The following is a 115,343-nucleotide window of genomic DNA, read 5'->3' as shown; positions in this document are numbered from 1 at the left end:
TGTGTAGTACAGACTCTGTGGACGAAAGGTGTAAAGTATCCGTTGCTTTTAATCAACCTGTAGTTAGAGTAGATGTAACTTATGGTAATAATCCTGATTTAAACTATTATGACTTTAGCAATTTCGGTAACCCTGGTGATCAGCTAATCAACATTGTATTTGATGGTTACTGCTACTTGCCACAGCCACGCCTAACATATACTAAAGTGCTCTCTTCTTCTCGTAAAACAAATACCGATCAATTCACTGTTCAAATCAAGGACAATGCAGATAACTCCGTCGTTACCAGTGGTATTAACTCAGTTACTACAACGGGTTCAGGTAATACAGTTACTACGGGCACAGGTACTACAGGAACTTTCAAGGTTAATCCTACCAAGACTTATACATTGACAGAGGCGGTCTCAGGAACGACAAATTTAGCAGACTATACTGCGTTATATGCATGTAGAAGATCGGATGGTACAACCGTTACGACTTTAGACCCAAAGAATCTAAAGCTTACATACGGAGATAGTTGGACATGTACAATCACAAATGATAGATCTAACTACGTATTCTCAGGCACCGTATTTAACGATAACGGTAATGTTTTAAATCCATCTAAGGATGATATATCTAGCAAGTACTTAAATAATAGCCTTTATTTCAATGGCAAATACGACTCACCAACTGAATCTGGGATCCCCTTTACCACTGGTCACACCATTACTTTGAATAAATGTGCCGGTGATAGTGGTACGTTCTCACCTCAGACGGTAAACATCGGTAATGATGGAACCTATAGTTTTAGCTTGACGCCAGCACAAGTAGGTAGTTACACAAGACTCTGTGTCACTCAGAATGAACCTAGTAATTATACATATTCTGTAGACACGACAAGCGATGTGCGACAAATAAACATCATTAATAGTCAGTACAACTATCCTAGCAATGATTTCGGTGATGTTATTCAAGAAAATGCTGCATTGGTATTGATCAAAAGTCAGTATATTCATGACTGTAGTCTAAATAACCTTGCCACAATTGGTGTTAATTATGAAGGTAGTGCTAGCAGCGCGTATAGTATAAAACCAATATCTGGCATTGTGCCAGGACAATGTATCGCTTATAGAATTGAAGCTATCAATCGAGGTAATGTTTCTCTGACAGATATTGTTATCAAGGATAAGCTACAGAGTAAAAACGACTCTAATAATTCGCTAATTACTTCTACCTTAGTTAATCCAATACCTATTGGTGAAAATAGTGGCACTCCATCATTTGCAACAAACTCAGTATCTATTGGCAACAACGGTACAGTGATCACCAATACTTTTTCCTTAGGTGCTACTACAGCCACTCGCCGTCAGGCCATTCGTTTTAATACTAAATATGGTACTACCATTAGTAACTAAACACCTGTGTATCGAATTACTGAGTACTCAATCAAGCCCTGTCTTCTTAGACAGGGCTTTTACCGTTTGGTCATCTTGAAATACCATTTATCATCTTTATAATTGATACTTGTATCGATTACGTTACAATAGCTTAAAAGGGAATGTATGTTTTTTACAGACGACCCTGATAACAAATGATAGACAGTTTCACGGCAGCCCAAAGCATCAATATCCCAATGATAGTAACGGTATAAGAAAGGATTTTATATGAAACGTTTCAAGATTCTACGCAATATTCTATTAGCTACTATAGCTTCTAGCTCTTTACTAAATGTAGCACATGCTGATGATGCTCTAAAAATGGAACTAACAGCCAATCAAGTCATAAAGAATGCGGAAGGTAAAACAGTCTATACGCCGGTACGCACCGCACCGGCAGGTACTGTGATTCAGTATAAAGCGAATTATACCAATACCATCAATAAAGATATTAACGATTTAATGGTGACGCTACCTATTCCTGCCAATATGACATTTACTGGCGATGCGATGCCTGCAAGTGCACAAGCCAGTATTGATGGTGAGAATTACGCTGATATACCACTTATGCGTAAAGTCGATGGCAAAATGGTCAAGATTCCATATTCTGAGTACCGTACTTTGCGTTGGAATATTAAGTTATTGCCAGCGAAAAAGTCAGCTGCCGTTGCTCTCAATACCACCGTTAATTAGTTCAATAGACATTAAACTTTCACTCTTTTAACGTTTCAATTTTTAATTTTAACTCTGGAGCATTATATGAAATCAAATACTTTTAACTACAGCTTACTTGCTGTCGGTGTCGCCGCAGTAATGGGTGTGTCTACTGGCGCTAATGCAGCGACCCCAGCTGCCGCTGTAACAGCAGGCGCTGCGCCAATTAATAACGTAGCAACTGCAAGCTACAGTATTGCTGGCGTCAGTCAGCCATCTGTAACCTCTAACACAGTAACCGTTAACGTTAGCGAAACGGCTAACTTTGCACTCACATCGACTGTTGATGATGGTAGTATTGGTGACGATACTGCTATCAATCAGACTGCTACGCCAGGTGGTACAACTACCTTTACTCATAATTTAACCAACACGGGTAACGTGACGGATACTTATACCATTAACACCACAGGTAATGACTCATCACTAGTAACGGCTACTCCAGACTACCCTTTAGGTACTGCGCCTGTTACGTTTACTATTGTACAAGCAGATGGTACTGCTCTAACTTCTGCTCAAGTCACCGCTTTAGGAACTCAAGCACAGACAGGTACCCTAACTAATGGCGGTACTATTAGACTACAGCCAGGTACTAGAGCTAACTTAAGCTACGAAGCAGCTACGCCAGACAATCGTAACGGTAATGACAAAGGTGTAGGCACATTAACAGCGACCAGTACTTTCTTTACTGCTAATAATGCACCTGGTGCGACATTGGTAAACGAAAACCAAACTATCGTGAGATTGCCTACCTTTAAAATTGTAAAAACAGCGACCAGTACTGTCGATTTGACAGTCGCCAACCCACAGATTGCTTATAGTATCGTAGTCACTAACGCGACTACTGACTATAGTGCTGATGCGACTGATATTGTTATCAGAGATGTCCTTCCTGTAGGTTTGAGTTTACCTAATGGCACAGCATCAGACGTGACCGTAACTGGTGGTTCTGGTACCGCTACAATTTCTACTGTTGGTACTCGACAAGCTATTAATGTTGCCGTAGCGAACTTAGCTGTTGGCGCAAGTCGCACGATTACTTTCACGGTTAACGTCGATAGAGATCAGTTTACATCTGCTAATAGTTCAGTAACTAACAACGCAGAAGTCTACGATAAGTTTGTCGGTCCGGTTAGCCCGCTACCTGCTAATCCTGTACTTGGTACTGACTATGATATTTTGGATAGTACAGATAGCACTATAGGTGTTACTAGAGTACCTGATGATGCGGGTGAAGGTAACGGCGCTGGTACAGATACTCCTGGTGTGACTAACTTTACCAGACGAGCGGTTGTGTTGAGCAATCCAACGACTAGAGAAATTCCCCCTGCCTCAGGTACTGCTAGTCAAGCGACTCATTCAACTCTCATTACTAACAGCGGTCAAGATGGTGAAGGTACCAATGCTAACCCATTGACTTTCACTATTGCTGATGGTGGCAATAATGGGGCTGTCAGACCTGTTACTGGTCCTGTTAGTGCTACTTATACGCCGCCTGGTAATGGCGCTCCGGTTACTATAACGCTGCAACCTACCGTTGCTGGTGGTAATACATATACTCTTAATGGCACTACACTACCAACCGCTCAATTTCCAAATGGTATTGCACCTGGTGGCACATTAGCAATCAACTACAAAGTGTCGTCGGGCAATGTAGCTGCTCCTGCAACTGTTGCTGATGCTGCAGCTGTTGGTAGCACTGAAACTTCTGTTGTAACACTAACACCTGCTGGTATTAATGCACCTGCTGCTACTACAGTGACTGATACGACTAACGTTAGAGGCTTAACTTTAGTGAAGTCTCAAGCATTAGATGCGACTTGTTCAAGTACGGTTGCTGCAAGTACCTTTATTCAGACTGCGATCGATGCGAAACCTGATCAGTGTGTTATCTATCGTATTCAGGCGACTAATACTTCTTCAGCAGCGTTAGGTTTTAATCTTAACGATTTAACCATTTCGGATTTGTTGTCTAACTTTTCAGCTGGTGCGGATTTAGTAGCTGGTTCACCTGCTACTTCTGCGACTGCCTCATCTACTGCAGGCATAGCTAGTACTACCAGTACTGCAGTTCTTGGTACTAACTATACCCTAGTTCCTCAGGGCGTTGGCACCTTGACTTTTAAAATCAAAATTAAAAACGCTCGTTAATTGATATTTAACATTTTAAAGTCTATAAGCTTCACAAGACGCTTATAGACTAACGCTCCAGCTTGACCTAATTGATTTTGATGAGCCAAGCTGGAGAATTACTATCCGACCCTTTTATGTTTTATTGGATAAGCGACATATGACTAAATCTTTAATGACACCGTCTAATCGTATTACGTTGCATACAGCGAAGATCTCTGCGCTGACGGCTGCAATGTTGCTTATGCAATCAAATATGGCGTTTGCTGCGCCCACCACTCTCGTACAAACTATCAACAATATCGCTAATGCTTCTTATGACGTCAATTCTATCAAACAAAATAGCATTTCAAACCAAGTTCAAATCAAAGCCTCTGCCTTATCTGAATATGGTATTAACTTAACTCAGCAACCTGTGCGTACTGTTGCACCCAACACACTGGTGAATTGGGTTAATGTTCTTAGTAATACTAGCTATAGTGATCAGACTGTTGAGCTGACGCTTGATGTATCGCCAACTCTATCTAATTTGAAAGTTTATCAAGACTTGAATAAAAACGGCATTGTCGATAGTGGTGATACACAACTGATTCTTGATAACATGAGTGCCCAAATCAAGCTTGGTCAGAGTGAAAACATTCAGTTTATTGTGCAAGCTCTATCAGATGCTAATGGTAAGGATGGAGATACGGCTGACATTAAGATTGGTGCAGTTGTCTTAGAAGACCCGTCAGTGACTAGCGTGAGTGCGACCGATAGTTTAGTCATTATCGAATCTGGTATCAAATTCACCACCCCTAAATTTGATGAAAGCAAAACGATTTCACAAATTAATGATGACGTTTATGTCAGTGCCAGCTATGCGCAATGTAATGTACAAACTGACAAGCCTGATCAAGTATGGGTAACCATCAAATCACCAAAAACTGGAGATAGCTATTCACTTAAAGCTATAGAAACCGGTAATAACACAGGTAAATATCAGCTATCAGCAGCCACTCAAAATAACGCTAACGCTATTGACGATAAGCTTATCCAAACGTTGAACAACGACACATTGACTGTCAGTTTAGATGCTTGTATCGCCCCTTCGGTTGGTACTGGTGCTGATGAACTGCCGAACGCGTCTGACTTCACCGTGCGTATCAGTGACCTGAGCTCACAAATTAATATCGTCGATGACAACCCAGCTTTAGTTGTCACAAAGGAAAGTGACGTAAAAAGTGCTGAACTCGGCGATTATGTCAGCTACACCATCAATATCACGAACAATGGTAACGCTACTGCTTACGATGTACAGCTAAAAGATGCCTTACCACGTGGTTTTGACTACGTTGAGAATAGTGTACGTGTTAGTCCAACGACTGATATTGATATCAATCAAGCACAGACCACCGAGTTTAAAGCTGATGGTAAATATCAGGTATTGAACTTAGGAAACATGGCAAATGGCGAAAGTAAAAAAATTACTTATCGTGTGCTTGTCGGTGCTTCATCACTAGGTGGTGATGGTATCAACCGCGCAATCGCAGTTGCTAACAATGAGCAAGGCCAAAGCTTAGTATCAAGAGAAGCACAGTGGAAAATCGACGTAGAACGCGGCGTCATGAATACTGACGGTATCATCATTGGTAAGGTCTATCACGATATCAACCGCGATGGTATCCAGCAAAAAGAAGACGGCGAGCTTGGGGTTGCTGGTGTCCGTATTTATATGGAGAACGGCAACTTCATCGTTACTGATCCTGAAGGTAAGTACAACTTTTATGGGGTCAGTGCCAAAACACACGTACTAAAAGTAGATAGCACTACGATCCCTAGAGAAACAGAGCTGCTCACCCAAAGCAACCGTAATGCGGGTGATGCTGGCAGCCGTTTCGTTGACCTAAAATATGGCGAGCTACATCGTGCAGATTTTGCGATTGTGGGCGGCATGGGCGATAGTACTGAGCGTCTGAACGCCGAGCTAATCGCTCGTAGCAAATCAGTGAGTGCTAAGAATGATACGCTAGAGCAAGCGGTAAAAACAGCGCTAACATTAGAGCCAAACTACGATGCCGACACGACTGATAATGTCGATGCAAGTGGCTGCAATATCAATGGCGACCTAGACCTTGGTAACAACTGTGATTCTGCTATTGTCAACGATATGATTGGGGATGCGACCAATCGTGTAGACATGGCCGTGACAACGGTTGCACCTCCAGTAGAAAAAGAGCTCGAAGAATATCTAAAAGAAGTGGCTAACAATAATGTCACCTTCATTAACCTAAATGAAGGTCAACAGCTCAGTACTTACAAGCAGATGGTGCAGGTACAAGCACCACTTGGTTCAATATTTACTCTATACGCCAATGGCAAAGCGATATCAGAGAAGCAAATCGGTAAAACTGCTGAGCAAGAAAAGCAAAATGTAATGGCTTTTGACTATTATGCGGTTGACCTAAAACGCGGACGCAATACTCTACGTGGTGTGGCAACTGACATCAATGGCAAAACTATTTCCGAGCAGACCATCACCGTATTGACACCTGATAGTCTGCAAGCGATTGATTATCGTACGCAAGCACAACTAGTCCCAGCAGATGGTATCAGCGAATATCAGGTTGTTATTAGTCTAAAAGATCGCGACAATCGCCCCTATATCGGTACTACTTCTCTTACACTTGATACTAATATCGGTCGTATCAATCTGAAAGACAGCAGCCAAGATCAAGCCGGTACCCAAGTTACTGTATCAGGGGGTGAGCTATTAATACCAGTCATCGCGCCAAGCGCACCAGGCAAAGGTGAGCTGGTCATCGATACGGGTAGTAGCAAGCAAGTCATTCCACTACAGTTCACTGCCAAGCTGCGTCCACTCATTGCTGTGGGTATCGTCGAAGGTGCTATCTCTCTCAAAGACTTTGATGGCAGCAATATCACAGACGCACAAGGCGCGTTCGAGCAAGAGCTGCATGAAATCTCAGGCAATGATGATTATTCAGCCACTGGTCGTGCGGCAATGTTCTTGAAAGGCAAAGTGCGCGGAGATTACTTGCTGACGTTGGCTTATGACAGTGACAAAAAAGGCGAGCGATTATTCCGTGATATTGAGCCTGGCGAGTATTATCCTGTCTATGGTGACTCATCGGCTAAGGGCTTTGATGCCCAATCAACCAGTAAGCTCTATGTGCGTCTAGACAAAGGCCGCTCGTTTGCTATGTACGGCGACCTAAAAACCCAAATCGACAACGATGAAGGCATTGAGCTTGGTCAGTACAACCGTACATTGACTGGTCTAAAAGCGCAATTTGAAGATAATAATACTCGCGTGACTGCGTTTTTGGCAGAGACCAGTACCAGCCAGCGCGTTAATGAGACTCGCGGCTTAGGTATTTCAGGTCCCTACCCATTGGCGGAGAACTTTGACGCGGTACTAGAAAACTCTGAAATCGTCGAAGTTATCACTCGTGATGCCAATAATCCTGGTCTTATTATCAGTCGTGAGACGCTAACTCGTTTTGCTGATTATGAGATAGACCCGATTAGCCGCAGTTTATATCTAAAATCACCGATTGCGAGTCAAGATCTCGAAGGCAATCCTATCTACATTCGTGTCACAGTAGAAGTGGACGAAGGTGGTGAGGACTATTTGGTTGGTGGTATCGCTGCCAAACAGCAACTGACTAATAAAGTCGCTATCGGTGGTAGCTATATCAATAGCGACGACCCATTGAACAAAGAAGAGCTGGCTAGTGTCAATAGCGTTATCAAGTTCAACGACAAGCTAAAGCTGATCGCTGAATACGCGATGAACAAAGCTGAGAACCCTAATTTTCAGCCAAGCAATCAGATCAACACCACAGAATTAGACGATAATAATGTTGAGGGCAATGCCTTACGTGTCGAGCTTGACTTTGATAATAAGAAAGACACGCGTGCCAAGGCTTATTACAATGATGCAGATGAAGGATTTGTCACTGGTGCATCACCACTGACTGCTGGACGTACGGAGTCTGGCGTAGAAGTCATCCATACATTCAACGACAAAAAAACAGCGTTGAAGTTAGAAGGTGTGCGTACCAAGGATCATACTACTGACGCGAGTCGTGAAGGCGTACAAGCCAGTATCGAGCAACGTTTGAGTGAAAATGTCGTTGGTGAAATCGGTGTGCGTTACTACAAACAAGATGCCACGGCAGCCTCACGCAATACGCAAGCGGCAACAGATGTCGTAGACGTTACTGACGATACGTTATTTAACGATGACATTATCAACCAGTCAGCATTAAATAGCGTTAGTGATGCTGACAAAGACATCGAAGGCACAACGGTTCGTGCCCGTATCACTTCTCGCCTACCCAAGCTAAATAATAGCTTGGTGTTTGCAGAGTATGAGCAAGATATCGAAAATAGCTCACGTAACGCGACGTCCATCGGTGGTGAGACGCCAATCGGTGGCTTGGGTCGTCTGTATGCACGTCATGATTTGATCAATAGCTTGTCTGGTAGCTATGGTCTTGATGATACTGATGAGCGTCAACGTACCGTTGTGGGCTTTGACGTCAATTATATGAAAGACGGTAAAGTGTATAGCGAATACCGCATGCGTGACGCGATCAGTGCGCGTGAAGCGGAAGCCGCTATCGGTCTGAAAAACAAGTGGTATGTACAAGAAGGCCTGACTCTAAATACGTTGCTTGAGCGCGTTGAGTCATTAGAAGGCGAAGAGAACAACACCGCCACGGCGGCAGGTTTTGGCGTTGAGTATCTTGCCAAAGAAAACTACAAAGCATCAGGACGTGTTGAGAAACGTTGGGGCGAGACAAGCGACACCTTACTTGGTAACGCAGGTATTGCCTATCGTTATACCGATGAGATTACCTTATTGGCCAAAGATACCTATTCGCGCATCGACTATAATGATGGTGATCGCACGATTAATCGTTTCCAACTTGGTGCCGCTTATCGTGATTACGACAGCAATCAACTAGACATGCTTGCAAAGCTTGAGTATCGTTTGGATGACAATAACACGGGTGATGATACTTATCAAAAAGACACCACTGTTTGGTCATGGAATGGTAACTACCATCCAACGCGTGCCCTAACCTTGTCTGGTCGCTATGCGGGTAAGTATACAGAATATGAAGCAGACAACATTACCAGTGACAATACTGCTCATGCCGTTTATGGTCGCGGTCTGTACGATATTAGCGAACGTTGGGATGTTGGTTTGCAAGCGGGTACTTATTGGAATAAGCAAGCAGATGATTTGTCTTATATGTTAGGTGCTGAAGTGGGCTATAGCCCAATGACCAACCTTTGGTTGTCACTTGGCTATAACTTTATGGGCTTTGAAGATGAAGACATCGCCTATGACGACAGTACTCAAGAAGGGGCTTACTTTAGATTGCGCTTTAAGTTTGATGAAAATCTATTCAAGCGTGAAGACCCACGTAAGAACAAGCGTTTAAACAGTGACTCTACGCAAGTTAATACGACTACCTTGTAAGCTAATGATAGCGTCTTAACTCCTGTCTACTGGCAATATAATAAGCGATTAGACAGGAGTCGCAGAGTCAGCCCTAATAATGGTAAATACCCACACTCATTACCTTCAGATAAGGTTTGCATCATGTTTAAAGCTGCCATCAAAACCACTGCTTATAAACAACCAGTACATACTGCACTCTCGGCACTGTTACTTTTGAGTGTCGTATCCCTTGCTTCAGCACAAGATAGCATCGCTAACGACACGGCTCAAATCGTTGATGCGAATAGTGCTGTAGACTGTCGTGATGATATTCAGGCTCAAGCCCCTTCTTATAAATATCAAAGCACGCAGCAACGTGTACTCAACTGTATGGTAGAGCAACTACAGCCCTATCAGCAAAAAGACAAAACCGCTCATCAGCAGTACCTCGCTTACAAAGCACAAGCATGGCTTACTTATGCGATCCATCAAGACAGTATGAATAACCGCTCAGCTGCGGGCATAGTTGCGGCAGAAACGGCAGAGTCTATCTTACAATCGCTAAAGAACGATACAGCGCAAAGCATCAAACTACAGCAAGATATCCCTACTACCTCTGCTCTAATGCGACCTGATCTGTGGGCGACGCTGAGTGCGCTAAAAGACAGTGGCGGTATAGAGTCAGCGCCACGTGAGATGGCATTTAGTGAAGTGGCATTAATTTGGGCGGCGACCAATCAATGTAAGCGAGGGTGGCGTGAGTCAGGCATACATTTTCGTATGGCGGACCGCTGGCTTGAGCAAGCACGCGAAGCCTATATTAATGCCCATGATGCGCAGACCAATGTGGCTTTAGAGCAATCTATCGTCAGCTACTATAAGCAGTATGCGCCTTTAGATGCCAGTGATGATATCTGCCGCGGACAAGATCTAACGCCTAATAATTAAAGCGCCTTACTAAATAACAGAGGTAAAAAAGCCGACAGAGTTGTCGGCTTTTTTGTGTCTACTATAGATAAAATTAGCGGTTTTTACGTGGTAGTTTTTCTGGTAGATAGCAGCGTAAGTACGCGATAAATGCGGTATTTGCTTCTTGAATATAGTCATCCGTAATGGTCTGATGACGACGATAAGACAAGGTAAATATCGCATTAACAATACTATAAGCAATCAATAGCGTGTTTTGGATATCCTCAAAATTTGGCATCTCATAACGCTCTGATAAACGCTTATAGACCAAGTCAACAATTTGATGGTCCATATCTTCGCCAAATTCATCACCTTCAAAATCAGGCGTATTGGTGTCATAAATGAGTTTGGCTTTGGTCTCATCGTTATGGAAGATCGTCACGCATTGATCAATCAGCGCGGTTAGATATCCTTGCCATCTATCGTAGTTGCCGATATCAACGGTTTCTACCATCTCTAATATTTCAATCGCATTCAAAAAGCGCAATGCTAAAAATATTGCTTCAATGTTAGGGAAGAAATGATAAGCAGAAGCTCTTGGTATTCCTGCTTCTTCACACACAGCTGCTAGAGTAATATCATTAATAGCTTGTGTTTCACTCAACTTTTTGGCACCAGCCAAAAGTTTTTGACGACGTGCGCGGCCCTGTTGGCTGGTAAATTTAAACTTGTTTGGTACAAGTTTTTTTGCCAACTCCGAATCTACTAACACATCTTCAATTTTTTCGTCTTTGTTATCACTCATTGTAAATCTCTTAATGTTACGTCCTATTTCATAAATTCAATCTTCATTGAGTAGCATTCGTCCTAAATCACTGGAGAATCAACGAGTGGCTCAAATGTAGAGCCAACGTTATCGCTACTAACCTCAATGAGGAGGCATCATAAACGCTTGTACACTATCAAGCAAGGGACATGAATGGGTTAAAAGTTAATGTATCGATTAACACTCTACTAGAGTTAACTATCTAATTTTATGAAGTTAATCATTCAGTTTAATTTTCGCTCTTATAATACCATGATCAGTCACCCTATCTGAATAATCCCACTTAAGATGGTCATTGAAATAATCAACTCTTTCAACCTGACCGAGCGAAAACTTGCTATCAGGTAAGAACTCTTCTGAAACAAATAATTGATCGATCACTTCTGGCATACCTTGATGAATATGGGTGTAAGCCACATCTTTCATCCAACCATAGCGAGCTTGAATACGAGCGGCGTCAAAAAGTGCGACATCACGCATACTTTTATCATAATTAACCTCGCCAGTCTCCGTCATCAGCTGGGTTGTTACGCTACCAGTCACATCATTCATGTCGCCAAGCAGTATCAATGGCTCACGCGTGTGATGCAAACGTTCCATGATCGACATACGAATAGATGCCGCCTCTGCAGCACGCATGCACAAACTACGAAGCTTGGCACGAATACGGATATTTGGATCATCCATGTCTTCTAATAGGTTACCATTTTCGTCACGTAAGAAAAACGCACGTTTACTTTTTAGATGCGCCGTGATGATCGTTATTGGTTGACCATATGCGTCAACACGCAATATCAAAGGTGGACGATTAAAATGCTGATGAGGCCCGATATCGGGGATATCAATCACAGCTTTTGGTGCAATCTCTTCTAATAAGGTCGTCTCTAATTGCTCAAATCGACTAATAATACCAACGGCTGGTGTATGCTGTGCGCCTCTACCTTGAGTATATGGACTTGCAGTGTCATTGCTTGCAAGCGGAATAACCACCTGCTCTGGTTTGAATCCTAGTGCGACAGCTAGTGCTTCTAGTGCATTACTATCCCATACTTCTTGTACGGCAATGATATCAGCGTGTGCTTTAGCCAGCAGATCTGTCAGACCACGTCGCTTATGCTCATAGGCTTTATTATCATAAGCTGGGGCATTCTCATAATAAATGCGATTAGGGTTAGCAAAGTTCAATAAATTAGCTGTGGCAATATAAAACTGTTTACTACCGTCATTATTAGTCATAAGTCCCCTGTTTTTCTTATATTATATTCATACATATGGATTCATAGCAAATTTTATGCCAAAAAAAACTCCCAAAGGTTGACTTTGGAAGTTTTAAAATAACATACATACTGCTGGTCAAAGTCATTAATAGAACCAATCGTACAATCAATCTATTTTCAGCAACGAAATAGTAATCTATTGTCAGCGTTTTTAAGAGACAGCTCGTCTGCTAAGTTAGCTATCTATTAAAGTCATTGAGTAAACAGTAGTCATATTCATAAGTCTTTTTAACATCTGACTTTCTTGTAAAACACGTACTACGATACACGATGCCATGCGTCACGTGATGCTAGACGCGCTTCATCCCACGCCAAACGAGAATCGCCTTTCACTTCATTCCATGAACGCTCTAAGTCGGCTTCATGATCTTCAAAACGTGCATCTACTGGATAGCGAGCGCGATTTGCATAGCCTACCGCATACGCTGGGTGTAGGTCGCGATCAAACTCGTAACCTTCTTTGTAATAATCAGCATTGGCATACTCTGCGCGCCAGTAAGCTTCCTCATGGGTTGGATCAATGGCTTCAGCTGCTGCATGACCTGCGCCGCCACCAACAACTGCACCGATTGCACCACCAATGAGCGTACCTAATGGGCCTGCCATAGTACCGATGGCTGCACCTGCTGCTGCACCGCCTACACCGCCAATACCTGTACCTACTGGATGTGAGCCTGGCTCACCTGTAATAATGTCTGCATTCAAATCTTCTTTTGTCTCTTTAGACATGTTTTTTACTTCACTGCGATCGATAGCGTCATGGTTACTCATAGTATTGTCCCTAAATTATTTATTATTTGTTGAATTATTTATTTGCTAAAAGATTAGCGATATTGCTAAATCCAACTGAAGTATAGAAACTTATAGGTAGAGACAGATAGCCTGATTATGTAAACTGTGTCCGTATTGCGATTACATTGCGTTACAGCCTGTATCTTTATGACGTCTATGTACGGTGCGCTCATACTTTGGGTAATCATAAGAGATTAGCATTGATAAATTTACTATAGAAATCAACCCTATATCTGCATTAATGACCTTGCGATGGCACGTTGCCATTTATCAAGGTGTTGCTCACGAGCATCAATCGACATACTTGGCTCAAAAATACGATCTACTTGCCATGATGCTTTCATGGTTGACTCATCGTAAAGCCCAGTCTTTAAACCAGCGAGTAGTGCTGCACCCTTTGCCGTAATCTCTGTGTCTCTTGGACGTAGCACCGGAACATCTAGCAAATCTGCCTGAAACTGCATCAGCAAATCATTATTTGCCGCGCCGCCATCTACTCTCAGCTCAGTCAAGGGATGAGGGCTGTCTTTTTGCATGGCGATGAGTACATCATAAGTCTGGTAGGCAACTGCTTCCAACGCAGCACGGGCAATATGGGCTTTAGTAGTACCGCGGCTCATACCAGTGATGCTAGCACTGATATCAGAACGCCAGTAAGGCGCACCCAATCCGGTAAAAGCAGGTAATAGCACCACACCTTCGCTACTGTCTACTTGGCGAGCTAAATCTTCAACATCGCTACTTTGTTGAATCATACCCAAATTGTCACGTAGCCATTGGATGATAGCTCCTGCCATAAAAACACTACCCTCCAAGGCATAGGTAACTTCTTTTTTGGGTGGCTGTAGCATTCGCTTACCTGACTGTAAGATTTGATCAAATGATAAATTGTCTGGACGAGTTGGCGATATTTTTCGCTGCCATGCGATGGTGGTTAGCAGCTTGTGCTCGCTCAGTTTTGGCTGCTGACCAATGTTCATCAGCATAAAGCACCCTGTGCCATAAGTATTTTTGGCCATGCCAGCATCGAGACAGCCTTGCCCAAAAAGCGCGGCCTGCTGATCGCCGAGCACGGCTTGAATGGGTATTTGCTTTGCAAATAGGCCTTTTTTGGTTTTGCCAAAATCACCGTCAGATGGCAGTACCTTAGGCAATATAGTCATAGGAATGGCAAACCGATCGCAAAGCGTCTCTGACCAAGCCAATTTATGAATATCAAATAGCAAAGTACGAGAAGCATTGGTCACGTCGATGACATGCTCGCCGCCAGTTAGCTTGTAAATCAGCCAGCTATCGATGGTGCCAACTGCTATCTCACCTTTACTCGCACGTACGCTGAGTTTGGGATTATTTTCGAGCAGCCAAGCAATTTTACTGGCACTGAAGTACGGATCTAAGCGCAGACCTGTGATGCGCTGAACCTCATCGGCCATATTGGCGCTATCAGCACCCTGATGAACGCTATCATCCATACTATTGGTAGCGCTTTCAGCAGCGAGTGTCTTGCAATAGTTTGCCGTGCGCCTGTCTTGCCAAATGATAGCGGGTGCGAGCGGTTTCCCTGTTTGCTTGTCCCACATGACAATAGACTCGCGTTGATTGGTAATCGCGATACTGGTGACATCAGTAGCAAGCAACCCTGCCTGATTGATAACATCATGCGCACAGCTAATCTGAGTTTGCCAGATTTGCTGTGCGTCTTGCTCAACAAATCCCGCTTTTGGCGTTTGCAGCGTCGTTGGCTGTTGTGCCATCTTAATAGGCCGTGCATGATCATCGTATAATATCGCTCGACTCGACGTTGTCCCTTGATCTAACGCCAAAATATATCCTGCCATTACGCATATCCTCTACTGATATTGTTGGTTCTATTTGATAAAAACCAGTGGCTATTCATTATTTGCTGTTAATCAATCACTGTATATTTTATAAATGACTGGCCAAATTATTTAGGGCGTGTTGAACATTCGCAAATAGGCACTGCTGATCGCTAAAATGGTTCCAGACAAGGCACAAAGCGACGATAATGCAGATGCCTTAGCGAGATTTGTAACGCCGTATGGGGCAATTTTAGCATCAGCCCCAACGATAAAAGCAGGGGATAGGACTCTTTTTTGCCGCTTCATCGTTAAAAATAAGCGCTTAAAATGACTAAACTTATTATTCTTAACATCGAATCGCCTAAAAAATAGTCGCTGTCAGTGCCATGGTCGAATGTTCAAGACGCCCTAATGATAAAAATAACAGCACGTTAATTTAAATTGGTTAACTCTAAGACGTCTTATTCGCTATGATGTTACTTATAAACGAATATTTAAAAAACAGCTCAAACCTCTATCATACCGCTAGGGATGACACAATAGAGAGTAGCAGAATACTGAGCATTGACCCGTCACCATTGTGGCTATACAGTGTACGCCTTGTTTTGAATGATACATTTTTAGCGCTTTCGTATTAGCACGCACTTTATTAAAAAGCATTCTGATATTTCAGTACAAATACTTTATTTCAGCATCATTTATTCGCTTACTAGCAAATCGTTTATAATAGTATGACCGCTTTATATTCTGAGCGATAAAATCTATTAATGCTGTCCGTTATTTTATAATACCTTACATTCTAATTAATGGCTTATGTGACTTATGAAATTCACTTTATCAGCGCTACCGACTGCTATGATGACAGTTGCACTCATGAGCGGCCCTATAGTGACTTATGCGAGCACGGGCTCAGATAATATAGAATCATCAGATGACATGACACCGGTGACTGTGACAAAAATTGTGGATGCCGATGGTCAGATTAATAATCAGACAGCTCAGACAGCAATGGCACCTAGTCATACATTAGCAGAGACTCATGCTGAGCACAGTGCATTAAACACCCTTATCGATCCAATCACACACAAAGCCGTGGATAATAGCTATCCATTAGAAGTCTCTAGCTTTTTAAGCCTAGAACAAGCGCAAAAGCTTTTGGTTCAAGTCTCGCCCAAAATAGCGGCCAATCAAGCAGCCATCGCTGCCAGCGAATACCAAACTGAGGCCCTCAGAACCATCGACAACCCCCTCGTATTTGCGCGCGTCTCTGCCAGTGCTTACCATCTTGATGAGGATATAGATCTATCGTCTCTTAGAAACGGTATCGTCAACGGAGTAAATAATACCGTCGATAACGCGGTTCCTCCGATTGCAGACCTGCCAGATTTACCAAACTTTGGGGAGTTGGTCGGTGAGCGAATTCCAGACTCTTATAATATTAAGCGCTCAGGATCGACGACGGGCGCAGGTCTTGGTGTGGTCTGGCCTATTTATACAGCTGGACGTACGGACGCATTGACTGGCGCCTCAGATGCACGCACACAAGAAGCAGTCGCCGATAGCATCCTTGATAAAAACGAGCTTTATAATACGTTAATTGAACGGTATTTTAAGGCCCAATTGGCGATCATTGCCGCTTACTTACGTGAGGATGCTTACGATACCTTGCAGCAAACGGATCATATGGCAGAACGCTTGTTTGAAGAAGGCTTTATTTCGCGCGTCGATAGACTAGAAGCACAGTCTGCGCTTGCCGATGCCAAAAGCGAATCCGTCAATGCCAATAACGATGCGCGCTTAGCTATGATTGCGCTACAGCGATTGCTACGTACTGATTATCGTATTAAGCCGACGACGCCATTATTTGTCTCTAGCCGTCCCCTACCGGATGTTAGCTATTTTCAGGATTTGGCACTGAATAATCATCCAGGATTACAAAAGGTCGCCGCCAAACGCGCGCAGGCTCAGCAGTTGCATGCATTATCAGATACTGGCTACAAGCCGACAGTCTTGCTATATGGTTATGGTCAGCTCGAAAAAGACCCAAGCTGGGTCGCTGGTATCTCTGCCAGTTGGAAGCTATGGGGCGGACTGGATAAAACCGCGTCATTGGCATCAAGCAATGCTCAAATACGTCAGGCAGATCTTTCTGAGATTGAAGTCAGCGACAACCTGCTACTGCTGGTAGAAAAAAACTGGCACGATGTTAATAATGCTCAATCACGCTATCAAGCGCTACAAAGTAACGTTGATTTGGCAGCAGAAGTTTTGCGGCTGCGTCGTTTGGGTCTACAAGAAGGCGTGAACACCACAGTCGATGTGGTACAAGCGCAAACACAATCACTCAAAGCACGTACTGAGCAAGCGCAAGCAGCAAACGACTATGTACAGTCATTGGCCGCACTCATGCAAAGCTGCGGTACGCCGCTTGCTTTTAACGCTTATCTTAATGCCGCTGATATCCAGCTGCCGACTTTGTACACTGAATGATGATTGTATATGAAAGCTTATAAAGTATACGAATAAGCGCTATGTCGTCGTTTCAACTTTTAAGTGTTATAAGGCTAATGAGCGAAGATATATACCAAATCAGCATGACGCTATCAAACAATAACGCTCAATAAACCATACTATTACTATAGTGAATCACTGTTTTATGAAAAAACCAACGTCCAAATCGATAAATAATTGGCTACAAACTTTGCTACAAACGTGGCCTATTGCGAATACCACTAATGTTTGGGCACATTGCGCCAGTGTCGGATTTTTTGGTTTTTTATCCATCTTTCCAGCAATGGCGGTATTTGTGCTGATTTATGGTCTCGTATTTTCACCCGTTGAGATGCAGGAGCATATCTCCATTTTGCGTCCGTTTATACCTGATACAGTGTACGAAGTCCTCAATTCGCGCCTGAGCGAGTTGGTCTCTAATACCAAATCCACGCTGACATTTAGCCTGATCATATCGACCTTACTTGCCCTTTATGCTGGTTCCAAAGGCATCAAATCTTTAATTGCCCTTGTCAATCTCGCTTTTCATATCACCCAAGAGCGCAGCTTTATACAAGGCACGGTTCGAGCAGTGAGCCTGACCTTTGGTGCAGTAGTCGTCTTGATAATAGCGGTGTCTTCTATTGCTATTATCCCTGTAGCAGCGAATTACTTCCCCTTCCCTCAAGTGGCTGAAACGGTTGCACTGTGGGCCAGATGGCCTGTATTGGCGGGTATTATCTTTTTAAGCTTTTTAAGTCTTTATCGTCTCGCGCCAAATCGCGATGCCGTTGCACTAAAAAAACTGGTTCCAGGAGCAACGCTCGCGACCATTCTTTGGATTATATTGTCCGTACTGTTTTCGATTTATGTGCAAAACTTCAACAACTATAGTGCTGAATTTGGGGCGCTATCAGCGGCGGTGGTCATTATGCTTTGGCTATATTATTCAGCCTTTGTCGTCGCTTTTGGTGCGATTTTTAATTCTGAAGCCATAGACAATGCCAAACCTTATGCTGTTCGAGTGTACTAATCATAAATCCTTTGTTCTCAACTTTGCTGCTTTAGGAATCACACCGTCATGACTGAATTTCCAAACGAATCAGACAACTCAAATAAATCAGTTGATTCAAACGAGTCAGTGACCTCTCAAGATACAAAAGCCTCCGTCGATCCAATAGAAAATGTATCTAGTGGGTCTGACGTTCCAGAGCAATCTGTACCCGCTTATAGTCGGGGCAACGCAAAAGCTGATAAATCTGCTCGTATGAAAAAGATATTGCTCGTACTGTTTGTATTAGGTGTTCTTGGCGCAATTGCATACGGTTTATATAAAAGCAATCAGCATAATGAACCAGAAGTCATTACCCTCCAAGGGCAAATGCAAATGCAGCAAACCTCTATCGCTGCAAAGGTAGCAGGCCGCATTGCTAACATTATGGTGACAGAAGGTGATACGGTTACGGTGGGTCAACAACTCATTGAGATGGATTCGCCTGAGATTAACGCTAAGATCAACCAAGCACGTGCTGGTAAGCAAATCGCACAAAGTCAATTGGACAAAGCAGAAAACGGGGCACGCCCGCAAGAGATCGCTCAAGCCAAAGCCGCTTGGCAAGCCAATAAAGCCGCGTCTGATTTGGCAGAAAACACCTATCAGCGTGTCAATCGTCTGTATGAAGAAGGATTGATGGCACGGCAAAAACGCGATGAGGCTTATGCCCAATACCTAGCCACTCAAGACCAAACTGAAGCCGCACGTTTGCAATATGATTTGGCATTAGAAGGTGCTCGCAGTGAAGACAAATCAGCGGCTACCGCTCAAGTCGCACAAGTTGATGCCCAGCTAGATGAAGCACTGGCAGCAAAAGAAGAGGCCAATCTAAAGAGCCCTATCGCTGGTGTTGTGGACAATGTCATCGTTAGTGCTGGAGAAGTCATCGGTCAAGGCGTTCCTTTGCTGACGTTGGTGGATACCAATGACCAATGGGTAGTGCTCAATGTCACTGAGTCGTATTTAAACCAGTTCGCTATCGGTCAGACATTTACAGGTACTATTCCCGCATTATCATCAGCAGATAAGCCTTATAGCAAGCAGTTTACTGTTTATGCGACATCGACCTTATCTGATTTTGCCACTTGGCGACCGACCAACAATGATGATGGTTTTGATGTGCGTACCTTTGAGGTCAAAGCACGACCATCCACGCCTGATACTCGCATTCGCTCAGGAATGAGTGTGGTTGTGCATATTAATCCTATCAATCAGAACCAAGAGTAGGCCATGCACTTGACTAAGTTAAGTGAGGCTTTTTTACGTAGCGCCGCTTATGAGCGCCGTTTTTTAGCCAAAAACCATTGGGACCTTAGTATGGTGGTATGGATACCACTAGCTACAGTGCTGCTGATTTGGTGGATATTTTCACAGACTCAGATTACTGACTTACCCATTGGAGTAATCGATCAAGACAATAGTGCTGTTGCCAATACTACCGTACGTTACTTAGAAGCCAGTCCTACGCTTACGGTTAGACAGCTTTATTATTCACCAGCGGATGCAGAGGCTGCGATCTTGCAACGTGATATTTATGCGGTTGTCATCATTCCTGAAGACTTTTCGCGTAACATTTTATCTAACAAGCCTGCCCCTTTAACCCTACAAGTAAACGCCCAGTACGGTACGCACTCTGGCATTATTCAAACGGCTGTCCAAGCAGTTGCTAGCACCTTATCCGCAGGGGTAGAGATCAAACGATTGATAAAGCAAGGCGTAGGGCCGTCGCAAGCCATGACTGCTTACTCGCCTATCAGTATCCAGCGTATTAGTTTGTTCAATGCTGCAACCAATTATCAGCAGTTTTTGGCATCGACCGTCATACCTGCACTACTACATATATTAGCGATGGTCGTCGGGGCAACCACCATTGGTCGCGAGCTGCGCGATAAAAATATTGGTCGCTGGTATAACTTTATCAGTACAGGTACACCTGACTTAACCTTGGTTAAATCTTCTAAAAAAGCAGCTGCGTTAAACACCACACAAGATAGCAATAATAACACTGCACCATCATCAGACTCAAAAATGCCCAATTCGGTGAGTATATCAGTGTTGTTATCTGGTCTATTAGGCAAATATTTTTGGCCAATATTGGCCTATAGCTTATGGTCGGCTTTGGTATTGTGGCTTGTAACGTCGAACCAAAATATAAGCATTGGGTCAATCATCGCAGTATATATCGGCCTATTGTGTTTGATGATACTGTCATTCTGGCTGGGTGCTATTTTTACTTTGAATTCTTTCTCATTACGTATGGGTTTATCAACCACTGGTTTTATTTCAGCGCCTTCTTATGCCTTTGCCGGTGTGACCTTTCCTTATATTGCGATTAGTGATAGCGCGCAATACTGGTCAAATGCATTGCCACTGACACACTACCTCAAGCTACATATTGCCCAGTTACAAATGCAAGCGCCGCTTGCTATATCCCTACCCATTGTCTATGGTTTAGCGGTTGCTACCATGATAGCCATACTACTGACAGCCTTATTAACCAAACGCGCATTGGCGCATCCTGAACGTTGGGGAGCACGCTAATGTCCGCACAATCAAAGCTCAAGCGCAAAAAACCTCAATCAGATATCGCTCCAGCATCTCAAACATTTTGGACAAGCTTTATTCAAACTTTCAAAGACGTTTTTGGGGATAAAGGCGTACTTTTGATGCTGATTATTGCCCCGATTATCTATGGGTTTTTCTATCCTTGGCCCTACTCAACTGAAGTGGTCAACCATGTACCAGTGGGTATTGTTGATCATGACAATAGTAACTTGTCGCGCACGCTCGCCCGTTATGCAAGTGCCAGTCCATATCTAGATACTGAGCACTTTATCAATGAACAAGCGGCCAAAGAAGCCATATGGTCCGATCAAATTGCAGGCTATATGTTGATTCCAAGCGGCCTTGAAGAACAAGTCATGTCAGGACAGCAAGCGTATGTTAGCGTCCTCGGCAATGGCGGCTACTTTATTTTAAATAAGAACGTCCAACTGGGATTCTCTAAAGCAGTTGGTACTGTATCAGCGGGGATCAAGGTAAAGAGAAATATCGCGAAAGGCGCTTATGCACCCACCGCAGCACGGAGCGCTCAAGCAGTACCACTACAAATCATGCCACTTTATAATCAAACTGAAGGCTACGGTGCCTACGTCGTACCAGCCGTCTCCGTCATTATCTTACAACAGACACTATTGATGGCAACCGCCATGCTGATTGGCACTTGGTATGAGCAGCGGCGTCATGCTGCGAGTGTACGCGGTTGGCTCGGACGTATCACAGCGCTGAGCACGCTAAGCTTTATCATTGGCTGTTTTTATTATGGTTGGGCGTTTGAGCTACATCATTATCCACGTGGGCAAAATATGCTCGGAACGCTATTGTTTTTAGCACTGTTTTGTCCGACAGTCGCAACGCTCGGCTGTGTACTTGGGCTATGGTTCCGGCAGCGTGAGCGCAGTATGCAGATCTTAATTTTTATCTCCTTACCGATATTTTTCTTAAGCGGCTATCCATGGCCAGCAGACCAGTTGCCCCAAGTTTTGCAAGTAATACGCTGGATCGTACCAACTACCCCTGCGATCAACACCTCTGTACAGCTTAACCAAATGGGTGCCAGTATCTCTCAAGTCGCTATAGGATTTTATGCGCTGGCTGGCTTATGGTTGCTCTATTTTGTTTTATTGCTATTTTTACGCAAGCGTATTCCGCAAAAAAGAGCCTACTTATAAATCTTCAAATCAATTAAATCTATGAGCATAAAAAAAGCGCCTACTAACATTAGCAGGCGCTTTTTTATACATATAACACTTTTACTTTGAGTCATTTTTAAACATTAAAATACTCGGTTCAAACCGTTAAGCGCAGCCACACGGTATGCTTCTGCCATCGTTGGATAGTTAAAGGTCGTATTTACAAAGTACTCAAGCGTATTGTTGCTCTTACACTTCATCACAGCCTGACCGATATGAATAATCTCCGAAGCGTGGTTCCCGTAGCAATGAATGCCTAAAATCTCCAACGTATCACGATGGAACAATATCTTTAGGACACCCGAGCGTTCACCAATGATTTGGGCACGTGCCAGATGTTTGAAGAACGCTTGACCCACTTCATACGGAACTTTCTCATCTGTTAGCTCCTGCTCTGTTTTACCGATACAAGAGATTTCAGGAATGGTATAGATACCAGTCGGTACACTAGATACTGGTTCCGCATCACTGTCACCAACCATAAAAGCAGCGGCACAGCGACCTTGGTCATAGGCAGCAGAAGCTAGTGATGGCCAACCGATTACGTCGCCCGCCGCATAGATATTGTCGACGTCCGTACAGTAAGTATCATCTACTTTTAACTGACCACGGCCGTTTGCTTTTAGCCCAATGGCGTCTAAATTCAGGCCTTCGGTGTTACCTGAGCGACCATTTGACCAAAGAATGGCATCAGATTTGATGCGCTTGCCGCTCTTTAAATGCAAAACCACATAATCATCATGAGTCTCAAGATGATCAATCTCTTCGTTACTACGGATAAGCACACCGAACTGTCTAAAGTCATGCGCGATCGCATCGCTGATTTCGCTATCCAAATAGTTCAGTAGCTGATCTTGGTTGTTAATAAGATCAACCTTATAACCAAGTCCTGTAAAAATAGAAGCATACTCACAGCCAATCACCCCTGCACCATAGATGATGATTTTTTTGACGACATAATCCATTTGCAAGATTTTGTCAGAGTCAAAAACGCGTGGATGTTTAAAGTCTAAAATATCAGGACGGTAAGGACGACTACCGACAGTAATGATGGCTTTATTGAAAGTAATAGTTTCGTAGATATTGTCGTCGACTTCAATGCGCAGCGTATGAGCGTCAATAAAACTTGCCCAACCTTGAATAACTTCGATACGGTTGCGCTCATAAAAACGGGTATGCGTACTGACTTGACGACGGATTACTTGACGCGCCTTAGCCAATACTTCATTTAGCGGAACTTGCTTATACTCCATCGCTTTGGTAAACATCGGGTCGCGACGGAAGTTAATCAAGTTAAATACTGATTGGCGCAATGCTTTACTAGGAATTGTACCGACGTGAGTAGAGTTACCTCCTACTTGATCACGCGGATCGACGACGACCACTCTTTTACCAGACTTGGTCAGCTTCATGGCAGCGGCTTCACCAGCAGGACCTGCACCTAAAACCACCGCATCATACTCATACTCGTGATCGTCACTTTTTAGTCGACGAGAATCTTTGGTAAATCCAGATTTGATATCAATACGAGTGTCATCAAGCGGGTTGATGAGATCAGGGTAATGCATGATATCTTCAGTGACCTGCTCATGAGTCTGCTCGATTTTCTGTTTTGTGTCTTTACCTTCAGTATGCTCAGGATTGGGCGAACGACCATTAGTTTTATTCGATACTTCAGTATGGACGTCTTTACCAGTATCATTGGTTGCGTCACTTATATTTTTACTTACCATCATGTCCTCTTTATGTATTGTTTGCTCTATTAATATCTATGTGCACGAGTTAATATTTTTAATATCCAAGCAGCTTAGTAAAGTTGTACTCACCATAAGGTATGAATAGACTTTTTACAAACTTGATGACGATTACATATTATAAAATTAATAGTCCATTACCCAATGCGGCGTTTAAGACCTGTCATCTGTAATATACGCGTGGCGATTTCTTCAACAGACATCTCTGATACATCCAAACTTGGGATACCATGCGTGATATAAATTCCCTGTATCGCGCGCTGTTCTTGCTGGCATTGCTGATAACTTGAGTAACGACTGCCCGCACGGCGCTCTTGGCGTATTTTTACCAAGCGATCGGTATCAATGAGCAAACCAAACAGTTTGTCTTTATGGTCACGCAGAGCTTTTGGTAGTTGATTGTCGTACAAATCATCTTCGGTCAGAGGATAGTTAGCGGCGCGAATACCGAATTGTAATGCTAAGTATAGAGAAGTCGGTGTCTTACCAGAGCGTGACACACCCACCAAAATAATATCTGCTGCATTATAATGACGAGTACGTGCGCCATCATCATTGTCTAAGGCGAAATGGACTGCATCGATACGCTCTTTATATGTCTCAGAGTCGACATCATCATGCGCATGACCTGAATGACCATCTGGCTCTACGCCAGTCTCTTCTGCAACGCGGCCAATCAACCCTTCGTACATATCCAAATTACAGCTGTGTGCTGAATTGATTTTTTCACGAATCTCTGGATTGACGATCGTATCAAACACCAACGGCAACGACCCATCACGTTGATACGCCATGTTTATCTGCTCTACGGCATCATCGGCACGCTCTAAGCTATCGACGTATGGCAACACTCTTGTCTCAAAAGGGACCGAGGCAAACTGACTCAAAATAGCGCGTCCGAGGGTCTCAGCCGTAATTGCGGTGCCATCTGAGATAAAAAATGCCGTTCTGATGGCTTGTGAGCTGTCCAAGTTTAGCGCATGACGATTTTGGATAGTGGACTTGACTTGTTCAGATGGATTGCTTGAGTACATAACGTTGACACCTCGGTTGAAAGCTCAATAATGATCTTCATTTCATTTTTAGTATTGATCTAATAGCAATTATCTAACTTTGGCTGCCTTATCTCTTGTAAATGCAGAACGATGGCAGCGCTGCTATTGCATATTTATATAGCCATATGCATCACTTATCTATCCGCTACATTATACGCATATTAGCTTGTTAATAGAAATTAATGTTACAGGCGTACACTTAGCACCAACATTGTTTTTCATCTTGTCGTCATAACCAATCCACCTCTCATCAAGGCATTTTTTATAGCATTTCCTATATATAAACATAAGATTGAAACATAAATTATAAAAATACTCTAAATATGGCTTATTTGAATACGTCTATTTTATGCAGTAATTGGCTTTTGAAAGCGCATAACATCGTCACTAGCAATGATATTTTTCATCTGAGTAAATACGAAACTTGATTAGACTGGCCTTACTCTGTGTAGCAAATCCTACAATTTGTGTATTTTTAACAAGTTTTTTGGTAAAACCCCTCGAATTCCTCCTAATATGGCGGTATAATTCACCGTTATAATCTTTACTAAATAACCTTATTTTCTGGAGTTATCATGGCAGCGCAATCTACAGCACTTGTAATCAATCTTGATCAGCTAGGAAAAGACGACATCGAAATGGTTGGTGGCAAGAATGCCTCACTTGGCGAGATGATCAGCCATCTTTCTGATTTAGGCGTTAGTGTTCCAGGCGGCTTTGCCACCACATCAAACGCATTCAATCGCTTTTTGACAGAAACAGGCTTATTAGAAAAAATCAACAACGAGCTAAACACATTGGATGTCAATGATGTTAATAAGCTTGCGGCGACTGGTAAAAAGATCCGTACTTGGATTATTGAGCAAGAATTGCCAAAAGATCTTGAGCAAGAAGTACGTCAAGCGTTCGAAACCATGAGCGGCGGCGAAGACATCGCTGTTGCTGTACGCTCTTCTGCGACTGCTGAAGATTTGCCAGATGCGTCATTTGCTGGTCAACAAGAAACCTTCTTGAACATTCGCGGTATTGATAACGTCCTAATTGCTATTAAAGAAGTATTTGCCTCGCTATATAACGACCGTGCAATCTCTTACCGTGTACACAAAGGTTTTGAGCACGAAGGTGTGGCATTGTCCGCTGCCGTACAGCGTATGGTGCGCTCAGAGACTGGTGCTGCTGGTGTTATGTTCACGCTGGATACCGAAAGCGGTTTTGATCAAGTCGTGTTCATCACGTCAAGCTATGGTCTTGGCGAAATGGTTGTACAAGGTGCGGTCAACCCAGACGAATTCTACATCTCAAAACGTCTGCTCGCTGATGGTAAGCCTGCCGTTATTCGTCGTAACCTAGGCAGCAAACACAAGAAAATGGTTTATGGTGATGAAGGCAGCACCGCAAAATCAGTGAAAACGGTCGATGTTGAAAAACAAGATCGCATGCAGTTCTCTTTGACTACCGAAGAGCTGACCTCTCTTGCCAAGCAAGCAGTAACCATCGAGCAGCATTATGGCCACGCGATGGATATCGAATGGGCAAAAGACGGTGATAGCGGTGAAATCTTTATCGTTCAAGCACGTCCTGAAACCGTTAAGAGTCGCCAAGACAGCAATGTCATGGAGCGTTATGTCATCGACACGACTGGCGCAAAAGTATTGTGTGAAGGTCGTTCAATCGGTCAGCGCATCGGTTCGGGTAAAGTACGTATCGTTACTCACCTAAACGAGATGGACAAAGTAGAAGAAGGCGATGTTCTGGTATCAGACATGACTGATCCAGATTGGGAACCAGTCATGAAGCGCGCTTCTGCCATCATCACCAACCGTGGTGGTCGTACGTGTCACGCAGCCATTATCGCGCGTGAGTTAGGTGTGCCCGCCATCGTTGGTTGTGGTAACGCCACTGAACTGCTAGTCGATGGTCAAGACGTGACTGCGTCTTGTGCTGAAGGCGACACTGGTTTTATTTATGAAGGCCAGATTGACTTTGAAGTACAGACCAACTCGGTTGAGTCTATGCCAGAGCTTGCATTCAAAGTCATGATGAACGTTGGTAACCCAGATCGCGCCTTCTCATTCACCCAGATGCCAAACGAAGGTATTGGTCTTGCGCGTTTAGAGTTTATTATCAACCGTATGATCGGTGTGCATCCAAAAGCGCTGCTAAACATGAACAGCTTGCCACGTGAGATCTCACAAGCCATTCAAGAGCGTATCGCAGGCTATGCCTCACCTGTTGACTTTTATGTTGATAAATTGGTTGAAGGTATCTCAACCCTAGCCGTTGCCTTTATGGATCAGCCAGTTATTGTTCGTATGTCAGATTTCAAATCAAACGAATATGCTAACTTGCTTGGTGGTAAGCTGTACGAGCCATCAGAAGAGAACCCAATGCTTGGTTTCCGCGGCGCTAGCCGTTATGTCTCTGACAACTTCCGTGACTGTTTTGAGCTTGAGTGTAAAGCGCTAAAACGTGTTCGTGATGAGATGGGCTTAACCAACGTTGAGATCATGATTCCATTCGTCCGCACCACTGGTGAAGCGGCGCAAGTAATCGAGTTACTTGAGAAAAATGGTCTAAAACGCGGTGAAAATGGTCTACGCATCATCATGATGTGTGAGCTACCAACCAACGCGTTACTCGCAGAAGAGTTCCTAGAGTACTTCGATGGTTTCTCAATCGGCTCTAACGATTTGACTCAGTTAACGCTTGGTCTTGATCGTGACTCAGGTATCGTCTCACATCTGTTTGATGAGCGTGACACTGCTGTTAAGAAATTGCTCACTATGGCTATCGACGCTTGCCGTAAGCAAAACAAATATGTTGGCATCTGTGGTCAGGGCCCATCAGACCATCCAGATCTAGCGTTCTGGTTAATGGAACAAGGTATCAGCTCGGTATCATTGAACCCTGATTCTGTGCTAGATACTTGGTTCTTCCTAGCTGGTGAAGAAAAGTAGACCGTTACGTTCAGTCGCAGCGGTAACTCACACAGTCATTAAAGATACCACTATTAGGGTCTATTTGATTTTTTCAAATAGACCCTAATATAATGTCTTAAGACATGACTAACTATGCAGGCAACTATGCAGATTTTCCTTGCTCGAAATAACGTACAAGCTGGTCCATACAATCTGGAGCAGCTTAATATCATGCTGGCATCAGGCGAAGTATTGCTTGATGATTTAATCTGGCATGAAGGCTTAGATCAGTGGCAGCGCGTAGGAAATGTGACCAATAATCAAACGGTCTATCGACCGACTGGTGCTACTACTCCTGATGCGAATGATTCTATTATCAATAATGTGACCGTCTTCCCTGAAGATACCAGCAATACTAAAGATAATAATTCAATATCATTAGATAGACTATATGGCAAGCCTGAACGTTCTAAAAATGTGAAGGCCGATATGACGACCAATCGTCATCAAACGCCGCACAACAATGTCTCATTAAACAAAACTGCTCTCAAAAAGACGGTCGCAGATAATGATAAAGTCATTGGTGATGTGGTACTGGCGCCGATTATGTCACGCATATTGGCAACCGCGCTCAACGGCCTGCTTTACGTATTGGCCATATTGCCATTAGTAATGGCACTGACCAAAATGGATGTAGACTATACCAAGTTTCAAAACATCCAAAATATGGACGCTGCCTATCAATATTCAATGTCGTTGATGGAAAGCATTCCAAGCAGTACGCTCATGATGTCGCAAGTCATGGTTTTTGGCTTGTTTGCACTGCAGCTGGTATTTATTACCATGCGTGGTCAATCCCTAGGCAAAGTAATCACTGGTATTCGGGTTGTGGATCAGACCACACATCGTCTACCCTCGTTTATCAAGCTGGTCGGTACACGTACGTTACTGTTGTTTATTATCTATAATTTACTGTTTTCGTTTACTAGCTTTTTGGGTTTTGTGATTATTGCTATCCATTATTATATGGCATCAAAAAGCCCTGAAAATATCGGTTGGCATGACAAACTTGCCAAAACTTTAGTGGTCAAAGCAGACAGTAGCCAACTGGTAAAAAAGTCAAAATCTGAATAATATTTTATTCACCATATTGTTTCAGATAAAAACGCTGCGCAAGATCGCAGCATTTTTATTGAGTAACGCTTATTTTCCATCTTTTTATATCTTATTGGCAGCCGCTTGGTGATTACCCTTTGTGTTAAGCGCCAAGTGCTGTTATAATACGGCGCTTTATAAACTAAGCTTATTTCTTACTATATTTTTAAGAACGTGGGCTTACCTTATAAATCTCCTTGCTATTAACATAGGGTTAATAGCTACTAATCCGTAAGGAGTCATAATGCGACATTACGAACTGGTGTTACTTGTACACCCAGACCAAAGCGACCAAGTGGTCGGCATGGTTGAACGCTATATCAAGTTGGTTCAAGACAACGGTGGTACTATCCATCGCCTTGAAGATTGGGGCCGCCGTCAATTGGCTTATCCAATCAACAAGATTCACAAAGCTCACTACGTTCTTTTCAACATCGAAACTGACGGCGAGACTTTGGCTGAACTTGAAGAATTATTCCGCTATAACGACGCGATCATTCGTAGTCTAGTTATGCGCCGTGACGAAGCTATCACTGAAGAGTCGCAGTTAGCCAAGAATGCCGATGAAAAACGCGCACGCAAAGCAACTACTCGTCGTCCAGACAATCGTGAAAACGATAATGACGACAACGACAACAGTGAAGACTAATTAAAGGAGAATACTCATGGCACGTTTCTATCGCCGTCGCAAATTCTGCCGTTTCACTGCTGAAGGCATCACTCACATCGACTATAAAGATGTTGAATTGCTAAAACAGTACATTAGTGATAATGGCAAAATCGTACCAAGCCGTATTACCGGTACGTCTACTAAATATCAGCGTCAACTAGCGACTGCTATCAAGCAAGCTCGTTATTTATCGCTACTTCCATACACTGATAACCATCAAGGTTAACCGCTAACTAGGAATGACTCATGCAAATTATTTTGTTACAGCGTATCGTCAACCTTGGTAAACTCGGTGAAACTGTCGATGTAAAACCAGGTTACGGTCGTAACTTTCTTATCCCTCAAGGCCGCGCTCTACCTGCGACCAAAGCTAACATTGAAAAGTTCGAAGCACGTCGTGCTGAGCTTGAAGCTGAAGAAGCAAAAGAGATCGCTACTGCTCAAGAGCGTGCTGATGCACTAACTGACGTTAATGTTATCATGCGTGCGAAATCAGGTGACGAAGGCAAGCTATTCGGCTCTATCGGTACTCGCGATATCGCTGAAGCATTGACTAACTCAGGTTTAGAAGTAGACCGTGCTGAAATCAAGCTACCTGAAGGCACACTACGTCAAGTTGGCGAATACAATGTTGATATTCAGCTACACCATGACGTTACTGCTAGCATCTTAGTTACTATTCTTTCTGAAGATGGTAACAACGAAGATTCAGCTGACGAAGAAGAAGCTGAAGAAGATTATTCTGAAGAGTAATCTTCTAGATAATTAGACTCAGTCTATAAAAAAGCCAGTGACCTTGTGTTGCTGGCTTTTTTTATGTCGATATTTTATACATGTGATCGTAATACTTTCGCATTACATCAGAGTTTTCTTGATGCCTTGTAAGTATCAATCGATTACTAAAAGCTGTATTCAATACTATTTGTCAGCATGATATCTTGCAGTAACCATTTGCAACAACTCACTTAAAAATGCTATACCAACCAACAAGATACTGTCTATATAATTGTATTCATCATAACGAGTAGAAAGATTTTTCTATTTTTATACTTTTCGTTGATAGAGTACTTTAATATGACTAACACTGATGAAATAAACACTGACGATAAACTACTTTGTGTCAAAGGTAACGATTTCTATTCAGAGGGTGAGATCTATACGGTAGGTAGAATCGTAAATGACAAATACTTTCAGATACTGACCAGCGGCGATGATGATCACTGGTATGCAACGCTAGATGATAAAGGTATTTACGTAAGCTTCGATTCTACGATAGCTACTGACAATAAAGCGTTCTTCGATAAGATTGCTTAGATTGGAGTTTATATAAAACTCATCTTGAACAAAAAAAATAAGCGATACCTTATAAAAGACTGGCCATCTATAGTGGTCAGTCTTTTTTTAGTGAAAAACCTTGGTTAAATGCGGTCTGAAAATCGAAAAAGCGATAACTCTGCAGGCATAAGAATGCCACTACTCTCATCAGAAAATGTTCATATCGCCATAACAAACAGCATCTCTTTGACAAATGTATTTCCTAGTGCCCCCTATTTGCTATAAAATATGCCCCTTCAAAATTTCGTATCGTTATTGATGCCTGTTTGCGTGAATAACTCATTAAGATATAAACCATATTGAGACAGTGATGATTGTATTTTGGCTTGTGCTGACCATTCTTTTTATTATTTTCGCTACCGCAAAATTGAAGTGGCATCCTTTTTTAGTGTTGATTTTGTCCGCTTTTTTGGTTGCCCTTTTTTACCAAGTACCGCTCAACACTGTTGCAAAGACAATCTCTGATGGTTTCGGTGGTATTTTAGGCTACATCGGTCTTGTGATTGTGTTTGGTACGATTATTGGCTTAATCCTCGAAAAAACAGGGGCGGCTATTGTAATGGCAGAGTCAGTCATCAAAGTATTGGGGCCACGCTTCCCTACTTTGACCATGTCTATCGTCGGTGCAGTGGTTTCGGTGCCTGTATTTTGTGATTCTGGCTACATTATCTTAAACTCTTTAAAAGAGTCTTTGGCTGAGCGATTACATGTATCAAGTGTCGCGATGAGTATTGCCTTGGCTACTGGTCTATACGCCACTCATACCTTCGTACCGCCTACGCCAGGCCCAATCGCGGCGGCAGGTAATTTAGGACTAGAGTCAAACTTAGGTTTGGTCATCATGGTCGGTGTGGTTGTCACGGCTGTTGCCGTATTGGCCGGCTGGTGGTGGTCGAATCGCTTTCTTAATGCCACGCCTGATAATATCAATGCCACAGATGCTCAAGCAGCGACCCTACCTGAAGGCATAAAAACACGCGATGACTACAGCAAACTGCCTTCAGCAACAATGGCGTTTTTACCTATCATTGTGCCTATCATATTAATTTGTCTGTCGTCGGTTGCCAATTTCCCAAGTGCACCGTTCGGTAGTGGTACGCTAGCAGAGGTTTTGATATTCATCGGTAATCCACTGACTGCATTGTTGATTGGTTTGTTTTTATCGTTTTTATTGATTGATTCAGAGCAAAAAACGCAGCAAATCAGCGATAGTATCTCACAAGGTTTGGTAGTAGCAGCCCCTATCCTACTGATCACTGGTGCTGGTGGCGCATTTGGTGCCATGCTAAAAGTGACGCCAATTGGCGATTATCTAGGTTCAACGTTATCGGCCTTGGGTTTAGGTATTTTTATGCCATTTATCGTCTCTGCTGCGCTAAAAACAGCACAAGGCTCAACCACAGTGGCATTGGTCACAACCTCTGCTATGGTTGCCCCACTGTTGAACCAAATTGGCTTGGACAGTGAGCTTGGCCGTGTATTCTGTGTGATGGCAATTGGTGCCGGTGCCATGACGATCTCTCACGCCAATGATAGCTTCTTTTGGATCGTGAGTCAGTTTAGTCGCATGAGCGTGGCACAAGCGTACAAAGCGCACTCAATGGCCACTGGTATCCAAGGGGTGACTAGCATCGTATTTATCTGGTTGTTAACCCTAGTGTTTATCTAGTTCATGAGATTGGGTACGTATATATACGTTTATTTGATTATTGCTAAGTAAACGTTTTAAAACACGACACTGTTGCGATGATCGTGTCATTAAGATATTCAAAGAGAGCCGTATGAAAATTTTGATCGCCCCTGACTCGTTTAAAGAAAGCCTAGAAGCACTCGATGTTTGCCACGCCGTTCAATCTGGCTTTAGTCAAGTGTTTCCAGATGCTGATTACAAATTATTGCCGATGGCGGATGGCGGTGAAGGCACCTCAGCGGTATTGTCTTATGTCTTGGGTGGGCGCTGGAAAGAAGTCAGAGTGCATGATCCATTGATGAGACCAATCATCGCCAAGTATCTGTTATTGCCCAATGCGACGGCGGTTATTGAAGTGGCTCAAGCCTGCGGATTGCACCTACTAACAGCTGATGAGCGTAATCCTATCGTTGCTAGCACTTATGGCGTTGGGGAGCTGATTGCTGATGCTTTGGAGGAAGGGGCTAAACGCATCATCATCGGTCTGGGTGGTAGCGCAACCAATGATGCAGGCCTTGGCATGCTAATGGCGTTAGGCATAACATTTCATGATATCAATGACAGTCTGCTCACTCATGGTGGTGGCGCACTTGCCAGCTTACATAAACTCGATAATACTAACCTTCATACAAAGATATCAGACACAGTATTTGAGGTTGCTTGTGATGTGACCAATCCGCTCTGTGGTCTGCTTGGGGCCAGCGCTGTGTTTGGCCCACAAAAAGGCGCTTGTCCGGAGCAAGTCAATACCTTGGATAAAGCGCTCAGTCACTTTGCGACCATATGTGGACAGCATGGCTATGAAGACTGTCAACACGTTGCAGGCGCTGGCGCGGCAGGCGGTCTTGGCTATGCGATGATGACGTTCTTTAAAGCTCAGCTGAAGTCAGGCTTTGATACGGTTGCCGAAGTGGCTCACCTGTCACAGCATATCGCAGAGGCTGATCTTGTCATCACAGGTGAAGGCAAGCTCGATGCGCAAACCGCCATGGGTAAGGTCGCTGGTGGTATCAGCCAAATCGCTAAGGCCAGCCGCACACCTGTTATCGCTATCTGCGGCAGTGTTGACGGACTAAAACCTGCTCAGACCAGTCAGTTCAATGTTGTGATGCCAAGTATCCAAAAAGTAGATACGATCGATAATGTGTTGGGTTCTGCTTATAACAACATTGAAACGACTGCTGCTAATATCGCTGCAAGTATCAAACTTGGGCAGACTTTGAGATAGTCGCAATCTATCAATGAACCTTCTTCACTAAATGTACAGTTATTAAACCCTTTGTTAGCTGTACATTTATCACTCTCAACATATCTATAGCCATTTTTTTACTGCATTAATGACCGTATGCATTCTATTAGAAAGTGCCTGCTGTTGTCTGACTGCCAGATATAGCGTTTCGCTAACAGCAACTGGTAAATGATGACTGTTAATCAGCTCAGGCTTTGGATAAGCAGCCACCGCATGCGCCGGCAAGACAGTAAAACCTATTCCCCTGCTGACGGGCTCTAAAATTAGACCAATCTGATTAGAGAAGCCTTTTTTCTCAAAATCATTGATATGCTGGAATTGCTCGTAATTGGCAGTCAGTAGCATGCCTGCATGATGGGCACCATCCGGATGATCGATAAATCCAAGTGCCATAAGCTGCTCCCAGCTCGGCTCTACTGTAGTCGCAGGGGTTACGAGTATCAATGCTTCTTGCGCCATAGGCTTGCAGCTAATCGTTTCATCATCTGAGATGTCCGTCATAAAACCAATATCGATCTCGTGATTTGCCAATGCCTGCTCAATATCAGCATTGGGGGCAAAGCGATAATCAATCACTAGCTTTGGGTGCTGTTGCTGTAAGGTCAAAAGCTGCGGGTATAGCTTAAGTCCCACACTACCCGGTGACATCAACCGTACTAGCCCTTCGTAAGGCGGATCTTCACTGATGCGCTGCTCTAAATTTGATAATCGCTGCAATATCTCGCCTGCTTCTTTATAAAGCTGCTCACCTGCATTGGTCAATGAGAACTGCTTTCCTTGTCGAATTAACAAATCTGTGTCCAGCTGCTCTTCTAGCTTACGTATATGTTGGCTCACACCGGACTGTGTCATATATAGACGTTCAGCCGTGCGAGTAAAGTGCCCAACTTCGGCAAGCGTACAAAAAGTGCGTAGCCATGTGACATTAATCATTACGTTTCATACTTATTTTTATAATATTTGATAATTTTACATAATGACAGTGCGTTTGTATACTGGCCTCACGTCAAACAAGAGTACAGCAAACAGGAGCACAAGCTATGAACAACGTTTATCCCAGAAGCTTTTCGCACATCGGTCTGTCAGTCCCTGACTTAGATGCTGCTGTAAAATTTTATACTGAAGTGCTGGGTTGGTACACCATCATGGAGCCTACTGAGATTATTGAAGATGACAGCCCGATTGGTAAGATGTGCACTGAAGTATTCGGTGCTGGTTGGGGCCGCTTTCGGATCGCTCACCTCTCCACTGGTGACCGTATCGGTGTTGAGATTTTTGAATTTAAAAATCAGGAAAACCCTGAAAATAACTTTGAATACTGGAAAACAGGTATTTTTCACTTCTGCGTCCAAGACCCAAACGTTGAAGCGCTGGCTGAGCGTATGGTTGCCGCAGGTGGCAAAAAACGTATGGAAAAACCACGCTACTACTACCCTGGCGAAAAGCCATATCGCATGATCTATATGGAAGACCCGTTCGGTAACATCGTCGAGATATATAGCCATAGCTACGAGCTTATCTATAGCGAAGGCGCATACTAGGTTCAGTATAAATACAGCTTAGTATGAATTTAGCTTATATTTAACTGAAAAACCAATAGCGTACTCCTCACCTGAGTGCGCTATTTTTTTATGCGCTTTCTATGTGCTCCATCTATTGTATAGAATATGAGCCATGCTACTATTTAGTCAGCTATATATAAAACTATAAACCAACCCATTATCAAGGATGATAAATGACTCAATTAGGCACCACTCTAGATAGAGATGACCTTCTGTATGTTTTATAAGCAGCTGGATATGAGTGTCGAAGACGCTTATGACTATGCCAGTGAGGTCATGACTTGCAATATGGTGGCAGACGATGTGGGTGAAGGGATTGATGCTTTTATTGAGAAACGCCAAGCGGTATGGAAAGAATGCTAATTCCTATAATAATCATTGTATTGCTTCGCTGACGTTATACGGCGCGTGCTTGGATTAAAAAGCTAGCATATTCCTTTTCAATAATCGAGTTGGCTTATTGCTACGCATAGAAAAGGCCATGATATCGCTATCATGGCCTTCTTTATTTCTATTTAATACATATACTACAAGTACTACGAGCCGCTTATTACTCAGCAGCGATGGCAATCATCTCAACCAATAGCTCAGGGCGTGCCAATGCTGATTCGCCGCAAGCACGCGCTGGTGGCTGTATGCCTTCAAACCACTTGTCATAGACTTCATTCATAGCAGCAAAATCCGCCATATCTTTGATCCAAACGGTGACTGATAGTAGCTTTGATTTGTCGCTGCCCACTTCTTCTAATAGCGTTTGGATTTTTTCCAAACACGTCAACGTTTGCGCTTTGATATCGTCTTCTGCATTACCGACCTGACCACACAAATAGATCGTCTGGTTATGGATTACCGTTTTGCTCATGCGCTGATTGCTATGTAGCTTCTTAATCATGTCTATACCTTTTTATTAATTTGAATCTGTGTTTAGTCAGTCAAGTCGCGCTTAGTTAGAAAAACGCTGGGCACTAAATGGTGCAAGATCGACCAATGCAGGCTTATTATGAATCATCTCTTCAACCAGACGCCCTGTCATTGGTCCCAAAGTGAAGCCTTGATGGCTGTGACCAAATGCGAACCAGAGGTTGTCATGCTTATCAGCAGGACCGATGACGGGCTTCATGTCAGGCATACAAGGACGCGATCCTGCCCATGCTTCACTCTCAACCGCATCTTCTAATGGCAAAATTTTTCTTGCAAGCTTCAATACCGTTTGTAATTGACCAAAATTCTTTGGCGCATTCATGGTAGTCATCTCAGCACCCGTAGTGATACGGATACCCTGCTGCATTGGCCCCATGACAAAGCCTTTGTCCATATCAAACATACTGTGATGGATTGTGTTCTTGTCTGTCACTTTGAAATGCTGATGATAGCCGCGCATTGGGAACAATGGCAGATTGTAACCAAGTGGTCTGATCAAATCATTTGACCAAGGACCTGCTGCGATGACCAATTTATCACTATAATAGGTATCTTTATCAGTGGTGATTTTCCAGCCATCCGCCTCTTTGACGATTTCTTTGACGTCATTTTCTTTGATCGTACCTTGCATGTCTTGGAAGTTTTTTGCGTAGGCTTTTACCAGCGAGCTTGGGTTTGATACCTGCCATGAATTCAACCAATGAATAGCACCAACGAAACCGTCAAAATTGGCGCGGGGCTCCATTGATTTTAGCTCTTCAAGGTTCAATACATTGTGCTCAACCCCTTGATTACGTGCATCAATGGCGGATGCTTGCGCTTCTTTGAAAGTCTCTTCTGAGCGATGTAATTGTAGCCAACCATCACGAGTAATGAGCTCATCAGCACCAGAGGCGCTAATCATGGTTTGGTGCTCACTGGTACAATGCTCAATCAAGGTCTGCCACTCAGATTCGATTTTTTTGACTGACGCAGGCGTTGAGTATTTCCAGTACTGTAGCAGCGCTTGGTGATAACGCAGAATTGCCGGTATGCGATAACGAATATCAGTACCTTGGTTAGGTAATACTCGGATCATCTCTGTCAGCTGACGAGGAAAAGGATGCGTATGAATGGCTTCGCGCTGAATCAAGCCGGCATTACCATATGAGGTCTCTGACCCTGGCAATTTTTTGTCTAAGAGTAATACGTTTGAGTTATTTTTTTGTAGATGCCACGCGATTGACGTGCCAACCATACCTGCACCGATAACGATCACTTCGTAGCGCATAACCTATCCTTTTCTTAGGGTGTTAATACAGAGTATCAAATATAAAGGTCTTACCAAATTAGGTGGTCATAGTAACGCATTGGGATAAATTTTAAACCCTTATTTGAAAAATATTTTTGCTATTAAATACTTTTGGCTATACATTTATTTGTAGGTCATTTTCAAAAGGAATAGTTGGCGTATGAAGCCATTATTGGACGACCAAAATCCGCAAAATACACACTAAAACCCAGTATGATAGATACCATCAATATCCTCAAAAAATCACCACCATATTGGGTCATCATTTTTCTTGATAGGCGATTTTACCGTCTCTACTGTTACCTCGTCAGCCGATAGTTCCGCAATAAAGCGTGAGGCCATATCAAAGTATCCAGAGTAACTAGAGAAGTAATTCGGCGCGGTCAAATACAGCTGCGTCTTCGCACGACTACAGGCCACATAAAACAGCTTACGCTCTTCTTCTAATGCTTCAAAGTCGTCCAATGAGCGATGATGCGGCGTGATGCCATCGACCAATGAATTGACGAACACCACTGGCCACTCAAGCCCTTTTGCGCTATGAATGGTTGAGATCGTGACTTTATCATTACTTTGTCCATCGTCAGAGCTTTCCATGACCGCGACTGAGTCATTGGGCGGATCGAGCGCAAGATTTTCTAAAAAGCTATCGAGGCTCGTGTGCTCTGTCGCTAAATTCTTTAGCACCCGAAAGTCCTCGCTACGCTCACGCCAGTTGTCTTCTATCAACTTTAACACAGGGATATAAAACTCAAGAATATGCTCAATGGCTGTCTCAACCGTTTCTGCTTGCTGGGCCTTGGTAAGCGTGTGGTATAGAGGCTTTAGCTGATCGCTTTTTTTGGCAAACGATGCTGCCAGTAGCGACTCAAACGCATTATTGTCAGCGGTGATGGCTTGGGTTAAGCGCGTCGCCGTGACTGCTCCTACCCCTTTAAACAAAGTTAAAATACGATGCCAAGCAATCGTATCGTTCGGGTTATAGAGAACTTTGACAAAAGCCAACACGTCTTTGATATGGCGTCTTTCAATAAACTTGATACCGCCCACCACGATGAAGGGAATATTGCGCGCCATAAATTCTAGCTGTACATAATTGGACTGAAAAGACGTGCGGCACAATACCGCAAAGTCGTTATAATCATACTCAGGCTTTAGCGCGACTATCTTATCAGTGATATAACTCGCTTCTTTTGTCTCATCGCTGAGTCGTCGAAATATTGGCTTGTCGCCTGCTATTGGCGCATCAGAATACAGCTGCTTTTGATAGCCTAGCGTGATTTGCGCTGACAACGCGTTGATATAGTTTAGTACCGAAGGTGTACTGCGATAATTTTGCTCAAGCTTGATAAGTTTGGCATTGGGATACGTCTCACCAAATAGCAAAATATTTTCGTAATTAGCACCGCGAAAGGCATAGATGCTTTGATTGTCATCGCCAACGACCATTAGTGACACCGAATCAGGCTCACATATTAAGTCAATTAGCTGCTTTTGCGGAATATTGGTGTCTTGATATTCATCAACCATGACATAACGATATGTGTTTTGAAGTCGCTGCCTAAAGGTGTCGTTGGTTTTTAGATGACGTACCACTTGACTGATAATGTCGTCAAAATCGTATAAGTGATTGGCGCGCTTATACTCATGAAAATCAATTGCTAATTGCTCGATGATAGGAATATGTACGGCGATATCAGGATAGCTACTTTCTATTAGGTCGCGAATAGGAATGCGTCTGTTTCTAGAGGTTGAAATGATATTTTGCAATGTTTTTTTGCGCGGAAAGGCTTGGGTTTTGGTTTGGGTAGGATACTTTTTTTCTTTATGTACCAAGTCGATAGCATCCTCGCTATCGCCAGTATCTAAAATCGTAAATCGTGGATTGATACCGAGCAGACCAGAGTATTGACGCAGCAGCATATTGCAAAATGAGTGAAAGGTGCCACTGGTGATATTATTTAATGCCTTGTCAGTTGGGAGCTTATCTTCAGCCAATGCATCATCAGATAGCTCTTGATTTGAAAGACTACTTGCCAGCAAAGATTTAGCGCGATCTTTGATTTCATTTGCCGCTTTACGAGTAAAGGTTAGTAGCAAAATCTCTTTAGGTGACACGCCGTTTTCGAGCAAATAGCTGGTGCGATAGGTCAAAGTCTTGGTTTTGCCCGATCCTGCACCCGCAATCACCAACACTTTACCTTCGATAGTGGTGGCAGCCATGAGCTGATCGGGATTGAGCTCACTGGCATAGTCGACCTTCAATCCCAAATGACTATCCAACCTTTGCGTCAACAGCTTCGTATTTGCTTGATCATTAGCGTCAATGAGGTTTGTCTCGAGCTTTTTGATGGCCTGCTCAAGTCGAGCAAGTTTGGGCTTCATCTCAAGAAAATTCTGTGGATATTTATAGCGGCGTGTATCAAAAATCGAGGTTGTCATTATCGGATATTGCCTTACATTTTGTTTTGGAGCGAGCTGATTGTTTGAAAAAATTAAACCAGCCAGCAAATTTCACTGACTGTTTGTGAGCTGATGCCACTATTTATCTATGATAACGTACTATAGCAAAAAATACTGAATACCAAATCGAACACCGCTTGTCTAAATAAGAAGCAACCCATTGTATTCACTTTTCAGCGTTTAACCTATCTGAGCCTTAGTACAAACACACCTGCCACCGCTGAGTAAAAACCTTAGCATATAAAGTAACAACCTCACCCCTATTCCCGTAAATTTGCTACAATGTGCCCAATTTTGATTGTCTATTTGACTAATATTTCAAACAAGCTGAGCTTTAGATGAACTCAGTTTTATCCTGACTAAATATCAAGTCTTATATTAGCTCAGTACCAACTATTTTATTAATACATTGAGAGACTGTTATGGGTTTTAATTGCGGCATCGTCGGCCTACCAAACGTGGGTAAATCCACCTTGTTTAATGCGTTGACCAAAGCGGGTATCGCCGCTGAAAACTTTCCGTTTTGTACCAAAGATCCCAACACCGGTATCGTACCAGTACCCGATCCACGCCTAAAGAAATTGGCTGATATCGTCAACCCTGAACGCGTATTGCCAACGACGATGGAGTTTGTAGACATCGCAGGTTTGGTGGCAGGCGCGTCAAAAGGCGAAGGCATGGGCAACCAGTTCCTCGCCAACATCCGTGAGACTGATGCGATTGCCCATGTCGTTCGCTGTTTTGATGATGACAACGTGGTACACGTCGATGGTCGCGTCAGTCCGATTGATGATATCGAAACCATCAATACTGAGTTGGCATTGGCAGATTTGGAAGCGGTTGAACGCGCGATACTGAACTTGACCAAAAAAGCCAAAGGCGGTGACAAAGACGCTAGCGCCATGCTGGATGTGTTCAAAAAGATTGAGCCATTATTAGCAGAAGGCAAAGCGGCGCGCGCGGCCAATCTAGACGCTGATGAGAAAAAACTCATCCGCAGCTACGGCCTCATCACCCTAAAGCCAACCATGTATATTGCTAACGTTGCTGAAGATGGTTTTGAAAACAATCCCTATCTCGACGCTGTTCGTGATTACGCGACTGGCGAAGAATCTATCGTCATTCCTCTATGCAACCAAATCGAAGCTGAAATTGCCCAGCTAGATGAAGAGGACAAAAAAGACTTTTTGGCTGAGATGGACATGGAAGAGGCTGGTCTTGATCAAGTGATTCGCGGTGGTTATGATTTGCTTGATATGCAGACCTATTTTACCGCTGGTGTCAAAGAAGTCCGTGCATGGACCGTTGCAATTGGCGCTACTGCCCCGCAAGCCGCTGGCGTGATTCACACGGACTTTGAGCGCGGCTTTATCCGTGCTGAAGTGATCGCTTATGATGATTTCATCGAATACAACGGTGAAAAAGGCGCTGCTGCTGCTGGTAAATCACGCCTAGAAGGCAAAACTTACATCGTTCAAGATGGCGATGTCATGCACTTTAGATTTAACGTGTAGCTTTAGCTAGTCAATACTATCTGATAGCTAATCAGCCGATGTTGGATATTTTCCAGCATCGGCTTTATTTTATTACCCTTTTGTTATATTATAACATATCTTATCTTGCTTATTTGAGGGCTTATACTTTGACTGACTTTTTCTCTTTTTCCAAATTTGCAAGTGCTGCTCTCATAGGCAGTGTTATGACAGTTTCATTGTTAGGCTGCCAGCCAAAAACAGACGGTGAGCCAGCAGCATCTGAAGATGTGACAACCGTAGACAGTCACGCAGAGCACGATGAACATGCCCATGATGATATGGAACACGATCATGCAGGACATGACCATGAAAGTCATAATGACATGGACGTTCACGAAGGACATGATCATGAGGGTCACGACCATTCTGAGCACGCTAGCAACAGCACACCATTCTCTTGTGAGCCTACTGCTACTATCGGCGTCTACTATCATACCGATGCCACACCACAGACCGCGCACCTACTTATTGACGGTATCGAATACGATTTGACAGCTGCCTCTGGTAGCGACGCCCTTACTGACAAAACCATATACACAAGTGATATTGGATTAGATGACACTCATGGCATTATATGGCAAGTGGATGGTGACAACGCAACCTTGCTAAACAAAACACTAAATAGTGATGTGCCTATCGACGAGGAAGAGGTAATTTTTGATTGTCATAAATCTTAATTGCCATGGCGCTTAGTGGCTGTACCAAGGGCGCTATTTTGTTATGCTAGAGGCTCCCTTGGTTTCGGATGTTCCAATATGCTAAGTACCCCAACCTCTTTGTCGTCTTCTACTGCGCAATGGTCTCATCTTCTCAACTCACAGCGTCTTGGCGCTGCCAAAAAATACGGCGCTAATACAAGTACTCGCTCACAGTTTCACAAAGACTATGACAGACTGGTATTCTCTCACTCGTTTAGGCAGTTGAATCAAAAAACCCAAGTTCATCCATTGACCAATCAGCTGGGTATCCATACTCGCCTGACCCATTCGCTTGAGGTCTCCTCTATTGGACGCTCTTTAGGGATGATGACCGCAGAAAAGCTCCATGATAAGCTAGGCAATGGCTTACTAGCAGGAGTCTCGCCATCTGATATTGGCGTAATTGTACAAGCAGCCTGCCTCGCTCACGATATTGGTAATCCGCCGTTTGGTCATGCTGGAGAGTACGCCATTCGTGACTGGTTTCGGCAGCCTGATCCTCAAGCAATTTTGCAAAAATTAAGCAGCAACGAGCGGTTAGACTTACTGGCCTACGAAGGCAATGCACAAGGGTTTCGGTTACTGGTGCGCAATGAGCACCATCCCGATAAAGGCGGTATGCGTCTTACCTGCGCAACGCTAGGCGCTTTTATGAAATATCCTTGGCTTGCCACTCACAGCAATGATGCAAATGACAACGCCCATAATGTACAGAAATTCGGCTGCTTTTATAGCGAGACCTCTCAGTTAGAGGAGCTGGCAGCCTGTTTGCATTTGCCGCGCTCAACACATCACGATGGCTTTGCACGCCATCCGTTGGCGTATCTGTTAGAAGCTGCAGATGATATCTGTTATGCGCTGATAGATTTAGAAGATGGTATCAATCTGAATATGCTAACCTATAGCGAGGTTGCCACGATTTTTTATGAGCTGATTGGCGAGCATCCTGATAGCGTCAGCCTGCCTGTGCATATGTCAGTCAGGCAGAGTCTGGCCTCTTTGCGATCACGCGCCATGATGCGCTTGGTCAATACGATCACCGATGCTTTTGTGGCCAATAGTGAAGACTTGCTGGCAGGTACGCTCCAAGGCAGCTTGTTTGCCCATTGCGACACCACTGTACAAACTGGCATCTTGCAGGCCAAGCAATTGGCCCGCGAAAAAATATTTAATCATCCAAACAAGGTAAGAATGGAGCTAATGGCCAATCAATGCTTGCATCGTCTAATGGATGCCTTTGTACCACTGGCTTGGACGGGTACTGAGACGAGTGAGGCTACGTCATCATCTATGTCGTTTGAGCAACAGAGTCTGTTAAGATTACTACAGCCACACTTAGATGAGCATCGCCGCGTGTTATCAGACAATATTTATCACAATATATTGAATATTTTAGATTTTATTACAGGTATGAATGACCATGAAGCCTATCGATTGGCGCAAGAATTGCAAGGTCATTGGGGTACGGTGGTTTAAAAGACCAATGCAGGTTTAGTAAATTAGCACGAATTGTGCATTTTGGTCGTATTTGTGCGCTGAAATGAGTATGATAAACCTCTATCGGATAATTTTGAAATATTATGAGCAGTCGCGAACAAAAAAAACTTCAAACTCGGCACGCTTTTTTTAATGCCGTACTCGATCTATGTATGACAGGGCAGTCTTTTAGCTCTATCAGTCTCAGACAAGTCACGCGTGAGGTTGGCGTTGTGCCGACTGCGTTTTATCGCCATTTTGATGATATGGAGTCGCTCGGTCGCGCCTTGGTCATCGAAGAGTTGGGTGGTACGCTCGCCACACTCAGCGATAGCCTACAAATTGGACGCAAGCGTAGCTTTGATCGTCAGATAGCCAAAAGCATTCAGTTGTTCTTATATATGGTCAGCGATCAGCCTTACTACTGGCAGTTTTTGGTCAGTGAGCGCTACGGTGGCTCAGAATCTGTGCGAAAAGCCATCAATGAACTGGTTAAAAAACATGCCCAAAGCTTGGCAGATGATCTGGCATTACAGCCAGCATTTACCCATATCAATGATTATGACCGTCGTCTATTGGCTGAGGCTGGCGTAAATATGTTCTTTTCTTGGATTATCGACTGGTTAGAATTGACCTACACTGAAGATCACGATGACGAAATCGATCTAAATGTCATCGAAGAAAATAAACAGTTGATGCTACATAACTGCACTCGCCAAGCGCAGATGTTGTTTTATGGGGCTTATAACTGGAAATCTAGTGAAGAGACTCGCTTGAGAGATTAATAAAAAGCGCACTACCATTCATCAAAAACTAGGACGAAACGCCCATAGTCGCTGCGTGACTACTTTGACTTCCTTGGGCTTTCCGCTAATGACATCGCTACTGCTACCACTAGTGTCGTTTGAGGTTTGACTGTCGTTCGCTGCGTTTTTACCAATCAAGACAGTGGCAAAGCGCTGTCTTGCCTGACCAACAGTTGCATTATCACTCGCGGTAATAAGCGCCATAAAGGCTTGGCTATCAACTGCCAACAAAGGCGTCAATGCTGCCCGCTGCTTTTTATCTAAGCCACTCAAAATTGGCAGTTGCCATAGCTCATCGATAGACGTGAGCGCTTGCTTACTGCGCGTGTCGACTATCCCTTGCATCTGCTGACTGCTGGCACCATCGATCAGTGCGGCAAGCAATGCGGGGCTCGCAGTATTAATATTGATAGGTAAATAATAAGGAACCGCCGTCAGATAAGGTCGTAGTGTCGCTAACACCTCTGCACTCACCCCTTGAACCTCTTGTAACTGATCAACGCTAACAAAAGGCTGGTTTGGTAGTGCGCCATCTACTGAACGGTTTAGTTGCTGAGAATATACCGCACTTTCATCACCGCCATCTAGATAGACTTCACTGTCCGTATCTTGCCAATCGAGGACGGCAATAGCAATATCTGGTTCTAAATTCAACTGTGTTAAGAGACGTTGGAACACTTCTAGCGCAGCAGTATCAACCGTGCCACCTTGATGTAAGTTATTGATATTAAAACGACCCGCCTCATCACGCAGCTCGATGCTGACACTATGATTCGCTAATGTGTACGGCAGTATCGGCTGTGCCCAGATATCTTGCTCACTATCGGTGTCGTTAAGCTTGCTATCAGCACGAATCATCGTCACTGCCAGCTGCTGACCGGCATCGATGTCTTGCAATAGCTGATTTTGATCAAACAATAATCCGCTGCGCCTAATCGCAACTTTTTGGCTAGCAAGCATCGCGCTTGCCACCACCGTGATACTCACCACCAATAGTAAGATAGTAAGCAGCGCCACACCGCGCTGAGAGTTTGCTTTCATTGTCATAGAGAGCTTATGTCGCTGAGCAAGTGATGCATGTTAAATACTACCTTCTCAATTACTGTGTCCCACACTGCTATTATCTGTATTACTACCGCTATTACTGTTGTTACTATCACTACCATTATTATTGTCGCTGCTATTATCATTACTATCGCTGCTATTAGCAGCCTTTGCGCTACTACGGGGTATTGGTTGTGGCGCTAGGGCCCACTGCCAAGTGATTGGTATCTCTTGATAAGTAAAGTTGACGGCAACCCCTTTGGGTAGCAAAACAACATCGGGGTTAGCACCCGCTGCTTGCCCCAATGCTATATTTGTATTGCTACTATTATTGACGTCATCGCTTGGAAATTTGGTGCTAAGCTCTGGCAAATAGGCTTGCCAACGCCCAGCAGTAACACCTTCTAATAACACACTGTCTAAACTGACGCTATCGCGTCCATCTTCAAGACTGGTATATTGACGACGTATCAGGCGCTCATCTGCAAAAATATATTCAATATGCTGGAGACTAGTGCTGCTTTGATAACGTGGATCAGGATCAGCAAAGCGTACAAAGCTGATATGTTCACCGTCCAAGCTCATAAATGGCTCAGGCGTATTGTCTTGAGCATTATTATTCGTATTGCCATTTATATCGCTACTCGCCGTCCCAGTATTTTGAGTATTAGGCGCTTGATACGGGATTATTTGTGCCATGTCTTGCTGTAATTGTAGATAGGCATACTGTAGTACGGCTAAATTATCCGCATGACGTTGTACGCGCTCGCGGGCGCGGTTGACACCATCAAATACTTGCCAGCCTGCCACTGCCAGCATGGCAAATATCGCCATGGCAACCATTAGCTCAAGGAGCGTGAATCCGCGCTGTAGTTTCATACTCACAAGCCGCCCCCTGCTTGTCCGATACTACTTTCACTACTTAAATCTAAACTGCCTGTATCTTGGTCGGCATTGCTTAGCATGACACTAATATCAGTGACCGACGTGCCTGCCTGTCCGTCTATGATAGGCGCCACTGCGATATTTACTTGTTTTAGTGCAGGTGTGATGGCATCACCGACAGTCATGACTATTTGCCAGTCACGCCCTTGAGCATTAATCGTTTGGGTACGGTTGGCGGTCAACCATGTGTCTTGAATACGCAAATCAGCAGCGGCATTTTGTGCGACAAAATGAGCAAGCGTGCGGGTGCGCAATATATCAACCGATTTCAAATACGCACTGCTAGCACGGCTCGCCGCGACGGCCACTACTGCCAGAATGGCTAAGGCAACCATTACCTCAATCAAGGTAAAACCACTCTCGCGCCCAGACTTAAGTGATATAGATTTGAGAGACGTAGGCTGAGCCTTCGTCGCCGAATATTTGGACAACTTATTCACTATAATCCCTGCCCTATCATCATACTACCATCGGGCATTATCGTAATCACCTCACCCACCAGACGCGAATCGTGAATTACTTCGATGTTGACAGGCGTCGCTTGGCCCGTACCAAACCATAGTACCTGCGGCACGCTTTGATCACTAAACCAAGGCTGTAGCGTTTGCGTCTGTCCTGTACTCGTTGAATTACTAGCATCCAAGCTCTGCACTCTGATACTCACGCCAGCGGGCAGCTCAGGCAAGCTAACCTCTGATTCAACCTCCCAGCTCGGTGTTGGCTGAGTCTCTCCAGTAGAGTCTGACAGACTGCTCAAATCAGCAGACAGCTCCATTGCGTTCTTTGGCTGGTTGTCCCTGTTACCTACTGAAATATCAGCCGTTTGATAGGCAATATAAGGATTCGATAAGGTAACGATTACAGGCGCTACCTGTCCCTGCTTATCTGCCTGCAAACGTAAGCCCATCGGCTGCATACGCTCAACTGATAGCAAACGGACGTAGCTCAGCGAATCAGTGAAGTGTTCATAAAAGGCGCGGTTTTTGCGAGAGTCACTACTGCCGACAGACAGACTCATCATGCCGGCAAATATAGATAGAATCACCACCACTACCACGATTTCAACCAGCGTAAAACCACTTTGCTTATGACTGCTTATTGATGAGGTATGTTGTGAGGGACATGCATTACTTGATAGAGAGAGACAACTACAATCAGACGATGTAGCTAAAATACCAAAGCGATTTGGACAAGGCGATTGACCGACGATGGCTAAAGGGCAATTGGCTGCTGAGCTGGACTGAGTCTTGACAGTGACCGGCATATTGCACCTATAAGCCTGTAATTCAGTTTTGTATATAGGGTGATAACGTTCATTTTTATGAACGCTAAGAAAGATACATTGAAAGATACATTTTGACGTGCTGCCATATCAGGTATGACAACACGTAACACTAAATAATCAATGACATCGAAAATCAGTCGACATTCTAATAATTGGTATTGCGATGCTCTTCTGATTCAGTATCGATCTGCTCTACTAATTCTTGCATATCCTCATCCATCACCTCTTCATCTTCGGCAGGATAATGACTCGGCAATTCTAGCATTTGCTGAACAAAGGCGTAGCGCAAGGTATCACGTCGACCCAAATAACGCTGATAAAAGCTTGAGTTTAGTAGACCCGCACCGCCTTGACCCATCGCCCAAATAGAAGATAAATAATCGCGAGTACTCAGACTACTATGCTCGTCTTTCAGATAAGCACTGATAATATCAATCAAGCGCTTCATACGCTGGCGACGAATATCATACAACTCGCCAAATAAGCGATTCAGACCAGTGACCGATGCTGCCAGACGCTCTTCGATTTGATTCAATAGCATGGCTTTTTGTGGATTAAATAGCTGCTGAAGAATCATGCGGGCAACGCCTGCCGAGGGACAGTCATCAATACGGTTGATATCAAATAGCTGCTCTTCGTAGCGGATAATAATACGCAGATAAAGCTCATCTTTGCTAGAAAAATGCTTATATAGCGTGCCTTTAGCCAAGTCGAGCTGATCTGCCAAACTGTCCAAAGTAATATCACCATCGCCTGACTCAAGTAGCAATTGCTCTGCCATCGCTAAGATATTTTCTTCTCGTGCCTTAAACTGATGCTGACGACTCATAATCTCTCCTAAAACATGACAAGATTAAGCATACAACCATCATTTACGGCAGTACATCGGCAATGAAAGTATGAGACTGTACCAAGACTGCTCGAGGACCACAAAAGGGAATATGCTTATGTTTGCTAAATAGTCATTGATAATCAGGTGGCTATATTTAGTGTGATACATACCTAAGGGGATTGAACCACAAGACTATCAAATAAATGACTGAGTGGTCATAGCATAACCATTTTAATGATACTGTGCCAGTAAATTTTCAAAGTTTTTTGCCGTCAGTGCACCGACTTCCTCGCTACTACATCCATACATGTCTGCGATACAGTTTGCCACGTAGGGAACATATGCAGGCTCGTTTGGTCTACCGCGTTTGGGGACTGGCGCCAAGTATGGACTGTCAGTTTCAATAAGTATTCTGTCTCTCGGCATTTTTTGAGCTGCATCCTTGATGTCTTGCGCGCTCTTAAAGCTCACGATACCTGAGAATGAGATATAAAACCCTAGATCTAGCGCACGCTTCGCCGTCTCCCAATCTTCAGTAAAACAATGAATGATGCCATGCTCCGCACCTTCACTTTTTAGAATATCAATCGTGTCTTCTTTGGCATCACGCATATGGATGACGAGTGGCTTTTTTAGTTGCTGACTGGCATGAATATGACGCGCAAGGCTGGCTTGCTGCGCTTTTTTGTTTTCTGTTGACCAGTAATAATCGAGTCCTGTCTCTCCAATTGCCCACACATGATCCGCTTTGGCCGTTTCTATCAGACGCTCGACTGTCGCTGATTGTAATATACCAATGTCTTCACAAGGATGAATACCGACGCTCATCCCTAGGTTTAAAGTCTCATCATTATAAGTGCTGACAATATCAGCAATCTCATCATATTCAGCAAAATCACACATGATCGCCATCGCGCGAGTGACATTAGCCGTTTTCATGGCGTCAATCGCGCCAGCCAGTTGGCCATCATATTTGGTTAGATCTAAGCGGTTAAGGTGGCAATGTGTATCTGTAAACATAAATAATCTCGTTATTGGAACAATATCAGTAAAAGTTATTGGAATTTAACATTCGTTAGTGTGTTGATTGCTCTAAAGACTTATATTTTCAAGTCGAGAAAATATCGCTATAGTCAAACACAGCAATATTTAGGTGTGGCTATTGTTGATAATCTGGTTTGTAAATACCTCATACTAATGTAGCGGCACCACACGCATCACCTCTTCTATCGTCGTCACCCCTTCACTCACGCGTTTTGCACCAGAGACACGTAAGGGTTGCACCCCTTCGCGGTATGCCTGTTGCTTAAGTACGTCTAAATTGGCATCGGCAGCGACCAATTTTTTTAACTCATTAGAGAGCGGCATAATCTCATAGAGTCCGACTCGTCCTTGATAGCCAGTATGTCGACAGTGCTCGCAGCCTTGCGCGGTATAAATCTGTGTGGGTACTGGCGCGCGCCAAGGCTGAACAAGCTCTTGCCACTGAATGGCTATTTCGCTGTCCGGCGTCACCTCTACTGCTTTTTTGCAGTGCGGACATAGCGTCCGTAACAGGCGCTGTGCCATGACCCCTAATATAGTCGCTGAGGTCAAAAAAGGCTGAATACCCAGATCGTGCAAGCGCGTAATAGAACTTGGTGCGTCATTGGTATGCAAGGTCGAGAGCACCAAATGCCCCGTCAGTGAGGCTTGTACTGCCATATTTGCTGTTTCTGCATCCCGTATCTCCCCAACCATAATGATGTCAGGATCCTGACGCATCAGGGAGCGAATACCATCCGCAAAGTACAAATCGACACCTGGATTGACCTGCATTTGGTTAAAGGCAGGCTCGATCATCTCAATGGGGTCTTCAATCGTACAAACATTCACCTGCTCAGTGGCTAGCTGCTTGAGCGTGCTATAAAGGGTGGTGGTTTTACCTGATCCGGTTGGGCCCGTGACCAAAATAATGCCGTTGGGATTTGCGGTCAGCTCATGCCACGTCTCAAGCTGCTTACCCGACAGACCAAGCTGCGCGAACGAGCGTACGAGCACTTCAGGGTCAAAGACTCGCATGACCAGCTTTTCACCAAAGGCAGTGGGCATGGTAGAGAGACGTAGCTCAGTCTCTAGCCCTTTCGGCGTACGCGTTTTTAGTCGACCATCTTGCGGCTTACGTTTTTCTGCAACGTTCAGACGCCCTAAGATTTTGATACGTGCCGTCACTGCCACGATAATCGCGAGTGGCATCTCGTACACAGTATGCAGCACGCCATCAATACGAAAACGCACTTTTCCTGTCTCACGGCGCGGCTCCAAATGGATATCACTGGCACGCTGCTCAAAAGCATATTGTAAGAGCCAATCAACGACTCTGACGATATGCTGGTCATTGGCATCAGGGTTGGTGTTGTCACCCAATTGCAGCAATGCTTCGACATTAGTAACATCAGCCGCAGCACGTTTGTGAACACTATTTGCCCCTGCTATTGCTTGCGTGACTTGATAGAACTCTTGGCGGTAGCGATTGATTTGCTCAGGATTGATATAGACCGTGCGATAGCTTTTTGACTTGATTAGCTTTTCGATATTTGAGTGCCAATCGGTATAAAAAGGTTGATCTGTCCCGATGACCACTTCATCTAAAGTGACCTCAATGGGCAAAATATACTGTGAGCGTGCATATTCAAAAGACATCAGCTGCGTCACTGCCGGGACGTCAACTTTTAATGGATCAATACGAACGAGTGGCATGTCTGCTTTGGCCGCTAGCCACTGATTTAGCCATGCCAGCGTCAACTTATTATCAGAGTTACCATCTAGGGCATGGCCATTGGGCAAGCCAAACTCACTAATCGTCAGCAATGGATGCTGCGCTTTGTTTCGGCGGCTGGTGATTACCAAATTATAGCCACGTTGATCGATGACTTTATCTGCCAATAATTCATCTAGGCACCAGCGTAAATCAATCACTATCGAATAATTCTGAGCAGCCATATTTTTCTTCTTTTATTGTTTGGGGTACGTTGACAAACATGCTATCGATTCATATCACTTATATTGCCACTACCGCTGTTATTTGCAACTGTCCTGAGTCTATCAGCCAAAAGCTCACATCAACAGACTTATAGCGCATGATAAATGAGGTTTTTTTCTCTCTGCGGCGGTATGCAGGCCTTGGATCTTGCGCAATTAGCGCTTTGATAGCATCGATATCAGAGATTAGCAATTGACTTTGTATGTGCTCGACCATCGAAGCAACTGTAGCACTTTTCGGCACACTCTTTATAGAGCTATGGCTTGCATCATTATTACTGACTTCAGCAGGCTCTGCTACGCTTGCTAGCAGCATAAATTGTTCGTAAGCCGCCTCTGTTATGACCACATCTAGCAATGTTGGCGCAATCGGTGCAAATCCACTTTTTGCATCTAGAAGCACGTCGCTATAAGCTACGTACGGCTTTATATCGATAATTGGCGTGCCATCTATCATATCAGCACCCTTGATGATAAGTAGTACGCGACCTTGTACTATCTCAATACGCTCAAGTTTGACAACGGACAGTCCCAGTTCTGATGGACGATACATACTGCGACTGGCAAATACGCCTATCTTTTGGTTGCCACCCAGTCTTGGTGGCCGCACTTGCGCTCGAAAGCCATTATTGGCTTGTTGATTGTCTTTATCTCGATAATTATGATGAAACTGCCAACTGATCCATATATGGCTAAAGTCTTCTAAACCCTCAAACGCGGCTGGCGTATCGTAGGGCGCTAGCATTTCAATGGCACTGATCAGCGCGACCAAATTCGGCTGACGCGGCGCCCCAAATTTTTGTGAAAGCGGCGCACGATGGTAGCCAATGATTGGGGCGTGGTGAGAGTTATCTAAAGACATATTGTCATCAGACATAGCGCGGCTCCAGTAATAAAAAACGGTTCTTTTTAGACAATTTGGCCAAATGATACAAAATTACTCACTAACGATATTCCATTTTATCATGCTGGTGGGTAGCAGCTAGACGGATTTTTACTTTAAAGTTTGATATCATGTGCAAGAAATTTTTTGATGAGAGTCTTTTACATTTGGCTTATCTGTAACTCCTCTTATCAATACTGATGATTTAACATGCAAGAAAAATAGTCTACAGCCCTATCGGCTGATAGATAAACCTGATTATTGAATTTTACGGTAGGTACGTTTTAACATTCAGCTTTTTCGATAACTATTAGAATACTGATAGGTTTTTATATTTTTTAATCTATCATTGAAAATTTTGATTTAATACGTATTTAAGCCTAACGACAGCGATAACCACTTATTAATTAACGAGGACTTTATGTCAAAACTTCGCACCGAAACGGTCACAGAGGTTCATCATTGGAATGACTCTCTATTTAGCATTAAAACCACTCGTGACGATGGCCTACGCTTTCGTAATGGCGAATTTGCGATGATTGGTCTTGTTGTCGATGGTAGACCACTGCTACGTGCTTACTCGATTGCTAGTCCTAACTACGAAGAGCATTTAGAGTTTTTCTCCATCAAAGTTCAAGACGGCCCTTTAACCTCACGTTTGCAGCACATCAAAGTCGGCGATGAGCTATTGGTCAGCAAAAAACCAACAGGTACGTTGGTATTAGATGATTTATTACCTGGCAAACATTTATACATGCTCTCAACAGGTACCGGACTTGCCCCTTTCTTGGCATTGGCACGTGACCCTGAAGTATATGATCGTTTTGACAAAGTTATTTTGGTTCATGGTGTCCGCCACGTTGATGATTTGGCTTATCGCGATATGTTCGAAAATGAGCTACCGAATGATGAAATCTTTGGTGAATGGTTCCGCGAAAAGTTCATCTACTACCCGACTGTCACTCGTGAAGAGTTTAGAAACCAAGGCCGAGTCACAGACTTGATGAAGTCTGGCAAATTATTCGAAGACATCGGTTTGCCTCCAATGAATAAAGACGACGACCGCGTCATGTTATGTGGCAGCATGCCATTCAACGCCGAAGTGTCAGCCATTCTAGATGATTTTGGTCTGACTGTATCACCGCGCATGGGTGTGCAAGCAGATTACGCAGTTGAACGTGCCTTTGTAGGATAAAAATGTTGAATTGATCGAAAATTATTTTAAATAAGTCTTGACGACCAAAAATAGGCTGCTATAATACGCAGCCTATACAGAGTTAACCCTGTAGCCCAATTCGATAATATTTATTTAATAGACATTATCTTCTAACATGCCAGTGTGATGGAATTGGTAGACATGACGGATTCAAAATCCGTTGCCTTTAAAAGCGTGTCGGTTCGAGTCCGACCACTGGTACCATATAGCAGTACAATCTAACCTCCCTTTTCGGAGGTTTTTTTGTGTCTGTTACTTTTATATCTGTGAATTCTTTGTTTACATCGCTACTTCAGATTCTCTAACAACACTTATCTTAATCGGTACGGCATAGCTCCATGGCATGCCAGCACTGCAATAAAAAGACCCATTACGAAACGACACAATATACGCGGTAAAGTCATTACCACAATGATCCATCATAGCTTGCTCGTCGCTGTCATCGCAAACTGCACACCATACTCGTTTTTCGCCGCGTGCTAGCATTGCCCGTGTTAAATCACTCCCTTTCAATTCGTTATTCATTTTCTGCTCCTTGGTCGTTCTGAACTCTCTAGCAACGATATTTTTTTAAAGAGCTAATCTACCAGTACTCAATGCACAAGTTTGGTATGAGCGCTACAAACAACGTCTTTTTACAGTACTAAAAATATATGAGGCGTTAACTACTCTTGTTACCGTACCTATTACTGTGAATACTTATAGTTTAAAACTTTAATCTGCCAACTATAATAGATGTCCATCAAATTTATGATGAATGGCAGCTCTATTAAGATAGACGGTTTATTAAAATAAAATAACTTACCAAACCTCTTAATAAAAGATGCTGATAGAAAACAACTGTTCGCTAACATTAGCATAAGGTTTATAAAGTTGTCTTGTTTGCTGTACATAACATTACAATATATTTAATTACCAATATATATCAATAGTTAAATATTATTGCGGTTTAGTCAAAAATTTACGGAAAAGCTACTTTGGTCTCTAACAATTGATAATAGAAAAAGCCATTAATTCAGGTAAAATATTGAATATGACAGACTCTATTCAATTGAACTCCCGTAAAATTATTCATATCGATATGGATGCTTTTTATGCCAGTGTGGAGCAGCGTGACTTTCCTGAACTACGTGGTAAGCCATTGGTGGTTGGTGGCGATCCTAATGGTCGAGGTGTGGTTGCCGCTGCCAGTTATGAGGTGCGTCAATTCGGTGTACGCTCTGCAATGTCATGCTATGAAGCTCGCAAACTTTGCCCAGAAGTGATATTTGTAAGACCGCGTTTCGAGGTTTATCGAGCGGTCAGTAGTGATATTCGCCGCATTATGCATAGTTTAACGCCCCATGTGGAGCCGCTATCATTAGATGAAGCGTATCTTGATGTCACAGGGTTATCTGTACACAAAGGCTCAGCGACATTGATGGCCAATTGGTTACGTGCGCAGATATTGGAATATACAGGATTGACTGCGTCTGCTGGCGTGTCATTTAATAAAATGCTCGCCAAGATTGCCTCTGACATCAATAAGCCTAACGGTACAGCCATCATCACGCCAAAAGAGGCAGATCACTTTATTAGCACGCTACCCATTGAGCGGTTTCATGGCATAGGCAAAGCAACGGCAAAGCGCTTACATGCGATGGGTGTAAGTAATGGCGCTGATCTTCGGCGTACACCAGCTGCCGTATTGGTACAAGAATTTGGTAAACGTGGTCAGTTTTATCATGATATTGCTCATGGCCGCGATGCGCGCCCTGTAAAGTCTGAACGCACGCACAAGTCTGTTGGTTCAGAGACCACATTCAAAAATAATCTAAATGATGATGACGCGCTACTCACCCAAATATATGAGCAAAACGCCGATGCCTTTAATCAAATGCACCAAAAGCAGTTAGTCGCTCATACCATTACTCTAAAAATCAAATATTCAGACTTTACTCAAATCACTCGCTCACACACGCTTTCTACGACGTTTGATAGCGCTGAGTCTGCACATTATTGGCTAGACAAGCTATTCTTGGATATTCCACGCCAGCTGCCTATTCGGCTAGTTGGTGTGACTTTTTCTTCGTTAGCACCTGCCGCTCAGTTACTGCCTCAACTAAATCTATTCGAGTAAATTAGTCTACAACTGATAAAAACTTCTTTGTAAGTTGACATAGCCTATAATATTTACTTAGGCTATTTATAGGTTTGAAGCATATCTTATACATGATTACTGCTGAGCAAAGTATCCTCTCACAAAGGTATTTCTGCTACAATTGTGCCAAAATCCCTATCCATTTAAAGACTGATTATGACCGACTCTCACATTGACTCTACTGATACTGACGCGCCAACTGATACCGACAAAAAAAACGACGTCTTAGATTATCTGAGCGTTGAAGATTATGACTATGAGCTGCCAGACAGTCTGATTGCACGCTACCCATTAGCGCAGCGCTCTGCTTCAAAACTTCTATACTTGCCAGCTCGTACTCAAATAAATGACACTCGTGTAGAAGATCGTTTGTTTTCTGAGTTGCCTCACTTATTAGAGGCTGGAGATCTGATTGTCTTTAATGATACCAAGGTGATGAAAGCACGCTTATTTGGTCAAAAGGATACTGGCGGTAAGCTTGAAGTACTGATTGAACGCCTAGTCGATATCTCGGACTTGGATGAAGTGCCACTGCATCTAAAAGACACCAATGATGAAGCAGTTAATCAAGAGCATATTGCCCTTTGCCATGTAAAAGCCAGCAAAGCGCTCAAGCTTGGTCAACGCTTACAACTTGCCGATGGTCATATGAGCGCTACGATGATTGGTCGCCAAGACAACTTATTCATTTTGGCGTTTGATGCGCCGATATTGCCGCATCTAGAGCTTTATGGTGAACTGCCTATCCCGCCCTACTTTGAGCGCCATGCTGATGACACTGACAACACTCGTTATCAAACCGTTTTTCATGATCCTGCCAAGCTCGCCAGCGTGGCTGCACCAACGGCAAGCTTACACTTCGATGAATCCGTACTGAGCAAGCTTGACGAGAAAGGTATCAATACCGCTTTTGTCACATTGCACGTTGGGGCGGGTACTTTTGCTCCCGTCAAAACAGATAACCTACTCAATCACACCATGCATAGTGAATACGCGCATTTGCCGCAGACCACGGCAAACCTCATCAATCAAACGCACGCGAATGGTAAAAAGGTTATTGCGATTGGTACCACAGTGACGCGTGTTCTCGAAACGGCTTATCAAAAAACTGCCATTGACGGTCAGGCACTCTCTAGTTGGTCAGGCGATACAGATATATTTATTTACCCTGGGTTCAAATTCGGCGTTATCGATCGGTTATTGACCAATTTCCACTTACCTAAATCGACACTACTAATGCTAGTATCAGCATTCGCAGGTAAGGCATCTATTGAACACGCCTATCAACATGCTATCGAAAAACAGTATCGATTCTTTAGTTATGGCGATGCCATGCTATTAGATAAAAAAGCTCAGTGAACACTACAAAGACACTTTGTGCATTGGACACAACAGTTGTGAAATAAACTGGTAAACTAAACGGTATTTTGTTATAACAGCAAAGACAACTTATTTATACTAAAGGGCTGCTCATGTCTTGTCATCTATCTCGTCGCTTGACTACTGTACATCGCGCGGTATCGATGGCACTATTTTGTTCTGTAGGGTCCGCCGTGTTAGTGCCGAGCGTACAAGCAGCAACCATTGGTAAGACGGTGGTCACTTCGGCCCAGCATGAGCCTTTAGTAGCGAGCATCGTCGTCAGTAATATTCGCGCAGCTGACTTTTCTGCCAGTTTGGCAAACTCGACCATTTACCAGCAAATGGGGTTGACCCCGACTGACTCTATGACAGTGCGTTTTCAGCCCACCTCAGCGACCAGCGGTCAGGTGTTTATTACCACATCACAGCCTGTGTCTAAGCCTTTTGCTGATGTCGTGTTAGCGATTAATGATAATGGTCGGCAAAATATGGTACCAAAAACGCTACTGATGCCATTAAAAGATAGTGTACCTATCAATACTGGTAAGAATATCGCCACAGGTGCCAAGAAGCCAAATTTGCCTAGCATTTCTGCAAGTAATGCCATGCCTTTGACGGTTAGAAAAGGCGCGCCGCCGCCACTTATGTCCGCCCCTGCTATATCCTCGCCCAAGTTATCAAAACCAAGCAAATCAGCGACTGAATTGTTGGCTTCTACATCACCAGCACCTAATATTCAGGCGCCAACAGTGACGGCTACCTCACAGGTCAACAGTCTTACTTATACACCTAGCCGTCTCAATAACGGTCGCTTAAACAGCAATGCTGACATAAAAAATAATACCGGTCATTCAACTGCTATCGGTAACAGCCAAAGCTCGGTGAACACTTCGGATAACAGTGCATTAAGTGTAGCAAGTAGTAGCGGTACCATGACACCTGATGATAAAGGCGGTACTGAGGCGCGCGTTCATAACAACGTAGTTGCGGCAGATAAGCCAAGTACTGACAAGCAGCTTGATATTTTAAATATACAGGTGACGCGCCAAATACAGCCAAGCAGTAAGGCAGACTCTGACCTCATGGCAAGCTCACCTGTCAAAGCAACAACCACTAAAGCGAGAGATGACTCAAAAAGTGCAATCGACTCAGACAATCGTGTTATCGCCGCAGCTCAAGGCAGCAATATACCTGCTAATATAGCATCACCTGTACCATCCAAAACTATGAATAATCCAAGTACAGCTAGCAATAAAGTAACGAGGAATGCAACAACTCAGTATCAGGTGCAACGCAATGATAGTTTGTGGATGATCGCGGAGCAGATAGCGCGCGAGAATAATCTCGATACGCCAACAGTAATGAAACAAATTCAGTCACAGAACCCTGATGCTTTTATCAATCAAGATGCTGACCAACTAAAAGCAGATGCTAAGCTTCGCTTACCTAGCTACGATGTTATACCGTCACAGCAAAGCTTAGAAGCAGCCATTAGTGCTCAAAGACAATATAGCCGCCGAGCGAATACACCTGTGCCAAAAAAGCCAGCGCAAAAGACGTCTAAAAAACCAGCTGATGTCTCTCAAGCCGCAAGTGTCTCTACAAAACCAACCACTAAGACCCAGACACTACCGCAAGCACAGTTTTCTGTCCTTGCCCCTGGTCATGATGGTAATGCAGATGGCACTCAGGCGAAATCAGCGGCAGATAAAGGCAATGGTCTAAGCACCGATATATTAGCAGCGCTAAAAGCATCAAGACAAGAGACTGCCTCACAAGCTCAGCGCTTGTCAAAAACCAGCAGCGCGCTGGACAACTATACGAAAAAGCTTCAATTACAAAATCAAAAACTGGCTGAGCTACAAGCTCGTCTCAAAAAACTACGCAATCAATAATTGCCTAACGGATCAACGCACGATGCTGTGATCTTAGGAGTAGGAATAACTATGGACAATATGCTATATATCATCGCTGGATTGGTGCTTATCCTGTTAGTCGCTGTTTTTTTATTGCGCAAAAATAAAGCACAAAACCAAAGTGTACAACCACCTGCAAGCTCAGTAAAAAATACCGCTGCACCAGCATCAAAAACGGATTATGGCACTGCTGCCCAAACCAATCAAAATGATAGCAATAAGTTCGATCATATTACGATTGCCCAGCGTTTCATGGATCAACAGCGCTACGACAAAGCCATTGAAACGATCAATCGTGGACTAAACGAAAAGCCTAATGACAGTCAGTTATCTATTAAGCTATTGAGCATATACGCTACGCTAGATCAGCCAGAAAACTTTCATGATGTCTATAACCGCATTAAAATGCATAACGATGCCAAAACCATTACGCTTGCTGATGAATTAAAAGATTTATACATTGGAGAGCAAAGCCCAGTAGCCGCACCAGAAGTGGTAACAGACGAGGCAACAACAGAAAACAATCAAGATGGTTTTGATAGTCTAGATTTCGATTTATCTACTACTAATCAAGCCGATGATACCGCTAACATATCTGATCGTCCTGTTATTGAAGATAATAACGATTTAGTAATAGACAAACCTATCGATAGCCCAGTGTTTTCAGGTGAGCCTACTGAAAACGTAGACGATAGCTTTGATCTGACGCTCAGTGACTTAGAAGATGATTTCAATGAGTCAAATGCTACTGATGAGACTCCTGTTACATCATTGGCCACGGATGATGATAGCCTTTATATTTCTACAAGCGACCATACTAATACCATCGAAAATAACGAGGCCAAGAATGATGAGGTCATAGAAGACAACGACCTTAGTGACTTTGAGTTCGATTTTGAATCACCTGCAGAAAACACTTTAATTGAAAATTCTGACGTATCAGATGTTCAAGACAGTGAAAGCGAAGCATTAGTATTAGAAGACGACTTCATCTTAGATTTTGATGATTTAGCAGCCGATGCAGATAAAGATGCTTCTGTTAATAAAAATGAAGAAGAAGCTTCTAGCAATGCTGTCCAAAACATTGAAGATGACTTTACTTTATCTTTAGACGATCTGGACGAATCAGACGATATTGATGCCGTTAACACTTTCGCGATTAATGAGCCATCTACTACTGACGTAAGTAACGATATTGATGGCTTTGTTTTGGAAGATATTGACTTTGAAAACGCTGATAATGACAGTAGTACTCTCGAAGATGATAGCGTTGCAAACTTAAGTTTTGAAGAACAACTGATCAACGATGACACCGACATTGATGCTTTTGAAGCATCAGATACTACGCCAGTTACGTCGTTAAGATTTGATGATGACACGCCTATAGCTGATGACTTCGATATCATAGAAACTGACTCTTTATTAGATTCTTCCGTAGCGACTCCCCCAGCCTCTACCGTTGCACCAGCAGAACCTGAAACAGATATCAGTCATGAAGCGGTTGAATCAGCAGAAGATTTTTCATCGCGCTTTGCCGCAGATTTTGACTTTGTAAAATCATTAGATAGCAATCAAGTGACGCTAGATTTAGCCAATCAGTATTTACAATTAGGCGAATATGACAGTGCCAAACGTTTGCTTAATGAAGTGATCGCTCAGGGTAATAGTGAGCAGAAACAACAAGCACAACTATTACTTGAGCGCACAGCATAATCAGTCGTTTAGATGCCTATCAGCAAGTATCTCTTATTATCGGAGGCTTGCTGATTTTTTGCATTTAATTCTGATACTATCTATTACTGACCTCTCAACCTGTCACTAATAAACGCTCTGGCGCTTCTTTTTTCATAATTGTTTACTGTGTTGATACTATGCCATCTTCTTTTATGACCAAAACTATGTCTGACCCCATTCAATTAATCTATGCTGGTGGTACCTTTGGTAGCTATGGCAAACCTCTAGCGCCGCTATCGGCAGATATCTTTTTACCTACGCTACAAAAACTATTGGCTGAGCAAGGCAATACGACTGGTTCACCAGAAATTTCATGGCTAGACAACACGCTGATCAAAGACAGTAGCCAGCTTACGCCAGTTGATTTTGTACATTTTTATCAGCTATTACTGAATGCTTATAATCAAGGTAATAAACGCTTTGTCCTGATTAGTGGCACTGACACGTTGAGTTATTTAGGTGCATTTTTAGCAGAAGCGTTTGCCGGTAGCGATATTTGTATTGTGGTCACTGGAAGTATGCGGCCGTTATTAGATAGTGAAGTGATTCACTCCTACGATATCGATGCTCATAGCGACGCTTGGGGCAACCTTAACGACTCATTGAAGCTAGCTGCGGCTGGTGAATCAGGTGTCAAGATCAGCTTTGGCGGTGAATCGTGGCCTGCACAAACGGTGCAAAAAATTCACAGTCATGACCTTATGGCATTTACTGGTCACTCTCGAGCAGCGTATCCAGCCAACAGTTATATAAAAAATCTCTCAGATACCCGTAGGCAGCATTGGCTTGATGATCAGCAAGACTTACTACCCAATATCAAAGCAAGTGCTGATCAGGCCAAAATCCATGCTTTATACTGCTTACCTAATGATGTTCAGGTGCTCAATGATCAACTACAAGCGTTATTATCACAGCCGTCTTGTGGCATTATCCTATTAGGATTTGGCGCGGGGAATATTCCCTATTCGACTGCACTAGCAAAGACGCTTGATTTGGTTCACGAGCATGGACACATGGTGATATCTGCCAGTCAATGTCCGTTTGGCGGTGTGAGCGACAGCTACGCGGCAGGCAGTTGGCAATATGACTACCACGTTATTGCTGGTGGACGCTTAACCATCCCTGCTATTTATGCACGGTTGTTATGGTTGCTACTGCGCTATGACAGTCCAGCAAGGCGCCGACAGCGCTGGTTGAATAATGTCAGTCAGCCTGGCACAAGCATCAAAAAGCGATAAATGCTCCTTAATTAATTCCGACTTTATAAGCTTAGAAACCAAAATGTCTAAGATTGAAACTATCGAACCTGAACGTTCACCAACCTATACTTTGGCGATTGCGATTGAGTTTTTGGGTACGCACTATCATGGTTGGCAGCGGCAACGAGAAGTGCTGGGTGTACAAGAAGCACTAGAAACCGCTATCGGCAAGGTCGCCAATGAATCCGTCGAAGTCATCGCCGCTGGACGTACTGATGCCAGTGTCCATGCCAGCAATATGATTGCTCATTTTACCACGCATGCGTATCGCCCTACTCATAACTGGTTACGCGGTGTCAATAGCCTACTGCCTGACGATATTGCTTTGCGCTGGATTCAACCGATGCCAGCTGACTTCCATGCGCGTTTTGGTGCGATTGCTCGTCGTTATCGTTATATCACCCTTAATCAAGCGCAGCGCCCTGCGATACTCAATCATCAGGTTACCCATATCTATGAGCCTTTAGACCTAGCAGCGATGCAAAAGGCAGCTGCCGATATCGTTGGTACTCACAATTTTAGCAGCTACCGTGCGGCAGCCTGTCAATCCAATCAGCCAGTACGTACCGTCAGTCATGCCGACCTTTTCGCTCATGGTCAGTTTATAGTGTTCGATATACAGGCAGATGGATTTTTGCATCACATGGTTCGTAACTTGATGGGTACGCTATACGCGATTGGCAGACATGAGTTAGAGCCAGCAGACTTTTTAAACATTTTGAGCAAAGAGGATCGAACAATTGCGCCGCCTACGGCCTCAGGGGATGGCTTGTATTTCATCAATGCCTATTATCCTGAGCATTTCCAGCGACTATTGCCGCAGGCACCCCTCACACCGATTTGGTTAAACTTACCTGACTAAATTAGCATACATATCACTTACATGCTGTCAAGTCAAAACCAGGTTCTGTATTGCTTTAATCCGCTAACTTACGTATAATATGGGCTTATTTTTAATTGATTGATACAAATTATGGCAAAAGACGATATTATCGAATTTGAAGGCGAAGTCATTGATACCCTTCCTAACACTTTGTTCAAGGTTCGTTTAGAAAACGGACACGAAATCATTGCACACATCTCAGGTAAGATGCGTAAGCACTATATTCGTATCTTGACAGGTGATAAAGTTAAGGTTGAAATGACCCCTTATGACCTATCTAAAGGTCGTATTACTTACCGTGGTAAAAACTAAATACTCGCCAACTCATATGGTTATAAAAGTATTTATAAAAATACAGCCAATAACCAAATAGCTACTTTATCGCTGATAGCTGATATAGACGCTTGAGTGGTTTGACTGATAATAATAATGAAAACGCTAACCTGCTCATTATTGCCTATCACTGTTTTAGCTATTTCGTGTTTGCTGTTTGTTTTACCATAAAAAATACCGCTAAATTTCAGCGGTATTTTTTTGTCTGCGTTTTATGAAATAATTAAACGATGAGTTATTTGAACTCGACAGTGGCATCGTTCTTGATAACACCTAATAGGCTCAGTGCATCCCAGTTAGTGAGGCGAACACAACCTGCTGATGCCTGACGACTGATACGTTCAGGATCGGGTGATCCATGAATGCCATACGATGGTTTGCTAAGGCCAATCCATACCACACCAACGGGATTGTTAGGGCCTGGCGGGATAATAGATTTTTTGCCATTATCGCTAGTATAGGTGTAATTTGGCTCGTGAATTTTGACTTTGACTTTATGCGTACCCGTTGGTGAAGGTGTTGCTGTGCTACCTACTGTGGTTGGATAGCTGGCAACCAGATTGTCACTGTCATCGTATGCATATAGGGTTTGCGTGTCTTTATCAGCGACCACTCGGCTCACTGGTGTTGTATTAGGGTTACCTGGGTTATAGACAATGATGGTTTCGCCACTTTTAAAGCTGGCATTGGGGTTAAGCGATTTGAGATAATCACGACTGATATGAAATTTTTCGCCCAAGGCTTCAAGGACGCTTTCATAATACATACCATCTAGCTTGGCCTTGGCTTCAGCACTAGCAGGAATTTGGGTAGTTTTGACATTCACATCAGCATCTGTCAGCTGATAACTGACCAATACAGGCTGTGAAGTAAGCGTAGAATTCTTAGTTAATGCTTGCCACGTCTCTTCATTGACCGCTTCAGTTACTGGTAATCCTTGAGCCTTTTGAAAAGCTTGCATGGCTTTACGCGTGTTTTTGCCCCAATAGCCATCCACTGCACCCACACCACTATGATTCCAGTTCAGTAGCGCTTGTAATTTGGTAGCAACATTACGATCAATTTTGGTATCAGCTTTCCATGTTGCTTCATTTACCTTTTTAGCAGTTTCTGATAGATTTTCTGTACTGTATTCAATTTTGGTTAGTAATTCATTTAGCGAATTTGCGGCTTTGCTATTACCCTCTATTTGCTGACTAACACCGTTGGTTACTGGACTAATATCGTTACTATCAGTCATCGTGCTGTCCATCGTATCAGCATCGATACTGTTGCTATTAGTTTGGTTACTAGTAGATTGGTTGCTACTAGTACTCATCTTTGCTTCGGTTCCTGCATGGTTATTATTATCTGTTGTAGTACCTGTCATACCACTATTAGGCGACTTGCTGTCATTAGCCGTTTGTGCGCTATTATTAGCATTGCTACTACAACCTATTAATAATGCGGACGTTGTACCCATCGCTATAACAAGGCTGCTAACCTTAAGTAATTGAGACATAAAAAAACTCCCTAAATAGTTACCATATATCAAAAAATATCGAAAAATTTATTATAAAAATATATTGCCATAGTCTTGCCACTATTCCCTAACAGCTTTATGTTAATAACCGACTCTTCCTACTGTGCATTTGTTAAGAGAGTGAACAAACACACTGATCCGTTTACAATAAGGCATGACTCAATATCATATAACAGAAAAAACCCATAAATTGCTCAGCAACTTATGGGTATAAAATGAACGAGATTAAACTGTAAAAACTACCTTAAAATGGTCTACATTAGATTAGCTGACTTATACCAGTTTAGCCAATACCGCTTGCCCCATCTCTTGACAGCCCACTTGCTTGAGTCCAGCTTCACTGCTGTCTAAAATATCAAGCGTACGCAGACCATCATCAAGCACATCACTGACTGCTTGCTCGATCGCTTGTGCGGCTTCCTCTTGCTTAAAGGTATAACGCAGCATCATAGCGACAGACAAAATAGTGGCCAATGGATTGGCTTTATCTTGCCCAGCGATATCAGGCGCAGAACCATGACATGGCTCATACATACCTTTGCCATCCTCATCCAAGCTCGCTGATGGCAGCATACCAATAGAACCGGTCAACATTGCCGCTTCATCAGATAAGATATCACCAAACATATTGCCTGTTACCATGACATCAAACTGCTTAGGATCTTTGATCAACTGCATACAAGCATTGTCAGCATACATATGGGATAACGCCACATCGCTATACTCTGCTTGCTGCATCTGAATCATTGTTTGTTTCCACAGCTCAGTCACTTCTAAGACGTTGGCTTTGTCTACTGAACATACCTTGGCAGCTGTACCTGCGGCTTGGGCACGGGTTTTTGCTAACTCAAAAGCAACTTTACCGATACGCTGAATCTCACTGGTGCTATACACCATCGTGTTATAGCCTTGCTGCTCACCATTTTCTAGTGTGCGAATACCACGTGGCTCGCCAAAATAAATGCCACCCGTCAGTTCGCGAACAATCAGCAAATCTAAACCAGATATAATTTCAGGCTTGATACTTGACGCATTGGCTAGCTGCGGATAAAGCTTTGCCACACGTAAATTGGCAAACAAACCCAGCTCACCACGGATTTTAAGCAGACCGCGCTCAGGGCGCTTACTACGTTCAATCGTATCCCATTTAGGGCCGCCGACAGCGCCTAATAATACAGCATCTGCTGCACGTGCACGCGCTAATGTTTCATCAGGTAAAGGCTCACCTGTGGCATCAATAGCCACACCACCAATCAATCCAGACTCTAATGTCAAATCAAGTGAAAACTTCTCATTGACGGCTTTGAGCACGTCGATGGCTTGAGTCATGATTTCAGGGCCAATACCATCGCCCGCTAATGTTAAAATCGTTGCCATACTAATCCTTTTGGATATATTTTTATCAATTAATTTTTATTACGCTGTGGTCGTTTTAGGTTTAGATGCTGACGTCACTGCTTTGACCATGCCTGTCTCTACAAACTCACCTTGGTGCTCAGACTCTAACTGTTTACAGAATCGGCGCTGCACCTTATTACCTTGTAATAGATCAATACATAAAGGCTCAGGCGACGCTGTATCCAACAAACTGCCAGATTTTTCACTACTTTTCTTTTGATAAGCACGTAACTTGTAAGTACCTGCGTCCGCAAAATCATGAATCATCGCAAAACGCTCAACGTATCCCATGTTATTCTCTGGATAAAAATTGACATGGACTTCACGTTTTGCAGGCATCACCCGTGCATAATAGTTGGTCAACCCTGGCATACCAGATGCGGCTAATGGCAATATCTTTATAGAGTTTTTACTCATGAGCGGTGTCATCTCTATGCTCATTTGGGGCGTTGCAGTACCTTTATAACTTGGTAAAGCCTCTACAATCTGAGGATTAACTGGCTCATGATTATCAGGAGAAATAACCAGTGTCTTATCTATTTGCACGATTTCACAGTGGTAAGTACCCACGCACGCGATATTTACTTCGCCAGCAACGGGTTGGATCTTACCTACCCACGCTTTCGCACTTTCTGCCTCATCTATTTTTTGATAGCCCGTCAATAGCTGGCAGCCTGACAAAAATAAGCTTGCAGCAACAATCGTACTTGTCGATAGAGCATAACGTTTTTTATTCATAATGGCGGCTACTGTTTATCAGAAAGATAATTTATAAGGAAGATAATAAAATGTGTCAAAAACTACCCTTCATTTTAGCCAGTTCACCGCCATAACTCAACGATGCGTTGCGACTGGCCAGCAGTTTTGTGAGCAAGGCATCATAAAATCCTTACCTAAGCGCGTACGTCGTTAAAGATCCACGGCGTTTTTTGCATCATTTTATGCTCGTAGTCTTTGATAGCATCGCTTTGCTGCAAGGTTAAACCGATATCATCTAGCCCATTTAACAAGCAATGTTTGCGAAAAGCATCCACTTCAAAGGCATACTCTTCGCCTGTTGGCGTGATGACTACCTGACGCTCAAGATCTGCCGTCAGCTCATAGCCTTCATTAGCAACAGTCGCCTTCATTAAAGTATCCACAATTGCTTCATCTAGTACAATCGGTAACATGCCATTTTTAAAGCAGTTATTGTAAAAGATATCAGCAAAGCTTGGTGCGATAACCGTACGAAAGCCATACTCAGAAAGTGCCCAAGGTGCATGCTCACGACTAGAGCCACAGCCAAAGTTTCTGCGTGCTAGCAATATAGTAGCGCCTTGATAACGGGGTTTATTCAATACAAAGTCTGGATTGATAACACGTGTGCTGGGGTCTTGGCCTGGATATCCTTCATCAAGATAGCGCCAATCATCAAATAAATTCACGCCAAAGCCTGTACGTTTAATAGACTTCAAAAACTGTTTTGCGATAATTTGATCGGTATCGACGTTTGCGCGATCAAGTGGGCAAACGATACCGGTTTGGGTGTTATAAGCTTGCATAAAATTTCCTATCAATTATATTTTTGCTGGTTGACGATCTTGATAAGCATATTAAACAGTAAATAAATTTTTACCGTTTTGACATCATGCTCATATATTTATCGTTGATATAAGCATGATGTCAGCTACTTATTATCAGTCTTAAAACGTACGAACGTCTACAAAATGACCTGCCAACGCTGCTGCAGCTGCCATTGCTGGACTGACCAAATGCGTACGACCACCATTACCCTGACGACCTTCGAAATTACGATTAGACGTCGATGCACAATGCTCTTGCGGCTCAAGTTTGTCTGCATTCATGGCAAGACACATTGAACAACCCGGCTCGCGCCATTCAAAACCAGCTTCGGTAAACAAAGCATCTAAACCTTCAGCCTCTGCTTGTAGTTTTACTTGTCCAGAACCTGCAACAACGATGGCTTCTTTGATATTATCAGCCACTTTGCGTCCTTTGATCACTGCTGCAGCGTCCCGCAAATCTTCGATACGCGAATTGGTACATGAGCCAATAAATATACGATCAAGCTGAATGTCCGTGATTTTCTGACCAGCTTCTAGACCCATATAGGTATATGCGCGTAACCAACCCTCTTTTTGGGCTTCATCAATGGCTTGGTCAGGTGTTGGTACCGATTGGGTGATATCAACGACCATCTCAGGCGAGGTACCCCAAGATACTTGCGGTGCTATTTGGCTACCATCGATCTCAACCACGGTATCAAATACTGCGTCATCATCTGAATATAATGTACGCCAGTAGGCTTCAGCTTGTGGCCACTGTGACTCGTTTGGCGCGTACGGGCGACCTTTAACATAGTCTATCGTCGTATCATCAACGGCAACCATACCCACGCGAGCACCAGCCTCAATTGCCATGTTACAGACAGTCATACGACCTTCCATACTCATGTCTTCAAACACTTGACCTGCAAATTCAATCGCATGTCCAGTTCCGCCTGCCGTACCGATCTTCGCAATAATGGCGAGCACGACGTCTTTTGAGGTCACGCCCGCACCAAGTTGACCAGTGACGCGGATTTGCATATTTTTTGATTTCTTTTGGATCAAGCACTGCGTTGCCAATACGTGCTCAACTTCAGAGGTGCCGATACCATGTGCTAAGCAACCAAGTGCGCCATGTGTCGCTGTGTGCGAATCACCACAAACAACGGTCATACCTGGCAACACAAGACCTTGCTCAGGACCAACGACATGCAAAATTCCTTGACGCGCATCGTTGATTGTAAATTCTGCGATATCAAATTTGGTGCAGTTCTCATCCAATGTGACAACCTGCAGACGTGATACCTTGTCTTTAATACCAGTGACACCTGCTGAGCGCTCTTTGGTGACTGTTGGCACATTGTGATCAGGACTGGCGATATTGGCAGACAAACGCCATGGTGCTCTATTGGCAAGCTCCAATCCTTCAAACGCTTGTGGACTCGTCACTTCATGCAACAGATGGCGATCGATATAAATTAAGCTCGAACCGTCGTCACGCTTGGTGACTTCATGAGCATTCCAAAGTTTGTCATATAAAGTTTGACCGGCCATGATGCTATCCTTTATTAATTACTACTGACTTGATTTTCGCTTGCTCACCTGTTGGCAAGCTAAGGTTCTGTTTGTTCAATTAACGATTAGATTTATCTATAATGTCGTATTTAACTGCATGATAGCTCTTTATGATTTGTGTGAGAGCATCATTTTGCAATAACTTCTACCTAATCAATGATATTGAAATATATATTCTAGAATTGCTATATTTTGTGTAGTATAAATATTATTCATTAATAATTTTAGATTTGTGGCTATAAGCAGCGCCTAAACACGCTTGAGACTGCAAATAATCAACTTAAAAGAATAAATATGTGACAATACGCCTTGATATCTTGTGATTATAGCAGGCAAATCCTATAATAATAATTGATGATTTTTAACCAGATGCAAACTTTTATTTTTAATACGTTATCATTGGCTCAGCCCACTTTTATTTATAGCTCATAAAGTAGCTAAGGAAATCCGTTTGAACACCACAAACTTGACGACATTCGTTACCGTTATGCACACTGGCAGTATTTCAGGTGCCGCAGAAAAGCTGTTCATTACTCAGCCTGCCGTCAGTAAGCGCATCAAAAACTTAGAAGATGAGTTTAACATTACTTTATTTGATACTGTAGGCCGCGGGATTGTACCCACGCAGGCTGCTATTGAGATGCTGCCACACGCCAAACGCTGGTTGGAAGATTATGAGAACTTCAAGATTAACTTGCAGCACTCTCAGCATATCGTCTCTGGCAAGCTTGTAATTGGCACAAGCCATCATATTGGTTTACATCATCTAGCACCCGTGCTTAAGCATTTTATTCAGACTTATCCTGCTGTTCAGTTAGAAGTTCATTTTGTTGACTCAGAAAAGGCCCACAAAGCAGTACTGGACGGCGATCTGTCATTAGCGTTTGTCACGCTACCGCCTGTATACGATAAACGCTTGACCTATCACACGCTTTGGTCAGATCCCCTGTATTTTATGACGGGTACTTTGTCACCTCTAGCGACCAAATCTAATGTCACTTTAGAGCAGTTAGCACGCTATCCTGCTATTCTACCGTCTGCCAATACCTTTACCAGTCAGATTACTTTGGCTGAGTTTGCTAAGCATAACCTAAAACCTTATGCCACGATGAGTACCAATCCGCTTGAATCTATTCGGATGCTGGTTTCTGTTGGACTGGGTTGGTCAGTCCTTCCGCAAACTATGGTCAGTCAAGATTTGGAACGTATCGATATGGCAGACAACATTGAGTTACAACGCTATTTAGGTGTGGTTATCAATCCGAAGCTAACACAATCTAGTAGCGTAACCGCACTACTAGATTTGCTGGCGCCAATTGAGTAAAAACATCCCAATACAACAATTTAGGTATTTAAGCTATTCGCATTCGTGACTCTCATACGTTATAATATGCTTGACGTTGTTTTAATAACAAAAATTTACCACAAGGACACTGATAGTCATATATTGAATACTTCTAGTAAGATATGATGGTTAACAGTAGGTTTAATGGTTTCGCTGATTGGTTATGTAGGTTGCTAATACTCATATATAAATAGCAGATGCGAGCAATAACAGCAGATAAGTGGAATGCGAGGTTCCCATTGTTCTCTATCTCTATATGAGTGCTAGCCATATAACGACATCAATCATATAAAACTACAAAAGATACTGAAAAAAGCCATTATGTCTTAATTAATGGCTTTTTTTGTCTTTATACATTGTTTGAGATATTTTGTTTGAGGCATCGTCTTTTAAGACAGAACTTTTATAGTTAAAAAATAATTAAAGCCAACGATGTTGGTTAAGGATAACTTATATGAACGGAGTTTCTAGTGGCGTGCTTATATCACTTGGCGCCTATTTTTTAGTGATGATTGGAATTGGTGTTTATGCTTATTTTAAGCAAGCCAATGATACCGAGGGTTATCTTTTAGGAGGACGTAATCTAGGTCCAGCAGTTACTGCACTTTCAGCAGGCGCATCGGACATGTCAGGTTGGTTGCTACTCGGACTACCAGGCTATATGTATGCAGATGGTGTGGTGAGTATTTGGATCGCACTTGGTTTGACCCTTGGTGCCTTCTTAAACTATATCATCGTAGCACCGCGTCTTCGTGTTTATACCGAAGTCGCTGATAACGCTATTACTTTGCCTGACTATTTTGCCAACCGCTTCGAAGATAAATCGCATATGCTGCGTGTAATCTCCGCTTTGGTTATCATTTTATTCTTTACTGTCTACACAGCGGCAAGTCTCGTAGGCGGTGGTAAGCTTTTTGAAAGCTCACTTAACCTATCTTACACCACAGGACTTTGGGTGACTGCTGGCGTCGTTGTCGGTTACACGCTATTCGGTGGTTTCTTAGCAGTATCGATGACTGACTTTGTTCAGGGTATCATCATGCTGTTTGCGATGGTCATTGTACCTCTCGTTGCCTTTACAGATCTTGGCGGTGTTTCAGCCACGACTGAAGCCGTTAGAAACATTGATCCAAGCCTACTAAATATTACTAGCGGTATGAGTATCATCGGTATCATTTCACTTATGGCATGGGGTTTAGGATATTTTGGTCAGCCGCATATTATTGTGCGTTTTATGGCAATCCGCTCAGTACGAGATGTGCCTACTGCACGTAATATCGGTATGAGCTGGATGATTGTCAGTCTTATCGGCGCATTGATGACTGGTTTTGCTGGTCGTGCTTATGTACAAAAGACAGCTATGACGTTAGATGATCCTGAGACTATCTTTTTAGTATTCACTCAGTTCCTATTCCACCCGTTGGTTTCAGGTTTCCTATTAGCAGCGATTTTAGCGGCCATCATGAGTACCATCTCATCGCAGTTATTGGTAGTATCAAGCTCATTAACCAAAGACGTTTATAAACTATTCTTTGACAGAGATGCACCAGAAGCTCGTCAAGTATTGGTTGGACGTATCTCAGTTGTCGTGGTCGCTATTGTTGCTATCTTGTTAGCTTCTGATCCAGACAGCTCAGTATTGAACCTAGTATCAAACGCATGGGCAGGATTTGGTGCAGCGTTTGGGCCGTTGGTTATTTTCAGTCTCACATGGCGCCGCATGAACCGTAATGGTGCTGTAGCTGGTATGGTTGTGGGTGCATTGACGGTTATTTTATGGATCTATGGTCCTTTCCAAATAGATGGTATGGCACTAAATAGCTGGTTATATGCTATTGTTCCAGGCTTTATCTTAAGTACCATCGCTATTTTTGTAGTCAGTATCATGACGGGCGGTCCAAGAGAATCAGTCGCCGCTAAATACAAAGAGATGGAATTAAATCTAAACAAATAAGTTTATACAGTAACTTTACCTTATCACTATAAAAAAACCTCGCCACTAATGGCGAGGTTTTTTATTGGTAGCTATTAATTATGATGTAAGTAGCTACTATTATAAGTAGGAAGGCTGCTCTAACCTTCTATTATGAGTATCTACTCTTAATAGAATAGCTATGTACTATTGCCAAATGAATCTGTCTAAACATGCCCCTACCTATATGGATAGCTAACTATCATATAGGTAGCGACAATGGATACATTGCTTACCATTCAATCAACTGGAAGGCAGATATCACACGTATAACAACATATGAGTAGTAAGTAGGTTGTAGCTATCAGTTATTAATTTACTTTCTGTAAAACACTCTAAATATCTTTCCATATCTAAGAGTTTTTATTCACTTCAAAATATTGGAATCAATAAAAAAGCGACCTATGATAGGCCGCTTTTTATTATCTAACAGTTATATAAGGAAGCTACTTTCCTTGATAAGAAATCTTTAAACCAGCAATATAACCATCATTATCTTGGAAATCACCAACGATTTTTCCACTAGGTAGACGACCTTTTGCATCACCGAACCATAAGTATTTACCACCAGCCGACACGGCCCAGTTTTCCGTCACGTTGTATTTGGCACCAAGACCGACGCTGTAATAGCCATCGACAGGACCTAACGACGTTGTTGGATCACCAGCACCACTATCCCAACCCACAGTACCACTGATAGCAAGTGCTGGTGCAACACGCTTGGCAAGACCAAGCTCCACTTGCCATTGGTCATCTTCGTATTCAACCAAGTCCAAACCATCAGGGCCGTAATTACGTTTACTAACGTCATTATATAATGGTGGTGTGATGACAAAATCGCTCCAAGGTACCCAGCGTACTTTTGCCGTTGCTAGAGTTGTAGGATTAATACCAGTCTGGAAATCAAAGTTGACTGATTTAGGGGTTGTAATCTCATAATTACTGTTCCGGTTAGCAGCCGCAGCCCCTATAGCCGCTGCCTGTGCTGGAGTCGCTCCTTGCTGCAAAGCAGCTCCTTGAGCCAAAATACCTGCTATAGGATAATTCTCAGAGATATCTATATCATGGTCAATCTCAGAACGATAAGTCAACGCTGCTTTTAGAGCAATTTCAGGCTTGCTATAGGCAATACCTGCGATATAACCATAATCCATATCAGGATTGCTGTTTGAGGTATAACCACTAGCAGGCCCATAAGCTAAGCCACGCAATTTGGTTTCAGATTGGATACGCTGAGCAACTGGACCACCATAAATTTGGAAGTTTTTATTGGCACCGAATTTCATTCCCAAAATACCAGTCAAACTTTGGCTACGAACTTCAACGTTAGTATTCTCGCCTGCAGTGGCTGACTCAGCTAATGCTATAGCACCTGCAGTCTGTGGGTCTACACCATCACCTACCAATTCGCCTCCTGAAGCTTGAGGATTATTGCTTGCCACAAAATTACTTTGCGTGTATTCAGCAGCAGCACCAAAAGGCTCATCATATAGTACACCCACACTGAACGTGTCGTTGATATCAGTTTTTACGCCATAGCGGAAGAAGTCATAAGATTCAGCAATGTCGCCCGTTTTATTGCCGCGCTCATAGTCATTTTGACCAGGGTTGACATTCGCACTATCGTAGCCGCTTACATCAGCATCAATATAAGTATAGACCGCTTCAGCGTAAGTGCCATCTTGAAAAAAAGCAGTGACATCTTGACCTGAACGATCAAGACCAGCAGCGTTGGTTACGCTAGCGAAAGAAAGAGTAGCAATAGCTACTGCAAGGGTTTTCAAATGAAAGGTAGTGCGCATTGTGTATCTCCAACGATCCTTGTTGTATTAATACTTTAATAACCATTATGTAGCATTGCTATGCTCGATATTGATATTACTAAAGTTTTGTCCTAAGTTGAATACTAATGTCTTTTTGACACTAAAACAACATTAAAAGTGCTTTATTTCTCAATTATGACTGAACAGTACATATAAGATATAAATAAAATACTGTGGTTTACTTTTTGTCTTTAATGTGATTTTTACGGTAAGGTCTATAGCCAGAAAATAAATATTTTTACCTATAGTCTGTTAAATGTGATTTTTAAAAACACATAATAAAAAAGCGACCCTTAAAGGATCGCTTTTTTATATTAGTAGCAAACAGTATCACATAATTTATTTGTGATTTACTGAGCTTGGTAAGATACCTTTACACCCAATACAAAACCATCGTTACTTTCGAAATCACTAACGATCGTCTTAGTTGGGATTTGACCTTTGGCATCACCGAACCATAAGTATTTACCGCCAGCAGATATCGCCCAGTTTTCGGTCACATTATATTTCGCGCCAAGACCAGCACTATAATAGCCTTCGATAGGACCTAATGAGGTGACTGGGTCACCTGCACCACTATCCCAACCAACAGTACCACTGATAGCAAGTGCTGGCGCGACACGCTTAGCCAATCCTAGCTCTACTTGCCATTGGTCGTCATCATAGCTAACTAACGCTAACCCCTTATCATCCTGAGTCGAAATCTTGCTAACATCGTTATATAGTGATGGTACGATAGCAAAATCACTCCATGGTACCCAACGTACTTTGGCAGTCGCTAGGGTTGTAGGGTTGATGCCAGTTTGAAAATCAAAGTTCACTGATTCAGGCGTAGTTATTTCAATACTATCAACTCTGTTTGTTGACAGACCAAGTGCAGAAACCACAGGAGCTGGTATAAGACCAGAACCTACAACAGGATAAATTTCAGATGCTTGAGCGTTATGTTCGATTTCCGATCGGTATGTTAATGATGCTTTTAACGCAATTTCAGGCTTGCTATAAGCTACGCCTGCGATATAACCGTAATCTTGATCAGCATTAATATTCGTAGTGTAACCGTTCGCAGCTTCATAAGCAGGACCGCGTAGCTTTACATCTGCCTTTACGCGCTGAGCAACTGGGCCACCGTATACTTGGAAGTTTTTATTTTGACCAAACTTCGCACCAAGGATACCAGTAATACTCTCTGTACGTACTTCTACGTTAGTACCCTCACCGTTTGCATTTACAAAGTTATTATCACCAGTATAGTCAGCGGCTGCGCCAAAAGGCTCATCATATAAGACGCCAACACTAAACGTGTCGTTGATGTCTGCTTTTACGCCATAACGGAAAAAGTCATAAGACTCTGCGATATCATCAATCTTATTACCTGAAGTATCTTTACCCGTCACGTCCGCATCGATATAGGTATAGACAGCTTCAGCATAAGTACCATCTTGTAGGAATGCGGTGACATCTTGGCCTGAACGGTCAAGACCAGCAGCACTAGCAGCGCTAGCGACAGATAGAGCAGCAACAGCTACTGCAAGAGTTTTTAAGTGAAAGGTGGCGCGCATTTTACATCTCCAAACATCCGCATTGTTTTACTGCTTTACTTAATTCTCTTAAGTAAGCAGCATCCGAGGTGGAAGATAGTAAAGATTTTTTAACACTAAAACAACTGCCAAAATACATTATTTCCATATTATGACTATTAAGTCACCAAAGGGTACCTTTATCTAAAAATATACATATTGCGACTATTTACTATTGGTTATCTTACTTGCTATTATTTTTCAGTAATGTGGTGGTCTATCCGCCATCACATCAAATGGGGCAATACCACTCTCTGGGTCTTGATTTTCTATTTGCTTATAAATCAGTTGTAGCTGACGCTGTAATGTCTGAATATCTTTATCTTGACGTGCGATCACCTCATCAAGCCTTTCTACTGTAATCTCAAGGTGCGCTACATTCATTTGCAGATCAATTACTTGGGTTTGCAAGTCGTCTTGTATGCTCGCAGCAGCATCTTTGTTATTAGATTGATTCATATTTTTCTCTAAAGTATCGTAAATATAAGGCTGAAAGGTTTATCAAGTAAAATAGGTGACAAAACCTAAGTGGCATCATTAAATCCATCATGCTAAACAAAAAATAGCCGCTATGAATAAAAGCTATAAATAGTACTGATAAAACGATTTACTCGCACTACAGTTGCGCGGTGGCATGTTATACTGCTGGCAATTTTGCAACAACCCCTACCTCACTATTATATAAGCTTAAGATACTCTATGGCACTGATTCATTTAAAAGACATTCACTTAGCGTTTGGCGTCGCGCCTGTTCTTGATGGTATTGATTTTTCTATCAATTCAGGCGAGCGTGTGTGTTTGATTGGCCGCAATGGCGAAGGTAAATCCACCTTATTCAAACTGATTAATGGCTCATTGCAGCCAGATAGTGGTGAGATCATCACCAACAGCAGTATGCGTGTTGCGATGCTTGAGCAAGACGTCCCCGAGTCGAGCGGACGCATACTCGATATCGTCATGGGCGGTAGCCGCCGCACAGCTGAGCTGCTGATCAATTATAATAAGCAAGTGGAGATGTGCGCCAATGGCGACATGGACGCTTGCGAGCACATGGCGACCTTGCAGCATGATATCGACGCCGTCCATGGCTGGGACTTAGAACGTGATGCCATGCGTCTGATCACAACAATGGGACTTGATCCGGAAGATGATTTGTCATCACTCTCTGGTGGTCGTAAGCGCCGCGTATTACTTGCTCGTGCGCTGGTCACCAAACCTGATGTACTCCTACTTGATGAGCCAACCAACCATCTAGACGTTGATAGTATTGAGTGGTTAGAGCGCTTCTTGCTCGATTGGCAAGGTCTAACTCTACTGTTTGTCACCCACGATAGAGCATTCGTTGATAAGCTTGCGACTCGTATTGTAGAGCTTGACCGTGGTCAATTGACCAGCTATGACGTCACTCAAGGCGCCAAAGGCTACGCTCGTTATCAAGAGCTAAAAGAGCTACAATTACAGGCTGAAGAAAAGAACAACGCCAATTTTGATAAAAAACTGGCGCAAGAAGAAGTCTGGATTCGTCAAGGCATCAAAGCTCGCCGTACCCGCAATGAGGGCCGCGTCCGTGAACTAAAAGCATTGCGTGAAGAGCGCCGCGAACGCCGTGAGCAAGTGGGTAATGTAAACATCACGATGGGTCAAGGCGAAAAAAGCGGCAAGCTCGTTTGTAAAGTCAAAAACCTGCACCTTGAATATGAGGGTAATGTACTGGTTGACAACTTTACGACCACTATTATGCGCGGCGACAAAATCGGTATTGTCGGCCCTAACGGTGCTGGTAAAACCACCCTTATCAAAGCCCTACTCGATATGTCGGATGACGAGGTCACCAAGACCGGCAGCGTCACGCTTGGCACCAATTTGCAAATTGCCTTTTTTGATCAGCTGCGTGATCAGCTAGATCTTGAAGCCAGCGTCGCGCAAAACGTCTCAGAAGGTTCTGACTTTGTCGAAGTTGGCGGTCGCAAGACACATATCATGAGCTATTTACAAGACTTCTTATTTGCACCAGAGCGTGCACGTACCCCTGTCAAAGCCTTGTCAGGTGGTGAGCGCAACCGTGTATTGCTGGCCAAGCAGTTATTAAAACCTGCCAACATATTAGTACTTGATGAGCCAACCAACGATTTGGATATGGCCACCCTTGAGCTATTAGAAGAGTCGGTCAGCAGCTTTAACGGTACCATCTTGCTGATCAGTCATGACCGCTCATTTATGGACAATGTGGTCACCTCCACCTGGGTATTTGACACGGATGAAAATGGCAATGGCATCGTCAAAGAGTATGTCGGCGGTTATCAAGAGTACTTGATACAAAAAAACCGCGAGGAAGCCGCGCGCGCCGCAAAAGCACCCGTTAGCAATACTAAAGCGTCAAAATCAGCCAATAAAGCTGACGCTGGGAAGCCAAATAAAGCCGCCAAAAAGCTCAACTTCAATGAGCAGCGCGAGCTAGATAGCTTACCCAAAGAAATCGCCGCACTCGAAGCCGAACAAACTCAACTACAAGAAAAATTGGCTGATGGCTCTTGGTTTAATACCGACTTTGATGCCGCGACAGCCGCAAGTGAGCGCTTGTTGGCCATCGAAGATGAAATGATGAGTAAGCTTGAGCGTTGGAGCGAGCTTGAAGACTAATAATGGCACTTCTCTAGCCACATTTATTAGAATATCGCATATGTACTTTGCATTGCGTATTTCGATAAACAAGTTTCTGATAGTCTGATAAAGCATTATTAATTATTCTGAAAGCATCACCACTTTATTATATATAGAGTGGTGATATTCGTTTTATCCAGTAGTGAGATGGTGAAAGTTAGTGAACATTTTCGTAATTTCAAGTATCATTCGCTATTGCTGAAAAATCCTTATTAATTATAAGGTCATGACATTTACAATCCCTATAAAAGCAAAGTTGGCGTTAAACATTGATAATCCGACTGTTTTAATATGGTTATCATATTCAACCCCCTAATATGCCCTATTAAGGTTGCTTTATTTTTAACGCAATAATTTATTTTATCACCGAAATAGCTTAGAATAGTAACAATTAGCAAAATTAGGCACAGCTAAAGTGGCTTGATATTGTATATTTTCTAAGCCACAAACCCAGTGTGGGATAATCCCATTTCATTCACCTGGAGGAAGTATTAATGAGCCAAGCCGAAGGCGTTAATGTACAACGCCGTAGAGTTCTTATTGCCTCAACTGCCGCGATTGGTGCAGCTGGGGTAGCTGCCGTGGCGACACCTTTTGTCCGTTCTTGGTACCCAAGCGCTAAAGCTGAGGCTGCAGGGGCTGCAGTAACCCAAGATATTGGTGCTATCGAAGATGGACAAATGATTGTTGTCAAATACCGTGGCAAACCTATTTATGTCGTTAAACGCACAGAAGACATGGTCGCAGGACTAGAATCAGTTACGCCTTTATTATCTGATCCTGAGTCTGATGCGTCTCTACAGCCAGAATATTGCAAAAACCCTACTCGCTCGATAGAACCAACCGTATTGGTTGTGGAAGGCGTTTGTACTCATTTAGGCTGTGCACCAAATTACCGTCCTGATGTGGGCGCGGTGGATTTAGGTGGCAATGATTGGTACGGCGGGTTTTTCTGTCCGTGCCACGGGTCAAAATATGACTTAGCAGGCCGCGTATATAGTGGCGTTCCTGCACCGCTTAATTTACCCGTTCCAGAATATGGTATGGATGGTACCATTTTGACGGTTGGGGAGGCTTAACATGAGTATGGGTAAAAAGTTAATGCATTGGGTGGACGCGCGTTTTCCAGCGACTGAAACCTACGAATACCACATGTCAAAGTACTACGCACCAAAGAACTTTAACTTTTGGTACTTCTTTGGCGTATTGTCAATGGTCGTATTGGTCAACCAGTTGGTGACTGGTATTTGGCTGACGATGATGTACAATCCTAGTGCCGAGGGCGCATTTGCGTCTGTAGAATACATCATGCGTGATGTCAAAGGCGGTTGGCTCATCCGTTATATGCACTCGACTGGCGCCTCAGCGTTCTTTGTCGTGGTGTATTTGCATATGTTTAGAGCACTGCTCTACGGCTCATATCAAAAACCTCGTGAGCTTATTTGGCTCATCGGTATGGGCATCTATTTGGCTCTTATGGCCGAAGGTTTCTTTGGATACCTACTCCCTTGGGGCAACATGTCATTTTGGGGTGCTCAGGTTATCTTAAACCTTCCTGCGGCGCTGCCGGTAATCGGTGACGGTCTTGCTGAGTGGGTACGTGGTGACTATATCATCTCAGGTATCACCCTAAACCGCTTCTTTGCGCTACACGTTGTCGCTATTCCATTGGTCCTTGTGGGCTTGGTCTTCATGCACATTGTCGCATTGCACCATGTAGGTTCTAACAACCCTGATGGTATCGATATTAAGAAGCTAAAAGACAAAAATGGCGTACCATTAGACGGTATCGAATTCCATCCATACTACACTGTGCATGATATGGTAGGTATTGTAGTATTCTTTATCTGTTTCTTTGCGGTGGTGTTCTTCTTCCCTGAAGGCGGCGGTTTCTTCCTTGAGCCACCAAACTTTGAGACAGCGAACTCACTGAAAACACCAGCGCATATTGCACCAGTATGGTACTACACGCCTTTCTACGCTATCTTGCGTGCGGTTCCAAGTAAGCTGGGCGGTGTCATCGCCATGGGTGCGGCCATCGCTGTACTATTCTTGATACCGTGGCTCGACAGATCACCTGTACGCTCAATACGCTACAAAGGTATCTTGTCTAAGATTGCACTAACTGTCTTTGCTATTAGCTTTATCGTACTTGGCTATTTAGGTGCGACACCTGCAACGCCAACTGCGACTATTATGGCTCGTGTATTCACGATTCTATATTTCTTATTCTTCTTACTGATGCCGTTTTACACTGCCATCGAGAAGTGTAAACAGCCACCAGAACGCGTTACCGGAGGTCACTAATGAGCACGCTAATCAAATCCCTAGCGGGTCTAGGCTTAGGCGCGGCATTGACCTTGACTGCTGGTACAGCAATGGCTGAAGGCAGTGGTTGTGGTACGTTTACTAATGCTGAAGGTGTTGATGAGCATTTGGCCTGTAGTACAGCCCCAATTGATTTTACCAATAAAGGCTCACTACAGAACGGCGCGAAAATCTTTATGAACTACTGTGCTGGGTGCCACTCAGCCAAGTATGTTCGTCACTCGCGTATTGCACAAGATTTAGAGATACCGCCTGAGTTGGTTGAAAAGTATTTGATGGTTACCACCGATCAAATCGGTGACCACATTACTGCTGAGATAGACCCTGAGGTTCAAGCGTCTTGGTTTGGTGCTGCACCTCCTGATCTGTCACTTGAGACGAGACTGCGCGGTGATGACTGGGTATACACATACCTATTATCATTCTATGAAGATCCAAGTCGTCCTTGGGGCGCTAACAACTTAGTACTGGCCAATGCTGCTATGCCCCACGTATTGCATAATATGCAAGAAGAGCTAAGCCAAGAAGAATTTGAATCTGAAGTTGGTGACTTAGTCAACTTTATGGCTTGGATGGGTGAGCCTGCTCGTCACGACCGTCAAGTCATTGGTTTCTTTGTTATTTTATTCTTGTTAGTACTACTCATCCCAGTTTACTTGTTGAACAAAGAATTCTGGAAAGACGTCAAATAAGTAATAATTAGCAGACAGTTCTGATAATTAAAAAAGGCACTACTTCGGTAGTGCCTTTTTTTGTGCTTTGACATTAAGCTGAAATACCAGATAAGCCGGAAAATAAGCCACTCAGCGCTAATGTTTACGTACACTACCTTGATAAACGTTGCGAGTTTGTTTACGATGACAACCTTCACTCTTAACATTAGGCTTTCATGATTGATGCGAATGACATTCCAAGTAGTCAGCTAATTTTATATGCTGATGACGGCTACGACAGTCATGTGGTACGCCTATTACTTGAAGAAAAAAAGCTTGCTTACTATTTGTCTCGTCTGCATTCCGAGCGCCCTGAAGATTTGACTGAGCTTAATCCCTATCATACCTTACCTGTATTGCAGCAGCGTGAGATTGCGCTTTATGAGATTAATGTTATTTTTGAATATCTTGAAGAGCGTTATCACACAAACAAACTGCTCCCTGAGACACCGCAGGAACGTGCACAGTTTCGCCAATTGGCTTGGCGCATTCAGCGTGATTGGCTCGTACTTGGCAAGCGCCTCCTCACGCATCCAGATAGTTTTAATAAAGCACAGGCTGCCGTTGCTAAAAAACAACTCAGTGATTCATTGATTACTCTGTCGCCGCTGTTCGCTCATAAGCCTTATTTTATGGCTGATAAGTTTGGTTGGTGTGACGTGTTATTAGCACCCCTATTATGGCGATTGGATGAAATGGGGATTGAGCTGCCACGTGCTATCAGCCGTCCATTGTTTGAATATCAAACGAGAGTGTTTGAGCGTAGTAGCTTCCAAAAAAGCGTACGTTAATTAGACAAGTATAAGAAGCTGCCTTAGAATAAGTATCAATATAACAGAAATTGACTTGCACTTATTGTGCGATAATTTGCTAAATAAAATATCTTTTCATTATTGAACATCATTAGTATAGGAAATCATTAGATGAGCGAAACCACCTCTATTACACCTACCCGTCCTTATATGGTACGTGCACTATATCAATGGATAGAAGACAACGCCTTGACGCCTTATCTGATGGTCGATGCTACTGCTGATAACGTACAGATACCAACCGAGCATGTGCAAGATGGTCGTATCGTATTAAACATCGCCAGCCGTGCTACAGGCAATATGAGTATGAAAAATGATTATATTCATTTTAGTGCGCGTTTTGGCGGTGTCTCGCAAGAAATTTGGGTACCCTTGCAAGCGGTACTTGGCATCTATGCTAAAGAAAACTCGCAAGGGATGTTTTTTGATCCTAACGAGTACGATAACTATGAGCCTGAAGAAGAGGCTAGCGCGGTAGCGAATAAACCAAAAGCTGCGACTAAACCTAAACGCGATAACAAAGCAGGGTTGAAAGTGCTGAAATAATCAGCCATTCAAACTGATTATTTTTCACATAATAAAAAGCCAGTCATATTTGATATAACTGGCTTTTTTATTGGCTGCTCAAAGACTTGAGACTTTATCTTTAACTAGGTTCTCGGCAAGGTCACGCCGCGCTGACCTTGGTATTTACCGCCGCGATCTTTGTAACTGGTCTCGCACACGTCATCGGCATCGCTTTGGAAAAACAGCATTTGCGCGACGCCTTCTCCGGCATAAATACGAGCTGGTAGATTGGTGGTATTACTGAACTCTAGCGTTACATGCCCTTCCCACTCAGGCTCTAGCGGCGTGACATTGACGATAATACCGCAACGTGCGTAAGTCGACTTGCCTAGGCAAATAGTCAGTACGTCGCGTGGAATACGGAAATATTCCATCGTACGTGCTAAGGCAAACGAGTTTGGCGGAATGATACACTCATCACCGACGATATCGATAAAGCTTTTATCATCGAAGTTTTTAGGATCAACAACGACTGAATGGACGTTGGTAAAGACTTTGAATTCAGGCGCACAGCGTACATCGTAACCGTAGCTTGAGGTACCGTAGCTCACCAAACGCTCGCCTGCATCATTGAAGCGCACTTGACCTGGCTCGTATGGCTCGATCATGCCGTGCTCTTCGGCCATTTTACGAATCCAGCGGTCAGACTTAATAGACATTGTTATTCCTTAGCAAATTTTTAATAGCGATGATTATACGGAATTGATGGCTCAATTTATAGGTTTTACGCGAGATAAAAGTATCCACTCGCTATTCAGCTTGAGTCAGATATTACCATTTTGCAAAGTGATCTTCCGCTAGTCCCATTACCTTATCCAAGCGTAGCACTTGCCCAGCTAAGCGTATCTCGCCGCTGTACTCCCCTAGCCACTGCTCAAAGATGCTGGCGACAACGCCGAAATTGTCTGTTTTTTTGTAGACTCTAATCGGCGTGAAAGTTAAATCGATATCGACACTGCTCCAGCCTAAGCTTCGATGATAAATGTGCCAAGTATTGGCAGAGGAGTCATTCGTATCTTTACGCTCAAATAATACAGGTGGCAGATAAAAAATCTCGCCATCGAGCCAACAAGCATTCTCACTTAGACCTGTCTCATTGACACCCATAGAGAGATTCAATAAAAAATGCCGACCATCTGCTAGGTAGCTGTTGATACAAGTCCAAAACCAATTGGTCTCATGACGCATATAACCCAGTGTCCAATCTAGATTGGCTTTTGTTGTCTTGCTCAATTCAAGTTTTTGCTGCTGACTATCAGCGGTTATCTGTGCACCCGCTTTGATAATTATCTCGCCGCTAGCAGCGCTCAACGGCTCTTTTTGGGTAAACGTCCAACCGCGTCTGCCTGTTGGCGTACATATCGCAAGCGGCTGCTGCTGACGCTCTAATTTTGCATGGACTGCTAGATATTGGCTATCAAGCTCTATACTCACCTGCTCTGGGGTAAAACCTAGCGTTAGGCTAAGCTTGCTATGGGTAAAAGACATCTGCCCTTGATAGTGATCGCCGATAAATTCACTGCGGCGCGTAACTGGCTGCAAGGCTTCCCCAATCTCTAATTGTGCAGTCTCTTCATTGTAAACATAAACAAAAGCACTAGTGGCAATCTTAATCGTTGCCAGTGCGAGACATACTCTAAAAGGCGGCTCGATGATTTGGACAAAACAGAATTGATTGGCCTTGAAGTCTTTACGCCAGTTTGATAATGGTTTTTGCGAGATTAACGGACTGTAATAATCGAGATAATTGATTTGTTTAACTTGCGAGAACACCCCAAATTGTGGCTGACCATTTTGGATGAGCTGTTCGATAGCTTGTGGCTTTATATCGGTAGAAATGATATTTGCGTAAGCTACATTATCTACCTTGTCGCTTTTAATAGGTCCATGCATTGCTATGACATCCTTGTCTTGCATTTATTACTGACTAATCACTTGTCCTTGATAGCTTACTTCGGTACTTATCACTGTTCTTTTTGCTTGCCTTGATGCGGCCCAAATGGCTTCTGTAATGGCTTTGACCTCTATTGCAGTGAGTCCATCGGCCAGCTCCTGCGTCACATTTGCTACGGCAAAACCATTTGTCCCAAAAGGATGCTTAGGAAACTTTAACAATAAAGCCGCCATCGCCTCTACTGCTGACAAAAAATCGGCAATCACCATTCGCCTATTACTAAAGGTTGCATTGACTTGATAGCGCTTGCTACTACCATCTTTATAGTAGCAAACGCCAATCAGTTGGTTATTTGATAGCTCAATTTCATACACGGGCGGACGCAGCATTTTTAGTAACGTGTACTGCTTGGGCGCAGCCTCTAAATGACTTTGATAAATAGATACACTCACAAAGCTTCCTTGCTTCTTTGTTAGAATAAAAATGCTTTTAACTTTATATTTGCTTAGGCTAATTTGTTATTGATAAACAATCATCATAAACGATTAAAAGATCCGCTTATCATCGACAGGCTTAGCAAATTTATCAATATTAGTCTCGATGTTTTTGGCTATATTGATATAGTAATTCGCAAACTCATCATCAGCCAATACACTTGGCTCCCCTTTATCGACTTGGGCGCGGATACCACTGGCAAGTGGTAGCTGCCCTAATAAAGGCACGTGGTAATGCTCAGCGATCATCTCGCCGCCACCTTTACCAAAAATCGCTTCGGTATGGTTGCAGTTACTACAAGTGTGCAGCGCCATGTTTTCAACAACACCAAGCACAGGAATACTGGTTTTGTTAAACATCTCAATACCTTTCTGCGCATCAAGTAGTGCAACGTGCTGCGGCGTCGTGACGATGACAGCGCCTGTCACTGGGATACGCTGTGCTAAGGTCAGCTGTATATCGCCCGTACCTGGCGGCATGTCAATCACCAAGTAATCTAGCTGTGGCCAGTTGGTTTGATTATAAAGCTGCATCAGCGCACCTGTCGCCTTTGGTCCACGCCACGCAACTGGTGTGTTCTCCCCATCGAGCAAGCTGCCGATAGAGAGCATCGCTATTCCATGCGCATCAACCGGAACGAACTGCTCGTTTTCTAATTGCGGCTTCACATCGGCAACACCTAGCATTGTCGGCATACTAGGCCCATATATATCCGCATCAAGCACGCCCACGCGATTACCCCGCTTTTGTAATGCCAGTGCGATGTTCACAGTCGTCGTTGATTTGCCAACGCCGCCCTTACCTGATGCCACAACAATAATATGGCGGATACGAGGATGCGCAGCTAATGAAGCTTGCGTAGGTGCTGCTTTGGTAATTGGCGGCTCAGCGTTAGCGTTATTGGCATTACTCACGTTGTTATTAACGCCAGATGAAGGCTGGGACTCCATCGCATTGGTTGTCTTTGGCATCTGCTTTGGTAAGCTTGAACCTGACCCTTTTTCTGGAGCAGGCAGGCGCACATTCATATGAATCGTGGTAATGCCATGCGGATGCAGCAGCTGACCAAGCTCTTGTTGGATAGCTTCAGGGTTGCTGTCTTGTGGCAGGCGCAAGTCTAGCGTCAGCGCCTCGCCGTCACGCTCAAGTCCTGTGACCATCGTCGCAATACTGACTGTTCCTATCTCATACCCAAGCAATACTTTATCAACGGCACTATCACGTTCTGCCTGCTGCTGCGGTGTTTCGGTTTTGGTGGTTTTTTTCTTCATAAAGTTGAACATAGCTATTATTATTGCCTATACAAGTGGATGAGTTTGGTACATGGCTTAATTCATATCGTCTCCTATTGAGCAAACGATAAAACCAGTGACCATTTTAGCCAAACCTTCTATCGTGACAGTGTAGCTGAATTGGACGCATAAAAAAACCACAACGCCAGTAGGTCTGACATTGTGGTTTGTTCTATTATAATAGGCGCAATATTTGTCTATTAATTCATAAACCAGCCATGACTGGCAACGATAGATTGTCCTGTAAACACATTACTGGGAAACGCCGCTAAGAATAGTGCCAACTGAGCAATATCCTCTACCGTTGTAAATTCTTTATCGACAGTATTTACTAGCATAATGTCATTAACGACAGATTCTTCACTAATACCTTTCTCGCTTGCTTGCTGCGGTATTTGTTTTTCGACCAAAGGCGTTTTGACAAACCCGGGACAGATCACATGCGAGCGCACATTATGCTCAGCACCTTCTTTTGCCAGTACGCGGCACAGTCCTAGCAGGCCGTGCTTGGCAGTGACGTAAGGTGCTTTATAAAGTGACGCTTCATGCGAGTGTACTGAGCCCATGTAGATGACCGTGCCGCCCTTATTGCCTTTATACATGTGCTTAATCGCGGCTTTAGTGGTCAAAAAAGCGCCATCTAAGTGAATAGCGAGCATTTTTTTCCAGTCATCAAACGTCATTTTATGGATAGGATCGATAATTTGGATACCAGCATTAGACACCAAAATATCAATAGCGCCAAAGGTATCAACCAATTTCTGTACACCTTCGTTTACCGCATCTTCAGAGGTCACATCCATCGCAATCGCAAGAGCACGCCCGCCACCTGCTTCAATGGCATCAACCGTTTGCTGTGCTGCTTCAAGATTGATATCGGCAATACCAACCGAAGCGCCTGCTTTTGCATAAGTCTCAGCGATATCACGACCGATACCACTTGCAGAGCCAGTGATTAATGCCACTTTACCTGTCAAATCCTGCTGTAATTGGGTGGACATATAGGTTCCTTATTATGATCTATAAATATTAGGAGATAAATCCTATTGAGCAATGCTAACTGGCGTTTTTTCTTGTAGCTCGTCAAAGCTAACACCATCTGCTAATTCAACCAATTTTAGGCCACTGTCAGTAACGTCTAATACGGCAAGCTCAGTGATGATACGATCAACCACGCCCTTACCCGTCAATGGTAGCTCACAGTTGGCTAAGATTTTTGGCTCGCCATGCTTGTTGACCTGTTCCATCAATACAATCACACGCTGTACGCCTGCGACCAAATCCATCGCACCGCCCATGCCTTTGACCATTTTTTTAGGAATCATCCAGTTAGCAAGGTCACCTTGTTCTGAGACTTCCATGGCGCCTAATATCGCTAAGTTGACATGACCACCGCGAATCATCGAAAAGGACTCTGAACTACTAAAATAACTGGCCCCTGCTTCTGCGGTCACGGTTTGCTTGCCTGCATTGATCAGATCGGCATCAACGGCGTCTTCGGTTGGAAACTCACCAATACCCAGCAAGCCGTTCTCTGATTGTAGCCATACGTCTACGCCTTCAGGAATATAGTTAGCGACTAGCGTTGGTAGACCAATGCCTAAGTTGACATAATAGCCGTCTTGTAGCTCTTTTGCCGCGCGCTGCGCCATTTGTTCTCTTGTCCATGCCATGCTGATTTCCTTATTTTTTACGATATTCTATTGCTATTCATCTAAATCGTTAGCTATCTAAACAATTAGCTATCTAAGTTATTATCAATCTAAAAACTGACGATAAGTCTCAACCATGATTTTATCTAAGCGCCTTCTACCGCTTTAGTCGTGGTTTTTTCGATACGTTTTTCAGGGCTAGCATTCAATACAATACGTTGCACAAAAATACCTGGTAGATGCACTTCATCTGGATCAAACGAACCTGTCTCGACGATTTCTTCGACTTCGACGATGGTGATTTTTCCCGCCATTGCGCAGTCTGGGTTGAAGTTGCGAGCGGTCTTATTAAATATCAAGTTACCGGCTTTATCAGCTTTTTGTGCTTTGATGAGTGCCACATCCGCACGTAATGAATGCTCTAACACATAAGTACGACCATCAAAATCACGCGTTTCTTTACCTTCGGCAACTAATGTGCCCACACCAGTCGCTGTATAGAATGCAGGAATACCCGCACCACCTGAGCGTAGCTTTTCTGCCAATGTACCTTGCGGGGTTAGCTCAACTTCTAACTCGCCTGCCAAGTACTGGCGTTCGAACTCTTTGTTTTCACCAACATATGATGAAATCATTTTCTTGATTTGGCGGGTCTGTAGTAGCAGACCAAGTCCAAAATCATCGACGCCAGCGTTGTTGCTGATACAGGTCAACTCTTTAACGCCACTATCACGTAGTGCTTCGATCAATGCTTCTGGAATGCCGCATAGACCAAAACCACCGATAGCGAGTGTTTGCCCATCGCTGACGATGCCTTTTAGCGCCTCTTCGGCACTGTTATATACTTTTGAGCGACTCATACTTATCTCCTTGCAAGTCTGTTTTTGTTATTAACGTCCATTATCTATCATGATTTATTTATTGTGCCAATCAATAGCGCATTGACTGTTTTAAATTTAAATCAATACATTTTATATCGATATATCATATATCAAATACTTATGCTAACTTAACATATAATTCTCGCAGCGAGAAGACAATAACACTAAGAACGAATGAGACAGTACAGTAGCGAGGTATGAGGCAAGTCAATATCATATTATTCCAAGATTAATATTTGATAAAAAATCAAAAATTACATATTTTGATTAATTTTATTGACCTACATCGATAATCGCGACATACACGCTGTCTTAATTTTGCCAAGGAGGGCTATCATGTTTAGTACATTTGCGATTGTCATCACCCTATTATTACTCATGTTTTTTGCTTATCGTGGTTATTCTGTGCTGATCTTAGCACCGATTATGGCGACGCTAGCAGTCTTACTATCAGGTGATTTTTTAAACACCATCCCCGCTTATACCGATGTCTTTATGGGCGCGTTAAGTGGGTTCTTACTCAAATTCTTCCCTATATTCTTGCTAGGGGCATTGTTTGGGCGTTTGATGGCCGACTCTGGTGCGGCAACCGCGATTGCCAATACCGTCGTCGAAAAGCTCGGTGCCAGCAAGGCCATTCTTGCGGTGATTTTGGTCTGTGCTATTTTGACCTATGGCGGGGTATCACTGTTTGTGGTGGCGTTTGCCATTTATCCTATTGCCAAGGACTTGTTCAGAGCAGCCGATATCCCAAAACGTTTGATTCCTGCTGCCATTGCCCTAGGGTCATTTACCTTTACAATGACTGCACTGCCAGGCACGCCAGCCATCCAAAACGCTATTCCAATTCCTTACTACAACACCAACGTATTTGCCGCGCCTATTTTGGGTATCATTGGCGGTACGATCATGTTTATTGGTGGTTGGTTGTGGCTTCAGTCACGTGCCAACAAAGCAAATGCAGCGGGGGAAGGTTATGGTCAGCATGATGAAGAGGATGTAGGCGGCGTTGGAGCGGCTGCAAAAAAAGCTGATATATTAAACACTCATCACACTTCATTCACCGTTGCCATGATTCCGCTGATATTGGTCATTGGCTTGAACGCTATATTGACCTATGTGGTTTTCCCATCGATAGATTTCAGTAGCCTAAAAACTCAGTTTCCCGATTTAAATATAGATGGATCGCTCGGGTTATGGTCAATTATTATCTCGTTGGTCGTCGCTTGTGTGGTGTTAATTCTGCTCCGCATCGGACATTGGAATAACCTACAAAAAACCATCAACCGTGGTACTTATGACTCGATGCTGCCGATTTTTAATACTGCATCAGAAGTGGGTTATGGCGCAGTTATCGCATCATTAGCAGGCTTCCTTATCATTCGTGATAGCATTTTAAACCTTACCCCTGACAACCCTCTGATCTCAGAAGCCGTCGCGATGACCACGCTTGCTGGTATCACAGGCTCATCGTCTGGTGGTTTGAGTATTGCGCTGTCGACCTTGGGTGAAGACTATCTAAGAATGGCCGTCAATGCGGGTATCGACCCTGAGTTAATGCACCGCGTAGCCGTTATGGCGGCAGGTGGTCTTGATACGCTTCCACACAGTGGCGCTGTCATTACCTTGCTAGCGATTTGTGGTTTGACCCATAAACAGTCTTATTTGAACTTGGCGATGGTGACGATGGTCATTCCATTGGTCGCTGTGGTTGCTGTGATTATCTTAGGGACGATGTTTGGTTCATTCTAAGCTAGCTTAGTCATTTAATCATTTAGTCACTTAGCCATTTATTATTGACTACTGGTATCTAAGTGAATAATGGATAAATAAAAAACCCACTTAGCACACTGCTTGGTGGGTTTTTTATGGCTGGTTTATGACCATCAACATGCGGTGTGAACCTATCGTTCATGGCTAATAAATGCTTGCCAAATGAGAAGTAATTACCAAGGAATATCACAAAATTATCTGAATTACGGTATCATAGGCACACTTTTTGATTTTTTATTATTTTTAGAAGTTTTTAGCATTAACGATGTCGCATCGATGAGCGATGAGCCGCTTAAGATGTTCGATAACTAACCCATTTATACAAAAATATAGGTGATAAAAGTGCGTGAGATTTTAGTAACCAGTGCGCTGCCCTACGCCAATGGCGACATCCATTTGGGGCATCTTGTAGAATATATTCAGACAGACATCTGGGTACGTGCGATGAAGGCGCAAGGCCATCAGGTCACTTATGTCTGTGCCGATGACGCGCACGGTACAGCCATCATGCTCAAAGCAGAAGCCAATGGCGTCACGCCAGAGGAGCAAATTGCCTCAGTCAAAGCCTCACACGAAGCAGATTTTTCAAAGTTCCTGATCAATTTTGATAACTACCACAGCACTCATTCAGAAGAAAACAAACAGTTCTCTGAGCTGATTTATCGTCGTCTCAATGAGGCTGGTCATATCAGCACAAAAGATGTCGAGCAGCTATTTGATCCTGAAAAGCAATTGTTTTTAGCCGATCGTTTTGTCAAAGGCACTTGCCCTGAGTGCGATTCACCAGATCAATATGGTGATAACTGCGAAGTATGCGGCACCACTTATGATGCCACTGAGCTGAAAAACCCGCGCTCAACGTTATCGGATGCCACGCCTGTGCTTAAAACTTCTAAGCATTATTTCTTTGACTTGCCAGAGTTTGAGCAGTTCTTACAGGACTGGACGCGCAGTGACAATCGCTTGCAAACCTCAGTGGCTAATAAATTGCAAGAATGGTTTGAGGCAGGACTTACTAGCTGGGATATCTCGCGCGATGCGCCCTACTTCGGTTTTCAAATTCCAGACACCCCAAGCGATGAGCCAGACAAATATTTTTATGTCTGGCTTGATGCGCCAGTTGGCTACATGGCAAGCTTTAAAAACCTATGTGATAAGCGTGCGGGAACAGAGCAAGCGCTTGATTTTGACCGCTACTGGGCACAAGAAAACGAGCACAAAACCGAAGTTTATCACTTCATCGGTAAAGACATCGTGTATTTCCATGCACTGTTTTGGCCAGCCATGCTAGCCGGTAGCGAATTGCGCACGCCAACGGGCGTCTTTGCCCATGGCTTCTTGATGGTCAATGGCGAAAAAATGAGTAAGTCACGCGGCACTTTCATCAAGGCCGAGACGTATGCTGAGCATTTACACCCTGAATACTTACGTTATTACTTCGCCAGCAAACTGTCTGACAAAGTCGAAGATATCAACCTTGATTTAGAAGACTTTATGCAAAAGGTCAACTCTGACTTGGTGGGTAAAGTGGTCAATATCGCTAGTCGTAGTGCAGGATTCTTGGTTAAAAAGTACGACGGTATACTGTCTGAGACTTGCGCTGAACCGCGCCTATTAGAAGACATTACCAAAACGGGCGATGAGATTGCTGCTGCTTACGAGAATCGTGAATTCTCACGTGCTATGCGCCTCATCATGCAGTGTGCGGATAAAGCCAACGAATATATCGATGCCAAAAAACCATGGTCGCTCGCGAAATTGGAAGGCACTGAGCAAGAAGTTCAAGACGTCTGCTCGGTCGCTATCAACATTTTCCGTCAGTTGATGGTCTATCTGGCACCAGTATTGCCTGAGCTGACAGCAAATGCGAAAGAGTTTTTGAATATTGACGATTTAAGCTTTGCCAGTCGTAATGAGTGGTTATTAGGCCATAAAATCAATAAATTCAAGCCACTGATGCAACGTATCGAAGAAAAAGATATTGAAGCCATGGTAGAAGATTCTAAAGCATCATTAGCTCAAGCTGATGCGCCTGCTGTGACCGAAAATAACAAGCCTGCCGCAAAAGACAAATCACCTGCAATAGACGCTAATACTGTTGCCGAGCAAACGGATTATATTGGTATTGAAGACTTTGCTAAGGTTGAGATGAAAGTCGCTAAAGTGCTTGAGTGCAATCACGTAGAAGGCGCGGACAAGCTGCTACAGTTCACACTAGATGTTGGTGAAGAAAAGCCACGTAACGTGTTTAGCGGCATTCGTAAGTTCTATGAGCCTGAGCAACTGACGGGTAAGAAAGTCATTTGCGTGACCAACCTTGCCCCGCGAAAGATGAAATTTGGTATCTCTGAGGGCATGATTTTGTCATCAGGCGATCCAAAAACTCAGCTAACGGTCGTTACGCTACCTGATAACTGTGTCATTGGTGATGTACTCGCATAAAAATATTAACTTAAGTAGTGGTGTAAGTGATAATTAAAGAAAGAACGAAAAAAACGGTCTAAATAGACCGTTTTTTTATGGCTGACTTAAAAGATTAAAGTGCGCTGTTATCTACTCAAAACATCAATAATTTCCAACGTGTTATTAATTACTGTCACAATCTTATTGTCTGGCGTACGGATACGTACGTAACGGTCATCATAACGATCTAAAATAACAGAACGATCATAATCCCTTCTATCAATCTTGCCGACTACTCTATAACCGTATTTATCAAGGTCACGCTTGAATGACGCGTTAGGGCTAGCATTGCGATACGCATTAATATTAGGGTGGGCATTGCCATTATTTTGATAATTGTTATGGTTGTAATCTTTACTAATGTGAGCAGAGTTACCCTTGCCATTTCCATGACCGTGCCCATTACCATGATTGTCTTTTGCCATAGCAGGCAGGCAAATCAATGAGCTTGCCGTAATGCCAGCGATGGTCAATAACTTTAAATTAGCTGTATTCATAATGTTATCCTTAAAATATGCGTTTGAATAATAGTAATGAGATATTTGAATGCGTTGTATAGTCAAGTCAATTTAAAAATGACACAACGAGATTAAAGGCTATTTTTCGCAGCCTCTGGAGACGAAGTCACAGCAAGCAAGGAAAATAGTATTTAATCGAGTGTGTTTATGATGATATATCAGTTTTATTTGGGCTTTACTATATATTCAACACGTCAACATAATAATGATATGGATTTTGGACGCACCCTACTTCTCATATAAAAAATTTTTATATAAACATTAGCTTACGTTAATTATGAAGTGGATTGGTAATAGATGCGTTGCTAGCTTGTATGCTTTTTGACTATCAGTTTATTGGATAAGACAATGCCTTAAGAGGCTAATTCTTATGGTTAAATACTCAAAACCACACTTATGACAGTGGTTACGACAATGCCTAATAGTCTTACTAAGTACGCCTATGACGAATGCGCTTTAATTTTTTATTGCGATAACTTACATTGCTGTCATAATATGAACATAATAATCGACGGAACGATTACTTTAATTAATGGTTAGCCTGCTATGTTGACGTAGACGTAGTATTGACTCGGCTAATCTGCATTCTCCAATATCTTTTTTAGAACCAAAGAGAACCAAACAGATTCTTTGAGCATTGCTATTAGTAGGCTTGATCAATCTGACAGTCCTCGCTTGGTTTTTATGATTGATATAACCTATGAGTTATCCTAATAATGACTATTGCTTCTACTCTACGCTTAAGCCTATATGGCGTTGCTCTTAGTGCCATTAGCACACTTGGCCTGATAGGCTGCTCGAACTCCTCTACTGACACAGCCGCCACTACTGAAAATAGCTCTGCTGCAGATGCAGAAAAACCTGCCAAATCTATTGCGATTACCCAAATCGTTGAGCATCCATCATTGGATGACATGCGCCGCGGTATTATTGATGAGCTGGCAGACAATGGTTATGTCGAAGGCCAAAACCTAACGGTCAACTTCCAAAGTGCACAGGGCAATACAGCGACAGCAGGACAGATTGCTAAGCAGTTTGCAGGAGACAATCCGGACGCCATCGTCGCTATCTCGACGCCATCGGCCCAGTCGATTGTCGCGGCTACCACTACTATTCCTATCATTTATACGGCCGTATCAGACCCACTAGGCGCTAAGCTTATCAATGAAGATGGCAAGCCTTTTCAAAGCAATTTGACAGGATTATCGAGTCAGCTACCTCTAGAGCCGCAGTTAGATTTACTACAACAAATAAAGCCTGAGATGAAAACGATCGGCTTCGTTTACAGCCCAGGCGAAGCAAACTCAGTGTCATTGCGTGATAGCCTAAAACAAGCGCTACCAGCACGAGATCTGACATTGTTAGATATCCCTGCCAATCGTCCAACCGATATCGGCATGGCAACCCGTAGCTTGCAAGGACGCGCAGATATCATCTATACCTCATTTGACAACAACGTCGCCTCTGCTTTTGAGGCCATGACTCAAGCAGCAAACGAGTTGAAACTCCCTATTGTCGCGTCTGATGAGTTTAGCGTGAAGCGCGGCGCGGCAGCTGCTCTTGGCGTTAATGATTATGACTTTGGTCGTACCACTGGCAAAATGGTATATCGCGTATTAAATGGCGAGGCGATCAATAACATTGAACCTGCCGTCATGAACGATCTAACCTTATATATCAGCCCTAAGCATGCCAAAACGCAAGGCGTTAGTTTGCCAGCAGAGTTGCTAAAAAATGGCATCAATGTTGATGAACAAGCGCAAAGCACTGATAACAAATAGCACGAATAAAATAAATAGTGCTGAATAGTAATACTGAAAAATACCCTGTAGCCATCATAAGTGGCTCGCTTTACCCTTTTACCCATCTATTAAATAATGTACGGACACATTATTACTTTTAGGAGTCAGAACCATGTTGTATCAAAATCGTTTTAATTTTGGCAAAGCGTTACTACTAGGCGGTGTATGCACTGCTATCTTAACGGGTTGTAATCAATCAGCCCAAGATACTAGCACGACTGATACTGCGGCTACTGGCGATACTGCCACCGAAATGAAAACTGTTGCTATCACTGCTATCGTTGAGCATCCAGCACTTGATGATGTACGCAAAGGCGTGATCGATGAGTTAAACGAAGCAGGATTCAAAGATGGTGAAAACCTAACGGTCAACTTCCAAAGCGCACAAGGTAACACTGCGACAGCCGGTCAGATTGCCAAACAGTTCGTCGCTGATGATCCAGATGTGATCGTAGCGATTGCTACCCCATCTGCACAGTCTGTGGCCGCCTCAACGAGCAGCATTCCACTGGTATTCTCTGCGGTGACTGATCCAGTCGCTGCCAAGCTGGTGCCAAGTTTGGACGGCTCTGGCACCAACGTGACAGGAGCCTCAGATGCCCTACCATATGAGCCGCAAATTGAATTGATGCGCCAAGTCATTCCTGAACTAAAAAATGTCGGTTATGTCTATAGTCCAGGTGAAGTCAACTCAACGATTATCTTACAAAATCTAAAAGAGAAATTGACCCCTCAAGGCATTAACGTGCTTGAAGCACCAGCACAGCGTAGTAATGACATCGCAATGGCAGCACGTAGCCTAGAAGGTAAGGTCGATATGATCTACACCTCAACAGACAATAACGTGGTATCCGCTTACGAGTCACTCTATCAAATCGCCAAAGAAAGCAAGATTCCACTGATCGCCTCAGATACCAGCTCAGTTGAGCGCGGTGCGGTTGCAGCATTAGGCGTAGATTATTATGAGCTTGGCCGTGAAACGGGTAAGATCGTTGTTCGTATCTTGAATGGTGAAAAAGCAGGCGCTATCCCTGTTTACACCCCACAAGCGCTTAACCTGTATGTCAGCCCAAAACATGCTGAAGAAGAAGGCATTACTTTGTCACAAGCAGTTATCGATAAAGCAAAAGAAGTGGTAGAATAACGCACCTTTGTATTTGGCTTACCATAGCAGCCATGAGCAAAATCATAATATGAATCAGTGATTGCGCTTTTGTGCTGTCATGCTAAATGTTTGACAAGAAACCCAGCTATGAGTCAGTAGGCTGGGCTTCTTGTTTCAGCAGAACCTGTTTAAATAGCTTGTTTCATATATTGCTGTAGTTAGCTTATGGCTTATCTGATACTTGTTAAGTAAAATACATTTTTGCTGTATTGGATATTGCCGTTGCTTGAATCAGCGCTTTAAACCAAGGTAACTTATGAACGTTGTTAATCGTGACCTGTTTTGGTTTACCCTAACCGCAGATTGCTTAATCTGTTAAATTCACCGCTTAGCTGTTTAGCATTTAGAGGGTTTTGGCGCTTGCCACTCACTTATCTTGGTTCCATACGCTAGACACTGAGTTATGACTTACTGATCTCTTATGTCTTTAATTGCTTTTTTTGGTGCGCTTGAAAGTGGTCTGATCTATGGCCTCGTCGCACTTGGTGTGCTGATCTCATTTCGTACGCTTGACTTTCCTGACTTGACGGCTGACGGTAGCTTTCCGCTGGGCGGCGCGGTCGCTGGCATCTCTATCGTTGCGGGTGTCAATCCGTGGCTCGCCTGTGCTTTTGGTATGCTAGCAGGCTCAATCGCTGGTATCGTTACTGCATGGCTGCATGTCAAACTTGGCATCCTACAATTGCTTGCCAGTATCTTAGTGATGGTTGCCCTATATTCTGTCAACCTACGCATCATGGGCGCCCCAAACCTACCGCTACTTGGTGAAACGACGGTATTTAGTACCTTAGTGACTAATGGCAATGGTTATTGGATGCGCTGTCTGATTATCGGTGTGGTCGTGGCGATTGCCATGTTATTTTTAAACTGGTTTTATAGTACCGAAACTGGTTTATCAATGCGTGCTACTGGCTCAAACTTGAGAATGGCACAAGCGCAAGGTATTAATACCTCATGGATGACCATCATCGGTATGGCGATCTCTAACGGCTTGATTGCCTTGGCAGGTGCGCTATTTGTCCAGACCCAAGGCGGCGCTGATATTTCTATTGGTATCGGCACCATCGTCATCGGTCTAGCAGCAGTCATCATTGGTGAGACCATCATTCCTGCCAAGCGTATTTGGTTAATTACCTTTGCGGTTGTGGTCGGTGCAGTATTGTACAAGCTGTTTATTCAGGTCGCACTATCGAGCGATACGCTGCGTAGTATCGGCTTTGGCCCGCAAGATTTGAACTTAATCACAGCATTACTCGTGGTATTGGCGTTGGTCTTACCAAAAGCGAAAACGAAGTTTTTATCACGCAAAGTTCGCGCCTAATGACAGTTTAAGCAAGTACCAACAGCACTTGCTTTGCCCGAAGAGATAATAAGGAATAACGATTATGATGCAAGCCACCGATTTACAGTTGACCTTTAATCCAGGCACACCTATCGAAAACCCTGCCCTACGTGGTATTAGTTTGAATATCGCTGATGGTGAGTTCGTCACTGTTATTGGTACCAATGGTGCAGGTAAATCGACTTTTTTGAACGCAGTCAGCGGTACCACGCGCGTCGATAGTGGTTCAATCCTGCTAAATGGCATTGATGTCACCAAAAAATCCGCCCATCAACGTGCACACTGGGTCGCGCGTGTTTTTCAGGATCCGATGGCAGGTACTTGTGAAGCGCTGACCATTGAAGAAAACATGGCCTTGGCCTATAAACGTGGCGGCAAGCGCGGTTTGAAGTTTGCACTAAATCAAAACAACCGTGACTTGTTCCGTGAAAAACTGTCTGTGTTAAAACTGGGACTAGAAAATCGCCTGACAGACCGTATGGGTCTACTCTCTGGTGGTCAACGTCAAGCGGTGAGCCTGCTGATGGCATCGCTACAGCCCTCTAAGATTTTATTGCTCGATGAGCATACTGCTGCCCTTGATCCAAAAACTGCCGCCTTTGTTTTAGAATTGACAGATAAAATTGTCACAGACAATAAGCTCACCACCATGATGGTGACCCACTCTATGCAACAAGCATTGGCACATGGTACGCGCACCGTGATGCTACACCAAGGGCAAGTGGTCTTGGACGTGTCTGGAGACATTCGTCGCGGCATGACCGTACACGATTTGTTAGATATGTTCGAGCAAACACGCGGCGAAAAGGTTGAAGACGATAGCTTAATTTTGAGCTAGACTGTCTCAACTTATTGACTCTCAAAAAGCAGACATTACTGTTTCTAATTGCTTCTAAAACCTTCAAGAAAATTGATGTTTCTTGAAGGTTTTTTGTTATCTATGGTTACTACTGCTACACACGGTACAGCGGGCATTATATAGTGATGAGATACCACCATTATGCCGCCATTTATCGATGAGGTCTGTCATGCGCAAAATTCCTGTTTACTCCCACCCTGCTGCAGGTTGGCCTGCGCTGATCTCCTCGACACGCAAACTGATGGATTATCAAACCTTTTTACGCGGTAGTGTCAGCGTCCTAAAAAGCAATCAACCTCAAGGCGGATTTGACTGCCCAGGCTGCGCGTGGCCAGACCATAAGTCACATAAGCGCATCGACGTCTGCGAAAACGGCATCAAAGTCATCGCCAGCGAAACCATGACGAAAAAGGCAGATGCACAATTTTTTGCAAGGCATACCGTGACCGAGTTACAAAGATGGTCTGGCTACGAACTTGAGCATAGCGGGCGTTTGTCAGAACCGATGTACTATGATGCCGCGCAAGATCGCTACGTCCCTATTCCTTGGGAAGCGGCTTATGGCTTAATCACTGAGCAGCTTGGAAAGCTTGATTCACCCAATGAAGCACTATTTTATACCTCAGGGCGCGTGACCAACGAGCCGGCCTTTATGTATCAGCTGTTTGTTCGCAGCTTTGGCACCAACAACCTGCCTGACTGCTCGAACATGTGCCATGAGCCGACCTCAGTGATGCTCGGTAAACAGCTAGGCGTCGGCAAAGCGACAGTCATGCTAGAGGATTTTGAGCAAGCCAAACTGATATTGATGTTTGGGCAAAACCCAGCGACTAACCATCCACGAATGCTGGAGATGCTTGCCCATGCACATGAGCAAGGATGCCGAATCATCTCGATTAATCCGATGCGCGAGCAAGGCTTGAGTAGATTTAGAAATCCGCAAAAACCAATGCATATGGCCGCAGGTCAAAGTGATGATATGGTCGATGATGTCATTCAAATTCAAATCGGCGGTGATACCGCGCTATTGACGGGCATTGCTAAATGGCTGATTGAAAATGATAGAATCAACCATGACTTTATCACTACTCATACCGCAGGTTTTGAACCGCTAAAACAATGGCTAACAGCGCAAACTTGGGAAGACATCACGCTTGGCTGCGGTATTCCTCAAATAGATATTGTCAATCTCGCTAAGCTAGTTGCTGATAGTTCAGCGACCATTTGTACTTGGGGCATGGGTATCACCCAGCATGTGCAAGGCGATGACAATGTTGCGATGATTACCAATCTATTATTATTGATGGGTATGATTGGTATTGATGGTGCGGGCGCCTCCCCTGTTCGTGGTCACTCCAATGTTCAGGGCGATCGTACCATGGGTATCCATGAACGCCCGAGTAAAACCTTACTGGACAGTCTAGAGCGCGTCTTTGAGCGTCCTATGCCAAAAGAGCATGGCTATGATGTCGTCACAGGCGCCAAAGCGCTTATCGAAGGTGACTTAAAAGTGTTTATGGGTATGGGCGGTAATTATGCTGTGGCAGCCCCTGATACGAGCGCTATTCAACAAGCATTAACCACCACTCAGCTCAATGTATTTGTCGGTACCAAGCTCAATGAAACCATGCTATACCCAGGAGCAAACAACGTCATTCTGCCTTGTCTGGGTCGTACTGAGCGTATCCTGACAACAAAAGGTGAGCAGTTTGCAACGATTGAAGATTCAATGTGTCAGATAGTTCCAACCCAAGGTAAGCTTAAACCTGTGAGTGATAACTTAAAGTCTGAGGCAAAGATTATAGCGGAGCTTGCGACACATGTACTTGGTGCTGACTCCTCTATTCCTTGGCTTGCAATGAGCGAAGATTTTGATCTCATTCGAGACTATATCGCCCAAGCTATTAACGGTTTTGAAAACTTCAATCAGCGCATTCGTACCAATGAGCGCGGGTTTCATTTGTATCATGCAGCGCGCCATCGTGTATGGAATACCGAGAGTGGCAAAGCTCAGTTTGAAGTACCGCATTACTCCATTACGTACGTTGCAGCCCAAATGGCGGACACACATGACATTGATCATGAGGACACAACGCAAAAGGTTTGGCAACTGACCAGCGTTCGTAGTCATGACCAGTTCAATACGATGATATTTGGATTCAAAGACCGCTATCGCCAGACCAACCGCCGAGATGTGCTATTCATGCATCCAGATGAAATCAGCCGCCTAGGCTGGCAAAAAGGAGATCAGGTGATGGTATCGCGGCACGCCAGCAGCTCAAGCCACACAGCGCATAAAAACAAGCCGCGCGTACTAGGGCCTCTCATATTGACTGAGATGGATATCGCCGCCAATGCCGTCGCCGCCTATTATCCTGAATGTAACGACCTGTTTGATTTGGATACCCATGCGCCAGACTCTCATATCCCAGCATACAAATCGACGACCGTGATCTTAGAGCGTGTGAATACAAGTGTTCAGACAGCCGAACCTGTATAAGTGGTAATGATCACTGAAAGTAATTTTGAGCAAAGTGAGTCCTCTAGCAAAATGGCTATGATGGCAGAGACAACTGAAACTAGAGTGATTATGACTGAGATATCTGAGGATAATGATAATAGCGCAGCCGAGACAATGCTCGCTCGCAAACATTTAGCGCAGAAGCATCATTATCCATCGGACAAGGCTCATGGAGCCGATATACCTCAAAGCTGTATTGAGTCTCAAACCACCAGTTTGGCAGTAGAGGCAGCGGTATCAATCGTTATTAATGGGATTCATTATGCGGTACTGATGGCCAGCCCTTACCAACTAGAGTATTTGGCTGTTGGGTTCTTATTTAGCGAGGGCTTGATTCAGCACAGTCATGAATTACTTGATTGGGAAGTGACACATCTTACAGATATTGCCAGCTACCAAAAGTTTGCTCAATCCTTAAACGATGGGGATCTTGAATTCGCCTCCATTGAGCAACGCTTAGAGCAATTTCAAGATTATGATATCTATATCGTAGAGCTGGTGCTAAACCAACGCTGCCATCAGCGCATCCAAGCCCAAAAGCGCCAACTGGCAGGGCGTACAGGCTGCGGTATGTGCGGCATCACGGGGCTGACACAGGCATTGCCCGACTTGAGCCACTACTCACAAGCAAACATACATGGTTCTAAGGCAACCGTGCCAAGCCTTGAGTATCTATTAGTACTACGTCAGCAAGTAGATGCCACACAGCATACACACCAACTGACAGGAGCTGTGCATGCAGCAGCGACGATATACAATCAGCAGTTGTACTTGTTTGAGGACGTAGGCCGTCACAATGCACTCGACAAATTAATCGGTTGGCAACTGCGACAAAAAGTAGAGGTTGATTGCGTACTCATGACCTCACGATTATCGATTGAGTTGGTACAAAAATCGATTCGGGGGCGTATCCCTTGGCTCGTTGGCATGTCTGCGCCCACCAGTACGGCCGTACGGGTCGCCCAGCGCTATGGTTTGGGACTGGCTGGGTTTTTGCGTGACAATAGAGTCACCTACTACACTGGCATTTGATGAGTATTGCCTAACCACATTTTCTAAATCCTGTCGTTATCATCGATTCGTTTACTTTGATACCCTCACATTGATCATTTAATACTGCCACCATTCAATATGTTAGCCTTATTGATACCCTCACAAACACCTTTCCATAAACCCCATTTGTGAATGCCATTTTTCTTGAGATCTGCCTCTGCCTTTTGGTCATTTATGACAGATAACTGACCGATAGATTTGAGCTTCACGGCAGAATAGGGTACTCTTAGCGCACGAGTATGTTACACATAGTTAACATAGCTGTAGTTTTATTTATAAATACTTAGCCTATGGTGCAACGCATCAGGGCTGTAGCGTGTTTGATACTTAACTACAGGTAATGCGTCAATTACCTAATCATGGGCAAAAATTCGCTCATGCTTGGGTGTATTTCAGCCGGCTATACATAATATTAGCCGATAAAGCTGTCTACACTTAGCACCGTCATCAGCAGATGGCTGAGTGCTTATTCATAATTTTGCTGTAGATACCTGCCTTGTCAGCGCTCTATAGCAGCCAGCTATTATCAAGTATGACCACTTGACAGCGTGATGGACTATCCATCAACAGACGCATGCTGATGACTCCCTGCGATTTTTGTGAAATGTGGCTCACTGTTGCATGTGATTTTTTCAAATGACGTACAACAGTGAGTAACCGGCATGATGTCAATGGGCAGTTGTCATTTACAGGTTGCAGGATCTACCCTTAAAACACCAAGTGCGCCAGCGCGCGGCATTTGGGTCGGCGCTGACTGCTTTTTATGACGGCTAACTGTTAGCACTGTGTGATGCCTCTACATAAAACTTTTATGGGCTTTATTGTATTCTTAACAGTTTTGGATAAAGTTATACTATTAAACTTTTATTTATGTAAAATAATCGCGAGGTATGAATTTGAAAACTGAGTCACTGTTCCAATTTTCATCGTTAACCATTATTTTATTGTTGTTAGCGTTTTATGGCGGCACGTATTTGTTGTCATTGCTGATCAAAAAAGACAAAGAAACCACTTCAGGATTTATGGTGGCAGGCCATGGCGTCGGCTTTGGCATGGGTGCTGCTAGTATGACCGCTACTTGGATTTGGGCGGCATCGTTTTATGCGGCGGCGACCTCTGGCTACAAGTATGGCGTATCAGGGCCGATACATTACGGCTTTTGGGGCGCGCTGATGATCTTATTCATTTATCCTTTTGGTATGCGCTTTCGTGAGCTTGCACCCGATGGTCATACCTTAGGTGAGCTTATCCACGCCCGCCATGGCTCATCAAGCCAATTAATTTTAGCCATATCCAACCTTATGGGCAGCTTAATTAGCTTGATGGTCAACTTTACTGCAGCTGGGGCGTTGGTATCGGTATTATCGCCATTATCGTTTCAGACGGGGGTCATGATTGCAGGTATCGGGGTGCTAAGCTACACCCTAACCTCAGGGTTTCGTGCTTCCGTCTTTACAGACTTTGCGCAATTGGTCGCTTTGATGGCCATCGGTATTGTCATTATTCCAGCGGTACTGTTTGCGATGGGTGGGCCACAAGTCATGGTCGATGGCCTCGCTAACCTCACGCTTGAACAGCAGGATTTCTTTTCATCCGAAGCGTTTTTTCAGCAAGGAGCGCCCTATTTTGTCGCTGTACTTGCTTATGCGATTGGTAACCAAACCATCACGCAGCGCTTGTTTGCGATCGATAAGACTAAGATTAAACAGACCTTTATTACCGCCACGGTCGGCTATGCTGGTATCGTCATCGGTCTTGGTATGATCGGATTGATGGCTTTGACCATCGGTATCGAGCCACTAGATGGCAATATGAACAACCTCATCCCGCAGATGGTCAGCACTTACTTGCACCCTGTATTTATCGCCTTGTTCTTTATCTTGGTCATTGGCTCATTGTCATCGACAGCCGACTCAGATTTGTCGGCATTATCGACCATTATGATGGCGGATGTGTATGGCAAAAACATTGCCAAAGGCCGCGTCAAACCTAAAACCATGATGCTCGTTGGTCGTAGCACGATGATTATCGCCACCGCTGCCGGACTGATCTTTGCCAGCTTTAAGCTAGATATCTTGGTGATGCTCGTATTCGTCGGTGCATTATGGGGCGCGATTGTTTTTCCGGTCATCGCCAGTGTGTTTTGGAACCGCGTGACCAATGCCGCCTTTACCTCGGCAGTCATCATCGGCCTACTGCTATTCTGTGTGGTACGCTTTGAGCTGCTACCGATGACAGGCTTTACTGCGCTTTTCTTTGAAATACTGGCCAGTGTGGGCGCCGCAGTCGTGATTGGGCTGATGGTCTTTGGCTTTTTGGGTCGTAAAATCGGCATGGTAGCGGCAGCGATCACGCTGGTACTGATGCTCATTTTTGCCACAGGCTTCTTACGTCAGTACATGGTACTACTGGCCTCACTAACGGCCTATGGTGCTAGCACCATCGCTTGTATCATCGTTAGCCTCATGGGTGATGAACACTTTGATTTTGCTTTAATCAATCAACGTGTCGGCGATTATGATAAAAAAGCCAAGGCATCGACCTCTGAGCTTTCATGAACACAGGTAGCGAGCACCGCTTGCGGGTTTGGCAGTTGGTCAATATATGACCCGCTGCACAGGCAACCCTTCATAAATACTATAAGGAGATATCATGGACAACGTCTTTATCTACGGCTTATATATTTTAATTTGGCCAGCCATTACGCTCGGCGTGCTGGTATTGATTTGTACCGCGACTTATCGCGATATCAAACGAGCCAAACGTAATAACGAAGAGATATTATAAAAGTACACTCTCAATGATCAGTACTCTCATCAGTGAGTCCGGCTCGCTGATGAGCCTGAATACGCAAAAAACTAATAAAAAAGCACTAAAATCAGCACAAGTGAGCAAATAAGCTATTTTTAGCCAAAAAATGACTTGTAATTTAAATTATTTTTGCTAATATAGTCCACCTTGATTGGCTGGATGGCAGAGTGGTCATGCAGCGGACTGCAACTCCGTTAACGCCGGTTCGATTCCGACTCCAGCCTCCAATTATTTATTAACTTTACGTTAATTTTGGCTTGCATTATTATCCCAACCGATTATAATAGCGACCACTTATCTAGTAACTAGACAGTCTATCAGCTAGTTTACATGTTAGATAACACAAGTTTTGCCCGGGTGGTGAAATTGGTAGACACAAGGGATTTAAAATCCCTCGCTAGCAATAGCGTGCCGGTTCAAGTCCGGCTCCGGGTACCATTACATAGTTCTATACTATCTTATAGAGTAGCCAAGGCCCCTGATATCAGGGGCTTTGCTGTATCTGACGTCCTATACTGTCTTATGAATCTTTCCTAATCCATGCACTTTGAGTATACTGTCAAGTATACTGAGTTTTCAGTGTACTTATGGAGGATTAGGTTATGGAAAGAAAAGCGATAAGTTCAGATCGAAGCATCAGCAGTCATAAGCCTGAAGACAAGAAATACTTCGTTGCTGTTAAAAACCATCCTAAACTATTCTTAATGGTACGTCCTACTGAAACTAAGTCATGGATGTACCGATACTACCCTCCTTCAAATCCTAAGCAAAGTATTATATCAATCGGTATATATCCAAGTATCTCGTATGCTCGTGCTTGTGAAATATGGCGTGAGTATGAAGAACTTCTAAGCAAAGGTATTGATCCCAAAACATATCGTGAAGAAGAAAAGAAAAGACTTGTTAATAAAACTAAAAAAAGTTTCAATCATTTTGCTTGGGAGTATTTCGATAGCTTAGATCAAACTCAAAAGAGTAATACACTTATTCGCAAAAAAGGTCGGCTTGAGCTGATTTGCTCATACATAGGTGATGAGCCGATTAGTGAGATCAGCTCGCCTAGAATGCTTGAGGTACTATTAGACATTCAAGCTAAATCATTAAATAAGGCTGGCAAGCCTACAGACAAGGCTGAGCGCTGCGCAGGTATCGCAAGTGACGTATTTGTATATGCGGGTGCTCGTGGCTTCTGTACGAGCAATCCTGCGGCGCTAATCAAGAGTCAACTGGCTAAATCAAGCTATGGTCATCGCCCTGCTATTACCAAACCTAAAGAATTAGCTAAACTACTACGCGATATTGAGACTATAGAAGGTGATCCAAACACGATAAACTCCCTTAGGCTATTAGCGTTACTGTTTGTGCGTAATGGTGATCTACGCCGTATGCGCTGGGCTGATTTGGACTTGGAGGCTGGCAGGTGGACACTAAAGCCGCTAAAGGGGCAAGGTAAAGTGAACATGGTCAAAGACATGGTGGTTCCCCTACCTCGTCAAGCTGTGGCAATCTTACGCGCGCAGCAGCAAATCAATGGTCATACTAAATTCGTCTTCTACAGTGAGACAGCAAAAAAGCATCAGATCATCTCTGATGCGACAGCAAATAAGCGGTTAAAGGATTTGGGCTATCAAGATGTACATTGCGCTCATGGTTTTCGCGCGACAGCAAAGACCATCCTACAAGAGCAATTAAAGTATCCTCTCGTGCTTGTTGAGATGGCATTGGGTCATACGACTAAAGATCCTAATGGCACAGCTTACGGTCGATTTGAATACATTGATGATCGTAGTGATATGATGCAGAAGTGGGCGGACTATTTAGATGCTTTGCGTGAAGGTAGAGATACGGCAGAGTTTAGAGCAGATGCTCAAAACAAATCTGATTCTACTACCCATCTGCAAGCGTTGATTGACCAGCTGGGAGAGGATAAAGTGCTTGAAATGTTGAAAAGCAAGCCTTAGTAAGATTATTAATCTCTGATATATAAACCAAATGAGCATGTAGCTTTTCAATTTAAGAATGAAATAAAGGCAAATTATAATTATAGCTTTCCTCAAGCTCAAGCATATCAATTTTTGGTACAGATGCTATGATGTTTTATTTTTTTAATCAAACCTCAATAGTTACAGGAACAGCTACACCTATTTTATTTGCGACTTCAGTGTAAATATCTACTTCATTATCATCAACTTCTAGCGTAACAATTAGTGAGTAGTTTACTGTTTTAGCGCACCTTTCTTTATCTTTGTTAAGCTTCCACCAACCTGTTACAGGTTTGACTACAATCTTAGATACTTCAGAAAGATCAGCAGCCGTTCCCTCCCAATAATCTTTATGTATAGAGCCGGATTTTTGTAAATTACGTCCTAGAAACCACCCATGAGGAAAGTCATGTTCTATGTAATCTTCTCTTCGCTCATCTTTTCTGTTAATACTATCAATAAAGTCTTGTTTATCTTGTCCAGGTTTACAAAGATGAAAAGAAAGACCATGCGATCTATATACATACTTACTTTTTATTTTTGAAACACGGGGGTTAGGCTCAATGAAATAGGACAAAGTTACTATCATTTTAACATTAGCATTAGGCGGTAATTCACTTAATACTTTTTGAGGCCATGGTAGATCATGAAGATTAAACTCATTAAGTTTACAATCTTTTTCATGTTCAAATGGTTTAATAGAAGATTCAATAATTAAAGTTAATCTATCATTTTGACTATTGGCCGCTTTTTCTAAGTCAGGAATTCCATACCCACAGACTTTAAGAATCTGTTTTTTATATTCTTGAGTAACATTATTTGTAGTATGACTTTCAGCTAGCTCTTCTAACTTATCATAAATGGGCTTCGACCATTCGGATGAATGAATTATTAAGCCTCTAATAGTCTCAGGTTGCGCAGTTGGATAAGCTGTTATTATCTTTGCAGCTATATATGAAGCTTCAGCAGTAGCCGCGCTAGAGTCAGTATGTGATCCGAATACATTACCTTGAACTTTACCAGAAGCAGTTAAAACTGATAAGTCCTCATGAAAATCAAGTTGACCATCGTCACGAATTATTCTATTGCCACCTTCGCAAAGTATCTCTGGTTTAATTGGAGCATCGCTCCATTCCCAGTCATGAGAGCTGGAAGTAGTTGGGTTAATATCTTCTATACTTGAACATACTACCGGATTAGGTATGTCACTAATATTATAAAGCTTAGTACAACTACCTACTGTGATAGCATTCCAAGCCTGTGCAGGATCTTGAATTTTAGTACTTCTCGCATTAGTCCAATAGTCTTTTTGGAAAGTAGTAGCATTACCTGTAGAAATAATAAAAACATCAGAGCTTCTATTTGAGCATTCGTAACAAAAGTTATCAATAGCAGCAGACCATGATGTAGGGTAACCATCACAAGCTTCAGCAGTCACTGCTAAACTATAAACTCTTTTAGCATAGGGTCTATCAATTGCAAGATTATTTATTGTGTCTATTGTCACTGCACCATATAGCTCTTTTTTATTAAGACTTGGTGGAGGTGGCATAATTCTAGCAGATTCTATTTGATGAGTTACCTCAATAGGTTGAGTACTTATTATGTCTTCAATCAATCTTGTGCCAAAAGCTGATATACCAGCTTGATGAGACCCATGATACACATTGAAAGAAGACATATATGTGTCAGTATAATCACTCCAATCAGATCGCCATGACGTACAATATTCTTGCTTACATACTTTATTAAGTAAACGATTGTTATAATTAACGCCTGTATCTAATATGGTTACAAATACTTCGTCCTCCTTAAGATTCAAACTTATTCTTTGATTTAGGTCTTCGGTAAACTCAATTTGAGATATTGAATCCATCTCAGTAAACACACTTGGGTTTTCGGAAGATAGACGAAATTCGACTATATCTGGATATAATGCTATTAATTCGATTAGTTGAGAGCGTGTAGCATCAACTTTAAAAACATTAACTGTTGGCAAAGACAGATATGAGCTACTAATAAGTTCATCTTCTGGATTTTCAGCTCTTGATATAAATTGTTCTTTTATCTCGTCGTCATTAAATGCAATCCAAACTTCGCATTCTACAGACATATTTTCATTAGTTGGTATTAGAGCTAGGTCATCATTCCATAAGTCCTCAAGTGTTGAGGGCCTTATTAATGATATATTATTTAACATTGAAAGATTTCTAGGGTTATTTAATTTCGTATTCTTTTCAATGAATTCTATGATTTTCTTGCGGAGTAAATCTTTTCTATCACCACTTGAATAGAAAGTAAGAATTTGTCTCCCTTCTTCAAATCTCAATGTTTTAAGCCTAAATGATTTATTATCAAATGTATTAATATCTAGATCGGCACCTACATCACTGACTACACTTAAAAAAATACCATTTGGACTAGCTAAAGGACGTGATGTTATTCTCGTATCTTTTGCTTTATAAGATCCTACTTCACTAATTTCTATTAGAGAGTCATTCAATTGAGTTAATAAATTTGTGCCATGTTGAGCTCTATCTTTAGGCAATGTGACAGAGCTTCCAGGACCGCCCTTATTTGGATAATACTTGTATTTTTCCGCTGTGCCGTAAAATAAGTGAGGTTTATAGTTACTCATCGAAATACTCTTCAAAGTCTTGTTTTATTTTTTAGGGATTGTAATAAGAATTTTTCATCTACCAATTTTTTATTATTTAATATAGCCTCTTTTGCAGCATCATCACAGGCATTAGAGATTACCGCATAGCTCAATCCTTTGGCTGCACAGTAAATTGCATCCCAATCCTTTACTTTATATTCAAATAAATTGAACTTGTTCTGTATAAGACGTTGCACTTCACTTTCACCAGGCAAATCAAACTCAATAATATCATCAAATCGTCGGAAAAGAGCTTTATCAAGTGCTTCTATATGGTTAGTGGCAGCAACCACTATGCTATCAGACTGTTCCTCCTCAAAGAAAACAAGAAAAGAATTAAGTACACGTTTTATTTCACCAACATCATTCCCACTATCTCTAGCAGCGCCTATAGAATCAAACTCATCAAATAAATATACAGCTTTATTATTTGAGATGAAGTTGAAGACCGACCTTAGCTTAGCTGCCGTTTCTCCCATATACTTACTCATCAACCCATCAAGTAAAATAGCATAAAATGGCATATTTAGTTCAGTAGCTAACATAGCTGCAGACATCGTTTTGCCTGTTCCAGGTAACCCATAGAACAATAACTTTCTGCGAGGGGTCAAGCCAAACTCTCTAAGACTAGGAATATTCTTATGTTCATTTATTACTTTATCTAAATGTTTTTTGACGGCGGGCGAAAATACAATTTCATTCTTCCTAACCGAAGTAAACTTAAGCTGCAGGCTACCACTTAACTCATCTTTAACTGAAAGACTCATGCCATTCTTATCAAAACTATTTTGAATGGGTGAACCTTTATCTATTATCGACTTAAGCTCTTTTGCAAGTTTATGATGACCTGCTCTAGCTTCACTAGCAGCGATTTGTAAGGAAATAGATTGAAAACGACTAGTATCATTTTGATAGTGCGCTCTAACTAGGTTCTTAATCTGTTCAGCAGTTGCCATGGTTGACTCTCATCATATTACTAAGCAAAATAATACATCAATTGTAACAAATACCGTAAAAGAGGGACAACATAATTGGTAGTTATTATTTCGTTAATTATTAGGTAATAATAAGTAAATGGCTAATAATTATTATCTAGCCTACCATCCCCAATAGGTCTTAGACTATGTATCACAGCTGTCTAAAAGTCTTTTTTTAAGTCAATTTCACAGAAAGGTAGAGTTCTGTATGGATATCTACTATGACAATTTCTTGAGCCATACCTCCAAAATCCAAATTTTTATGCTATAAATTGCTAGTATTGATTTACTTATGATTAAATTTGGTATGGCAAATAAAATGTACTAACTCTATCCTAGCTCAGATATAATTTCCTGAGACCAGTTATCTTGCATCAGCATCTTGAAGGAAATACCACCAGAGGCTGCTTCAATGGTTATTTCACCAGCATCCACTGCTGTTTTAACATGCTTTGTAAGAAGCTCAAATAAACAACGCTTATACTCAGTATCATCATTGCCTTTAAGATGTTCACCTTTAGTTTCCAATACCGAAAAACGATATTGACCATTAATGGGCTCTTCAACGCATACCAATAGATCAGGATAAATCTTTTGCTTTTGCCAGCCTTGTAAGCTGTATTCTCGTTGATTAACTGCAATACGATGCCACCAATAGACTGATTCGTGCTTGTCTAAGTACCATGCAGTCTCTTGCTCTAAATTATTAAGGCCATTCTTATATATCTTTTCAAACAAGCTTCGCTCTAACTCTGAGCCATCCTTACGACGTAAGACCTGATCATGCTCAGCTACAGAAATTTCTAGAGTTTGTGCTAGTTCCCAATTTAACTGAGCGCTGTCTGAAGCTAATAAACGCAAAGAAATATCGCCCTTATCAAGTTTTTCTCTAAATAATTCCTCAGATAATAACGCAACTTGAGCCTTCAAATCACGCTTCATATCTTTCAATAACTCGAATCTATTATTGAATAAGGCTTCTTCATCGATGTCTTTACTACGAAGCACAGCCAATGTTTGAGTCAAAATACGCATTGCTTGCCAAGGATTAGGAATTACATCAGTAAGCTGGCGAACTAAGAACGATATATCTAGTTTTACTGTTGTATCAAACTCAACTTGTTCATGAACTGGCTCCGCTAAGTCTAACTCGCCTTGACTGTTCTTGGATTTTTTATAATCGATACGAGCAGTAGTGCGTTGTGAGCTATCCTCCACCAACTGAAAGTTTTTAACATTCAAATAAGACAAGGATTCCCAATTTAGACTACCTAAAATATCACGCTCATAATCAAATATACGATACCCTTCTTCCTTTCGGACGTCACGGTGTAATACCCTTGGTAAAAAAACTTTTGGTATGCTGCGAAATTGCTCTCTACGTCGCAAGGTTTCTTTACTCATCACTGCCTTTTGTGTACTTGGATCACTCGCTCTAACTTGATTTGCTATGTCGCTCATACCTTCATCTTCTAAACCTTGTTTTACGCCTGCCACCGCTTCCATCACATCTTGATCAAAGGTAAATACATAACACTCATCTAAACTGGATTTGTAGGTTAAACGAGCATGGGGTTGTCTTAATACTCGACCAATCATCTGTGTAATGGCTGTTTTGGCAGTCATTTTGGACAACACAGTAAGGATATAGGCAAAGGGGCAATCCCAACCTTCACGCAATGCATCTTTAGTGATAATGTATTTTACTGGACAGGTATCACTCAATAAATCATCATCACCTAGCTCATCTTTATCAGAAGTTTTAAGACGAATCTCGTTTTCATTCACTCCTAATATTTCAATTAAGTGTTTTCTAGCATCCTCAGCATGAACAAACGCAGAGTCTCGCTGATCTTTACCAGTGCGCTCTACTCTGATCAACATAATAGGTCGGATATAACGACCACTCTCATCCTGAAAATTCTGAGCATCATGCGCCAATTCTTTCAGTCTGGCATGAGCCAGTGATAACGTATGTTTCCAATCACTCTTATCTTCATTGATTACATTAATAGGCAGTTTGATCATTTGTTCGTCTTTTAGTGCTTGACCCGAAACATTGACCAATACATTAGAGTGGTGTTTGCCATTAGCGTTTGGCGTCGCTGAAAGCTCAAGAATGAACTTAGGATTAAAGCCACATAACGTATCCCTAGCCGTTTCACTATAGGCCTTATGACCTTCATCAATGATGATAACTGGTCTAACTAAACGCAGCACGTTGCCTAAACTTTGTTTTACTAAGACAGAGCCTGGAGCAATCCCATCTTGCCAACCATAGTCACTTAAGTCATTGCAATCTAAATTGCGTACTTTGGTCAACAAAGCTTCATTAGCAATAGAGTCGTCTTCTATGGGGAAAAAAGACGTGAAACGACCACTATCGCGAAACATCCGCAAACTTTCTTTGGACTTCCTTGCACTGGACTGCAACATCAATAACATCACACACAAATTTTCATCAACATCACGTCTGGTGAAAATATCGTCTTTTTCTAACATTTTTACACGACCACGAGATGCACGTTCCAGCATTTGCCGATATGGATGTTCACGGTTAGCTAGTTGTTTCCATGTTTGTTTGTAAATAGCATCTGACGGTACCACCCAAAGCACCATTCCCGTTTGTTTGGTAAACATATCCATTTGTAAGCGCTCAATAGCAGCCACACCTAACAATGTTTTACCACCGCCAGTAGGTACTTTTAAACACACATTCGGAATAGCACGATCTATACCATCAAAGCGTGAAATATATGGCGGCGTTAATTCTTGGCCATTTGAGCTTCTTAAAGAGTCAATACGGCGTTCCTGTACCAAAGCATCCCAAGTATCTTTTGCGTAATTGGTAAGCTTTGCATCTTTGCCATGCGTTTTTTGAAAATCAACAAAATCTTTTGCTAGTGTCTTGCATTCGGCAAGCTTATTCAGATAATAATTAAATTTATCCAAAACCCCATTTTGATAGTCCTTTAATTCCATATTACGCTCCCGTGATCCGATGAATAGCATATGGTAATTGACAAAAATCAATACGTTTTTCAGTTAAGTCTTTCTGACTCATGAACTTGGCCACAGCGAATACTATAGTACGTTTTTTAGTTTTATTACTCTTCACAATCGCTTCTACCTTATCGGAATTTAAGGCAGCTTCATTTGAACGTAGCCAATTGATTTCAGGACGATAAAATAAGTGAATACGGAATAAGTCCGTTTCACCTACAAAACCATCTGCTGATGTTTTGGCAACATTATCTAGAGACTCACCAGTTGCAGTATAAAACACA

Annotated in this window: 90 protein-coding genes and 3 tRNA genes (2 of these 93 running past the window's edge); 54 read left to right on the top strand and 39 right to left on the bottom strand. The window is 43.2% G+C overall.

Annotated elements, in window-relative coordinates:
* From HL061_RS13775 to HL061_RS13755, 5 genes are all read left to right on the top strand, one after another.
* Positions 1-1,397, top strand: the 3' portion of a protein-coding gene (locus HL061_RS13775) for a hypothetical protein (protein WP_252962995.1). Its footprint begins 634 nt before the window's first position; only the last 1,397 of its 2,031 coding nucleotides appear in the window; the start codon falls outside the window, past its left edge; the stop codon is at positions 1,395-1,397.
* Between the two features lie 249 nt (positions 1,398-1,646).
* Entirely contained in the window at positions 1,647-2,111 is a 465-nt protein-coding gene (locus HL061_RS13770; RefSeq protein WP_252962994.1) for a hypothetical protein, read from the top strand.
* A 66-nt stretch (positions 2,112-2,177) separates the two neighbouring features.
* Entirely contained in the window at positions 2,178-4,283 is a 2,106-nt protein-coding gene (locus tag HL061_RS13765) for a hypothetical protein (RefSeq protein WP_252962993.1), read from the top strand.
* 139 nt (positions 4,284-4,422) lie between these two features.
* The gene (locus HL061_RS13760; RefSeq protein ID WP_252962992.1) at positions 4,423-9,759 is read left to right on the top strand and encodes a hypothetical protein; all 5,337 of its coding nucleotides are present in this window, start codon (positions 4,423-4,425) and stop codon (positions 9,757-9,759) included.
* A 123-nt stretch (positions 9,760-9,882) separates the two neighbouring features.
* Complete coding sequence (locus HL061_RS13755) at positions 9,883-10,668, top strand: hypothetical protein (protein ID WP_093070864.1); 786 nt, start codon at positions 9,883-9,885, stop codon at positions 10,666-10,668.
* Between the two features lie 73 nt (positions 10,669-10,741).
* Here HL061_RS13755 and HL061_RS13750 read toward each other — a convergent pair whose 3' ends face one another.
* The 4 genes from HL061_RS13750 to glpK form a co-directional block, all read right to left on the bottom strand.
* The gene (locus HL061_RS13750) at positions 10,742-11,434 is read right to left on the bottom strand and encodes a TetR/AcrR family transcriptional regulator (RefSeq protein ID WP_071001337.1); all 693 of its coding nucleotides are present in this window, start codon (positions 11,432-11,434) and stop codon (positions 10,742-10,744) included.
* A 237-nt stretch (positions 11,435-11,671) separates the two neighbouring features.
* Positions 11,672-12,691 (bottom strand): endonuclease/exonuclease/phosphatase family protein, encoded by a 1,020-nt coding sequence (locus HL061_RS13745; RefSeq protein ID WP_071001335.1) that lies wholly within the window; start codon positions 12,689-12,691, stop codon positions 11,672-11,674.
* A 299-nt stretch (positions 12,692-12,990) separates the two neighbouring features.
* Positions 12,991-13,503: a hypothetical protein gene (locus HL061_RS13740; protein ID WP_071001334.1), complete on the bottom strand. Its 513-nt coding sequence runs from the start codon at positions 13,501-13,503 to the stop codon at positions 12,991-12,993.
* Between the two features lie 248 nt (positions 13,504-13,751).
* Positions 13,752-15,362: a glycerol kinase GlpK gene (glpK, locus tag HL061_RS13735; protein ID WP_071001332.1), complete on the bottom strand. Its 1,611-nt coding sequence runs from the start codon at positions 15,360-15,362 to the stop codon at positions 13,752-13,754.
* Positions 15,363-16,166: 804 nt separating this feature from the next.
* Between glpK and HL061_RS13730 the strand changes: the two genes are divergently transcribed.
* The 5 genes from HL061_RS13730 (at position 16,167) to HL061_RS13710 (ending at position 22,619) form a co-directional block, all read left to right on the top strand.
* The gene (locus HL061_RS13730) at positions 16,167-17,834 is read left to right on the top strand and encodes a TolC family protein (RefSeq protein WP_071001330.1); all 1,668 of its coding nucleotides are present in this window, start codon (positions 16,167-16,169) and stop codon (positions 17,832-17,834) included.
* A gap of 166 nt (positions 17,835-18,000) precedes the next feature.
* Positions 18,001-18,867 (top strand): YihY/virulence factor BrkB family protein, encoded by an 867-nt coding sequence (locus HL061_RS13725; protein ID WP_071001329.1) that lies wholly within the window; start codon positions 18,001-18,003, stop codon positions 18,865-18,867.
* A gap of 48 nt (positions 18,868-18,915) precedes the next feature.
* A complete protein-coding gene (locus HL061_RS13720) occupies positions 18,916-20,115 on the top strand; it encodes an efflux RND transporter periplasmic adaptor subunit (protein WP_071001327.1) in 1,200 nt (399 codons plus the stop codon).
* 3 nt (positions 20,116-20,118) lie between these two features.
* Positions 20,119-21,429, top strand: a complete 1,311-nt coding sequence (locus HL061_RS13715) for an ABC transporter permease (RefSeq protein WP_252962991.1) — start codon at positions 20,119-20,121, stop codon at positions 21,427-21,429.
* Positions 21,429-22,619, top strand: coding sequence for an ABC transporter permease (locus HL061_RS13710; RefSeq protein WP_252962990.1), 1,191 nt, complete (start codon positions 21,429-21,431; stop codon positions 22,617-22,619). The genes HL061_RS13715 and HL061_RS13710 overlap by 1 nt, the downstream gene beginning before the upstream one ends.
* A 104-nt stretch (positions 22,620-22,723) precedes the next feature.
* On the opposite strand, the gene sthA is transcribed toward HL061_RS13710, so the two are convergent.
* Both sthA and HL061_RS13700 read right to left on the bottom strand, forming a co-directional pair.
* Positions 22,724-24,373: a Si-specific NAD(P)(+) transhydrogenase gene (gene sthA, locus HL061_RS13705; protein WP_252962989.1), complete on the bottom strand. Its 1,650-nt coding sequence runs from the start codon at positions 24,371-24,373 to the stop codon at positions 22,724-22,726.
* Between the two features lie 158 nt (positions 24,374-24,531).
* Complete coding sequence (locus HL061_RS13700) at positions 24,532-25,365, bottom strand: pyruvate, water dikinase regulatory protein (RefSeq protein ID WP_178379290.1); 834 nt, start codon at positions 25,363-25,365, stop codon at positions 24,532-24,534.
* Positions 25,366-26,024: 659 nt separating this feature from the next.
* On the opposite strand from HL061_RS13700, the gene ppsA reads away from it, so the two are divergent.
* From ppsA to HL061_RS13660, 8 genes are all read left to right on the top strand, one after another.
* Positions 26,025-28,406 (top strand): phosphoenolpyruvate synthase, encoded by a 2,382-nt coding sequence (gene ppsA, locus HL061_RS13695; protein ID WP_093070996.1) that lies wholly within the window; start codon positions 26,025-26,027, stop codon positions 28,404-28,406.
* A 114-nt stretch (positions 28,407-28,520) separates the two neighbouring features.
* Complete coding sequence (locus HL061_RS13690) at positions 28,521-29,501, top strand: RDD family protein (protein ID WP_093070994.1); 981 nt, start codon at positions 28,521-28,523, stop codon at positions 29,499-29,501.
* A gap of 265 nt (positions 29,502-29,766) precedes the next feature.
* Positions 29,767-30,171: a 30S ribosomal protein S6 gene (gene rpsF / locus HL061_RS13685; RefSeq protein ID WP_071001316.1), complete on the top strand. Its 405-nt coding sequence runs from the start codon at positions 29,767-29,769 to the stop codon at positions 30,169-30,171.
* A 16-nt stretch (positions 30,172-30,187) separates the two neighbouring features.
* The gene (gene rpsR, locus HL061_RS13680; protein ID WP_010198808.1) at positions 30,188-30,418 is read left to right on the top strand and encodes a 30S ribosomal protein S18; all 231 of its coding nucleotides are present in this window, start codon (positions 30,188-30,190) and stop codon (positions 30,416-30,418) included.
* 20 nt (positions 30,419-30,438) lie between these two features.
* Positions 30,439-30,945 (top strand): 50S ribosomal protein L9, encoded by a 507-nt coding sequence (gene rplI, locus HL061_RS13675; protein ID WP_093070991.1) that lies wholly within the window; start codon positions 30,439-30,441, stop codon positions 30,943-30,945.
* A gap of 321 nt (positions 30,946-31,266) precedes the next feature.
* Positions 31,267-31,506, top strand: a complete 240-nt coding sequence (locus tag HL061_RS13670; RefSeq protein WP_093070989.1) for a hypothetical protein — start codon at positions 31,267-31,269, stop codon at positions 31,504-31,506.
* A gap of 331 nt (positions 31,507-31,837) precedes the next feature.
* Complete coding sequence (locus HL061_RS13665; RefSeq protein WP_093070987.1) at positions 31,838-33,196, top strand: GntP family permease; 1,359 nt, start codon at positions 31,838-31,840, stop codon at positions 33,194-33,196.
* 112 nt (positions 33,197-33,308) lie between these two features.
* The gene (locus HL061_RS13660) at positions 33,309-34,445 is read left to right on the top strand and encodes a glycerate kinase (RefSeq protein WP_071001312.1); all 1,137 of its coding nucleotides are present in this window, start codon (positions 33,309-33,311) and stop codon (positions 34,443-34,445) included.
* Positions 34,446-34,529: 84 nt separating this feature from the next.
* Here HL061_RS13660 and HL061_RS13655 read toward each other — a convergent pair whose 3' ends face one another.
* Positions 34,530-35,399, bottom strand: coding sequence for a LysR family transcriptional regulator (locus tag HL061_RS13655; protein WP_071001311.1), 870 nt, complete (start codon positions 35,397-35,399; stop codon positions 34,530-34,532).
* Between the two features lie 107 nt (positions 35,400-35,506).
* Here HL061_RS13655 and HL061_RS13650 point away from each other — a divergent pair, with 107 nt between their 5' ends.
* Both HL061_RS13650 and HL061_RS13995 read left to right on the top strand, forming a co-directional pair.
* The gene (locus HL061_RS13650) at positions 35,507-36,007 is read left to right on the top strand and encodes a lactoylglutathione lyase family protein (protein WP_071001310.1); all 501 of its coding nucleotides are present in this window, start codon (positions 35,507-35,509) and stop codon (positions 36,005-36,007) included.
* Between the two features lie 258 nt (positions 36,008-36,265).
* Positions 36,266-36,391, top strand: a complete 126-nt coding sequence (locus tag HL061_RS13995; RefSeq protein ID WP_257785220.1) for a hypothetical protein — start codon at positions 36,266-36,268, stop codon at positions 36,389-36,391.
* A 187-nt stretch (positions 36,392-36,578) separates the two neighbouring features.
* Here the strand turns inward: HL061_RS13995 and HL061_RS13645 are convergent, their stop codons facing one another.
* The 3 genes from HL061_RS13645 to HL061_RS13635 form a co-directional block, all read right to left on the bottom strand.
* Positions 36,579-36,917, bottom strand: a complete 339-nt coding sequence (locus tag HL061_RS13645; protein WP_071003571.1) for a RidA family protein — start codon at positions 36,915-36,917, stop codon at positions 36,579-36,581.
* Positions 36,918-36,971: 54 nt separating this feature from the next.
* Positions 36,972-38,219, bottom strand: a complete 1,248-nt coding sequence (locus tag HL061_RS13640) for an FAD-dependent oxidoreductase (protein WP_252962988.1) — start codon at positions 38,217-38,219, stop codon at positions 36,972-36,974.
* A 264-nt stretch (positions 38,220-38,483) separates the two neighbouring features.
* The gene (locus HL061_RS13635) at positions 38,484-40,682 is read right to left on the bottom strand and encodes an ATP-dependent helicase (RefSeq protein WP_071001308.1); all 2,199 of its coding nucleotides are present in this window, start codon (positions 40,680-40,682) and stop codon (positions 38,484-38,486) included.
* 443 nt (positions 40,683-41,125) lie between these two features.
* On the opposite strand from HL061_RS13635, the gene ychF reads away from it, so the two are divergent.
* The 4 genes from ychF to HL061_RS13615 all read left to right on the top strand — a co-directional run bounded on the left by ychF (position 41,126) and on the right by HL061_RS13615 (position 45,197).
* The gene (gene ychF, locus HL061_RS13630; RefSeq protein ID WP_071001307.1) at positions 41,126-42,217 is read left to right on the top strand and encodes a redox-regulated ATPase YchF; all 1,092 of its coding nucleotides are present in this window, start codon (positions 41,126-41,128) and stop codon (positions 42,215-42,217) included.
* A gap of 185 nt (positions 42,218-42,402) precedes the next feature.
* Positions 42,403-42,915: a hypothetical protein gene (locus HL061_RS13625; protein ID WP_071001306.1), complete on the top strand. Its 513-nt coding sequence runs from the start codon at positions 42,403-42,405 to the stop codon at positions 42,913-42,915.
* A 78-nt stretch (positions 42,916-42,993) separates the two neighbouring features.
* Entirely contained in the window at positions 42,994-44,412 is a 1,419-nt protein-coding gene (locus HL061_RS13620; RefSeq protein ID WP_071001305.1) for a deoxyguanosinetriphosphate triphosphohydrolase, read from the top strand.
* 104 nt (positions 44,413-44,516) lie between these two features.
* Positions 44,517-45,197, top strand: coding sequence for a TetR family transcriptional regulator (locus tag HL061_RS13615; RefSeq protein WP_058023818.1), 681 nt, complete (start codon positions 44,517-44,519; stop codon positions 45,195-45,197).
* Positions 45,198-45,218: 21 nt separating this feature from the next.
* Here HL061_RS13615 and gspK read toward each other — a convergent pair whose 3' ends face one another.
* From gspK to tsaA, 8 genes are all read right to left on the bottom strand, one after another.
* Positions 45,219-46,265: a type II secretion system minor pseudopilin GspK gene (gene gspK / locus HL061_RS13610; RefSeq protein WP_071001304.1), complete on the bottom strand. Its 1,047-nt coding sequence runs from the start codon at positions 46,263-46,265 to the stop codon at positions 45,219-45,221.
* 48 nt (positions 46,266-46,313) lie between these two features.
* On the bottom strand, positions 46,314-47,141 hold the full coding sequence (gspJ, locus tag HL061_RS13605; protein WP_071001303.1) for a type II secretion system minor pseudopilin GspJ: 828 nt from the start codon (positions 47,139-47,141) through the stop codon (positions 46,314-46,316).
* Between the two features lie 2 nt (positions 47,142-47,143).
* On the bottom strand, positions 47,144-47,647 hold the full coding sequence (gene gspI, locus HL061_RS13600) for a type II secretion system minor pseudopilin GspI (RefSeq protein WP_227517161.1): 504 nt from the start codon (positions 47,645-47,647) through the stop codon (positions 47,144-47,146).
* Positions 47,647-48,471 carry a prepilin-type N-terminal cleavage/methylation domain-containing protein gene (locus HL061_RS13595; RefSeq protein WP_083328789.1) on the bottom strand — a complete coding sequence of 275 codons (825 nt, stop codon included), beginning with the start codon at positions 48,469-48,471 and terminating at the stop codon, positions 47,647-47,649. Before HL061_RS13595 ends, gspI begins: the two co-directional genes overlap by 1 nt.
* Before the next feature lie 166 nt (positions 48,472-48,637).
* A complete protein-coding gene (locus tag HL061_RS13590; protein WP_071001302.1) occupies positions 48,638-49,321 on the bottom strand; it encodes a TetR/AcrR family transcriptional regulator in 684 nt (227 codons plus the stop codon).
* 234 nt (positions 49,322-49,555) lie between these two features.
* Positions 49,556-50,344, bottom strand: a complete 789-nt coding sequence (locus HL061_RS13585) for a TatD family hydrolase (protein WP_071001301.1) — start codon at positions 50,342-50,344, stop codon at positions 49,556-49,558.
* A 174-nt stretch (positions 50,345-50,518) separates the two neighbouring features.
* The gene (locus HL061_RS13580; RefSeq protein ID WP_071001300.1) at positions 50,519-52,306 is read right to left on the bottom strand and encodes a GspE/PulE family protein; all 1,788 of its coding nucleotides are present in this window, start codon (positions 52,304-52,306) and stop codon (positions 50,519-50,521) included.
* Positions 52,307-52,364: 58 nt separating this feature from the next.
* Entirely contained in the window at positions 52,365-53,222 is an 858-nt protein-coding gene (tsaA, locus tag HL061_RS13575; RefSeq protein ID WP_071001299.1) for a tRNA (N6-threonylcarbamoyladenosine(37)-N6)-methyltransferase TrmO, read from the bottom strand.
* Between the two features lie 427 nt (positions 53,223-53,649).
* On the opposite strand from tsaA, the gene HL061_RS13570 reads away from it, so the two are divergent.
* Both HL061_RS13570 and HL061_RS13565 read left to right on the top strand, forming a co-directional pair.
* The gene (locus tag HL061_RS13570) at positions 53,650-54,423 is read left to right on the top strand and encodes a ferredoxin--NADP reductase (protein WP_071001298.1); all 774 of its coding nucleotides are present in this window, start codon (positions 53,650-53,652) and stop codon (positions 54,421-54,423) included.
* A gap of 138 nt (positions 54,424-54,561) precedes the next feature.
* Positions 54,562-54,648, top strand: a tRNA-Leu gene (locus HL061_RS13565).
* 75 nt (positions 54,649-54,723) lie between these two features.
* Here HL061_RS13565 and HL061_RS13560 read toward each other — a convergent pair.
* Entirely contained in the window at positions 54,724-54,969 is a 246-nt protein-coding gene (locus HL061_RS13560; RefSeq protein WP_071001297.1) for a hypothetical protein, read from the bottom strand.
* Between the two features lie 508 nt (positions 54,970-55,477).
* On the opposite strand from HL061_RS13560, the gene dinB reads away from it, so the two are divergent.
* The 7 genes from dinB (at position 55,478) to infA (ending at position 64,050) form a co-directional block, all read left to right on the top strand.
* Positions 55,478-56,563, top strand: coding sequence for a DNA polymerase IV (dinB, locus tag HL061_RS13555; RefSeq protein WP_071001296.1), 1,086 nt, complete (start codon positions 55,478-55,480; stop codon positions 56,561-56,563).
* Positions 56,564-56,740: 177 nt separating this feature from the next.
* On the top strand, positions 56,741-57,943 hold the full coding sequence (gene queA / locus HL061_RS13550) for a tRNA preQ1(34) S-adenosylmethionine ribosyltransferase-isomerase QueA (protein ID WP_071001295.1): 1,203 nt from the start codon (positions 56,741-56,743) through the stop codon (positions 57,941-57,943).
* Between the two features lie 113 nt (positions 57,944-58,056).
* Positions 58,057-59,841, top strand: a complete 1,785-nt coding sequence (locus HL061_RS13545) for a peptigoglycan-binding protein LysM (RefSeq protein WP_252962987.1) — start codon at positions 58,057-58,059, stop codon at positions 59,839-59,841.
* Between the two features lie 51 nt (positions 59,842-59,892).
* The gene (locus HL061_RS13540) at positions 59,893-61,575 is read left to right on the top strand and encodes a FimV/HubP family polar landmark protein (RefSeq protein WP_071001293.1); all 1,683 of its coding nucleotides are present in this window, start codon (positions 59,893-59,895) and stop codon (positions 61,573-61,575) included.
* Between the two features lie 185 nt (positions 61,576-61,760).
* On the top strand, positions 61,761-62,834 hold the full coding sequence (locus HL061_RS13535) for an asparaginase (protein WP_227517160.1): 1,074 nt from the start codon (positions 61,761-61,763) through the stop codon (positions 62,832-62,834).
* 43 nt (positions 62,835-62,877) lie between these two features.
* Positions 62,878-63,717, top strand: coding sequence for a tRNA pseudouridine(38-40) synthase TruA (gene truA, locus HL061_RS13530; protein ID WP_071003569.1), 840 nt, complete (start codon positions 62,878-62,880; stop codon positions 63,715-63,717).
* A gap of 111 nt (positions 63,718-63,828) precedes the next feature.
* Complete coding sequence (gene infA / locus HL061_RS13525) at positions 63,829-64,050, top strand: translation initiation factor IF-1 (protein ID WP_021814850.1); 222 nt, start codon at positions 63,829-63,831, stop codon at positions 64,048-64,050.
* Positions 64,051-64,306: 256 nt separating this feature from the next.
* Here the strand turns inward: infA and HL061_RS13520 are convergent, their stop codons facing one another.
* The 5 genes from HL061_RS13520 to leuC form a co-directional block, all read right to left on the bottom strand.
* Positions 64,307-65,572, bottom strand: a complete 1,266-nt coding sequence (locus HL061_RS13520) for a L,D-transpeptidase family protein (protein ID WP_071001291.1) — start codon at positions 65,570-65,572, stop codon at positions 64,307-64,309.
* 294 nt (positions 65,573-65,866) lie between these two features.
* On the bottom strand, positions 65,867-66,970 hold the full coding sequence (leuB, locus tag HL061_RS13515) for a 3-isopropylmalate dehydrogenase (protein ID WP_071001290.1): 1,104 nt from the start codon (positions 66,968-66,970) through the stop codon (positions 65,867-65,869).
* 39 nt (positions 66,971-67,009) lie between these two features.
* Positions 67,010-67,729, bottom strand: a complete 720-nt coding sequence (locus HL061_RS13510; RefSeq protein ID WP_071001289.1) for a hypothetical protein — start codon at positions 67,727-67,729, stop codon at positions 67,010-67,012.
* A gap of 155 nt (positions 67,730-67,884) precedes the next feature.
* Positions 67,885-68,535, bottom strand: a complete 651-nt coding sequence (gene leuD / locus HL061_RS13505) for a 3-isopropylmalate dehydratase small subunit (RefSeq protein WP_071001288.1) — start codon at positions 68,533-68,535, stop codon at positions 67,885-67,887.
* Between the two features lie 141 nt (positions 68,536-68,676).
* Positions 68,677-70,095, bottom strand: coding sequence for a 3-isopropylmalate dehydratase large subunit (gene leuC / locus HL061_RS13500; protein ID WP_071001287.1), 1,419 nt, complete (start codon positions 70,093-70,095; stop codon positions 68,677-68,679).
* Positions 70,096-70,567: 472 nt separating this feature from the next.
* Here leuC and HL061_RS13495 point away from each other — a divergent pair, with 472 nt between their 5' ends.
* Complete coding sequence (locus HL061_RS13495) at positions 70,568-71,440, top strand: LysR family transcriptional regulator (protein WP_071001286.1); 873 nt, start codon at positions 70,568-70,570, stop codon at positions 71,438-71,440.
* Positions 71,441-71,915: 475 nt separating this feature from the next.
* Positions 71,916-73,415, top strand: coding sequence for a sodium/proline symporter PutP (gene putP, locus HL061_RS13490; protein WP_071001285.1), 1,500 nt, complete (start codon positions 71,916-71,918; stop codon positions 73,413-73,415).
* Between the two features lie 464 nt (positions 73,416-73,879).
* On the opposite strand, the gene HL061_RS13485 is transcribed toward putP, so the two are convergent.
* The 3 genes from HL061_RS13485 to HL061_RS13475 form a co-directional block, all read right to left on the bottom strand.
* Positions 73,880-75,235 carry an outer membrane protein transport protein gene (locus tag HL061_RS13485; protein ID WP_093070982.1) on the bottom strand — a complete coding sequence of 452 codons (1,356 nt, stop codon included), beginning with the start codon at positions 75,233-75,235 and terminating at the stop codon, positions 73,880-73,882.
* A 371-nt stretch (positions 75,236-75,606) separates the two neighbouring features.
* Positions 75,607-76,818, bottom strand: a complete 1,212-nt coding sequence (locus HL061_RS13480) for an outer membrane protein transport protein (RefSeq protein ID WP_071001280.1) — start codon at positions 76,816-76,818, stop codon at positions 75,607-75,609.
* Positions 76,819-77,037: 219 nt separating this feature from the next.
* On the bottom strand, positions 77,038-77,295 hold the full coding sequence (locus HL061_RS13475) for a SlyX family protein (RefSeq protein ID WP_058024131.1): 258 nt from the start codon (positions 77,293-77,295) through the stop codon (positions 77,038-77,040).
* Between the two features lie 240 nt (positions 77,296-77,535).
* Here HL061_RS13475 and HL061_RS13470 point away from each other — a divergent pair, with 240 nt between their 5' ends.
* From HL061_RS13470 to HL061_RS13445, 6 genes are all read left to right on the top strand, one after another.
* Positions 77,536-79,476, top strand: a complete 1,941-nt coding sequence (locus tag HL061_RS13470) for an ATP-binding cassette domain-containing protein (RefSeq protein ID WP_071001279.1) — start codon at positions 77,536-77,538, stop codon at positions 79,474-79,476.
* A gap of 515 nt (positions 79,477-79,991) precedes the next feature.
* Positions 79,992-80,576 carry a ubiquinol-cytochrome c reductase iron-sulfur subunit gene (gene petA / locus HL061_RS13465; RefSeq protein ID WP_071001278.1) on the top strand — a complete coding sequence of 195 codons (585 nt, stop codon included), beginning with the start codon at positions 79,992-79,994 and terminating at the stop codon, positions 80,574-80,576.
* A gap of 22 nt (positions 80,577-80,598) precedes the next feature.
* Positions 80,599-81,804, top strand: coding sequence for a cytochrome bc complex cytochrome b subunit (locus HL061_RS13460; RefSeq protein ID WP_197496753.1), 1,206 nt, complete (start codon positions 80,599-80,601; stop codon positions 81,802-81,804).
* A complete protein-coding gene (locus HL061_RS13455; RefSeq protein ID WP_071001276.1) occupies positions 81,804-82,517 on the top strand; it encodes a cytochrome c1 in 714 nt (237 codons plus the stop codon). The genes HL061_RS13460 and HL061_RS13455 overlap by 1 nt, the downstream gene beginning before the upstream one ends.
* Before the next feature lie 197 nt (positions 82,518-82,714).
* Complete coding sequence (locus tag HL061_RS13450) at positions 82,715-83,329, top strand: glutathione S-transferase N-terminal domain-containing protein (protein ID WP_071001275.1); 615 nt, start codon at positions 82,715-82,717, stop codon at positions 83,327-83,329.
* A gap of 132 nt (positions 83,330-83,461) precedes the next feature.
* The gene (locus HL061_RS13445) at positions 83,462-83,896 is read left to right on the top strand and encodes a ClpXP protease specificity-enhancing factor (RefSeq protein ID WP_071001274.1); all 435 of its coding nucleotides are present in this window, start codon (positions 83,462-83,464) and stop codon (positions 83,894-83,896) included.
* Between the two features lie 104 nt (positions 83,897-84,000).
* On the opposite strand, the gene dcd is transcribed toward HL061_RS13445, so the two are convergent.
* The 7 genes from dcd to HL061_RS13410 all read right to left on the bottom strand — a co-directional run bounded on the left by dcd (position 84,001) and on the right by HL061_RS13410 (position 90,110).
* Positions 84,001-84,576 carry a dCTP deaminase gene (gene dcd / locus HL061_RS13440; protein WP_058024138.1) on the bottom strand — a complete coding sequence of 192 codons (576 nt, stop codon included), beginning with the start codon at positions 84,574-84,576 and terminating at the stop codon, positions 84,001-84,003.
* Positions 84,577-84,688: 112 nt separating this feature from the next.
* Complete coding sequence (locus HL061_RS13435) at positions 84,689-85,810, bottom strand: DUF2804 domain-containing protein (RefSeq protein WP_071001273.1); 1,122 nt, start codon at positions 85,808-85,810, stop codon at positions 84,689-84,691.
* 27 nt (positions 85,811-85,837) lie between these two features.
* A complete protein-coding gene (locus HL061_RS13430) occupies positions 85,838-86,263 on the bottom strand; it encodes a hypothetical protein (RefSeq protein WP_058024140.1) in 426 nt (141 codons plus the stop codon).
* Between the two features lie 93 nt (positions 86,264-86,356).
* Positions 86,357-87,589 (bottom strand): iron-sulfur cluster carrier protein ApbC, encoded by a 1,233-nt coding sequence (apbC, locus tag HL061_RS13425; RefSeq protein WP_071001272.1) that lies wholly within the window; start codon positions 87,587-87,589, stop codon positions 86,357-86,359.
* A 209-nt stretch (positions 87,590-87,798) separates the two neighbouring features.
* On the bottom strand, positions 87,799-88,599 hold the full coding sequence (locus tag HL061_RS13420; RefSeq protein ID WP_071001271.1) for a 3-hydroxybutyrate dehydrogenase: 801 nt from the start codon (positions 88,597-88,599) through the stop codon (positions 87,799-87,801).
* A gap of 42 nt (positions 88,600-88,641) precedes the next feature.
* Positions 88,642-89,271: a 3-oxoacid CoA-transferase subunit B gene (locus HL061_RS13415; protein ID WP_093068991.1), complete on the bottom strand. Its 630-nt coding sequence runs from the start codon at positions 89,269-89,271 to the stop codon at positions 88,642-88,644.
* Between the two features lie 125 nt (positions 89,272-89,396).
* On the bottom strand, positions 89,397-90,110 hold the full coding sequence (locus HL061_RS13410) for a CoA transferase subunit A (RefSeq protein ID WP_071001269.1): 714 nt from the start codon (positions 90,108-90,110) through the stop codon (positions 89,397-89,399).
* Between the two features lie 357 nt (positions 90,111-90,467).
* Between HL061_RS13410 and HL061_RS13405 the strand changes: the two genes are divergently transcribed.
* Complete coding sequence (locus HL061_RS13405) at positions 90,468-91,883, top strand: GntP family permease (protein ID WP_071001268.1); 1,416 nt, start codon at positions 90,468-90,470, stop codon at positions 91,881-91,883.
* A gap of 363 nt (positions 91,884-92,246) precedes the next feature.
* Positions 92,247-94,346, top strand: coding sequence for a methionine--tRNA ligase (metG, locus tag HL061_RS13400; RefSeq protein WP_167669380.1), 2,100 nt, complete (start codon positions 92,247-92,249; stop codon positions 94,344-94,346).
* Positions 94,347-94,453: 107 nt separating this feature from the next.
* Here the strand turns inward: metG and HL061_RS13395 are convergent, their stop codons facing one another.
* Positions 94,454-94,864, bottom strand: coding sequence for a hypothetical protein (locus tag HL061_RS13395; RefSeq protein ID WP_071001267.1), 411 nt, complete (start codon positions 94,862-94,864; stop codon positions 94,454-94,456).
* A 737-nt stretch (positions 94,865-95,601) separates the two neighbouring features.
* Between HL061_RS13395 and HL061_RS13390 the strand changes: the two genes are divergently transcribed.
* The 11 genes from HL061_RS13390 (at position 95,602) to HL061_RS13340 (ending at position 108,399) form a co-directional block, all read left to right on the top strand.
* Positions 95,602-96,666 (top strand): ABC transporter substrate-binding protein, encoded by a 1,065-nt coding sequence (locus HL061_RS13390; RefSeq protein WP_252962986.1) that lies wholly within the window; start codon positions 95,602-95,604, stop codon positions 96,664-96,666.
* 133 nt (positions 96,667-96,799) lie between these two features.
* Positions 96,800-97,831: an ABC transporter substrate-binding protein gene (locus tag HL061_RS13385; RefSeq protein WP_071001264.1), complete on the top strand. Its 1,032-nt coding sequence runs from the start codon at positions 96,800-96,802 to the stop codon at positions 97,829-97,831.
* Between the two features lie 442 nt (positions 97,832-98,273).
* Positions 98,274-99,173: an ABC transporter permease gene (locus HL061_RS13380; protein WP_071001263.1), complete on the top strand. Its 900-nt coding sequence runs from the start codon at positions 98,274-98,276 to the stop codon at positions 99,171-99,173.
* A 64-nt stretch (positions 99,174-99,237) separates the two neighbouring features.
* Positions 99,238-100,032, top strand: coding sequence for an ABC transporter ATP-binding protein (locus tag HL061_RS13375; protein ID WP_071001262.1), 795 nt, complete (start codon positions 99,238-99,240; stop codon positions 100,030-100,032).
* A gap of 190 nt (positions 100,033-100,222) precedes the next feature.
* Positions 100,223-102,553, top strand: coding sequence for an FdhF/YdeP family oxidoreductase (locus HL061_RS13370; RefSeq protein ID WP_071001261.1), 2,331 nt, complete (start codon positions 100,223-100,225; stop codon positions 102,551-102,553).
* Positions 102,554-102,643: 90 nt separating this feature from the next.
* Entirely contained in the window at positions 102,644-103,606 is a 963-nt protein-coding gene (locus HL061_RS13365; protein ID WP_071003567.1) for a sulfurtransferase FdhD, read from the top strand.
* A gap of 911 nt (positions 103,607-104,517) precedes the next feature.
* Positions 104,518-106,185, top strand: coding sequence for a sodium:solute symporter family protein (locus HL061_RS13360; protein WP_093068989.1), 1,668 nt, complete (start codon positions 104,518-104,520; stop codon positions 106,183-106,185).
* A gap of 94 nt (positions 106,186-106,279) precedes the next feature.
* Positions 106,280-106,414 (top strand): putative transporter small subunit, encoded by a 135-nt coding sequence (locus tag HL061_RS13355; protein WP_208855952.1) that lies wholly within the window; start codon positions 106,280-106,282, stop codon positions 106,412-106,414.
* A gap of 177 nt (positions 106,415-106,591) precedes the next feature.
* Positions 106,592-106,665, top strand: a tRNA-Cys gene (locus HL061_RS13350).
* 124 nt (positions 106,666-106,789) lie between these two features.
* Positions 106,790-106,876, top strand: a tRNA-Leu gene (locus HL061_RS13345).
* Between the two features lie 164 nt (positions 106,877-107,040).
* On the top strand, positions 107,041-108,399 hold the full coding sequence (locus HL061_RS13340; RefSeq protein ID WP_252962985.1) for an integrase arm-type DNA-binding domain-containing protein: 1,359 nt from the start codon (positions 107,041-107,043) through the stop codon (positions 108,397-108,399).
* A gap of 148 nt (positions 108,400-108,547) precedes the next feature.
* Here HL061_RS13340 and HL061_RS13335 read toward each other — a convergent pair whose 3' ends face one another.
* The 4 genes from HL061_RS13335 to HL061_RS13320 all read right to left on the bottom strand — a co-directional run.
* Positions 108,548-111,058, bottom strand: coding sequence for a S8 family peptidase (locus HL061_RS13335; RefSeq protein ID WP_252962984.1), 2,511 nt, complete (start codon positions 111,056-111,058; stop codon positions 108,548-108,550).
* Between the two features lie 11 nt (positions 111,059-111,069).
* Positions 111,070-112,035, bottom strand: coding sequence for an ATP-binding protein (locus tag HL061_RS13330; RefSeq protein ID WP_252962983.1), 966 nt, complete (start codon positions 112,033-112,035; stop codon positions 111,070-111,072).
* A gap of 351 nt (positions 112,036-112,386) precedes the next feature.
* Entirely contained in the window at positions 112,387-115,038 is a 2,652-nt protein-coding gene (locus tag HL061_RS13325; protein ID WP_252962982.1) for a DEAD/DEAH box helicase family protein, read from the bottom strand.
* A 1-nt stretch (position 115,039) separates the two neighbouring features.
* On the bottom strand, positions 115,040-115,343 hold the 3' end of the coding sequence (locus HL061_RS13320; RefSeq protein WP_252962981.1) for a site-specific DNA-methyltransferase. The gene runs 1,658 nt beyond the window's last position; only the last 304 of its 1,962 coding nucleotides appear in the window; the start codon falls outside the window, past its right edge; it ends in the stop codon at positions 115,040-115,042.

This window comes from Psychrobacter sp. PSP (genome assembly GCF_024085615.1).
GTDB classification, from domain to species: Bacteria; Pseudomonadota; Gammaproteobacteria; order Pseudomonadales; family Moraxellaceae; genus Psychrobacter; species Psychrobacter pacificensis.
The sequence above is the reverse complement of the archived record's forward strand: the minus strand, read 5'-3'. Positions and strand labels throughout refer to the sequence as shown.

Excerpts from the sequence above, each read along its gene's own strand:
- HL061_RS13370 (WP_071001261.1), top strand. The coding sequence starts at position 100,223 with ATGCGCAAAATTCCTGTTTACTCCCACCCTGCTGCAGGTTGGCCTGCG.
- HL061_RS13725 (WP_071001329.1), top strand. The coding sequence starts at position 18,001 with ATGAAAAAACCAACGTCCAAATCGATAAATAATTGGCTACAAACTTTG.
- HL061_RS13560 (WP_071001297.1), bottom strand. The coding sequence starts at position 54,969 with ATGAATAACGAATTGAAAGGGAGTGATTTAACACGGGCAATGCTAGCA.
- HL061_RS13665 (WP_093070987.1), top strand. The coding sequence starts at position 31,838 with ATGATTGTATTTTGGCTTGTGCTGACCATTCTTTTTATTATTTTCGCT.
- HL061_RS13650 (WP_071001310.1), top strand. The coding sequence starts at position 35,507 with ATGAACAACGTTTATCCCAGAAGCTTTTCGCACATCGGTCTGTCAGTC.
- HL061_RS13445 (WP_071001274.1), top strand. The coding sequence starts at position 83,462 with ATGAGCGAAACCACCTCTATTACACCTACCCGTCCTTATATGGTACGT.
- HL061_RS13535 (WP_227517160.1), top strand. The coding sequence starts at position 61,761 with ATGTCTGACCCCATTCAATTAATCTATGCTGGTGGTACCTTTGGTAGC.
- HL061_RS13765 (WP_252962993.1), top strand. The coding sequence starts at position 2,178 with ATGAAATCAAATACTTTTAACTACAGCTTACTTGCTGTCGGTGTCGCC.
- HL061_RS13590 (WP_071001302.1), bottom strand. The coding sequence starts at position 49,321 with ATGAGTCGTCAGCATCAGTTTAAGGCACGAGAAGAAAATATCTTAGCG.
- HL061_RS13545 (WP_252962987.1), top strand. The coding sequence starts at position 58,057 with ATGTCTTGTCATCTATCTCGTCGCTTGACTACTGTACATCGCGCGGTA.
- HL061_RS13640 (WP_252962988.1), bottom strand. The coding sequence starts at position 38,219 with ATGCGCTACGAAGTGATCGTTATCGGTGCAGGTATGGTTGGCACGTCA.
- HL061_RS13520 (WP_071001291.1), bottom strand. The coding sequence starts at position 65,572 with ATGTCTCAATTACTTAAGGTTAGCAGCCTTGTTATAGCGATGGGTACA.
- HL061_RS13485 (WP_093070982.1), bottom strand. The coding sequence starts at position 75,235 with ATGCGCACTACCTTTCATTTGAAAACCCTTGCAGTAGCTATTGCTACT.
- HL061_RS13635 (WP_071001308.1), bottom strand. The coding sequence starts at position 40,682 with ATGACAACCTCGATTTTTGATACACGCCGCTATAAATATCCACAGAAT.
- HL061_RS13690 (WP_093070994.1), top strand. The coding sequence starts at position 28,521 with ATGCAGGCAACTATGCAGATTTTCCTTGCTCGAAATAACGTACAAGCT.
- infA (WP_021814850.1), top strand. The coding sequence starts at position 63,829 with ATGGCAAAAGACGATATTATCGAATTTGAAGGCGAAGTCATTGATACC.
- HL061_RS13410 (WP_071001269.1), bottom strand. The coding sequence starts at position 90,110 with ATGAGTCGCTCAAAAGTATATAACAGTGCCGAAGAGGCGCTAAAAGGC.
- HL061_RS13360 (WP_093068989.1), top strand. The coding sequence starts at position 104,518 with ATGAATTTGAAAACTGAGTCACTGTTCCAATTTTCATCGTTAACCATT.
- HL061_RS13385 (WP_071001264.1), top strand. The coding sequence starts at position 96,800 with ATGTTGTATCAAAATCGTTTTAATTTTGGCAAAGCGTTACTACTAGGC.
- HL061_RS13615 (WP_058023818.1), top strand. The coding sequence starts at position 44,517 with ATGAGCAGTCGCGAACAAAAAAAACTTCAAACTCGGCACGCTTTTTTT.
- HL061_RS13340 (WP_252962985.1), top strand. The coding sequence starts at position 107,041 with ATGGAAAGAAAAGCGATAAGTTCAGATCGAAGCATCAGCAGTCATAAG.
- HL061_RS13420 (WP_071001271.1), bottom strand. The coding sequence starts at position 88,599 with ATGTCCACCCAATTACAGCAGGATTTGACAGGTAAAGTGGCATTAATC.
- HL061_RS13740 (WP_071001334.1), bottom strand. The coding sequence starts at position 13,503 with ATGAGTAACCATGACGCTATCGATCGCAGTGAAGTAAAAAACATGTCT.
- HL061_RS13365 (WP_071003567.1), top strand. The coding sequence starts at position 102,644 with ATGACTGAGATATCTGAGGATAATGATAATAGCGCAGCCGAGACAATG.
- ychF (WP_071001307.1), top strand. The coding sequence starts at position 41,126 with ATGGGTTTTAATTGCGGCATCGTCGGCCTACCAAACGTGGGTAAATCC.
- HL061_RS13325 (WP_252962982.1), bottom strand. The coding sequence starts at position 115,038 with ATGGAATTAAAGGACTATCAAAATGGGGTTTTGGATAAATTTAATTAT.
- HL061_RS13660 (WP_071001312.1), top strand. The coding sequence starts at position 33,309 with ATGAAAATTTTGATCGCCCCTGACTCGTTTAAAGAAAGCCTAGAAGCA.
- HL061_RS13760 (WP_252962992.1), top strand. The coding sequence starts at position 4,423 with ATGACTAAATCTTTAATGACACCGTCTAATCGTATTACGTTGCATACA.
- HL061_RS13450 (WP_071001275.1), top strand. The coding sequence starts at position 82,715 with ATGATTGATGCGAATGACATTCCAAGTAGTCAGCTAATTTTATATGCT.
- HL061_RS13355 (WP_208855952.1), top strand. The coding sequence starts at position 106,280 with ATGGACAACGTCTTTATCTACGGCTTATATATTTTAATTTGGCCAGCC.
- HL061_RS13540 (WP_071001293.1), top strand. The coding sequence starts at position 59,893 with ATGGACAATATGCTATATATCATCGCTGGATTGGTGCTTATCCTGTTA.
- HL061_RS13620 (WP_071001305.1), top strand. The coding sequence starts at position 42,994 with ATGCTAAGTACCCCAACCTCTTTGTCGTCTTCTACTGCGCAATGGTCT.
- HL061_RS13750 (WP_071001337.1), bottom strand. The coding sequence starts at position 11,434 with ATGAGTGATAACAAAGACGAAAAAATTGAAGATGTGTTAGTAGATTCG.
- HL061_RS13720 (WP_071001327.1), top strand. The coding sequence starts at position 18,916 with ATGACTGAATTTCCAAACGAATCAGACAACTCAAATAAATCAGTTGAT.
- glpK (WP_071001332.1), bottom strand. The coding sequence starts at position 15,362 with ATGGCAGGATATATTTTGGCGTTAGATCAAGGGACAACGTCGAGTCGA.
- HL061_RS13455 (WP_071001276.1), top strand. The coding sequence starts at position 81,804 with ATGAGCACGCTAATCAAATCCCTAGCGGGTCTAGGCTTAGGCGCGGCA.
- HL061_RS13380 (WP_071001263.1), top strand. The coding sequence starts at position 98,274 with ATGTCTTTAATTGCTTTTTTTGGTGCGCTTGAAAGTGGTCTGATCTAT.
- HL061_RS13570 (WP_071001298.1), top strand. The coding sequence starts at position 53,650 with ATGTCAAAACTTCGCACCGAAACGGTCACAGAGGTTCATCATTGGAAT.
- HL061_RS13435 (WP_071001273.1), bottom strand. The coding sequence starts at position 85,810 with ATGCATGGACCTATTAAAAGCGACAAGGTAGATAATGTAGCTTACGCA.
- tsaA (WP_071001299.1), bottom strand. The coding sequence starts at position 53,222 with ATGTCTGATGACAATATGTCTTTAGATAACTCTCACCACGCCCCAATC.
- apbC (WP_071001272.1), bottom strand. The coding sequence starts at position 87,589 with ATGTTCAACTTTATGAAGAAAAAAACCACCAAAACCGAAACACCGCAG.
- HL061_RS13395 (WP_071001267.1), bottom strand. The coding sequence starts at position 94,864 with ATGAATACAGCTAATTTAAAGTTATTGACCATCGCTGGCATTACGGCA.
- sthA (WP_252962989.1), bottom strand. The coding sequence starts at position 24,373 with ATGGTAAGTAAAAATATAAGTGACGCAACCAATGATACTGGTAAAGAC.
- HL061_RS13510 (WP_071001289.1), bottom strand. The coding sequence starts at position 67,729 with ATGAATAAAAAACGTTATGCTCTATCGACAAGTACGATTGTTGCTGCA.
- HL061_RS13405 (WP_071001268.1), top strand. The coding sequence starts at position 90,468 with ATGTTTAGTACATTTGCGATTGTCATCACCCTATTATTACTCATGTTT.
- leuB (WP_071001290.1), bottom strand. The coding sequence starts at position 66,970 with ATGGCAACGATTTTAACATTAGCGGGCGATGGTATTGGCCCTGAAATC.
- dcd (WP_058024138.1), bottom strand. The coding sequence starts at position 84,576 with ATGTCTATTAAGTCTGACCGCTGGATTCGTAAAATGGCCGAAGAGCAC.
- leuD (WP_071001288.1), bottom strand. The coding sequence starts at position 68,535 with ATGCAAGCTTATAACACCCAAACCGGTATCGTTTGCCCACTTGATCGC.
- dinB (WP_071001296.1), top strand. The coding sequence starts at position 55,478 with ATGACAGACTCTATTCAATTGAACTCCCGTAAAATTATTCATATCGAT.
- HL061_RS13755 (WP_093070864.1), top strand. The coding sequence starts at position 9,883 with ATGTTTAAAGCTGCCATCAAAACCACTGCTTATAAACAACCAGTACAT.
- queA (WP_071001295.1), top strand. The coding sequence starts at position 56,741 with ATGACCGACTCTCACATTGACTCTACTGATACTGACGCGCCAACTGAT.
- HL061_RS13655 (WP_071001311.1), bottom strand. The coding sequence starts at position 35,399 with ATGATTAATGTCACATGGCTACGCACTTTTTGTACGCTTGCCGAAGTT.
- gspJ (WP_071001303.1), bottom strand. The coding sequence starts at position 47,141 with ATGAAACTACAGCGCGGATTCACGCTCCTTGAGCTAATGGTTGCCATG.
- rplI (WP_093070991.1), top strand. The coding sequence starts at position 30,439 with ATGCAAATTATTTTGTTACAGCGTATCGTCAACCTTGGTAAACTCGGT.
- HL061_RS13770 (WP_252962994.1), top strand. The coding sequence starts at position 1,647 with ATGAAACGTTTCAAGATTCTACGCAATATTCTATTAGCTACTATAGCT.
- rpsF (WP_071001316.1), top strand. The coding sequence starts at position 29,767 with ATGCGACATTACGAACTGGTGTTACTTGTACACCCAGACCAAAGCGAC.
- HL061_RS13375 (WP_071001262.1), top strand. The coding sequence starts at position 99,238 with ATGATGCAAGCCACCGATTTACAGTTGACCTTTAATCCAGGCACACCT.
- HL061_RS13580 (WP_071001300.1), bottom strand. The coding sequence starts at position 52,306 with ATGGCTGCTCAGAATTATTCGATAGTGATTGATTTACGCTGGTGCCTA.
- HL061_RS13460 (WP_197496753.1), top strand. The coding sequence starts at position 80,599 with ATGCATTGGGTGGACGCGCGTTTTCCAGCGACTGAAACCTACGAATAC.
- HL061_RS13730 (WP_071001330.1), top strand. The coding sequence starts at position 16,167 with ATGAAATTCACTTTATCAGCGCTACCGACTGCTATGATGACAGTTGCA.
- HL061_RS13470 (WP_071001279.1), top strand. The coding sequence starts at position 77,536 with ATGGCACTGATTCATTTAAAAGACATTCACTTAGCGTTTGGCGTCGCG.
- leuC (WP_071001287.1), bottom strand. The coding sequence starts at position 70,095 with ATGGCCGGTCAAACTTTATATGACAAACTTTGGAATGCTCATGAAGTC.
- ppsA (WP_093070996.1), top strand. The coding sequence starts at position 26,025 with ATGGCAGCGCAATCTACAGCACTTGTAATCAATCTTGATCAGCTAGGA.
- HL061_RS13330 (WP_252962983.1), bottom strand. The coding sequence starts at position 112,035 with ATGGCAACTGCTGAACAGATTAAGAACCTAGTTAGAGCGCACTATCAA.
- HL061_RS13595 (WP_083328789.1), bottom strand. The coding sequence starts at position 48,471 with ATGCCGGTCACTGTCAAGACTCAGTCCAGCTCAGCAGCCAATTGCCCT.
- HL061_RS13710 (WP_252962990.1), top strand. The coding sequence starts at position 21,429 with ATGTCCGCACAATCAAAGCTCAAGCGCAAAAAACCTCAATCAGATATC.
- gspK (WP_071001304.1), bottom strand. The coding sequence starts at position 46,265 with ATGACAATGAAAGCAAACTCTCAGCGCGGTGTGGCGCTGCTTACTATC.
- putP (WP_071001285.1), top strand. The coding sequence starts at position 71,916 with ATGAACGGAGTTTCTAGTGGCGTGCTTATATCACTTGGCGCCTATTTT.
- HL061_RS13475 (WP_058024131.1), bottom strand. The coding sequence starts at position 77,295 with ATGAATCAATCTAATAACAAAGATGCTGCTGCGAGCATACAAGACGAC.
- HL061_RS13480 (WP_071001280.1), bottom strand. The coding sequence starts at position 76,818 with ATGCGCGCCACCTTTCACTTAAAAACTCTTGCAGTAGCTGTTGCTGCT.
- HL061_RS13625 (WP_071001306.1), top strand. The coding sequence starts at position 42,403 with ATGACAGTTTCATTGTTAGGCTGCCAGCCAAAAACAGACGGTGAGCCA.
- HL061_RS13335 (WP_252962984.1), bottom strand. The coding sequence starts at position 111,058 with ATGAGTAACTATAAACCTCACTTATTTTACGGCACAGCGGAAAAATAC.
- HL061_RS13715 (WP_252962991.1), top strand. The coding sequence starts at position 20,119 with ATGCACTTGACTAAGTTAAGTGAGGCTTTTTTACGTAGCGCCGCTTAT.
- HL061_RS13585 (WP_071001301.1), bottom strand. The coding sequence starts at position 50,344 with ATGTTTACAGATACACATTGCCACCTTAACCGCTTAGATCTAACCAAA.
- HL061_RS13670 (WP_093070989.1), top strand. The coding sequence starts at position 31,267 with ATGACTAACACTGATGAAATAAACACTGACGATAAACTACTTTGTGTC.
- HL061_RS13995 (WP_257785220.1), top strand. The coding sequence starts at position 36,266 with ATGAGTGTCGAAGACGCTTATGACTATGCCAGTGAGGTCATGACTTGC.
- HL061_RS13745 (WP_071001335.1), bottom strand. The coding sequence starts at position 12,691 with ATGACTAATAATGACGGTAGTAAACAGTTTTATATTGCCACAGCTAAT.
- HL061_RS13415 (WP_093068991.1), bottom strand. The coding sequence starts at position 89,271 with ATGGCATGGACAAGAGAACAAATGGCGCAGCGCGCGGCAAAAGAGCTA.
- HL061_RS13390 (WP_252962986.1), top strand. The coding sequence starts at position 95,602 with ATGACTATTGCTTCTACTCTACGCTTAAGCCTATATGGCGTTGCTCTT.
- rpsR (WP_010198808.1), top strand. The coding sequence starts at position 30,188 with ATGGCACGTTTCTATCGCCGTCGCAAATTCTGCCGTTTCACTGCTGAA.
- truA (WP_071003569.1), top strand. The coding sequence starts at position 62,878 with ATGTCTAAGATTGAAACTATCGAACCTGAACGTTCACCAACCTATACT.
- petA (WP_071001278.1), top strand. The coding sequence starts at position 79,992 with ATGAGCCAAGCCGAAGGCGTTAATGTACAACGCCGTAGAGTTCTTATT.